This is a genomic window from Streptomyces sp. NPDC001508, from assembly GCF_040298665.1.
In the GTDB taxonomy this organism is placed as follows: domain Bacteria; phylum Actinomycetota; class Actinomycetes; order Streptomycetales; family Streptomycetaceae; genus Streptomyces.
In genome coordinates this window covers 171,221-284,414 of sequence record NZ_JBEPAP010000004.1, presented here as the reverse complement: position 1 = coordinate 284,414, position 113,194 = coordinate 171,221, and the positions used below count along the sequence as shown (strand labels likewise).

Annotated in this window: 99 protein-coding genes, 2 tRNA genes, 4 pseudogenes and 1 riboswitch (1 of these 106 only partly in view); of the genes and pseudogenes, 41 read left to right on the top strand and 64 right to left on the bottom strand. The window is 71.5% G+C overall.

The window, feature by feature from the left end; all coding sequences use genetic code 11:
• The 4 genes from ABT245_RS06900 to ABT245_RS06885 all read right to left on the bottom strand — a co-directional run.
• Nucleotides 1-335, bottom strand: partial view of a Clp protease N-terminal domain-containing protein gene (locus ABT245_RS06900; protein WP_351729567.1) — the 5' portion only. 229 nt of this gene lie to the left of the window's left edge; only the first 335 of its 564 coding nucleotides appear in the window; it begins with the start codon at nt 333-335; the stop codon falls past the left edge of the window.
• Entirely contained in the window at nt 335-544 is a 210-nt protein-coding gene (locus tag ABT245_RS06895; RefSeq protein ID WP_351729564.1) for a helix-turn-helix domain-containing protein, read from the bottom strand. Before ABT245_RS06895 ends, ABT245_RS06900 begins: the two co-directional genes overlap by 1 nt.
• Before the next feature lie 106 nt (nt 545-650).
• Nucleotides 651-1,616: a zinc-binding dehydrogenase gene (locus ABT245_RS06890; RefSeq protein WP_351729562.1), complete on the bottom strand. Its 966-nt coding sequence runs from the start codon at nt 1,614-1,616 to the stop codon at nt 651-653.
• A 1,388-nt stretch (nt 1,617-3,004) separates the two neighbouring features.
• On the bottom strand, nt 3,005-4,228 hold the full coding sequence (locus ABT245_RS06885) for an NAD(P)-dependent malic enzyme (protein WP_351729560.1): 1,224 nt from the start codon (nt 4,226-4,228) through the stop codon (nt 3,005-3,007).
• Between the two features lie 536 nt (nt 4,229-4,764).
• Here ABT245_RS06885 and ABT245_RS06880 point away from each other — a divergent pair.
• From ABT245_RS06880 to ABT245_RS06870, 3 genes are read left to right on the top strand one after another with little or no spacing between them, the layout of a single operon-like run.
• Nucleotides 4,765-5,724 carry an ABC transporter substrate-binding protein gene (locus tag ABT245_RS06880; protein ID WP_351729557.1) on the top strand — a complete coding sequence of 320 codons (960 nt, stop codon included), beginning with the start codon at nt 4,765-4,767 and terminating at the stop codon, nt 5,722-5,724.
• 29 nt (nt 5,725-5,753) lie between these two features.
• Nucleotides 5,754-6,683 carry an amino acid ABC transporter permease gene (locus ABT245_RS06875; protein ID WP_351729554.1) on the top strand — a complete coding sequence of 310 codons (930 nt, stop codon included), beginning with the start codon at nt 5,754-5,756 and terminating at the stop codon, nt 6,681-6,683.
• Complete coding sequence (locus ABT245_RS06870) at nt 6,680-7,486, top strand: amino acid ABC transporter ATP-binding protein (RefSeq protein WP_351729552.1); 807 nt, start codon at nt 6,680-6,682, stop codon at nt 7,484-7,486. The genes ABT245_RS06875 and ABT245_RS06870 overlap by 4 nt, the downstream gene beginning before the upstream one ends.
• Before the next feature lie 670 nt (nt 7,487-8,156).
• Here the strand turns inward: ABT245_RS06870 and ABT245_RS06865 are convergent.
• A complete protein-coding gene (locus ABT245_RS06865) occupies nt 8,157-8,549 on the bottom strand; it encodes a hypothetical protein (protein WP_351729550.1) in 393 nt (130 codons plus the stop codon).
• 137 nt (nt 8,550-8,686) lie between these two features.
• Nucleotides 8,687-9,457, bottom strand: coding sequence for a class I SAM-dependent methyltransferase (locus tag ABT245_RS06860; RefSeq protein ID WP_351729547.1), 771 nt, complete (start codon nt 9,455-9,457; stop codon nt 8,687-8,689).
• A gap of 101 nt (nt 9,458-9,558) precedes the next feature.
• On the opposite strand from ABT245_RS06860, the gene ABT245_RS06855 reads away from it, so the two are divergent.
• Complete coding sequence (locus ABT245_RS06855; RefSeq protein ID WP_351729545.1) at nt 9,559-10,188, top strand: CGNR zinc finger domain-containing protein; 630 nt, start codon at nt 9,559-9,561, stop codon at nt 10,186-10,188.
• On the opposite strand, the gene sodX is transcribed toward ABT245_RS06855, so the two are convergent.
• A complete protein-coding gene (gene sodX / locus ABT245_RS06850) occupies nt 10,092-10,526 on the bottom strand; it encodes a nickel-type superoxide dismutase maturation protease (RefSeq protein ID WP_351729619.1) in 435 nt (144 codons plus the stop codon). The two genes, ABT245_RS06855 and sodX, sit on opposite strands and share 97 nt — an antisense overlap.
• Nucleotides 10,527-10,671: 145 nt before the next feature.
• Between sodX and sodN the strand changes: the two genes are divergently transcribed.
• The 3 genes and pseudogenes from sodN to ABT245_RS06835 all read left to right on the top strand — a co-directional run.
• On the top strand, nt 10,672-11,067 hold the full coding sequence (gene sodN / locus ABT245_RS06845) for a superoxide dismutase, Ni (RefSeq protein WP_351729542.1): 396 nt from the start codon (nt 10,672-10,674) through the stop codon (nt 11,065-11,067).
• A gap of 170 nt (nt 11,068-11,237) precedes the next feature.
• The gene (locus ABT245_RS06840; RefSeq protein ID WP_351729540.1) at nt 11,238-11,543 is read left to right on the top strand and encodes a hypothetical protein; all 306 of its coding nucleotides are present in this window, start codon (nt 11,238-11,240) and stop codon (nt 11,541-11,543) included.
• A gap of 30 nt (nt 11,544-11,573) precedes the next feature.
• Nucleotides 11,574-12,033: pseudogene (locus tag ABT245_RS06835) on the top strand (VOC family protein); the annotation flags it as partial.
• A 375-nt stretch (nt 12,034-12,408) separates the two neighbouring features.
• On the opposite strand, the gene ABT245_RS06830 reads toward ABT245_RS06835, so the two are convergent.
• The 4 genes from ABT245_RS06830 to ABT245_RS06815 form a co-directional block, all read right to left on the bottom strand.
• On the bottom strand, nt 12,409-12,741 hold the full coding sequence (locus tag ABT245_RS06830; protein ID WP_351729537.1) for a DUF952 domain-containing protein: 333 nt from the start codon (nt 12,739-12,741) through the stop codon (nt 12,409-12,411).
• A gap of 78 nt (nt 12,742-12,819) precedes the next feature.
• Nucleotides 12,820-13,017, bottom strand: a complete 198-nt coding sequence (locus tag ABT245_RS06825) for a hypothetical protein (RefSeq protein WP_351729535.1) — start codon at nt 13,015-13,017, stop codon at nt 12,820-12,822.
• Between the two features lie 303 nt (nt 13,018-13,320).
• Complete coding sequence (locus ABT245_RS06820; protein WP_351729532.1) at nt 13,321-14,457, bottom strand: family 2 encapsulin nanocompartment cargo protein polyprenyl transferase; 1,137 nt, start codon at nt 14,455-14,457, stop codon at nt 13,321-13,323.
• A gap of 112 nt (nt 14,458-14,569) precedes the next feature.
• Nucleotides 14,570-15,976 (bottom strand): family 2B encapsulin nanocompartment shell protein, encoded by a 1,407-nt coding sequence (locus ABT245_RS06815; RefSeq protein WP_351729529.1) that lies wholly within the window; start codon nt 15,974-15,976, stop codon nt 14,570-14,572.
• 296 nt (nt 15,977-16,272) lie between these two features.
• On the opposite strand from ABT245_RS06815, the gene ABT245_RS06810 reads away from it, so the two are divergent.
• Complete coding sequence (locus ABT245_RS06810; RefSeq protein WP_351729527.1) at nt 16,273-16,866, top strand: N-acetylmuramoyl-L-alanine amidase; 594 nt, start codon at nt 16,273-16,275, stop codon at nt 16,864-16,866.
• A gap of 152 nt (nt 16,867-17,018) precedes the next feature.
• Nucleotides 17,019-17,921, top strand: a complete 903-nt coding sequence (locus tag ABT245_RS06805; RefSeq protein WP_351729524.1) for a 1-aminocyclopropane-1-carboxylate deaminase/D-cysteine desulfhydrase — start codon at nt 17,019-17,021, stop codon at nt 17,919-17,921.
• On the opposite strand, the gene ABT245_RS06800 is transcribed toward ABT245_RS06805, so the two are convergent.
• The gene (locus tag ABT245_RS06800) at nt 17,918-19,513 is read right to left on the bottom strand and encodes a Na+/H+ antiporter (RefSeq protein ID WP_351729616.1); all 1,596 of its coding nucleotides are present in this window, start codon (nt 19,511-19,513) and stop codon (nt 17,918-17,920) included. The genes ABT245_RS06805 and ABT245_RS06800 overlap by 4 nt on opposite strands.
• 60 nt (nt 19,514-19,573) lie before the next feature.
• On the opposite strand from ABT245_RS06800, the gene ABT245_RS06795 reads away from it, so the two are divergent.
• The 3 genes from ABT245_RS06795 to ABT245_RS06785 all read left to right on the top strand — a co-directional run bounded on the left by ABT245_RS06795 (nt 19,574) and on the right by ABT245_RS06785 (nt 21,599).
• The gene (locus ABT245_RS06795) at nt 19,574-19,834 is read left to right on the top strand and encodes a UBP-type zinc finger domain-containing protein (RefSeq protein ID WP_351729521.1); all 261 of its coding nucleotides are present in this window, start codon (nt 19,574-19,576) and stop codon (nt 19,832-19,834) included.
• Between the two features lie 260 nt (nt 19,835-20,094).
• Nucleotides 20,095-20,508: an ATP-binding protein gene (locus ABT245_RS06790; protein ID WP_004925829.1), complete on the top strand. Its 414-nt coding sequence runs from the start codon at nt 20,095-20,097 to the stop codon at nt 20,506-20,508.
• A gap of 17 nt (nt 20,509-20,525) precedes the next feature.
• Nucleotides 20,526-21,599: an RNA polymerase sigma factor SigF gene (locus ABT245_RS06785; protein ID WP_351729518.1), complete on the top strand. Its 1,074-nt coding sequence runs from the start codon at nt 20,526-20,528 to the stop codon at nt 21,597-21,599.
• A gap of 276 nt (nt 21,600-21,875) precedes the next feature.
• Here ABT245_RS06785 and ABT245_RS06780 read toward each other — a convergent pair whose 3' ends face one another.
• Complete coding sequence (locus tag ABT245_RS06780; RefSeq protein ID WP_351729516.1) at nt 21,876-22,331, bottom strand: hypothetical protein; 456 nt, start codon at nt 22,329-22,331, stop codon at nt 21,876-21,878.
• A gap of 116 nt (nt 22,332-22,447) precedes the next feature.
• On the opposite strand from ABT245_RS06780, the gene ABT245_RS06775 reads away from it, so the two are divergent.
• A complete protein-coding gene (locus tag ABT245_RS06775; RefSeq protein WP_351729513.1) occupies nt 22,448-23,416 on the top strand; it encodes a diacylglycerol/lipid kinase family protein in 969 nt (322 codons plus the stop codon).
• Between the two features lie 319 nt (nt 23,417-23,735).
• On the top strand, nt 23,736-23,993 hold the full coding sequence (locus tag ABT245_RS06770; protein WP_007491230.1) for a WhiB family transcriptional regulator: 258 nt from the start codon (nt 23,736-23,738) through the stop codon (nt 23,991-23,993).
• A 165-nt stretch (nt 23,994-24,158) separates the two neighbouring features.
• Here the strand turns inward: ABT245_RS06770 and ABT245_RS06765 are convergent, their stop codons facing one another.
• Nucleotides 24,159-25,634 carry a sensor histidine kinase gene (locus tag ABT245_RS06765; protein ID WP_351729509.1) on the bottom strand — a complete coding sequence of 492 codons (1,476 nt, stop codon included), beginning with the start codon at nt 25,632-25,634 and terminating at the stop codon, nt 24,159-24,161.
• Between the two features lie 362 nt (nt 25,635-25,996).
• Nucleotides 25,997-26,629, bottom strand: a complete 633-nt coding sequence (locus ABT245_RS06760; RefSeq protein ID WP_351729507.1) for a TetR/AcrR family transcriptional regulator — start codon at nt 26,627-26,629, stop codon at nt 25,997-25,999.
• Nucleotides 26,630-26,726: 97 nt separating this feature from the next.
• On the opposite strand from ABT245_RS06760, the gene ABT245_RS06755 reads away from it, so the two are divergent.
• Together ABT245_RS06755 and nagB are read left to right on the top strand one after the other, a co-directional pair.
• Nucleotides 26,727-27,479 carry an SDR family oxidoreductase gene (locus ABT245_RS06755; RefSeq protein WP_351729504.1) on the top strand — a complete coding sequence of 251 codons (753 nt, stop codon included), beginning with the start codon at nt 26,727-26,729 and terminating at the stop codon, nt 27,477-27,479.
• Between the two features lie 176 nt (nt 27,480-27,655).
• Nucleotides 27,656-28,441: a glucosamine-6-phosphate deaminase gene (gene nagB / locus ABT245_RS06750; RefSeq protein ID WP_351729502.1), complete on the top strand. Its 786-nt coding sequence runs from the start codon at nt 27,656-27,658 to the stop codon at nt 28,439-28,441.
• A 147-nt stretch (nt 28,442-28,588) separates the two neighbouring features.
• Here nagB and ABT245_RS06745 read toward each other — a convergent pair whose 3' ends face one another.
• From ABT245_RS06745 to ABT245_RS06730, 4 genes are all read right to left on the bottom strand, one after another.
• Nucleotides 28,589-30,136 carry a glycoside hydrolase family 3 protein gene (locus ABT245_RS06745; RefSeq protein WP_351729499.1) on the bottom strand — a complete coding sequence of 516 codons (1,548 nt, stop codon included), beginning with the start codon at nt 30,134-30,136 and terminating at the stop codon, nt 28,589-28,591.
• Between the two features lie 8 nt (nt 30,137-30,144).
• On the bottom strand, nt 30,145-31,002 hold the full coding sequence (locus tag ABT245_RS06740) for a carbohydrate ABC transporter permease (RefSeq protein WP_351729496.1): 858 nt from the start codon (nt 31,000-31,002) through the stop codon (nt 30,145-30,147).
• A gap of 5 nt (nt 31,003-31,007) precedes the next feature.
• Entirely contained in the window at nt 31,008-31,994 is a 987-nt protein-coding gene (locus tag ABT245_RS06735; RefSeq protein WP_351729493.1) for a carbohydrate ABC transporter permease, read from the bottom strand.
• Nucleotides 31,995-32,205: 211 nt separating this feature from the next.
• Nucleotides 32,206-33,492, bottom strand: a complete 1,287-nt coding sequence (locus ABT245_RS06730) for an extracellular solute-binding protein (RefSeq protein ID WP_351729490.1) — start codon at nt 33,490-33,492, stop codon at nt 32,206-32,208.
• Between the two features lie 410 nt (nt 33,493-33,902).
• On the opposite strand from ABT245_RS06730, the gene ABT245_RS06725 reads away from it, so the two are divergent.
• From ABT245_RS06725 to ABT245_RS06705, 5 genes are all read left to right on the top strand, one after another.
• A complete protein-coding gene (locus tag ABT245_RS06725; protein WP_351729487.1) occupies nt 33,903-34,661 on the top strand; it encodes a GntR family transcriptional regulator in 759 nt (252 codons plus the stop codon).
• 377 nt (nt 34,662-35,038) lie between these two features.
• A complete protein-coding gene (locus ABT245_RS06720) occupies nt 35,039-35,302 on the top strand; it encodes a DUF3311 domain-containing protein (RefSeq protein WP_351729484.1) in 264 nt (87 codons plus the stop codon).
• Entirely contained in the window at nt 35,299-36,927 is a 1,629-nt protein-coding gene (gene mctP / locus ABT245_RS06715) for a monocarboxylate uptake permease MctP (RefSeq protein WP_351729481.1), read from the top strand. The genes ABT245_RS06720 and mctP overlap by 4 nt, the downstream gene beginning before the upstream one ends.
• Nucleotides 36,928-37,028: 101 nt before the next feature.
• Nucleotides 37,029-37,200, top strand: a riboswitch (cobalamin riboswitch).
• Between the two features lie 123 nt (nt 37,201-37,323).
• Nucleotides 37,324-39,777: a ribonucleoside-diphosphate reductase subunit alpha gene (locus ABT245_RS06710; protein ID WP_351729479.1), complete on the top strand. Its 2,454-nt coding sequence runs from the start codon at nt 37,324-37,326 to the stop codon at nt 39,775-39,777.
• A 56-nt stretch (nt 39,778-39,833) separates the two neighbouring features.
• Nucleotides 39,834-40,841, top strand: coding sequence for a ribonucleotide-diphosphate reductase subunit beta (locus ABT245_RS06705; protein WP_351729476.1), 1,008 nt, complete (start codon nt 39,834-39,836; stop codon nt 40,839-40,841).
• On the opposite strand, the gene ABT245_RS06700 is transcribed toward ABT245_RS06705, so the two are convergent.
• Complete coding sequence (locus ABT245_RS06700) at nt 40,754-40,996, bottom strand: hypothetical protein (RefSeq protein ID WP_351729473.1); 243 nt, start codon at nt 40,994-40,996, stop codon at nt 40,754-40,756. The two genes, ABT245_RS06705 and ABT245_RS06700, sit on opposite strands and share 88 nt — an antisense overlap.
• A 93-nt stretch (nt 40,997-41,089) precedes the next feature.
• Here ABT245_RS06700 and ABT245_RS06695 point away from each other — a divergent pair, with 93 nt between their 5' ends.
• Complete coding sequence (locus ABT245_RS06695) at nt 41,090-42,055, top strand: helix-turn-helix domain-containing protein (RefSeq protein WP_351729470.1); 966 nt, start codon at nt 41,090-41,092, stop codon at nt 42,053-42,055.
• Between the two features lie 81 nt (nt 42,056-42,136).
• On the opposite strand, the gene def is transcribed toward ABT245_RS06695, so the two are convergent.
• From def to ABT245_RS06655, 8 genes and pseudogenes are all read right to left on the bottom strand, one after another.
• The gene (gene def / locus ABT245_RS06690; RefSeq protein WP_351729468.1) at nt 42,137-42,787 is read right to left on the bottom strand and encodes a peptide deformylase; all 651 of its coding nucleotides are present in this window, start codon (nt 42,785-42,787) and stop codon (nt 42,137-42,139) included.
• 151 nt (nt 42,788-42,938) lie between these two features.
• On the bottom strand, nt 42,939-43,922 hold the full coding sequence (locus ABT245_RS06685) for a hypothetical protein (protein WP_351729614.1): 984 nt from the start codon (nt 43,920-43,922) through the stop codon (nt 42,939-42,941).
• 111 nt (nt 43,923-44,033) lie between these two features.
• Nucleotides 44,034-44,387, bottom strand: a complete 354-nt coding sequence (locus tag ABT245_RS06680) for a hypothetical protein (RefSeq protein ID WP_351729465.1) — start codon at nt 44,385-44,387, stop codon at nt 44,034-44,036.
• A gap of 344 nt (nt 44,388-44,731) precedes the next feature.
• A pseudogene (locus tag ABT245_RS06675) lies at nt 44,732-45,100 on the bottom strand (HD-GYP domain-containing protein); the annotation flags it as partial.
• A 69-nt stretch (nt 45,101-45,169) separates the two neighbouring features.
• On the bottom strand, nt 45,170-45,472 hold the full coding sequence (gene rsrA / locus ABT245_RS06670) for a mycothiol system anti-sigma-R factor (protein WP_351729462.1): 303 nt from the start codon (nt 45,470-45,472) through the stop codon (nt 45,170-45,172).
• Complete coding sequence (gene sigR / locus ABT245_RS06665; RefSeq protein WP_351729459.1) at nt 45,469-46,152, bottom strand: RNA polymerase sigma factor SigR; 684 nt, start codon at nt 46,150-46,152, stop codon at nt 45,469-45,471. The genes rsrA and sigR overlap by 4 nt, the downstream gene beginning before the upstream one ends.
• Before the next feature lie 256 nt (nt 46,153-46,408).
• Complete coding sequence (locus ABT245_RS06660) at nt 46,409-47,038, bottom strand: alpha/beta hydrolase family protein (protein ID WP_351729457.1); 630 nt, start codon at nt 47,036-47,038, stop codon at nt 46,409-46,411.
• 1 nt (nt 47,039) lies between these two features.
• A complete protein-coding gene (locus ABT245_RS06655; RefSeq protein WP_351729454.1) occupies nt 47,040-47,855 on the bottom strand; it encodes an SOS response-associated peptidase in 816 nt (271 codons plus the stop codon).
• A gap of 105 nt (nt 47,856-47,960) precedes the next feature.
• Between ABT245_RS06655 and ABT245_RS06650 the strand changes: the two genes are divergently transcribed.
• From ABT245_RS06650 to ABT245_RS06635, 4 genes are all read left to right on the top strand, one after another.
• A complete protein-coding gene (locus tag ABT245_RS06650) occupies nt 47,961-48,683 on the top strand; it encodes a M50 family metallopeptidase (RefSeq protein ID WP_351729451.1) in 723 nt (240 codons plus the stop codon).
• 190 nt (nt 48,684-48,873) lie between these two features.
• Nucleotides 48,874-50,190 carry a 3-phosphoshikimate 1-carboxyvinyltransferase gene (gene aroA, locus ABT245_RS06645; protein WP_351729448.1) on the top strand — a complete coding sequence of 439 codons (1,317 nt, stop codon included), beginning with the start codon at nt 48,874-48,876 and terminating at the stop codon, nt 50,188-50,190.
• Between the two features lie 16 nt (nt 50,191-50,206).
• A complete protein-coding gene (gene rsgA, locus ABT245_RS06640) occupies nt 50,207-51,217 on the top strand; it encodes a ribosome small subunit-dependent GTPase A (RefSeq protein WP_351729445.1) in 1,011 nt (336 codons plus the stop codon).
• A 76-nt stretch (nt 51,218-51,293) separates the two neighbouring features.
• A complete protein-coding gene (locus ABT245_RS06635) occupies nt 51,294-51,617 on the top strand; it encodes a DMT family transporter (protein WP_351729443.1) in 324 nt (107 codons plus the stop codon).
• 43 nt (nt 51,618-51,660) lie between these two features.
• On the opposite strand, the gene ABT245_RS06630 is transcribed toward ABT245_RS06635, so the two are convergent.
• Nucleotides 51,661-52,254, bottom strand: coding sequence for a TetR/AcrR family transcriptional regulator (locus tag ABT245_RS06630; RefSeq protein ID WP_351729440.1), 594 nt, complete (start codon nt 52,252-52,254; stop codon nt 51,661-51,663).
• A 202-nt stretch (nt 52,255-52,456) separates the two neighbouring features.
• Between ABT245_RS06630 and hisN the strand changes: the two genes are divergently transcribed.
• Nucleotides 52,457-53,257, top strand: a complete 801-nt coding sequence (hisN, locus tag ABT245_RS06625) for a histidinol-phosphatase (protein ID WP_351729438.1) — start codon at nt 52,457-52,459, stop codon at nt 53,255-53,257.
• 309 nt (nt 53,258-53,566) lie between these two features.
• Nucleotides 53,567-53,959: a CBS domain-containing protein gene (locus ABT245_RS06620; RefSeq protein ID WP_351729435.1), complete on the top strand. Its 393-nt coding sequence runs from the start codon at nt 53,567-53,569 to the stop codon at nt 53,957-53,959.
• 75 nt (nt 53,960-54,034) lie between these two features.
• Here ABT245_RS06620 and ABT245_RS06615 read toward each other — a convergent pair whose 3' ends face one another.
• Nucleotides 54,035-55,516, bottom strand: a complete 1,482-nt coding sequence (locus ABT245_RS06615) for a catalase (RefSeq protein WP_351729432.1) — start codon at nt 55,514-55,516, stop codon at nt 54,035-54,037.
• A gap of 116 nt (nt 55,517-55,632) precedes the next feature.
• Between ABT245_RS06615 and ABT245_RS06610 the strand changes: the two genes are divergently transcribed.
• Nucleotides 55,633-56,049 (top strand): Fur family transcriptional regulator, encoded by a 417-nt coding sequence (locus ABT245_RS06610; RefSeq protein ID WP_351729429.1) that lies wholly within the window; start codon nt 55,633-55,635, stop codon nt 56,047-56,049.
• A 46-nt stretch (nt 56,050-56,095) separates the two neighbouring features.
• On the opposite strand, the pseudogene ABT245_RS46005 reads toward ABT245_RS06610, so the two are convergent.
• Nucleotides 56,096-56,326 (bottom strand): annotated as a pseudogene (locus ABT245_RS46005) (helix-turn-helix domain-containing protein); the annotation flags it as partial.
• A gap of 178 nt (nt 56,327-56,504) precedes the next feature.
• On the opposite strand from ABT245_RS46005, the gene ABT245_RS06600 reads away from it, so the two are divergent.
• Genes ABT245_RS06600 through ABT245_RS06590 form a run of 3 tightly spaced genes read left to right on the top strand, consistent with a single transcriptional unit; the run spans nt 56,505 to nt 59,277 of the window.
• On the top strand, nt 56,505-57,272 hold the full coding sequence (locus tag ABT245_RS06600; RefSeq protein ID WP_351729426.1) for an ABC transporter ATP-binding protein: 768 nt from the start codon (nt 56,505-56,507) through the stop codon (nt 57,270-57,272).
• The gene (locus ABT245_RS06595; protein WP_351729423.1) at nt 57,269-58,129 is read left to right on the top strand and encodes an ABC transporter permease; all 861 of its coding nucleotides are present in this window, start codon (nt 57,269-57,271) and stop codon (nt 58,127-58,129) included. Before ABT245_RS06600 ends, ABT245_RS06595 begins: the two co-directional genes overlap by 4 nt.
• Entirely contained in the window at nt 58,126-59,277 is a 1,152-nt protein-coding gene (locus ABT245_RS06590) for an ABC transporter substrate-binding protein (protein WP_351729420.1), read from the top strand. Before ABT245_RS06595 ends, ABT245_RS06590 begins: the two co-directional genes overlap by 4 nt.
• A gap of 80 nt (nt 59,278-59,357) precedes the next feature.
• Here the strand turns inward: ABT245_RS06590 and ABT245_RS06585 are convergent.
• The 4 genes from ABT245_RS06585 to ABT245_RS06570 all read right to left on the bottom strand — a co-directional run bounded on the left by ABT245_RS06585 (nt 59,358) and on the right by ABT245_RS06570 (nt 65,041).
• Nucleotides 59,358-59,431: transfer RNA gene (locus ABT245_RS06585), tRNA-Met, on the bottom strand.
• Nucleotides 59,432-59,894: 463 nt separating this feature from the next.
• Nucleotides 59,895-61,742, bottom strand: a complete 1,848-nt coding sequence (locus ABT245_RS06580) for a tetratricopeptide repeat protein (RefSeq protein ID WP_351729417.1) — start codon at nt 61,740-61,742, stop codon at nt 59,895-59,897.
• A gap of 215 nt (nt 61,743-61,957) precedes the next feature.
• Nucleotides 61,958-62,031, bottom strand: a tRNA-Met gene (locus tag ABT245_RS06575).
• A gap of 40 nt (nt 62,032-62,071) precedes the next feature.
• Nucleotides 62,072-65,041 carry a UPF0182 family membrane protein gene (locus ABT245_RS06570; RefSeq protein WP_351729609.1) on the bottom strand — a complete coding sequence of 990 codons (2,970 nt, stop codon included), beginning with the start codon at nt 65,039-65,041 and terminating at the stop codon, nt 62,072-62,074.
• Between the two features lie 174 nt (nt 65,042-65,215).
• Between ABT245_RS06570 and ABT245_RS06565 the strand changes: the two genes are divergently transcribed.
• Complete coding sequence (locus ABT245_RS06565; RefSeq protein ID WP_351729415.1) at nt 65,216-65,758, top strand: PPA1309 family protein; 543 nt, start codon at nt 65,216-65,218, stop codon at nt 65,756-65,758.
• A gap of 605 nt (nt 65,759-66,363) precedes the next feature.
• Here ABT245_RS06565 and ABT245_RS06560 read toward each other — a convergent pair.
• The 4 genes from ABT245_RS06560 to ABT245_RS06545 all read right to left on the bottom strand — a co-directional run bounded on the left by ABT245_RS06560 (nt 66,364) and on the right by ABT245_RS06545 (nt 69,688).
• Nucleotides 66,364-67,461 (bottom strand): YlbL family protein, encoded by a 1,098-nt coding sequence (locus ABT245_RS06560; protein ID WP_351729412.1) that lies wholly within the window; start codon nt 67,459-67,461, stop codon nt 66,364-66,366.
• Between the two features lie 59 nt (nt 67,462-67,520).
• The gene (locus tag ABT245_RS06555) at nt 67,521-67,685 is read right to left on the bottom strand and encodes a hypothetical protein (protein ID WP_351729409.1); all 165 of its coding nucleotides are present in this window, start codon (nt 67,683-67,685) and stop codon (nt 67,521-67,523) included.
• 190 nt (nt 67,686-67,875) lie between these two features.
• Nucleotides 67,876-68,334, bottom strand: coding sequence for a molybdenum cofactor biosynthesis protein MoaE (locus ABT245_RS06550; RefSeq protein WP_351729406.1), 459 nt, complete (start codon nt 68,332-68,334; stop codon nt 67,876-67,878).
• Between the two features lie 241 nt (nt 68,335-68,575).
• Nucleotides 68,576-69,688: an SDR family oxidoreductase gene (locus ABT245_RS06545; protein ID WP_351729403.1), complete on the bottom strand. Its 1,113-nt coding sequence runs from the start codon at nt 69,686-69,688 to the stop codon at nt 68,576-68,578.
• 192 nt (nt 69,689-69,880) lie between these two features.
• Here ABT245_RS06545 and ABT245_RS06540 point away from each other — a divergent pair, with 192 nt between their 5' ends.
• Entirely contained in the window at nt 69,881-71,341 is a 1,461-nt protein-coding gene (locus tag ABT245_RS06540; protein ID WP_351729400.1) for a zinc-dependent metalloprotease, read from the top strand.
• The gene (locus tag ABT245_RS06535) at nt 71,338-71,859 is read left to right on the top strand and encodes an NUDIX hydrolase (RefSeq protein ID WP_351729397.1); all 522 of its coding nucleotides are present in this window, start codon (nt 71,338-71,340) and stop codon (nt 71,857-71,859) included. The genes ABT245_RS06540 and ABT245_RS06535 overlap by 4 nt, the downstream gene beginning before the upstream one ends.
• A gap of 93 nt (nt 71,860-71,952) precedes the next feature.
• Here the strand turns inward: ABT245_RS06535 and ABT245_RS06530 are convergent, their stop codons facing one another.
• The 4 genes from ABT245_RS06530 to ABT245_RS06515 all read right to left on the bottom strand — a co-directional run bounded on the left by ABT245_RS06530 (nt 71,953) and on the right by ABT245_RS06515 (nt 75,642).
• Complete coding sequence (locus ABT245_RS06530; RefSeq protein ID WP_351729394.1) at nt 71,953-72,708, bottom strand: AIM24 family protein; 756 nt, start codon at nt 72,706-72,708, stop codon at nt 71,953-71,955.
• Between the two features lie 18 nt (nt 72,709-72,726).
• Entirely contained in the window at nt 72,727-73,407 is a 681-nt protein-coding gene (locus ABT245_RS06525; RefSeq protein WP_351729391.1) for an AIM24 family protein, read from the bottom strand.
• Between the two features lie 11 nt (nt 73,408-73,418).
• A complete protein-coding gene (locus tag ABT245_RS06520) occupies nt 73,419-74,909 on the bottom strand; it encodes a TerD family protein (protein ID WP_351729389.1) in 1,491 nt (496 codons plus the stop codon).
• Nucleotides 74,910-75,045: 136 nt separating this feature from the next.
• Complete coding sequence (locus ABT245_RS06515; protein ID WP_351729386.1) at nt 75,046-75,642, bottom strand: M48 metallopeptidase family protein; 597 nt, start codon at nt 75,640-75,642, stop codon at nt 75,046-75,048.
• 276 nt (nt 75,643-75,918) lie between these two features.
• Between ABT245_RS06515 and ABT245_RS06510 the strand changes: the two genes are divergently transcribed.
• The gene (locus ABT245_RS06510) at nt 75,919-77,130 is read left to right on the top strand and encodes a TOMM precursor leader peptide-binding protein (protein WP_351729383.1); all 1,212 of its coding nucleotides are present in this window, start codon (nt 75,919-75,921) and stop codon (nt 77,128-77,130) included.
• Nucleotides 77,123-78,496, top strand: coding sequence for an ABC1 kinase family protein (locus ABT245_RS06505; protein WP_351729380.1), 1,374 nt, complete (start codon nt 77,123-77,125; stop codon nt 78,494-78,496). The genes ABT245_RS06510 and ABT245_RS06505 overlap by 8 nt, the downstream gene beginning before the upstream one ends.
• A 6-nt stretch (nt 78,497-78,502) precedes the next feature.
• On the opposite strand, the gene ABT245_RS06500 is transcribed toward ABT245_RS06505, so the two are convergent.
• The 5 genes from ABT245_RS06500 to ABT245_RS06480 all read right to left on the bottom strand — a co-directional run bounded on the left by ABT245_RS06500 (nt 78,503) and on the right by ABT245_RS06480 (nt 82,403).
• Nucleotides 78,503-78,715 (bottom strand): hypothetical protein, encoded by a 213-nt coding sequence (locus tag ABT245_RS06500; protein ID WP_351729378.1) that lies wholly within the window; start codon nt 78,713-78,715, stop codon nt 78,503-78,505.
• A gap of 132 nt (nt 78,716-78,847) precedes the next feature.
• Entirely contained in the window at nt 78,848-79,171 is a 324-nt protein-coding gene (locus ABT245_RS06495; protein WP_351729375.1) for a putative WhiB-interacting protein, read from the bottom strand.
• A complete protein-coding gene (locus ABT245_RS06490) occupies nt 79,168-79,536 on the bottom strand; it encodes a WhiB family transcriptional regulator (RefSeq protein ID WP_351729372.1) in 369 nt (122 codons plus the stop codon). The genes ABT245_RS06495 and ABT245_RS06490 overlap by 4 nt, the downstream gene beginning before the upstream one ends.
• A 174-nt stretch (nt 79,537-79,710) precedes the next feature.
• Entirely contained in the window at nt 79,711-80,043 is a 333-nt protein-coding gene (locus tag ABT245_RS06485) for a hypothetical protein (RefSeq protein ID WP_351729369.1), read from the bottom strand.
• A 164-nt stretch (nt 80,044-80,207) separates the two neighbouring features.
• The gene (locus ABT245_RS06480; RefSeq protein WP_351729367.1) at nt 80,208-82,403 is read right to left on the bottom strand and encodes an ATP-dependent DNA helicase UvrD2; all 2,196 of its coding nucleotides are present in this window, start codon (nt 82,401-82,403) and stop codon (nt 80,208-80,210) included.
• A 300-nt stretch (nt 82,404-82,703) separates the two neighbouring features.
• Between ABT245_RS06480 and ABT245_RS06475 the strand changes: the two genes are divergently transcribed.
• A complete protein-coding gene (locus ABT245_RS06475) occupies nt 82,704-82,946 on the top strand; it encodes a mycoredoxin (protein WP_351729364.1) in 243 nt (80 codons plus the stop codon).
• A 78-nt stretch (nt 82,947-83,024) separates the two neighbouring features.
• Here the strand turns inward: ABT245_RS06475 and nudC are convergent, their stop codons facing one another.
• From nudC to ABT245_RS06450, 5 genes are all read right to left on the bottom strand, one after another.
• Nucleotides 83,025-83,969 carry an NAD(+) diphosphatase gene (gene nudC, locus ABT245_RS06470; protein ID WP_351729361.1) on the bottom strand — a complete coding sequence of 315 codons (945 nt, stop codon included), beginning with the start codon at nt 83,967-83,969 and terminating at the stop codon, nt 83,025-83,027.
• 171 nt (nt 83,970-84,140) lie between these two features.
• Nucleotides 84,141-85,544: a dipeptidase gene (locus tag ABT245_RS06465; protein ID WP_351729359.1), complete on the bottom strand. Its 1,404-nt coding sequence runs from the start codon at nt 85,542-85,544 to the stop codon at nt 84,141-84,143.
• Between the two features lie 10 nt (nt 85,545-85,554).
• Nucleotides 85,555-89,076: an ATP-dependent helicase gene (locus ABT245_RS06460; protein WP_351729356.1), complete on the bottom strand. Its 3,522-nt coding sequence runs from the start codon at nt 89,074-89,076 to the stop codon at nt 85,555-85,557.
• 146 nt (nt 89,077-89,222) lie between these two features.
• A complete protein-coding gene (locus ABT245_RS06455; protein WP_351729354.1) occupies nt 89,223-92,666 on the bottom strand; it encodes an ATP-dependent helicase in 3,444 nt (1,147 codons plus the stop codon).
• A gap of 254 nt (nt 92,667-92,920) precedes the next feature.
• The gene (locus tag ABT245_RS06450) at nt 92,921-93,310 is read right to left on the bottom strand and encodes an MGMT family protein (RefSeq protein ID WP_351729351.1); all 390 of its coding nucleotides are present in this window, start codon (nt 93,308-93,310) and stop codon (nt 92,921-92,923) included.
• A gap of 186 nt (nt 93,311-93,496) precedes the next feature.
• On the opposite strand from ABT245_RS06450, the gene ABT245_RS06445 reads away from it, so the two are divergent.
• The 3 genes from ABT245_RS06445 (at nt 93,497) to ABT245_RS06435 (ending at nt 99,565) form a co-directional block, all read left to right on the top strand.
• Nucleotides 93,497-96,238: a lysylphosphatidylglycerol synthase domain-containing protein gene (locus ABT245_RS06445; RefSeq protein WP_351729348.1), complete on the top strand. Its 2,742-nt coding sequence runs from the start codon at nt 93,497-93,499 to the stop codon at nt 96,236-96,238.
• Between the two features lie 89 nt (nt 96,239-96,327).
• Nucleotides 96,328-97,866: an alpha/beta hydrolase gene (locus ABT245_RS06440; RefSeq protein ID WP_351729606.1), complete on the top strand. Its 1,539-nt coding sequence runs from the start codon at nt 96,328-96,330 to the stop codon at nt 97,864-97,866.
• Between the two features lie 181 nt (nt 97,867-98,047).
• A complete protein-coding gene (locus ABT245_RS06435; protein ID WP_351729604.1) occupies nt 98,048-99,565 on the top strand; it encodes an alpha/beta hydrolase in 1,518 nt (505 codons plus the stop codon).
• Nucleotides 99,566-99,663: 98 nt separating this feature from the next.
• On the opposite strand, the gene moeZ is transcribed toward ABT245_RS06435, so the two are convergent.
• The 11 genes and pseudogenes from moeZ to ABT245_RS06380 all read right to left on the bottom strand — a co-directional run bounded on the left by moeZ (nt 99,664) and on the right by ABT245_RS06380 (nt 113,114).
• On the bottom strand, nt 99,664-100,842 hold the full coding sequence (moeZ, locus tag ABT245_RS06430) for an adenylyltransferase/sulfurtransferase MoeZ (protein WP_351729345.1): 1,179 nt from the start codon (nt 100,840-100,842) through the stop codon (nt 99,664-99,666).
• A 63-nt stretch (nt 100,843-100,905) separates the two neighbouring features.
• A complete protein-coding gene (locus ABT245_RS06425) occupies nt 100,906-101,655 on the bottom strand; it encodes a spherulation-specific family 4 protein (protein ID WP_351729342.1) in 750 nt (249 codons plus the stop codon).
• Nucleotides 101,643-102,602 carry an NAD-dependent epimerase/dehydratase family protein gene (locus tag ABT245_RS06420; protein WP_351729340.1) on the bottom strand — a complete coding sequence of 320 codons (960 nt, stop codon included), beginning with the start codon at nt 102,600-102,602 and terminating at the stop codon, nt 101,643-101,645. Before ABT245_RS06420 ends, ABT245_RS06425 begins: the two co-directional genes overlap by 13 nt.
• Nucleotides 102,603-102,741: 139 nt before the next feature.
• Complete coding sequence (locus ABT245_RS06415) at nt 102,742-104,241, bottom strand: hypothetical protein (RefSeq protein WP_351729338.1); 1,500 nt, start codon at nt 104,239-104,241, stop codon at nt 102,742-102,744.
• Nucleotides 104,238-105,923 carry a GT4 family glycosyltransferase PelF gene (gene pelF, locus ABT245_RS06410; RefSeq protein ID WP_351729335.1) on the bottom strand — a complete coding sequence of 562 codons (1,686 nt, stop codon included), beginning with the start codon at nt 105,921-105,923 and terminating at the stop codon, nt 104,238-104,240. The genes ABT245_RS06415 and pelF overlap by 4 nt, the downstream gene beginning before the upstream one ends.
• 190 nt (nt 105,924-106,113) lie before the next feature.
• Entirely contained in the window at nt 106,114-107,877 is a 1,764-nt protein-coding gene (locus tag ABT245_RS06405; RefSeq protein WP_351729333.1) for a dipeptide ABC transporter ATP-binding protein, read from the bottom strand.
• A gap of 8 nt (nt 107,878-107,885) precedes the next feature.
• Nucleotides 107,886-108,881, bottom strand: a pseudogene (locus ABT245_RS06400) (ABC transporter permease); the annotation flags it as partial.
• The gene (locus ABT245_RS06395) at nt 108,878-109,981 is read right to left on the bottom strand and encodes an ABC transporter permease (protein WP_351729331.1); all 1,104 of its coding nucleotides are present in this window, start codon (nt 109,979-109,981) and stop codon (nt 108,878-108,880) included. The pseudogene ABT245_RS06400 and the gene ABT245_RS06395, both read right to left, overlap by 4 nt.
• A 21-nt stretch (nt 109,982-110,002) precedes the next feature.
• Nucleotides 110,003-111,721 (bottom strand): ABC transporter substrate-binding protein, encoded by a 1,719-nt coding sequence (locus ABT245_RS06390; RefSeq protein WP_351729329.1) that lies wholly within the window; start codon nt 111,719-111,721, stop codon nt 110,003-110,005.
• Nucleotides 111,722-111,902: 181 nt separating this feature from the next.
• Nucleotides 111,903-111,998: an Ms4533A family Cys-rich leader peptide gene (locus tag ABT245_RS06385; RefSeq protein WP_351729326.1), complete on the bottom strand. Its 96-nt coding sequence runs from the start codon at nt 111,996-111,998 to the stop codon at nt 111,903-111,905.
• A 57-nt stretch (nt 111,999-112,055) separates the two neighbouring features.
• Nucleotides 112,056-113,114 (bottom strand): DUF3152 domain-containing protein, encoded by a 1,059-nt coding sequence (locus tag ABT245_RS06380; protein ID WP_502982071.1) that lies wholly within the window; start codon nt 113,112-113,114, stop codon nt 112,056-112,058.
• Between the last annotated feature and the right edge of the window lie 80 nt (nt 113,115-113,194).

Sequence of the window (113,194 nt, the reverse complement as noted above, 5' to 3'; positions counted from 1 at the left end):
CTGCCCCCGCGGTCGCCGGACAGCGCCCCGACGCCATGCGTCTCCTCGACCCGTTGGACGATCCCCAAGACGTCGATCCCCAGCCCGGCGAGCGCGTCCTCGTCCGCGCGGGTGAGACCGCCCCGCCGCCGCGCCTCGCCGAGCGCGCCGCGCACGGACTCCTTGCGATCGGCGAGGCCCAGCGCGGCCAGCGCGAAGGAGGCGCGGCTTCCCTCGCGGTCGAGCAGCGCGAGAAGCATATGGTCGGTGCCGATGGACCGCGCGCCCTCGCGTTCGCCGTGCTCCACCGCGCCGCGTACCACGTCACGGGCCTGCCTCGTGAACCGTTCGAACATCACTGCCTCCCGTACTTCTTGTGCACGGCCTGTCTGCTGACGCCGAGTTCGGCGGCGATCTCCTGCCACGACCAGCCCTGGTTGCGGGCGTTGCGCACCTGCACGGCCTCCAGCTGCTCCAGCAGCCTGCGCAGGGCGACGACGGCCCGCAGCCCGACCCGCGGGTCGCGGTCGCCCGCGCGCTCGGCGAGATTGGTTGCCTCGGTCATGATGTCAACCTACGTTGACACGAGGAGATCTGTCAACTCCGGTTGACAGAGGCCGACGGCCGACCCGGGAGCCGGGTCGGCCGTCGGTGTGGCAGCGGCGCCGCGGTCAGCCGTTGGTGAGCACGACCTTTCCGAACTGGCCACCGGACTCCAGCCGTTCGAAGCCCTCGCGGGCGCGGTCCAGCGGCAGCACCTCGTCGATGACGGGGCGTACGCCGGTGGCGGCGCAGAAGGAGAGCAGATCCTCCAGTTCCTCCTTGGTGCCCATGGTCGAGCCGACGACCTTGAGTTCCAGGAAGAAGATCCGGGTCAGCTCGGCATGGGACGGCCGGTCGCCGCTGGTGGCACCGGAGATGACGAGGGTGCCGCCGGGCCGCAGGGACTTGACCGAGTGGGACCAGGTGGCGGCGCCGACGGTCTCGATGACGGCGTCCACCCGCTGCGGCAGCCGCGCCCCCGTCTCCACCGCCTCGACGGCGCCCAGCTCCACGGCCCGCTTGCGCTTGGCCTCGTCCCGGCTGGTGGCGAAGACGCGCAGCCCCGCCGCCTTGCCGAGCGCGATCGCGGCCGTGGCGACACCACCGCCCGCGCCCTGCACGAGCACCGAGTCGCCGGGCCGCACCCCGGCGTTGGTGAAGAGCATGCGGTACGCCGTCAGCCAGGCCGTGGGCAGACAGGCGGCCTCCTCGAAGGACAGCTCCTTGGGCTTGGGCAGGACGTTCCAGGTGGGCACGGCGACCTGTTCGGCGAAGGTGCCCTGGTAGCGCTCGGTGAGGATGGAGCGGGGTTCCCTGGGGCCGACGCCGTGGCCGGTCTGGCCGATGACGGAGTGCAGGACGACCTCGTTGCCGTCCTCGTCGACTCCGGCGGCGTCACAGCCGAGGATCATCGGCAGCCGGTCCTCCGGGAGGCCGACGCCCCGGAGCGACCACAGGTCGTGATGGTTGAGGGAGGCGGCCCGGACGTCGACGGTGCTCCAGCCGGGGCGGGCCTCGGGGGCCGGGCGCTCCCCCAACTCAAGGCCGGACAGCGGCTGGTCGGGGTCGATTCGGGCGGCGTAGACAGCGAACATGGGCTCGACGATAGGTTCCCCGCCCCGCCAACGGAACCAGGCTCCCCTGTGACACACACCCTGTTGCCCACCGGGCCCACCGGGCCACCGGGCCACCGGGCCACCGGGCCGAACGTCTTGCAGTTCACCCGCGCCAGGGCGCCGAACGGGTCCACGCGGTCCTCCGAAGGTGTGGATGGCGACCCGTTCCCCCTGGCAACCGACCCCCAGGCGGGAACTCCGATGCGGACACGTCGCCCCGGAACAGTTCAATGGCCCGCCGAACGGCCTGCTCCCTCCGATGACCGGCCCAACGGCGTACTGCCTCCGATGACCGGCCGAACGGCATGCCGCCTTCGATGACCGGCTGACCGGCGTACTGCCTTCGGTGGCCCGCCGAACGGCCTGCTCGCTTCGACGGCCCACCGAACGGTGTGCTCGCTCAGAAGGCCGCGCTCGTACCGGCAGCCGCCGCAAGGTAAGCGTGCGTGGTCAGCGGGCCCGCGTTCAGCAGGCGCGTGGTCAGCGGGCACGTGGTCAGCGGTGCAAGTTCGCCGACGCGAGAACGCCCCCCGCGCGGTCACCGACAAGAGGCCAGGAACGCGAGCCCCCACCGCCACGAGGCCACGGCCCGCGGGCCCACCCAGCCGGCCCCTCAGCCCCAGGCACACCCGCACGACAACCCCACGAAACCCACCGCCACAAACGCACCCCTACGGACCACCCCGCCAACTCACCGGAACAGACACCGAGCCGGGCCCCTCACCCAAACCCACCGCCCCAGACCCACCCACACGAACTGCCACGAACCCACCGCCACAAACGCACCCCTACGGACCACCCCGCCAACCCACCGGAACAGACACCGAGCCGGGTTCCTCACCCAAGCCCACCGACGCAGGCACACCCACATGGACCGCCCCACGGGCGACCAGGCCGTGCCCGCCGAGACAAGCCCATCCGCGCAGACCCACCGCCCCCGACGCACCCACACGGAAAAGCCCACGAACCCACCAAGCCGGGCCCCGCCGAGACAAGCCCACCCGCACGAACCCATCGCGCCGACGCACCCGCACGGAACACCCCACGAACCCATCGCGCGGGCGCATCCACACGGACCGCCGCGCGAATCCACCGTGACAAACCACCGGGACCGACCGCCGAACGGGGCCCCACACCCACGAGCCCACCAAGCCCCGCCCCGCACGCCGGGCCCACCCACGGGAACCCGTCGGCGACGACGCACCCGCACGGACCGAGCGGGGCTGCCCCGGCGCATCGGCGGGTCCCCGCCAAGGTGGGCCCGCGGCGGCGGGGCCCACCGGCGGGGGCCCACCGGCGGGGGCCCACCGGCGGGGGCTGCCGGTGCGGGAGCCACGAGGCTTACCGGCGGAGGCGTACCGCAGGGGCTACCGGCGGGCGACGCCCTCCGCTCGGGCCGCCGCGGCCACCGCCGCCGTCACCGCGGGAGCGACCCGCTCGTCGAACGGCGAGGGGATGACGTAGTCGGCGGCGAGATCGTCGCCGACCACCGCCGCCAGCGCCTCCGCCGCCGCCAGCTTCATCCCCTCGGTGATCCGGGAGGCCCGCACCTGCAGCGCGCCCGCGAAGATGCCGGGGAACGCCAGCACGTTGTTGATCTGGTTCGGGAAGTCCGACCGGCCGGTCGCGACGACCGCCGCGTACTTGTGGGCGACGTCCGGGTGCACCTCGGGGTCCGGGTTGGCCATGGCGAACACGAACGCGCCCTCGGCCATCGAGGCCACCGCCGCCTCCGGGACCGTACCGCCGGAGACGCCGATGAAGACGTCCGCGCCGGCCAGCGCATCCTCCAGCGAGCCCGTGAGGCCCGCCTTGTTGGTGAACCCGGCCAGCTCCCGCTTGACCGGCGTCAGATCCTCCCGGTCGGCCGACACGACGCCCTTGCGGTCGGCCACCGCGACGTCCCCGATCCCGGCCTCGACCAGCATCTTGGCGATGGCGACACCGGCGGCCCCGGCGCCCGAGATGACGACCCGCAGATCACCGATGCTCCGCCCGCTCAGCCGCGCGGCGTTACGCAGCGCGGCCAGCGTCACGACCGCCGTACCGTGCTGGTCGTCGTGGAAGACGGGAATGTCCAGCCGCTCCTGGAGCTTGCGCTCGATCTCGAAGCACCGCGGCGCCGAGATGTCCTCCAGGTTCACGCCGCCGAAGGAGGGGGCGAGACGGACCACGGTCTCCACGATCTCGTCGGCGTCCGTGCAGTCGAGCGCGATCGGCACCGCGTCCACGCCGCCGAACTGCTTGAACAGGATCGCCTTCCCCTCCATCACCGGAAGGGAGGCCCGGGGGCCGATGTCCCCGAGTCCGAGGACGGCCGTGCCGTCGGTGACGACGGCCACCACGGACGACTTCCATGTGTAGTCGTTGACCAGTTCCGGCTGCTCCGCGATCGCGGTGCACACGCGCGCGACGCCGGGCGTGTAGGCGAGGGACAGGTCGTCCTTGTCACGGACCGGCACGGTGGCCCGCACGGCCATCTTGCCGCCGCGGTGGAGCGCGAAGGCCGGGTCGAAGGAATCGAGGGGCTCGGCCCCGCCGTCCTGATCGGCACTGCTGTCGCTGCGAGGATTGACGATCTCCGCTGCCACTTGTTTACCCCTTAGGTGTTCATGGTGTGAGGGTGAGGGCCACTCCTGGTGAAGAGTGGGCGGGACCGCATACGACCCGGTTTGACCGTTGCGTACGGGTCGTACGCGACGGGCGCGCCGCACACGCGCCCTGAGCCCCGGATGAGGGGTGTAAAGCACCTTCTTACCCGACGGACGGCGCCGACGACGAGTCCATTGGTGCAAGGTCACCTGGCGCGGTTCGGCGGCCACGCTCCGGTGGCCTGCGGGCCGCTCCCCGTTCGCTTGCACGACGGCGGACACCGGGCAAGCATCGACCGCATGGTGAGATGCGCCGAAGATATTCCGGTCGATACCGAGGTTTTCCACAGACGGTCCGGCTGGATGTACCGACCTGGGCGGTTCGGGGGTCACCCGTTATCCGATTTTGACATAGCGGGTCGCCTGATTGGCCTAGCCCGAATGGCAAGATGCGGTAACCCACGAGGTCGCGACACCCGAAGGTGTGTGTTCTCGTCGACCCATCGGCAACGCTACCCATCCGCCGGAGGAACCCCATGACCGCTCGCTCGACCCGTCGCACCACCGCCGCGCACTCCCGGCCAGCAGCGGTCGGTGCGATCGCGGTCGCCGGCGCCCTGCTGCTCACCGGCTGCGGTGACCAGACCGACAAGGGCGGCAGCGGTTCCGACACGTCCTCCTCCTCGGCACCGCTCGCCGACAAGCTCCCCAAGGACATCCGCGAGGCGGGTGTCATCAAGGTGGGCTCGGACATCGCCTATCCGCCGGTGGAGTACATGGAGGGCGGCAAGGCCGTCGGCATCGACCCGGACATCGCGGACGCCCTCGGCAAGCAGCTGGGCGTGAAGTTCGAGTTCCAGAACGGCAAGTTCGACAACCTCGTCGTCGGAATGCAGGCCAAGCGGTTCAACGTGATCATGTCCGCGATGAACGACACCAAGGACCGCCAGGACGGCATCAACTCGGACAACGGCCAGAAGGTCGGCAACGGCGTCGACTTCGTGGACTACTTCACGGCCGGCACCTCGATCCTCGTCCAGAAGGGCAACCCGAAGGGCATCAAGACGCTGGACGACCTGTGCGGCAAGGTCGTGGCCCTGCAGAAGGGCACCACGTCCGAGGGCATCGCCAAGGCGCAGACCAAGAAGTGTACGAAGGACGGCAAGAAGGCGATCACGCTGCAGACCTTCGACACCGACCCCGAGGCGCTGCTCCGCCTCAAGCAGGGCGCGTCGGTAGCGGACCTCAACGACTTCCCGGTGGCCGCCTACAACGCCAAGACCTCCGGCGGCGGCAAGGACTTCGAGGTGATCGGCGAGCAGATCGAGGCCGGCCCGTACGGCATCGGCGTCAGCAAGGAGAACACCCAGCTGCGCGACGCCCTCCAGGCGGCCGTGAACGCCATCATCAAGAACGGCGAGTACACCAAGATCATGGAGAAGTGGAACGTCACGGCCGGCGCGGTGACCGAGGCGAAGATCAACGGCGGTTCCTGAGCGTCCCGAGCGACTGAAGGGCAGCCACCGTGTCTGACACCGCCGAGAAGATTCCCGCGCCATCCGTTCCACCGGAACAGATCAAGGCCATCCCCGTGCGCCACTACGGCCGCTGGGTGGCCGGCGCGCTGGTCGTCGCCGTCCTGGTGCTGATCGGCACGGCGTTCTCCAACGCGAAGATCAACTACAGCATCATCCCGCAGTATCTGACGGACGGGACCATCCTGTCCGGGGCCTGGCACACGCTGTACATCTCCGTACTCGCCATGGCGCTGGGCCTGGTCCTGGGCGTCGTCGTCGCCGTGATGCGAATGTCGTCGAACCCGGTGACCAGCACGGTGGCCTGGTTCTACGTCTGGTTCTTCCGCGGTACCCCGGTCCTCGTCCAACTGCTGCTCTGGTACAACATCTCGCTGGTGTTCCCCATCCTCAACCTGGGGTTCTACAAGAACGAGATGAACCAGGTCATGACGCCGTTCCTGACCGCGCTGCTGGGCCTCGGCCTGAACGAGGCCGCGTACATGTCGGAGATCGTCCGGGCCGGCATCCAGTCGGTGGACCTGGGCCAGACGGAGGCGTCGCACGCGCTGGGCATGACCCAGGGCCAGACGCTGCGCCGGGTGACCCTCCCGCAGGCGATGCGGGTCATCGTCCCGCCGACCGGCAACGAGTTCATCAACATGCTGAAGACCTCGTCGCTCGCGTACGCGGTCCAGTTCAACGAGCTGATCAAACGGGCCACGGACATCTCCAGTACCTCGCTCGCGGTCGTCGAGATGTACTTCGTGGCGTCGATCTGGTACCTGATCCTGACCACGGTGTTCAGCATCGTGCAGTACTACGTGGAACGCCGGTACGCCCGCGGCTCCTCGCGCAGCCTGCCGCCGACACCGATGCAGCGGCTCAGGAAGAACCTCCGCCAGTTCGGTTCGTTCCGCCGTCCGGAGGTGGCCCGATGACCAGTCTCAGCAAGGACACCGGCTTGGGCCGCGGCTCGGTCGGCGGGCCCATGGTCAGGGCCGAGGGCGTGCACAAGTCCTTCGGGCTCTCGCACATCCTCAAGGGCATCGACCTGGAGGTGAACTCGCGTGAGGTGTTCTGCATCATCGGACCCTCCGGCTCGGGCAAGTCCACCTTCCTGCGGTGCATCAACCACCTGGAGAAGATCAGCGCGGGCCGGCTGTACGTCGACGGCGACCTCGTCGGCTACCGGCAGCGCGGCGACAAGCTCTACGAGCTGAAGGAGCGGGAGGTCGCGGCGCAGCGGCGGGACATCGGCATGGTGTTCCAGCGCTTCAACCTCTTCCCGCACATGACGGCGCTGGAGAACGTCATGGAGGCGCCGGTCCAGGTCAAGCGGGAGTCCAAGGCGGTCGCCCGGGAGCGCGCGCAGCGGCTGCTCGACCGGGTGGGCCTCGGCGACCGCACCGGGCACTATCCGGCGCAGCTCTCCGGGGGCCAGCAGCAGCGGGTCGCCATCGCCCGTGCCCTGGCGATGGAGCCCAAGCTGATGCTGTTCGACGAGCCGACCTCGGCGCTCGACCCGGAGCTGGTCGGCGAGGTGCTCGACGTGATGCGGGACCTCGCCGAGGACGGCATGACGATGATCGTCGTCACACACGAGATGGGCTTCGCCCGTGAGGTCGGGGACTCGCTGGTGTTCATGGACGACGGCGTGGTGGTCGAGTCCGGCCACCCCCGCGAGGTCCTGACGGACCCCCAGCACGAACGCACGAGGTCCTTCCTCTCAAAGGTGCTCTAGCTGTTCTGTCCACGGAGGTTGGTGACGCAGGTCTCGGCTGAGAGATCTTGAAATGGGTGAGGGCCTACTGGCCTGGTGTGGATTGCGACATCTACACCGGCGACCAGAGAGGCCCTCGTGCCGCACCGTAATGCACCTCTGAGCGAGACCGGACGTCTGCGGCCGGCCCGCTGCGTGGTCGAGGACGGCTGGCCCCTGCGCCGGGCCGCGGCGCCCCAGAGACACCGCGGCCCCACTGCCTACCGCCTCCCCCGGCAGTCCCGCCGTACACGCCCCCCCCAACTCCCCAACACCGCCCACCCGGCCAACGCGACCCGCCCTTGCGCTTTCCCCGGGTCACCCCGGCTCCTTGGGCCACCCTGGCCGCTTTGGTCGCCCTGGCCGCTTGGGTCGCCCTGGCCGCTTTGGTCGCCCTGGCCGCTTGGGTCGCCGCGAACCCCTCGGTCACCCAGTCCCCTCGGATCTCCGCGACACCTCGGGGCGCCCAGACACCCGGGTCGTCCGGGCATCCTGAGCCGTCCGCCCGATGCAGCCGGTTCAGCCAGCACGGCCGGTCCGACCGGCTCGGCCGGATCCACGGGACCGGCCGTTCCCATCGCAGCGGCCGGTCCCACCGGATCCGCCGGAGCAGCCCGAGGCGGCCAGGACCAGCCGGTTCCGTCCCACCGGATCAGCCGACGCCACCGGATCCGCCCGCTCGGCCGGGATCGACCGGATCAGCCGATTCAGCATCGGCGCAGCGGAGCAGCAGCCACGCTGAACCGCCATCACCACCTGCCGAACCCGGCGCGGGCAGACCACCCAAAGCCCCGACCAGCCAGACCCACCAGCTCCGCCGGACCAGCCCGATCAACAGGATCCACCAGATCAACCGGACCAGCCCCAACGGCCAGATCAACATCGGCGCACCGGAGCAGCAGCCACGCTGGCCAGCCATCACCACCTGGCGAACCCGGCGCGGGCAGACCGCCCAAAGGCCCGACCAGCCGGACCCACCGGCCCGCCGGGCCAGCCGAACCACTCCGATCAACGTGATCCACCGGCTCCAGCAGATCAGCCCCATCAGCCGGACCCACCGGTTCAGCCAACTCGGCCGGTGCCAGCCAGACCCACCGGAGCAGTCCGGGGCGGCCCCGCTGGGCCGGCCCGATCGGCGCCGGCGGCCGGTTCCGTTGGTCCCGTCGGTTTGGGTCGGGCTGGTTACTTGAGGGCGAGGAGGAGGGTGTCCGATGGTGAGGACCAGACCGGTCGGGCCTCTGCGAAGCCCTTTTCGCGCAGCACGCGCGTGTGCCAGGCGACGGGGGGCATGTCCCCGTCGGCGTGTTCGCCGTAGATCTCGAAGCGGCGGGCCGTGGGCTCGGCGAGGACCGGGTCCTTCGCGGCGAGTTGCCACCACTCCGCCCAGTCGAGGGCGCCCGCCCGCTTGGCCTGATCCATGCGGGCGTGCCGCTGGGCCCGTTCGGCGGCATTGATCCGGGGCGTGCTGTCCTCGATCATGTGGTCCGCGTTCATGAAGACACCACCGTCGCGGACGAGTTTCGCGACCTGACCGTAGAGGGCCGCGAGGGGGCCGCTGTGCAGCCAGTGCAGGGCCGTGGCGGTCAGAACCGCGTCGTACGCGTCGTACGGCAGCAGCGCGGGCCACTGCGGGTCCTTGAGGTCGGCGGTGACGAAGGTGACCCGTTCGTCGCCCGCGAAGGTGCCCTCGGCGATGGCCAGGAGCGCCGGGTCCAGGTCGACGCCGGTGCTGACGGCCTGCGGGAACCGCTTCAGCAGCCGGCCGGTGATGCTGCCGGTGCCACAGGCGAGGTCGAGCACGCGCGGCGCGGTGCCGACGAGCGCCTCGACCATGTCGAGCATGGTCGTGAACCGTTCCTCGCGGTCGGGCATATACCACTCCTGCTGCCGGTCCCAGCTCTCCTGCCAGGCCCGCCAGTCGACTCCGGTCATGGCCGTGTTCGCGTCCGGCATCGCAACCCCTCCCACGCGAAGGTCCCGTAATACCCTGGAATCGCGATCGGTCATTACCTGATCGCGTCCACGACCATAGAGCACCACCGTAAGGACTACAAGTGGAACTGGCCTATTACTCGGATTACGCCGTGCGCCTCGTCAACAGCGAGGAACCGCTCCGGGGCAAGGACTCGCTCACCACGGTCGAGGCCGTCCGCGGCCTGTTCGGCGTCAACCAGTCGGCGGCCCGCCGCGCCGCCGACGCCGACGTCACCCGCTTCCGCTCGGTACGCGCCCGGCTGCGCGCGGTCTTCGAGGCCGCCGACCAGGGCGACGAGACCCTGGCGGTGGACCTGCTGAACTCACTGCTGCTGGAGTTCCCGGTCAGCCCGCAGATCTCCGGGCACGATCACCGGGACGACGACGGCCGCCCGCTGTGGCACATGCACCTGGCCGACCACCCGTCGAACGCCACCGCGGGCTACGCGGCGATCGCCGCCATGGGCCTGGGCTTCCATCTGACCGAGTACGGCGTGGACCGCCTGGGCCTGTGCCAGGCGGCCCCCTGCCGCAACGCCTACCTGGACACCTCCACCAACCGCTCCCGGCGCTACTGCTCCGACCGGTGCGCCACGCGGGCCAACGTGGCCGCCTACCGGGCCCGCAAACGCCTGGAGGCCGACCGGTCCGAGAACACCGGCCTCGCGGCCGAGAGCGCCCAGCGCACCACGGCCAGCGGCGAGCGCTGATCCGGTCTGCGCGGCCGCAACCGCAGCCGGACCCGGCCGAGGATCAACTCCTGCGGCACGGCCCCGTAGTCGGTGCTGTCACCACCCGCGTACGGATTGTCCCCCAGCACCCACCAGCCGCCCTCCCGGCGCTCCACCGCGCGCTTGACGACAAGCAGGTCCTGTTGGAAGGGATGGCGCAGGACCACGATGTCCCCGGGCCTGATCCGGGCGCCGTACCGCAGCACGAGCCGGTCCCCGTGATGCAGCGTCGGCACCATGGACGGCCCCGTCACCTCGGCCAGCCCGAAGGGCGGCGTCGTTCTCCCCCGCTCGGTCTCCTGCGACAGCTCCGGCATCGCCGGCACCTCCCCGGTCCGTTCCTCCACCAGTCTCAGTCTGACCCTGGACTTTTGTCGTAAGCCCTAGGGGGCACTCGCGAAATCCCGCTTCTCAGGGAGTAATGTCCCACCTGAGAAGACGATCACGAGGAAGGAATGCTCCATGCTTTCCCGCCTGTTTGCCCCCAAGGTCAAGGTCAGCGCGCACTGCGACCTGCCCTGCGGCGTGTACGACCCGGCCCAGGCCCGCATCGAGGCGGAGTCGGTGAAGGCCGTCCAGGAGAAGATGGCCGCCAACGACGACCCGCACTTCCAGTCGCGCGCCACCGTCATCAAGGAGCAGCGCGCCGAGCTGGCGAAGCACCACGTCTCCGTGCTCTGGAGCGACTACTTCAAGCCCCCGCACTTCGAGAAGTACCCCGAGCTGCACCAGCTGGTCAATGACACCCTGAAGGCGCTGTCGGCCGCCAAGGCGTCCACCGACCCGGCGACGGGCCAGAAGGCGCTGGACTACATCGCCCAGATCGACAAGATCTTCTGGGAGACCAAGAAGGCCTGATCTTGACTCAGGCCATCTGACCCGCGGTTTCCTTGATCGCCCGGTCTCCCTGTCCGCACCCGGTCCGCAGTTCGCCGAGCACGGCGTCCACAGCGGCCGGGTGCGGTCTTGTTCGCCCGGCCACGGGTGGGCACACGGCCCGCGCGGTCTCGCAGACAAGGACGGTCATCATGTCCGAACCCGCTGAGGGCGGCGCGGAGCGGCCCGGGCTGTGGCAGGTGAAGATCGCGTTTCTCGCCACACCGGCCCAGCACGAGGAGCTGCTGGACGGCCTGGCCGACGTGCTGTGCCCCGAGCCGGACCACGAGGGACCCTGCCCCGTCCCGTGGGGCATGCACAGCGTCAACGGGGACTCCCTGTCCCGCCGACGACGGAGGGCGCTGCTGAAGGAGATCGAGGAGACCAACTGGGACCCGAAAGACAGCGCGGGTACGGACACCGGGACAGACCCCGGAACGTCCTGGAGACCTGCCTGAACGAAGCTGCCCTGTCTACGATCACCGCACGCCGACGTCTGCGTGAAGGTGCAGGGGGTCGCCGCCGGTCCGGGCGGCGCCCATCTCGACTTCTCCGTGGACGACGTCAACGCGTTCGTGACGTCCGCGCGAGCACTCGGCGCGGTCCCGGTCGCCGAGCACAGGGCTGGTGCGTGCTGCGCTTCCGGCTGGGAGCCGCTGACCGGGTCGCTTCCCGAATTCCGGGTGCTCCGGCCGCCGCCGGGCCTGCCCGTCCGGATCCTGCTGCGACGGCTGGGCGAGGAACGGCCCGCCGCCCACCTCGTCCTGTCCTGTGCGGACATCGCGGCGCCCCGGGCCCAACCATGAGGGCCTGGGGGCAGTCGTCGTGGCCCACGACCCGCACTGGACGGTGCTGCACGACCCGGCCGGCGGCATCTACTGCCTGACCGGCCGGAACCGGGAGACGGGCGGCCTGCCGGCATCGGCGCTCAACGACGCACGCGCGTGACCAGGGGAAGCCGGGGCCACCGGCCACGGCGAAGGGCAGGCCCCGTGCAGACAGCCACGAGTCCCCCGCGCCCACCGAGGACCGCACAGCCGACGCGAGCGGCGGCACAGCCACGGGGTCCGAGGCGCGACGAACAGGGCTTGAGGCACGGCGTACGGGGTCTGAGGCGCGCGGACGTCGGGCGCGGGCGTGCGTGGCCGTCCCCGTTCGCCGGGGGCGCTGTTCGGGGCGTGTCGAGGGTCCGCCGCCAGACGTACGGCTCCCGGGGCTCCGCCCCGGCCCGCGACCACAGCGTGAACCCTCCCCCGCCCTCCCCCGCCGGCGCCTACGCCACCGCCGTACAGCGCCATATCCGGCGACATCCCCCGGCCGCCGTCACCCCCAGGGCTCCACATCGACCACGGCCTCGACCGGCACCGGCCCGTACACGTGCGGGAACTCCTCGCCGCCCGGCTCCGCGGCCTCGTACTTCACGGGTACGCCGAGCAGCGCCGGGTCCACGACCAGGACCACCAGATCGTCCGGGCGCTCGTGCGAGCCGTACAAGAAGGCCGCCACGCGCGGGAGTTGGGCGCGGGTGGAGAAGTGGACGAAGCCCTCCTCCCGCAGCGTGCGGCCACGGGTGGACATCTCATAGCTGCCGCGCTCGCGAGCCGCTTCCCACAGGGGGCGTTCCGTGATGTGGAGGATGTACGGGAGTTTCGGCATGCGGCCACGCTACGGCCTCGACCGGACGTACGGCCCTCGCCGGAGCATGGGCGCCGCACCGGGGAGGCCGGGGCGGGCTCAGGACTTCTTCGCGTCGGCCGCGTGAGGCTCACCCTGCCGTTGCTCGGCGGTGGGGTCGGCGCAGGCCGTGCAGTCGGGATTGTGGCACGGGCCCGGGCCCCACACGGGGACCCAGGCGCCCAGGGTCTTGTGCCGCTTGACGACCGTCTCGACGGGCTGTCCGCAGGCGGGACAGGCGTGTTCCTCGCTGTCCATGTCCCCAGGGTAGGGCGTGCGGGGGCACGGCGCGTCCCTCGCCGGGGCGGGCGGCCCCTCGGCCCATGCGGGACAGGAGCCGGGACCGAGAGCGGGCCGCAGGGCCGGGCGGCGCGAGCGGGCCGCACGGCCGGCCGGCGAGACCGGCCGGGACGCCCCGCCCGGCATGCGTCGGCAGGCCCCGCGCACCGTGCGCGTGGGGATTCCGCGGGGCCCACCGGGCCGGAGCCGTCGAGGGACGTGCGGGGTCGGCAACCGCACGCGCCCGGTGGCTCCGGGGCCTTCAGGGGCCGGCCCTCGGCCTCAACTGCTGCGCCGGGTGACGAACTCGGCCAGTGCGATGAGACTCCCCGCCGCCTCCGGATCGGGAACCGCGCGGGCCAGTTCCTGCATCGCCCGGGACATCCGGTCGGCCGCCTCGGCCTGCGCCCAGTCCCGGCCGCCCGCCCGCTCGACGGCCAGCGCCGTCCGCTCCAGGTCCGTCTCGTCGTACGGCCGTCCGTACAGTCCGGCCAGTTCGCTCGCCGCCGCCGTGCCGGAGGTGAGGGCCGCGACCACCGGCAGCGACTTCTTGCGGGCGGCTAGGTCCGCGCCGGCCGGTTTGCCGGTGCGGTCCGGGTCACCCCATATCCCGATGACGTCGTCGATCAGCTGGAAGGCGAGCCCGGCCTGGCGTCCGAACCCGTCCAGCGCCGCCACCTCCTCCTCGGCCGCCCCCGCGTACAGCCCACCGAGGGCGCAGGCGCAGCCGATCAGCGCGCCGGTCTTGGCCTCGGCCATGGCGAGCACCTCGTCGAGCGTCACCTCCTCGGGGGCGCGCTCCTCCATCGCCGTGTCCGTGTGCTGGCCCTCGCACAGCTCGACCACACAGTCGGCGAGCCGGACGGCTGCGGCCCGGGACGCCGGGTCCGGGTCCTCAGCGAGCAGCCGCAGGGCCAGCGCCTCCAGGGCGTCCCCGGCGAGGATCGCGCCGGCGACGCCGAACACGGTCCACGCCGTGGGCCGGTGTCTGCGGGAGGTGTCCCGATCCATCACGTCGTCGTGCAGCAGCGTGAAGTTGTGCACCAGTTCCACCGCCGCGGCGGCCCGGAGAGCCGCCGTACGCGCCCGGGGGCCGCCGAGCGCCGCCGCCGCGGTGAGGACGAGCGCGGGCCGGATCGCCTTGCCCGCGTTGCCCTCGGCCGGGGTGCCGTCCGCGTGCTCCCAGCCGAAGTGATAGCGCACGATCCTGCGTATGGCGTCCGGCAGCGAATCGACGGCGGCCCGCAGTTCCGGGTCGACCGACGCCCGGGCCCGGTCCAGGACGGCCGTGGCCTCGTGCCCGTCGGGCGGGTGCCCAACCTCCCGGGCCGGCCGTGGCCGGTTGTCCGGCGCCGGAGGCTCGCCGGCCCCCGGCGGGTCGGCGGGGTACTGCTTCGTCTCCGTCAAGAACTCGGCCATGGGTCCCCCTCGCGGAGTCCGCGGACGGTGGCGTCGCCGTCCCGGCTGGGCGGGTACCCCGAGGGTGTACCCACCCCAGTGAGCGGGAACACGGCTGCGACGTGCGGAAACGTCACCTCCACCGGCCGATCTCGACGTTCTCCAGGACACCGATCGCGTCCGGCACCAGGACCGCCGCCGAGTAGTAGGCGGTCACCAGGTAGTTGATGACGGCCTGCTCGTTGATGCCCATGAAACGGACGGACAGGCTCGGCTCGATCTCGTCCGGGATCCCCGCCTGCCTGAGGCCGATGACCCCCTGGTCCTCCTCCCCCGTACGCATGGCGATGATCGAGGTCGTGCGCGCCTCGCTGATCGGGATCTTGTTGCATGGGTAGATCGGCACTCCGCGCCAGGTCGGGATGCGGTTGCCGCCGATGTCCACGGTCTCGGGGACGAGTCCGCGCTTGTTCAGCTCGCGGCCGAACGCGGCGATGGCACGCGGGTGGGCGAGGAACAGCTTGGTGCCGCGCCGGCGGCTCAGCAGTTCGTCCATGTCGTCCGGGCCGGGTACGCCGTCGTGGGGTTGGATCCGCTGGTCGTACTCGCAGTTGTGCAGCAGACCGAATGCACGGTTGTTGACCAGCTCGTGCTCCTGGCGTTCTTTCAACGCCTCGACGGTGAGCCGCAACTGCTGCTCCGTCTGGTTCATCGGCTGGTTGTACAGATCGGCCACGCGCGTGTGGACACGCAGCACGGTCTGGGCGATGCTCAGCTCGTACTCACGGGGCTTCGCCTCGTAGTCGACGAACGTGTGCGGGATGTCCGGCTCTCCGGAGTGGTCGGCCGCGAGGTCGAGCGCCTTCTCGCCGTACTTGTTGGTGCGCTGCGCCGGGATCGCGCGCAGCCGCCGCAGATGCTCGCGCAGGGAGTCCGCGCGCTCCGCGACCTGTTCGAAGTCCTGGCGGGACAGGATGAGTACCGTGCACGTGGTGCCCGCGCGGGCCGTGTACTCCCAGATGGCGTCAGGGTCGAGCAGCGCCTGTTCCCCGAAGTAGGCGCCGTCGGCGAGGACCCCGAGGATCGCGTCGTCGCCGTACGGGCCCGTGCCGAGCTTTTCCACCCGGCCGTGCGCCAGCAGGAACACCTCGTCGGTCCGGCCCCCGAACGAGGCGATCACCTCACCCGGGGCGAAGTCGCGCTGACGGCAGCGCTGGGCCAGTTCGGAGAGGACCTCTCCGTCCTCATAGGAGCGCAGGGCCGGCAGTTCGCCGAGTTCGGCGGGGATCACCTCGACCTGGTCACCGGTCTTCACAAAAGTGACGCGGCCGTCGCCGACGGCGTACGTCAGTCGCCGGTTCACCCGGTACGTGCCGCCCTGCACGTTCACCCAGGGCAGCGTCCGCAGCAGCCAGCGGGAGCTGATCTCCTGCATCTGGGGCGCGGACTTGGTGGTGGTGGCCAGGTTCCGCGCTGCCGCCGTGTCCAGAGACTGCTGCGGCTTGCCCTGATCCGTGCGGACCTCTTCGCCTACCGACATAAAGAATTGCCCTCCCAGTTTGCACCGGCACCGAACCGCGCCGGGCATCGGCCTCGCTCGCGACCAGCCTTCCAGCACGGAGCGTGGTCGCGCCATTACCCAAAAGAGCGGGAATGGATCATCGCACTACTGGGCAGGGAGAGGGATTTCCAGGCCGGACGGCGCCGGGCGCGCACAATGTCCGGATCGACTCGCACGGCACCCGAACAAGGTGGCCAAGACGTCCGATTTCATTGGCACTTACCGCCATCGGTCGATCACGACAGGCGGCCACGTCCGGCACGAAGGGGGCGCCCATGGCCTCACCCATGTCCGCGAGCCGTTTTCGGGACGCCTTGAGAGCGGAGGGCGTCACGGTCGTCGAGGTCGGCGACTGGAAGCATCACAATCGCAATCACAAGGGCGCGTGGGGGCCCGTGCACGGAGTGATGATCCACCACACGGTGACCAGCGGCAGCGAGGCGACGGTGGAGATCTGCCGGGACGGCCACGCCGAACTGCCGGGTCCGCTGTGCCACGGTGTGATCACCAAGGACGGCAGGGTCCACCTCGTCGGCCACGGCCGGGCCAACCACGCCGGGCTCGGCGACGACGACGTGCTCCGCGCGGTCATCGCCGAGACGGCGCTTCCGTCGGACAACGAGGCCAACACCGACGGCAACCGGCATTTCTACGGCTTCGAGTGCGAGAACCTGGGCGACGGCAAGGACCCGTGGCCGGCGGCCCAGCTCACGGCGATCGAGCGGGTGTCCGCGGCGATCTGCCGGCAGCACCGCTGGACGGAACGCTCGGTCATCGGCCACCTGGAGTGGCAACCGGGAAAGGTGGACCCCCGTGGCTTCACCATGAACTGGCTGAGGCAGCGCATCAAGGAGCGCCTGGCCGACTGACGGCGACGAGCGGCAGGCAGCGGGCGGGGGCGGCCGTGCGGCGGCTGCCGCTAGTCTAGGCGCTGCGCCACGGCGACCAGATTGCGGTGACAGCCACGGCGACCACCATGTGGTGACAGCCACGGCGACCACCCTGCGGTGACAATGGGGTGGTGATCGCTCCTTGGTCTCTTGCCGCCCGGCTCCCGTCGCCCGTCGAAGTCGTCGATGACCGGCGGTTCTCCCGGCACGGGGTACGTCTGCTGCTCAAGCGGGACGACCTGATCCACCCGGAGCTGATCGGCAACAAGTGGCGCAAGCTGGCGCCGAACCTGGCCGCGGCGGCGGGGCGGACGATCGTCACGTTCGGCGGGGCGTACTCCAACCATCTGCGGGCCACCGCCGCCGCGGGCCGCCTGCTCGGCCTGCCCACCATCGGAGTGGTCCGCGGCGAGGAGTTGGCCGACCGCCCGCTCAATCCCTCCCTGGCCCGGTGCGCGGCCGACGGCATGCGACTGCACTTCATCGACAGATCGACATACCGCGAGAAGACGGACCCGCGGACCCTGGCCGCCCTGCTGCGCGCGACCGGCGCCGAGGACGCCCACGTCGTCCCGGAGGGCGGCAGCAACGCCGAGGCCGTACGCGGCTGCCGGGCCCTGGGCGAGGAACTGCGCGGACATGCCGATGTCGTCGCCGTCGCCTGCGGCACCGGCGGCACCCTGGCCGGTCTCGCCGCCGGCCTCGCCCCCGGCCGGCGCGCCCTGGGCATACCGGTCCTCAAGGGCGGTTTCCTGGCCGCCGAGGTGCGCGCCCTCCAGGAGCGGGCCTTCGGCACCCCGCAGGGTTCCTGGTCCCTCGACGACCGCTTCCACTGCGGCGGCTACGCCCGTACCACCCCCGAACTCCACGCCTTCGCCGAGGACTTCGAACAGCGCCACGGCCTGCCCGTGGAACGTATCTATGTCGCCAAGTTGCTCTATGGACTCGTCGCCCTGGCGGACGAGGGCGCCTTCCCACCCGGTACGACCGTCGCGGCCGTCGTCACGGGCCGCCCCTTCCCCGAGGCCGGCTAGGCGGTCTCCCGGTACGCGGCCGCTTCCTCCAGGTCCAGTCTGCGCAGCAGCGTGCGCAGCATCTCGTCATCGATGTAGCGGCCGTCCCGCAGCCGTACGAACACATCGCGCTCGGTGCTGATCATCTCCCGGGACAGCCGCCGGTAGGTGTCGTCGGCGGTCTCCCCGGTCACCGGGTTCACCGAGCCGAGCCGCTCCCAGACGGCGTTGCGGCGGCGCTCCAGGACGGTGCGGAGGCGGTCCGCGAGCGGCTGCGGGAGGGCGTTGCGCTCGTCGGAGAGCAGTTCGTCGAGGCAGGCCTCGGCGGCCCGGGACGCCTGCGCCTGGGCATTGGCCTCGGCAAGGGTCTCCGCCTGCGGGTCGCGGCCGGGAAAGCGCAGTGCCCGGATCAGCGGCGGCAGCGACAGGCCCTGTACCACCAGCGTCCCGATGACCGTCGTGAACGTCAGGAAGAGGATCAGGTCGCGCTGCGGGAAGGGCAGTCCGCCGTGCGTGGTGAGCGGGATCGAGAAGGCGATGGCCAGCGACACCACGCCCCGCATCCCGGCCCACGAAGTGATCATCGCGCCCCGCCAGGTGGGGTCGGCCTCGCGCTGTCTGATCCGGGCGGACAGCCGCCGGGGCAGGAAGGTCGCCGGATACACCCACACGAACCGGGCCGCGACCACCACCAGGAAGAGGGCGACCGCGTACCCGGCCGCCTCGGCGCCCGCGTGCGATCCGAGCCCCCTGAGGACGACCGGCAGTTGCAGTCCGATCAGTGCGAACACCGCCGACTCCAGGACGAAGGCGACCATCTTCCACACCGCCTCCTCCTGGAGCCGCGTGGCGAAGTCGACCTCCCAGGCGCGGTGTCCCAGATACAGCGCGACGACCACGACCGCGAGCACACCGGAGGCGTGCATCTGCTCGGCGATGCTGTACGCGACGAACGGGATCAGCAAGGAGAGCGTGTTCTGGAGCAGGGGCTCCTTCAGATGAGTGCGCAGCCAGTGGAGCGGGGCCATCAGCACCAGGCCGACACCGACGCCGCCGACCGCCGCGAGCAGGAACTCGCCGATCCCGCCGGCCCAGGTGGCGCCCTCGCCGACGGCCGCCGCGAGAGCCACCTTGTACGCGGTGATCGCGGTGGCGTCGTTCAGCAGGGACTCGCCCTGGAGGATGGTCGTGATCCGGGAGGGCAGCCCGACCCGGCGGGCCACCGCCGTCGCGGCGACCGCGTCCGGCGGCGCCACCACCGCGCCCAGCACCAGGGCGGCGGTCAGCGGCATCCCGGGCACGATCAGATAGACCGCCCAGCCGACGAGGAACGTCGCGAAGAGCACGTATCCCACCGAGAGGAGCGCCACGGGGCGCAACTGCGCGCGCAGGTCCAGATAGGAGCTGTCACTGGCCGAGGTGTACAGCAGCGGAGGCAGCAGGAGCGGCAGGACGACCTTCGGGTCGAGGGCGTACTCGGGCACCCCGGGGACGTAGGAGACCGCCAGTCCGACCGCGACCAGCAGCAGCGGTGCCGGCACCGGGGTGCGCCGGGCGGCCCCCGCCACCGCCGCACTGCCCGCCACCAGCAACAGCAGCGGCATCACGTCCATGTCCTCGCCCGCCCTCGTTTTCCGCGCGGTCAACCGCACACCCGTCGTAATCTGGCAATCATGAAACAGTGCACGCACGCCGACGCGCTGCCGCACCCCGAACCGGAGCCGCTCACCGAGACCTGCCCGGAGTGTCTCGCACAGGGCACGCACCCGGTGCAACTGCGGCTCTGCCTGACCTGCGGCCACGTCGGCTGCTGCGACTCCTCGCAGGGCCGGCACGCGACGGGGCACCACGGTCAGTCAGGTCACCCGGTGATGCGGACCTTCGAGCCGGGCGAGAACTGGCGGTGGTGCTTCGTCGATCACGTCCTCGTGTGACACTGCATGGTGACGCCCGGTCCCGACGGTTCGACCGTCTGACGCCTGGGTACGTCAAACCGGCGCCCGCTCTTCCCATTGGGGCCCGCAGACCCCTAGACACGGAGCGTATCCACAGTTTTACTGTGAGTAACGACAGGGGTTGGGGTCCCGGGGACAGAAAGTTCGGAGCGCGATAGCGTCACCGCTGAACCAGGAACCGCGTTACCCCGAGGGGCGACCCTCGGCCCTGTAGAGCTTGTACCACCTTGGAGGTGAGGGTGTCCCAGATCGCAGGCGAGCCCGCGACCCAGGACTTCGTGGAAGTCCGGCTGCCGGCTGCGGGTGCCTACCTGTCGGTGCTGCGGACGGCCACGGCCGGACTCGCCGCCCGCTTGGACTTCACCCTGGACGAGATCGAGGACCTGCGCATCGCGGTGGACGAGGCCTGCGCGATCCTGCTCCAGCAGGCCGTGCCGGGCTCGGTGCTCAGCTGCGTCTTCCGACTCGTCGACGACTCGCTGGAGGTCACGGTGTCGGCACCGACCACGGACGGGCACGCCCCCTCGCGGGACACCTTCGCCTGGACCGTGCTGTCGGCTCTGGCGGGCAAGGTCTCCTCGGCCGTCGACGAGGACAAGACCGTGTCGATCAGCCTGTACAAACAGCGCGGCGCGGGACCCGGGCCGGCGTGAGGAACGGGGACGGTCCGGTGCGGGACGAAGAGCGCGGCACACGGGAACTGCCCGCCGAGGGCGGGGGCGCCCCGGGCGGATCTCGGCGCCCGGCGGACGGCATCGACGGCATCCCCGAACAGGCCAGGCCGCATCCGGAGGACGACTCCGCGCAGGCTGATCGGGACGGTGCCATGCAGAGCGCGCCTTCGGCGGGACGGAACGGGGTCGTGTCCCCAGTCCGAGCGGAGGCGAGGGCTCGGGGAAGGTCGACGGACGGGACGATGAGCGAGCACGAGCGATACTCCGCGGACGACGCGCTGGGCGCACAGGGCGTTCCAGGCACCCAGCACGATCCTCAGGACCGCAGCGGGGCGCGTGCCATGTTCGTCGAGCTGCGCACGCTCAAGGACGGCAGTCCGGAGTACGCGGAGCTGCGCAACCGGCTGGTCCGCATGCATCTGCCGCTCGTGGAGCACCTTGCGCGCCGGTTCCGTAATCGCGGCGAGCCGCTCGACGACCTCACCCAGGTCGCCACCATCGGCCTGATCAAGTCCGTGGACCGGTTCGACCCGGAGCGCGGGGTGGAGTTCTCCACATACGCCACGCCCACGGTCGTGGGTGAGATCAAACGGCACTTCCGGGACAAGGGCTGGGCGGTGCGCGTCCCGCGGCGGCTGCAGGAGCTGCGGCTCGCGCTGACCACGGCCACGGCTGAGCTGTCGCAGCTGCACGGTCGCTCCCCCACGGTGCACGAGCTGGCCGAGAAGCTGGCGATCTCGGAAGAGGAGGTACTGGAAGGGCTGGAGTCGGCCAACGCCTACTCCACGCTCTCCCTGGACGTCCCCGACACCGACGACGAGTCCCCGGCGGTGGCCGACACGCTCGGCGCGGAGGACGAGGCGCTGGAGGGCGTCGAGTACCGCGAGTCCCTCAAGCCGCTGCTCGAAGACCTTCCGCCGCGCGAGAAGCGGATCCTTCTGCTCCGGTTCTTCGGCAACATGACCCAGTCGCAGATCGCCCAGGAGGTCGGCATCTCCCAGATGCACGTCTCCCGCCTACTGGCCCGAACCCTGGCCCAACTCCGCGAGAAGCTGTTGGTCGAGGAGTAACCAGCCAGGCAACGGCCACCGGCCCGAGGCGGCGGGGGCGAGCGCCCGGCAGGCCCTGACAACCCTGACAACAGGGTCGAACGGCGCGAACCCGGCAGGCTTCGACGGCTGCATCCCGGCGGTGGGAGCCGGGATCGACGGTGACCGCCGGACCGAAGGTCGCGGCCGAGGGCGTCCCACTGCCACAAGCCGACCGGCCTCCGGTACCCCGTCGGCGCCGGCTCCTGTGGCGTCGGCCTTGTTGTGCCGGTGGTGTCGGCGGTGTCGGCGGCGGCTTCAGCGTCTTGGGTTGCCGGTGTGGCCCGGGGTGTGGATTCCCAGGGCCCGGGTGGTCTCCGCGTTGATCAGCAGGACCAGGGCCGCCACCGCCACCACCGCGAGGACGATGCCCGCCGGAATGGCCACGCTGTCGGCCTGGAGCAGGCTGTAGGCCACCGGCAGGGCCATGATCTGGGTGATCACGGCGGGCCCCCGGCTCCAGCTGCGCCGCCGCAGCAGACCGCGCGCGGCAAGCAGCGGCAGCAGCGCCAGGACGATCAGGGTGACGCCCAGCGTGATGGCCTGCTGCCGGTCGTCAGGCGCGCCGGTGAGGCCGAGGACGAACGTCCACACGCCCCCGATCACCAGCGCGGCCCCCTCCAGCGCGGCCAGCGCCGCCGCCAGGGTCAGCCGGCGCGGACGCGGGCCTTCGGCCGCCGCGGGGTTCGGGGAGGGGTTCTGCTCACTGCTCACGCCAGCAGCGTAGCCGCCGCCGCTCCATCCCGGGTGCCCAGGCTCACGCCCTCACCTCTTACCGGATCCCTACCTCGGGCTGGGCCCGGTACCACCCAGTAGGTACGCTGCAACCCATGCGTGCACTACTCGTGGTCAATCCGGCGGCAACCACCACAAGCGCACGTACGCGCGACGTACTGACCCACGCCCTGGCGAGCGAGATGAAGCTGGAGGCGGTCACCACCGAGTACCGGGGACACGCGCGCGACCTGGGCCGGCAGGCCGCGGACAGCGACGACATAGACCTGGTCGTGGCGCTCGGCGGCGACGGCACCGTCAACGAGGTCGTCAACGGCCTGCTGCACGGCGGCCCCGACCCCGACCGCCTGCCCGGCCTCGCGGTGGTGCCCGGCGGCTCCACCAATGTGTTCGCCCGCGCGCTGGGCCTGCCCAACGATCCGGTCGAGGCCACCGGCGCCCTGCTGGACGCGCTCAGCGAGAAGCGCGAGCGCGTCGTCGGCCTCGGCCTCACCGCTGGCACCCCCGGCACCGCGGACGAGTCGGTCCCGGCGCGCTGGTTCACCTTCAACGCGGGACTGGGCTTCGACGCCGGCGTCGTCGGCCGCGTCGAGCAGCAGCGCGAACTCGGCAAGACGTCGACCCACAGTCTGTACGTCCGCCAGGTCCTGCGGCAGTTCCTCGGTGAGCCGAACCGCGGACGGGGCACGATCACGCTCGAACGTGAGGGTGCCGACCCGGTCGGCGACCTCGTCGTGGCGATAGTGTCGAACACGTCTCCGTGGACGTATCTCGGCAATCGCCCGATGTATACGTCGCCTAAGGCTTCGTTCGACAAGGGCATCGACGTATTCGGGCTCAGCCGTCTGTCCACCGCCGCGGTTGCCCGGTATGGCACCCAGTTGCTCACTTCGTCCCCCGAGCGCGGCCCCCGCGGCAAGCATGTCGTGTCCCTGCACGACATGGACGGCTTCACCTTGCATTCGAAGGTGCCACTGCCCCTCCAGATGGACGGCGACCACCTCGGACTGCGTACGAGCGTGACGTTCACAGGCGTACGCCGTGCACTGCGTGTGATTGTGTGAGTGGAAGGGGCCAAAGTCCTTTCACTCGAACGTTTAGGCCAGGCTCCACCCCATGGAAGTACGGCTGTGACCTAGTCGACACCGAGGAATCAAAAAAAACTTTTCGGAAGGGGTTGTATCCGCCGCTGAGGTTTGCGAGTCTCTACGTGGCGATCGGGACGGCCCGCAACACCGGCCTCCACTGATCACCGGAACCCCTCTTCACACCACAGGACCACGCCAGGGAACCTGGCGCTAGGCCCTTCACTTGTTGAGGGATTCGTGAAAGCGTTCACATTCACAAGCAACCTGCATGTAATACCAAGGAGAGGTAGCAGCCATGGACTGGCGTCACAACGCCGTTTGCCGCGAGGAAGACCCCGAGCTCTTCTTCCCCATCGGCAACACCGGTCCTGCGCTGCTGCAGATCGAGGAAGCCAAGGCCGTCTGCCGTCGCTGCCCGGTTATCGAGCAGTGCCTGCAGTGGGCGCTTGAGTCCGGTCAGGACTCCGGCGTCTGGGGTGGTCTCAGCGAGGACGAGCGCCGCGCAATGAAGCGCCGCGCCGCTCGCAACCGGGCCCGTCAGGCCACCGCCTGACACTCCCACCCCTGCACGACGGCCTGAGCCTGGCGGCGCGCACAGCGAGTGCGCATCTCCCGCCCCCGAGCCGCAGCGCGCAGTACCCCGATGCGCTTAGAACACGCAGCAACGAGCACTGGCCTCGGACCCGACGCGGGTCCGGGGCCCTTTGCTGTGAGGGGGCTACTTCTGCGCCGCCACGGGAAGGTCCAGGATCACCCGTGTCCCCCGTTCAGGCGCCGGCACCATGTCGAACGTACCGCCCAACTCGCCCTCGACCAGCGTCCGTACGATCTGCAGACCGAGGTTGCCCGAGCGGTGCGGGTCGAAGCCCTCGGGCAGGCCCACGCCGTCGTCCTGGACGGTGACGAGGAGACGGGCCTCCGTGGTGGTGCCGCCGCGGACCGCCGTGACCTCGACAGTGCCGGTCTCGCCCTCGCGGAAGCCGTGTTCGAGGGCGTTCTGCAGGACCTCGGTGAGGACCATCGACAACGGAGTCGCCACCTCGGCGTCGAGTATGCCGAAGCGTCCGCTGCGCCGCCCGGTCACCTTGCCCGGTGAGATCTCCGCGACCATCGCGAGGACCCGGTCGGCGATCTCGTCGAATTCCACGCGCTCGTCCAGGTTCTGGGACAGCGTCTCGTGCACGATCGCGATGGAGCCGACCCGCCGTACCGCCTCCTCCAGCGCCTCCCGGCCGCGCTCCGACTCGATGCGCCGGGCTTGCAGACGCAGTAGGGCGGCGACCGTCTGGAGGTTGTTCTTCACCCGGTGGTGGATCTCCCGGATGGTCGCGTCCTTGGTCATCAACTCGCGTTCGCGCCGCCGCAGTTCCGTGACGTCCCGGAGCAGTACCAGTGAACCGATGCGCGTGCCCTTGGGCTTGAGCGGGATCGCCCGGAACTGGATCACGCCGTCGGCCGACTCGATCTCGAACTCGCGGGGTGCCCAGCCGCTGGCGACCTTGGCCAGCGCCTCGTCCACCGGCCCGCGGGTCGGGGCGAGTTCGGCGGTGGTCCGGCCGAGATGGTGGCCGAGCAGGTCGGCGGCGAGGCCGAGCCGGTGGTAGGCGGAGAGGGCGTTCGGGGAGGCGTACTGGACGGTGCCGTCCGCGTCGAGCCGGATCAGACCGTCGCCGACGCGCGGCGAGGCGTCCATGTCGACCTGCTGGTCGGGGAACGGGAAGGAGCCGGCCGCGATCATCTGCGCGAGGTCGGAGGCGCTTTGCAGATACGTCAGCTCCAGGCGGCTCGGCGTGCGCACGGTCAGCAGGTTGGTGTTGCGGGCGATGACACCGAGGACGCGGGCCGCCCGGCGCACGGGGATCGACTCGACCCGGACCGGGACCTCCTCGCGCCACTCGGGGTCGCCCTCGCGCACGATCCGGCCCTCGTCCAGCGCCGCGTCCAGCATGGGGCGCCGGCCGCGCGGGACGAGATGGCCCACCATGTCGTCCTGGTAGGAGGTCGGGCCGGTGTTGGGGCGCATCTGGGCGACCGAGACATACCGGGTGCCGTCGCGGGTGGGGACCCACAGGACCAGGTCGGCGAAGGAGAGGTCGGAGAGCAGCTGCCACTCCGAGACCAGCAGATGGAGCCACTCAAGATCGGAGTCGTCGAGGGCGGTGTGCTGGCGTACGAGTTCGTTCATGGAGGGCACATGTGCGAGCGTACCCGGCGGTTTGTCCGGCCCTGAAAACTGCCGTTGCCCGGCCCCGGGAACACCCGCGGGCCGCGGCGCCTGAGAGGGACCCTCAACCCTCCCGGCACCGCAGCCCGGAGCAGCAACGGCCGTGGGGTGTGCGGTCCCGATCGGCCGAAGGATGAGGAGCCGGGGCAGTCAGGGCAGAGAGCTCCGGTTCCTCGGTCCGCCTTCCTGTGCGGGGAAGACGGATGACTGGGGCTACGTCGTACGGTCCTGACGTACGCGGTACCTGTACGCATTCTGGACTAGACCACGTGGGTGTGTCCATGTGTTGGAGGCTGTTCGTCTTCGACGTTTCGCAGCCTAGCCCGGCCCGGTCACGAACGGGGCCAGACGGCCATGGCAATCTCCGCGACCGCTTCCAGTTCCGCCCGGCTCGCGCCGTCGCGCGCCTGGTGGGACATGCCCTGGAAGACGGCCGCGGCATGGCGGGCGAGGGCGGTGACATCGGTGTCCGGCGCCAGTTCGCCATCGGCCACGTCCGCTCTTATACGGCTCTCGATGGCCGCGATGTTGGCGTTGCGCTGCCGGCGCAGGTCCTCCTCCACCTCGGGGGTGGTGCAGTTGGTGGCCGCGTGGACGACCAGGCAGCCGTGGGGGTGACCGGGGTCGGTGAACTCCGCGGCGGCCTCGCGCAGCAGCCGCTCGACGGCGGCGCGGGCGGTCGGCTCCTCGCGCAGGGCGCGCTGCGCGAATGATCCGTACGTGCCGTCGTAGACGCGCACGACCTCCTCGAACAGCGATCGCTTGTCGCCGAAGGCCGCGTACAGGCTCGGGGCGCCGATGCCCATGATGCGGGTGAGGTCGGAGACCGAGGTGGCTTCGTAGCCGTGTTCCCAAAAGGCCCGGACCGCCTTTTCCAGCGCGGTCTCGCGGTCGAAGGAGCGGGGGCGGCCCCGGGTCCTGGCCGGGGGTGTGGCCTGCGTCTTCGTCTCCTGTCTGCGCACCATGGGGTGCATTTTATAGCGGGCCCTAGAAAAATGCCGGTGCCGTGTTGTACGGTCTTTCTGTAGCGACCATTAGACAAATGGCGAAGGGGGCGCGGGCATGGGCGCGTTGACGGGCAGGACGGCACTGGTCACGGGGGCGGGCCGGGGCATCGGGCGCGGTGTCGCCGAGCGGCTGGGACGCGACGGGGCGAGGGTGGCGGTGCACTACGGCCGCAGCGAGGCGGCGGCGAAGGAGACCGTCGCCGCGATCGAGGCGGCGGGGGGCTCGGCCTTCGCGATCGGCGCCGAACTGGGGCGGCCCGCCGACGCCGCGCGCCTGTGGCGGGAGTTCGACCGGCACGCGGACGGGCTGGACATCCTGGTGAACAACGCGGGGATCGGCAGCACCCCGCCGATCGGCGAGATAAGGGAGGAGGAATTCGACCGGGTCTTCGCCGTGAATGTGAAGGCGCCGTTCTTCATCGTCGAGCAGGGCCTGCGGCGGCTGCGCGACGGCGGCCGGATCGTCAACATCTCCTCGGGCCTCGCCCGGACCGCGGTCTTCCCGCACCAGATCGCGTACGCGATGACGAAGGGCGCCCTGGACGTCTTCTCCCGGGACCTGTCCAAGGTGCTCGGCCCCCGGGGCATCACCGTCAATTCGGTGGCCCCGGGCATCATCGACACCGACAACACCGCGGAACTGCTGCACGGCACCGAGGACGGCTGGGCACGGGCCGCCGCGACCTCGGCGCTGGGCAGAGTGGGCGAGAGTGCCGACGTCGCGGACGTGGTGGCCTTTCTGGTCTCCGACGCCGGGCGCTGGGTCACGGGCAGCTGGGTCGACGCGACGGGCGGCTCGCTCCCCTGAGGCGGCACCGGGTGCAGCGGTCGACAGGTCCCCTTTCGCCTCTCCGGGAGGGTCGGGTTTCATCCCTGCGAGAGGTCGGGTTTCTCCCTCCGAGAGGGTCGGCGCCCGTGCGGGGTCGATGCTAGATTGGTCTAAACCACATACCTCCCAGCCCTCTTCAGAACGGCAGGCCCAGCGTGGAAGTTGTCATCGTCCCGGACGCCGCGGCCGGCGGCGAGCTGATCGCCGAGGCCATGGCCCAGCTGCTCCGGCGCAAGCCCGACGCCGTGCTCGGCGTGGCCACCGGCTCGACCCCGCTGCCCATCTACCAGGCGCTGACGGCCAAGGTGCGCTCCGGCGCCGTGGACATCTCGCGGGCGCGCATAGCGCAGCTCGACGAGTATGTGGGGCTGCCCGCGGACCACCCGGAGTCCTATCGCTCGGTGCTGCGCCGGGAGGTGCTGGAGCCGCTCGGGATCGCCATGGACGCGTTCATGGGGCCGGACGGCACGGCCGAGGACATACTGGGCGCCTGCGCCGCGTACGACCGGGCGCTCGCCGAGGCCGGCGGCGTGGATCTGCAGTTGCTCGGGATCGGGACCGACGGGCACATCGGCTTCAACGAGCCGTGCTCCTCGCTCGCCTCGCGCACCCGGATCAAGACGCTGACCGAGCAGACCCGCATCGACAACGCGCGCTTCTTCGACGGCGATATCGAGCAGGTGCCGCACCACGTCATCACGCAGGGCATCGGCACCATCCTGGAGGCCCGGCACCTGGTGCTGCTCGCGACCGGCGAGGGCAAGGCGGACGCGGTCGCGGCGACCGTGGAGGGACCGGTGGCGGCGGTCTGCCCCGCCTCGGCGCTGCAACTGCACCAGCACGCCACGGTCGTCGTGGACGAGGCCGCGGCGTCCAAGCTGAAGCTCGCCGACTACTTCCGGCACACGTATGTCAACAAGCCGGAGTGGCAGGGCATCTGACCGGTTCCGGCCGGCCCCGGATCGCTCCGGGCCGGGGCCGGACGCAGCGGGGCGCCGGGCTCCGCCGAGAAGCCCGGCACTCGGACCCGTCACGGTCGGCGCGCCCCGGCACCGGCCTTCGCCGCCGCCTGCCCGCGCTCTGACCCGTCACGGCCGGCGCGCACCGGCGACGACCTCGGCCGCCGCCCGCCCGCACACCCGGGCCGCGCCATGGGTGGCGATGTGCAGGGCGCCGCGCGGCGGGGCCTCGGGGATGCCCATCTCGACCACGATCGTGTCGGGGCGGGCCGCCAGCAGGGTGTCGAGGGCCGCCGTCATCCAGGGGTGGCGGTGCTCGTCACGGACGACGGCCACGATACGGCGGTCGCCCGCCGCGGCCAGCGCCGCCGGTCCCGCCTCCACACCGGTGAAGCTGCCCGTCTCGGTACCGGGCAACAGCCGTGCCAGTTCCGCCGCGACGCCCCAGGGGGTCTCGTCGCCGACGGCGATGTTCGCGACGGGGGTGAAGGCGGCGACATAGGGGGCCGGGGCCGGCGGCTCGTAGGGGCCGGAGCGGGTCACCGTGAGCGCGCGCCGGGCGGCGACGAGCCCGATGTCGTCCTGGTCCTGGGCCGCCGCCCCGCCCGCGGAGCCGTCGGCGGCATGGGTGGCCGGGGCCGCCTGGCCGTCCGGGCCGGGTGCCGTCAGCGCGGTCCAGCGGGCCAGCCGGCGCACCCGCTCGGCCGCGTCCGCGAGCCGTTCCTCGGGCAGTTCGCCGGAGCGGACGGCGGACACCAGGGCGTCGCGCAGCCGACGCACCGTCTCGTCGTCGTTGAGGCCCCCGCCGACGCAGATCGCGTCGGCGCCGGCCGCGAGGGCGAGGACGCTGCCGCGTTCGATGCCGTAGACGGCGGCGATGGCCCGCATCTCCATGCCGTCGGTGACGATCAGGCCGTCGTAGCCGAGTTCGCCGCGGAGCAGGTCGGTCAGGATCCGGCGGGAGAGGGTGGCGGGGCGATCCGGGTCCAGGGCGGGGACCAGGATGTGGGCGCTCATCACGGCCCGGGTGCCGGCCGCGATGGCCGCCCGGAAGGGGACCAGATCGCGGGTCTCCAGCACCTCGGCCGGCACATCGATGCGGGGCATCGCGAGATGGGAGTCGACGGCCGTGTCGCCGTGTCCGGGGAAGTGTTTGGCGCAGGCCGCCACTCCGGCGGACTGGAGGCCGGTGACATAGGCGGCCGTGTGCCGGGCGGCCAGGTCGGGGTCGGCGCCGAACGAGCGGACGCCGATGACCGGGTTGGCGGGGTCGGCGTTCACATCGGCCGCCGGGGCCCAGTTGAAGTTCACCCCGCAGGCCGCGAGCCTGCGGCCGAGTTCGCGGGCCACCTCGTGGGTCAGCGCCACGTCGTCGACGGCACCGAGCGCGTGGTTGCCGGGGAAGCTGGAGCCCGTGCGCACCTCCAGGCGCGTGACGTCCCCGCCCTCCTCGTCGATGGCGACCAGGACATCGTCGCGTTCGGCGCGCAACTGGGCGGTCAGGGCGGCCAGTTGTTCGGGGGAGGCGACATTGCGTCCGAACAGGCCCACCGATGCCAGGCCCTCGCCGAGCCGGCGCAGCAGCCAGTCGGGGGCGGTGGTGCCGGGAAAACCGGGCTGGAGGACGGTGAGGGCGTCCCGGGTGAGGGTGTCGCTGCGGCCGGCCAGTGTCGTCATCGGGCGCGTCATCCCTTCACGGCGCCGGCGGTCAGACCCGCGGCCATCTTGCGCTGGACGAACAGGAACAGCACGACGATCGGCACGGCCATCATGGTGGCGCCGGCCATCATCGGCGCGTACTCGGTGCCGTGCTTGGTGGTGAAGTTGCCGAGCCACACGGTCGCGGTCTGGTTCTGCTGGCTCATCAGCATGAGGGCGTACAGGTACTCGTTCCAGGCCTGGATGAAGCCGTAGACGGAGGTGGCGACCATGCCGGGGGCGAGGAGCGGGAAGACGACGCGGACGAAGGCACCGGTGCGGGAGCAGCCGTCGACCATCGCGGCCTCCTCCAGCTCCTTCGGGATGTTGACGATGAAGCCGCGCAGCGTCCACACCGTGAAGGGGAGGATGAAGGTCAGATAGGTGATGATGAGGCCGCTGAGCTTGTCGTACTGCTTCAGGTCGTTCAGCAGCAGGAAGACCGGAATGATCATGGCGACCAGCGGGACCATCTGCACCGCGAGGATGCCCACAATCACGATCTTGCGGCCGCGGAAGGCGAAGCGGGAGATGGCGAGCGCGGCCAGCATGCCGACGACGATGCCGATCGCCACGACGGACAGCGACACGACCAGGCTGCGCCCGACGGGGCCCCAGAAGTCGGCGATGTCCAGCGCACGGCTGAAGTTGGACAGGGTCAGGCCCGTGGGCAGCAGGCTGGGGTCCGGGTCGATGGCGTCCTTGGCCGGCTTGAACGCCGTGTTGAGCATCCAGTAGACGGGAAAGCCGGCGATGACGAAGACGAGGAGGCCGAGGAGGTTCCAGCCGAGCCGGGACCCGTTCCTGCGCCGGCCGCCGTTGGCGATTGCGCTCGTGCCGCTCATGCTGCTCATTCGACGTCTCCGATCTTCAGCATCTGACGCATATAGACGGCGACCACACCGAGCAGCAGCACCACGGTGAGCAGGGCGATCGCCGAGCCCTGCGCGTAGTCGTTGACCACGAAGGCACGGTCGTAGGAGTAGGTGGTCAGCAGCTGGAACTCGGCCTCCGGATGCCCGTTGCGCATCACGAAGACCTGCGGGAAGACGCCCATGTCCCAGATGACCGACAGGGTCGTGAGCATCACGATGATCGGCTTGAGGACGGGCAGGGTGACATAGCGGAAGACGCCCCAGGCGCCCGCGCCGTCGAGGCGGGCGGCCTCCTCCAGTTCCTTGGGCACCTGGGTGAGGCCCGCGCTGAGCGTGATGACGACGAACGGCACGGCGCCCCAGACCACCAACAGCATGATCACGGCCAGGCCCTCCGGGCCGCTCGCGAACCAGTTGTGGCCGATCAGATCGACGCCGGGCAGCCTGCTCAGCAGCGCGTTGAGGATGCCGTAGTCGGCGTCGAAGAGCCATTTGAAGACGGTGGTGGCGACGATGACGGGCATGCCCCAGCTCGCCACCAGCGCGATGTTGATCAGGGTCTTCACCCAGCCGGAGACCCGTTGCAGCAGCAGGGCGACCAGCATGCCGAGGACCATCGTGAAGATCACCGAGCCGGCCGCGAAGACGATCGTGCGCAGCACGACCTGCCAGAACTCGCCGTCGCCGAGGACCTGGGAGAAGTTGTCGAACCCGACCGACTCGGCCGGCTGGAAGCCCCACAGCTGGGACTGCCCGAACTTCTGGAAGGACAGCGTGACCAGGCGGACCAGCGGATAGCCCATGACCAGGACGAGGATCACCAGGCAGGGCGCGAGCAGCAGCCAGGGGGTGCCCGCGCCGCCGGACCTGCGCTTCGCGCGTGGCCGTTGCGTGCCGCCCGGTGGTGGTGCCTGCCGCGGCGGCGGCACCGTGGCGGGGGTGGTCGTGTCTGCGGCACTCATCGCGCGCTCCTCAGCGGTCCCTCTGGTCGTACGAAGCCGACATCCCGTGCGGAAGCCGGAGTTCCGCACGCAGGCCCGGTCCCGGAGGGCGGCGTCTGGGTACGGAGTCCGGGTCCCGGAGGGCCGCGCGGCGCCGGGCCCCGCGCGGCCGTACGAGAAGCAGGGCCCCGTCCCCGGACTCGCCCGGGGTCCATGGGGCCCTGCGCTCACGTCACTTGGTGTTGATCACCTTGTCGATCGCGGCGTCCGCTTCCTTCGCGGCGGCCTCGACCGTCTTCTTGCCGGTGCCGATGCTCTGCAGCATGGTCTGCAGGACCTGGGCCTTCTCGACCTGGCCCCAGCCCGGGGCCATCGGGACGAACCAGTTGGACTCGGCCGCGGTGGCGGGGACGGCGGTCGCCGGGTCGTTCTTCAGGGTGGCGAGGTCCGTCTTGTTGTTGGGCAGATTGCCCTTGGCCATCAGGCCCTTCTGGCCCTCGGGTCCGGTGAAGGCGTTGATCCACTCGGCGGCGACGGCCTGGGCCTTGGACTTCACCGGGATGGCGAGGTCGGAGCCGCCGAGGAAGACCGGCATGTTCTTGCCGGACGGGCCGGGCATCACGAAGTTCTCAACATTGTCCTTGAGCTTGCCGGTCTTGTCGTTCTTCGGGTCCGCCGCGGTCGCACCCTCCCAGGCGGGCGCGAAGATCATGCCGGACTTGCCCTGGCCGTAGACGATGTAGCGGTCGGACTCGTCCTTGGTCTTGTCGCCGTGCATGTACGAGTCGACGACGTTCTTGAACTCCTTGAGGCCCTTGAGGGACTCGGGCGAGGAGAGGTTGCCCTTCCACTGGCCGCCCTCCTCCTTGGCGATGGAGCCGCCGGCGTCGTAGACGAAGGACATGGCCGCGTACCAGTCGCGGGTGGGCTGGTACCAGGCGCTGAACTTGTCGCCCTGCTTCTTCTGGATCTTGTCCAGGGCGGAGGTCAGCTCGGCGTAGGTCTTCGGGGGTGTCTTGACGCCGACCGAAGCGGCCACGTCCTTGCGCCAGTTGGCGACCCGGCCGCCGGCGTAGTACGGCACGCCGTAGGTCTTGCCCTCGTACGTCACGGAGGCCTTGAGGCCGTCGAGCCAGGCGGCGGAGTTGCTGTACTGGGCCGGGTCGGTGGGCGCGAAGGCGCCCTTGACCATGTAGCCGAGCATCTCGGTGTTGCCCATCTCGACCACGTCGGGGGCCTTGTCGGTGGCGAGGACGGCGTCCAGCTTGGTGTTCTTGTCCGGCCAGCCGTAGTACTCGTGCTTGATCTTGATGCCGGGGTGCTTCTTCTGTACCGCGGCGTCGGCGGCCTTCACCAGATCGGGCCAGTTGTTCTGGGCGTCGACGGTGAGCCAGACGGTCAGCTCCTTGGCGTCCGCCCCCTTGCCCGAACCGTCGTCGTCCTTGTTGTCGCTGCCGCACGCCGCGATGGAGACGACCATGCCCGCGATACCGATCGCGGCTATCAGCCTGCGCTTCACGCCACCCTCCTCAGGGATGCCACAAACCCCCCTGCCTCCCCGCGGCGCGCGTCAGCGCTGTGTTACCGCCCATGGGGCCGGGACCTGGACCAATGGTGTAGACCAGTATGGGGAGCTTGGCCCAGACCAATAGAGCTGTCAAGGCGTTCAAGCAGGCTCCGGGCGTCCGTGATGCGACCGAGATATGCAGAGACCTTTCATTCGGCAACCGACAGATCGGACGGACCACTTCGGCCGTTTCGGGGCCGCTCGGCGGGACCTATGGACTAGACCAACGGGGAGCGCGACGGTATACAGAGGAGATCACGGACCGTTCGGGTGGCCTCCCGTCACACGAAGCCGTGCCACGATGTGATCCGTGGCCGATGAGATGTCGGTCGCTTTCGGCACCGGAGCCGGGAAGGCAGAACATGAGCACCGACGTGAGCAGTGCGGAGAACGAGGGTGGGACGACCGTCCGTACCGCGCGTGTGCCCAAGTACTACCGCCTGAAGAAACATTTGCTCGACATGACGGAGACGCTCCCGCCGGGCACACCGGTTCCGCCGGAGCGCACGCTCGCCGCCGAGTTCGACACCTCGCGCACCACCGTCCGCCAGGCCCTGCAGGAGCTGGTGGTCGAGGGCCGGCTGGAACGGATCCAGGGCAAGGGCACGTTCGTCGCCAAACCGAAGGTCTCCCAGGCGCTGCAACTCACCTCCTACACCGAGGACATGCGCGCCCAGGGTCTGGAGCCGACCTCGCAACTGCTGGACATCGGGTACGTCACCGCGGACGACCGGCTCGCCGAACTGCTCGACATCACGGCCGGCGGCCGGGTGCTGCGTATCGAGCGGCTGCGCATGGCCAACGGCGAGCCGATGGCCATCGAGACCACGCATCTGTCCGCCAAACGCTTCCCGGCGCTGCGCCGCAGCCTCGTCAAGTACACGTCCCTGTACACCGCCCTCGCCGAGGTGTACGACGTCCGTCTCGCCGAGGCCGAGGAGACCATCGAGACCTCGCTGGCCACCCCGCGCGAGGCGGGCCTGCTCGGCACGGACGTGGGCCTGCCCATGCTGATGCTCTCCCGGCACTCGCTGGACGAGGAGGGCAACCCGGTGGAGTGGGTGCGGTCGGTCTACCGCGGGGACCGCTACAAGTTCGTCGCTCGGCTGAAGCGCCCGTAGGAATAGGCGGGTCGGCTCCTTCTGGCCCTGCGGGTGGTGATCGTCGTCCCGGACGCGTTGCGGGTGCGCATACGACGCCTCCGCCGCCCGGCGCCGTCCACCTGAGCGAGGGCCCTACGCCGCCTCGAACGGGCCGAGAAGGGGGCGGCACGGTATGCGGCCGGCACGGACCGCGCTGGTACATGCCGGAATTGAGGGGCGAGTCGGTCTGCGAACGTCATGCCGCGCATATCCGGAAACGGCGTCCCGAGGCTGCGCCGCCGTCCCGTCAGCCGTTTGCGACCGAAATACGGATGGGTACTTCCGATTCATCGGCACCGTCACCTACATTGCCTGCGCGCTACAACAGGTGATCTGCGAGGGGACGGAGCCCAGACATGCCAGACGCGTCCGAAGTGAAACCACCGGTGGTGACACCGCTACGGGTGGTGATCGCCCTGTGTCTCCTCGCACCGTTCGTGGCGGTGCTCTGGGTCGGCTCCTACGCCAAGATCGACCCCACGTTCATCGGGATCCCGTTCTTCTACTGGTACCAGATGCTGTGGGTGCTGCTCTCCACCGCGCTGACCATGACCGCCTACAAGCTGTGGCAGCGTGACCAGCGCGCCCGCCGGACCCAGGGCGCAGGTGACGCGCGATGAACGACGGCGTCAACGGCGTCGCGCTCGGCGTCTTCGTCCTCTTCTTCCTGGCCGTCACGGTCATGGGTTTCCTGGCCGCCCGCTGGCGCAAGGCCGACAACGAGCACAGTCTCGACGAATGGGGCCTGGGCGGCCGGTCGTTCGGCACCTGGGTCACCTGGTTCCTGCTCGGCGGCGACCTGTACACCGCCTACACCTTCGTCGCCGTCCCGGCGGCGATCTACGCGGCGGGCGCGGCCGGGTTCTTCGCCGTGCCCTACACGATCCTCGTCTATCCGCTGATCTTCACCTTCCTGCCCCGCCTGTGGTCGGTCTCGCACCGGCACGGCTACGTGACGACCTCGGACTTCGTGCGCGGCCGGTTCGGCTCCAAGGGGCTGTCGCTGGCGGTGGCGCTGACCGGCATCCTCGCCACGATGCCCTACATCGCGCTCCAACTGGTCGGCATCCAGGCGGTCCTCGACGTGATGGGCGTGGGCGGCGGCGAGAACACCAACTGGTTCGTCAAGGACCTGCCGCTGCTGCTCGCCTTCGGTGTGCTGGCCGCGTACACCTACTCCTCGGGTCTGAGGGCACCCGCGCTGATCGCGTTCGTGAAGGACACGCTGATCTACATCGTGATCGCGGTGGCGATCATCTACATCCCGGTCAAGCTGGGCGGGTTCGACGGCATCTTCGCCAAGGCCGGCGACGCCTTCGCCCAGACCAATCCGGCGACGGGTGCGCCGCGCGGGGCGCTCGCCCCGCCGGAGGCGGGCCAGTGGACATACGCCACGCTGGCCCTCGGCTCCGCGCTCGCGCTCTTCATGTACCCGCACTCGATCACCGCGACGCTGTCCTCGCGCAGCCGTGAGGTGATCCGCCGCAACACCACGATCCTGCCGCTGTACTCCCTGATGCTCGGCCTGCTCGGCCTGCTGGGTTTCATGGCGATCGCGGCCGGGGTCAAGGTCTCCAACGGCCAGCTGGCCATCCCCCAGCTGTTCGAGGACATGTTCCCCGACTGGTTCGCGGGCGTGGCGTTCGCGGCGATCGGCATCGGCGCCCTGGTGCCCGCGGCCATCATGTCCATCGCGGCCGCGAACCTGTTCACCCGCAACATCTACAAGGACTTCATCAATCCGCACGCGACGGCCCATCAGGAGACCCGGGTCTCCAAGATCGTGTCGCTGCTGGTGAAGGTGGGCGCGCTGGTCTTCGTCCTGACCATGGACAAGACGGTCGCCATCAACTTCCAGCTGCTGGGCGGCATCTGGATCCTGCAGACCTTCCCGGCCCTGGTCGGCGGCCTGTTCACCCGCTGGTTCCACCGCTGGGCGCTGCTCGCGGGCTGGGCGGTCGGCATGGTGTACGGCACGGTCGCCGCCTACGGGGTGGCCTCGCCGACGCAGAAGCACTTCGGCGGCTCGGCCGAGGAGATCCCCGGGATCGGTGAGATCGGCTACATCGGCATGACAGCGTTCGTGCTCAACCTCCTCGTCACCGTCGTCCTGACCTTCGTCCTGAAGGCCGTGAAGGCTCCCGAGGGCGTGGACGAGACAAGCCCGCAGGACTACACGGCCGACGCGGGCGACGCGGGCGTCCAGGTGGAGCTTCCGCCCGCGACGGCGGGCGCAGGGCGCTGAGAGCACGCCCCCACAGCGGGCGCAGGGCGCCCGCGCACGCCCCGCGACGGGCCGCCGAAGCCGAACCCCGGCGACGGCGGCCCGTTGACGTACGACACAACATCTGGGGGTGCCACCACGGCCCGGCACTAGATGTATGCTCATGCTCGCTGTCGCCGCAGGGGAATCCGGTGTGAATCCGGAACTGTCCCGCAACGGTGTACTCATGCGCGTATGCCCGCATACCCGCATGCAGGCTTCAGTCCGAGGACCTGCCGACGGCGCACCCGGCCGTCCGGCCCGGGTGCTCTGACGTCCGGGCCTCGTGGAATGGGCCGGTGGACGCGACGCCGTGCGCGCTCGTGTGCTGCCCCCTGCCCTCCGCAAGGCCCCGTGCCGAGCGAGGGAGAGCCCCACGTGACCATCGCGCCAGCCGACCCGGCTTCAGCCGCCCAGGCGACCGCGGCCCCGGTGGAGACCTACGGTCCCGGTGCCGCGCTGCTGCGGACCCTGACCGAGCTGACCGCCGACCTCCCCGACGCCGACCCCGGCCGGGTCGCCGCCGCTGCGCTGCGCGGCCGGTCCGCGCGGTCCGACGACGCTGCCGCCGCGGAGCTTCGGGAACTGGCCACCGAGGCGGCCGCCGGGCTGATCTCGGAGGATCCCGCCTACTCCCGGCTGGCCGCCCGGCTGCTGGCCCTCTCCATCCGCGCCGAGGCCGCCGCACAAGGCGTCACCTCGTTCACCGGGTCGATCGCCGTGGGGCACCGGGAAGGGCTCATCGCCGACCGCACCGCCGCCTTCGTACGACGGCACGCAGAGCGGCTGGACGCGCTGATCGACACCGCGGCGGACGACCGCTTCGGGTACTTCGGGCTGCGCACGCTGCACAGCCGCTATCTGCTCCGGCACCCCCTGACCCGCCACGTCATCGAGACGCCCCAGCACTTCCTGCTGCGCGTTGCCGCCGGCCTCGCCGACGGGGATGCCGACACCCTCCCCGCGAAGGACTCCGCGCACGCCGTGGACGAGGTCGCCGCGCTCTACCGGCTGATGAGCCGCCTCGACTACCTGCCCTCCTCCCCCACGCTGTTCAACTCCGGTACCCGCCACCCGCAGATGTCGTCCTGCTACCTCCTCGACTCCCCCAAGGACGAGCTGGACTCCCTCTACGACCGCTACCACCAGGTCGCCCGCCTCTCCAAGCACGCAGGCGGCATCGGCATCGCCTACTCCCGCATCCGCTCCCGCGGTTCGCTGATCCGCGGCACCAACGGGCACTCCAACGGCATCGTGCCGTTCCTGAAGACCCTCGACGCCTCCGTGGCCGCCGTGAACCAGGGCGGCCGGCGCAAGGGCGCCGCGGCGGTCTACCTGGAGACCTGGCACTCGGACATCGAAGAGTTCCTGGAGCTGCGCGACAACACCGGTGAGGACGCCCGCCGTACACACAACCTCAACCTCGCCCACTGGATCCCGGACGAGTTCATGCGCCGGGTCGACGCCGACGAGCAGTGGTCGCTGTTCTCCCCGTCGGACGTGCCGGAGCTGGTCGACCTGTGGGGCGCGGAGTTCGACGCCGCCTACCGCGCGGCGGAGGCGGCCGGGCTCGCGAAGAAGACCATCCCGGCCCGTGACCTCTACGGCCGCATGATGCGCACCCTCGCGCAGACCGGCAACGGCTGGATGACCTTCAAGGACGCGGCCAACCGCACCGCCAACCAGACGGCCGAGCCGGGCAGTGTCGTCCACTCCTCCAACCTCTGCACGGAGATCCTGGAGGTCACCGACGACGGCGAGACCGCGGTCTGCAACCTGGGCTCGGTCAACCTCGGCGCGTTCGTGAGCGGCGGGGGCGTCGACTGGGAGCGGCTGGACGAGACGGTCCGCACCGCCGTGACCTTCCTGGACCGGGTCGTCGACATCAACTTCTATCCGACCGAGCAGGCGGGCCGTTCCAACGCCAGGTGGCGGCCGGTGGGCCTCGGCGTGATGGGCCTGCAAGACGTCTTCTTCAAGCTGCGTCTGCCCTTCGACTCCCCCGAGGCGAAGGCCCTGTCCACCCGGATCGCCGAGCGCATCATGCTCGCCGCCTACGAGACGTCCGCCGACCTCGCCGAGCGCCCCCAAGCGCCTACGACAGGCTCCGGTGCAGGGGGGACCCCCATCGGCCCGCTGCCCGCCTGGGAGAAGACCCGTACCGCGCGGGGTGTCCTGCACCCCGACCACTACGGCGTCGAGTTCACCTGGCCCGAGCGCTGGGCGAAGCTGCGGGCGCGGATCGCGACGACCGGCCTGCGCAACAGCCTTCTGCTCGCCATCGCCCCCACCGCGACCATCGCGTCCATCGCCGGTGTCTACGAGTGCATCGAGCCCCAGGTCTCCAACCTCTTCAAGCGCGAGACGCTTTCCGGTGAGTTCCTCCAGGTCAACTCGTACCTGGTGCGGGACCTCAAGAAACTGGGCGTATGGGACGCCCGCACCCGCGAGGCGCTGCGCGACGCCAACGGCTCCGTACAGGGCCTCACATGGATCCCGGCGGATGTGCGCGCCCTGTACCGCACGGCGTGGGAGATCCCGCAGCGCGGCCTGATCGACATGGCCGCGGCCCGCACGCCCTACCTGGACCAGTCGCAGTCCCTGAACCTGTTCATGGAGACACCGACCATCGGCAAGCTCTCCTCGATGTACGCCTACGCCTGGAAGCAGGGCCTGAAGACGACGTACTACCTGCGCTCCCGCCCGGCGACCCGCATCGCACGCGCCGCTCAGGCGCAGCCCCGGGCCACCGTCCCCGTACAGCAGGCCGCAGACCCCGACGCCGTCGCCTGCTCCCTCGAGAACCCCGAGTCCTGCGAGGCCTGCCAGTAATGCCCACCCGTCACCCGACCACCACCCCTGGAGGACGGCGCCCCGCGCCGACAGCCATGACCACCCAGAACCTTCTCGATGCGGGCTTCGAGCTGACGCTGCGCCCCATGCGCTACCCCGACTTCTACGAGCGCTACCGGGACGCCATCAAGAACACCTGGACCGTGGAGGAGGTCGACCTCCACTCGGACGTCGCCGACCTCGCCCGGCTGACCCCCGCCGAACAGCACCTCATCGGCCGGCTGGTCGCGTTCTTCGCCACGGGCGACTCGATCGTCGCGAACAACCTGGTGCTGACCCTGTACAAGCACATCAACTCCCCCGAGGCGCGGCTGTATCTGAGCCGTCAGCTGTTCGAGGAGGCCGTGCACGTCCAGTTCTATCTGACGCTGCTGGACACCTATCTGCCCGACCCGGAGGACCGTACGGCGGCGTTCGCGGCGGTCGAGAACATCCCGTCCATCCGGGAGAAGGCCGAGTTCTGCTTCAGGTGGATGGACTCGGTCGAGAACCTGGACCGCCTGGAGTCGAAGGCCGACCGCCGGCGCTTCCTGCTCAACCTGATCTGCTTCGCCGCCTGCATCGAGGGCCTGTTCTTCTACGGCGCTTTCGCGTACGTCTACTGGTTCCGCAGCCGGGGCCTGCTGCACGGCCTGGCCACCGGCACCAACTGGGTGTTCCGTGACGAGACGATGCACATGTCCTTCGCCTTCGACGTGGTCGACACCGTCCGCAAGGAGGAGCCGGACCTCTTCGACGATCAGCTGCGGCAGCAGGTCACCGACATGCTCCGGGAGGCCGTCGCGGCGGAGCTGCAGTTCGCGCGCGACCTGTGCGGCGACGGCCTGCCGGGCATGAACACCGACTCGATGCGGCAGTACCTGGAGTGCGTCGCCGACCAGCGTCTGACGCGCCTCGGCTTCGCCCCGGTGTACGGCTCCGAGAACCCCTTCTCCTTCATGGAGCTACAGGGGGTTCAGGAGCTGACCAACTTCTTCGAGCGGCGTCCGTCGGCGTACCAGGTGGCGGTGGAGGGCACCGTCGACCTGGACGAGGACTTCTGATCCCGCTCCTCGTCCGCCGTCTCCTCGGCCTCCCGGAGCTGTCGGTCGATGCGCCGCTCGCGCACGATGCCGAACACCGACGGGAGGACCAGGAGGACGAGGATCCCGAGGACCGCGAGCATGCCGATCAGTCCTTCGATCTGGTTCGTGTTCATGGACACCACTGTCGTCTCCGACACTCCTGACCGGCAGTGGCAGGACTGCCGTACACCCTCGAATTACCGCCAGGAACGAGGCACACTGGCAGCATGCTGAAGAACGTGGCGGCCGTCCTGCTGGACGGCGTGCACCCCTTCGAGCTGGGCGTCCTGTGCGAGGTGTTCGGCCTCGACCGCAGCGACGAGGGGCTGCCGGTGTACGACTTCGCCGTGGTCTCGGCGGAGGGCCCGGCCCTGCGCACCCATGTCGGCGGGCTGACCGTCTCGACGCCGTACGGGCTGGACCGGCTGGCGGAGGCCGACCTGGTCGCGGTGCCGGCCGGCGAGGAGTTCGTCACCCGTGACTTTCCGCCCGAGCTGCTGACGGCCCTGGTGGCGGCGGTGGAGCGCGGGGCGCGGGTGCTCAGCGTCTGCTCCGGGGTGTTCGCGCTCGGCGCCGCCGGGCTGCTCGACGGGCGGCGGTGCAGCGTGCACTGGAGGCAGGCCGCGGAACTGGCCGTGCGCTGCCCGCGCGCGGTCATCCAGCCGGACGTCCTCTACGTCGACGACGACCCGGTGATCACCTCCGCGGGCACCGCCTCCGGGATCGACGCCTGTCTGCACATCGTGCGCAAGGAACAGGGCCCGGAGATCGCCAACAAGATCGCCCGGCGCATGGTGGTGCCGCCGCACCGGGACGGCGGGCAGGCCCAGTACATCGAGCGCCCGCTGCCCAGGGACCGGTGCGACACCGTCGGCGATGTGCTGGCCTGGATGGAGCGGCACCTGGACCGGGAGGTCACCGTGGAACAGCTTGCCGCCCGCGCCCATATGGCGCCGCGTACCTTCGCCCGCCGCTTCCAGCAGGAGACCGGCACCACCCCCTACCGCTGGATCCTGCGCCAACGGGTGTTGCTGGCCCAGGAGTTGCTGGAGGGCACGGACGAGACCATGGACGCGATCGCGGCGCGCACCGGGTTCGGCACCGCCGCCGCGCTGCGCCACCAGTTCGTCCGGGCGCTGGGCACCACCCCGCACGCCTACCGGCGCGCGTTCCGGGGCCCCGAGGCGGCCTGAACACGCGCCGTAGCCAGAAGCCGTCGCGCGGTGAGATGCCCGACCGGGCGTCAACTCTGGTCGCGGGGGCCGTTTTCGGCCTCAGTCGTTGGCGACCACGGGGTAGCGCGGCTCGTTCTCGGCCATCTGCCGCAGCGCGTCCTTGCGCTCGCGCTTGGAGAGCCGGTCGATGTACAGGTACCCGTACAGATGGTCGGTCTCGTGCTGCAGACACCGCGCGAAGTAGCCGGTGCCGCGCACCTTGACCGGGTTGCCCCGCTCGTCCTGCCCGGTCACCTCGGCGTAGTCGGGCCGGGCCAGCGGCGCGTACGCGGTCGGCACGGACAGGCAGCCCTCGTTGCTGTCGTCGAGGCGGCGCCGGTCGGCGGGCAGGTCGACGAGCCGGGGGTTGCAGACCACGCCGACGTGCCGGACGCCCGCGTCGTCCTGGCAGTCGTAGACGAAGACCTTCAGGTCGACACCGATCTGGTTGGCGGCCAGACCCACGCCCTCGGCGGTGCGCTGGCTGGTGAACATGTCGGCGACCAGCTGCTGGAGTTCGTCGCCGAACTCGGTGACGTCCTTGCACTCCTTGTGCAGCACCGGATTGCCGACGACCGTGATCGGCCGCGAGGTGCCGCGCTCCCGCCAGGCGGCCTCGCGCTCCTCGGCGTCCTCGGTGTCGATGACGAAGCCCTCGTCGTCCACGGGGAGCACGCCCGCGTGCTGCTGATCGGTGTCCTGCTGCGCCATGACCGACGTATGCCTTCCTGACAAGAACGGGGAGTGGATGCTGATACAGGGTACGGGGATCGCGCCCCGGCAGGCGCGGGCCTGGGTCCGCTGTGCGGCTCCGCCGCCCGGTCCCGACCAGCCGGCCGGACCCGCGGCCGGGCCACGGTTCCTAGCAGACCTCTTCGAGGTCCCGCCAGTCCCGGGAATCGGGGCTGTCCGCGACCCACCCGTCCAGCAGCCCCCGCACCAGCGACGCCGGGGCGGCGACGCCGCACTCCCGCTCCGGCACCCACAGCTGCCCGTCCGTACGGTGCCCGAGCGGCCCGGGATGCCCCGGCTCGCTGTGATCGTGCGGATCGAGGTGTTCCCCGTCGCCCTCGTCGGAGGGCATCCGCGACTCGGAGCACATCCGGCACAGCAGCCGCACGGACGACGACCAGTCCTCCGCGGCGAAGCCGGCGTCGGCGGCCAGCTGCTCCAGCGCGTCCCGGTCGGCCTCGCTGGCGGCCTCCAGCAGGACCACCCAGGTGGGCACGGGCGAGGGGGCCCACAACTCGATCTCGTCGAAGACCGGGTAGGCGTGCCCTGCGGCCGTGGTGCGCTCCCCGTGTGGTACCCCGTCGTGCAGCACGACCTCGCCCCAGCGGCGCCCCGACGAGGGCAGCGGAATGGACAGCACCTCGATGCGGGCCGGGTCGAGCCGCCTGCCCCAGACGACCTCGGCCTCTCCCTCCGGGGACAGCCGTACGGCCGCGCTGCCCAGCTCCATGCCGAGCGGTTCGCCGGTGGCGGTGGCGCCTCCCCCGGGCACCCGCAGTCCGTAGGCCTGCCAGGCGCGGTGGGCCAGCGGCCAGTCCTGCAGTGCGGTGGCGGCGATGCCCACGTTCCACCAGTCGGGCGCGCCGGTCTCCCGGTCGAGCAGGGCCACGGCGCGCAGTCCCGCGGCGCGGGCCTGCTCCCAGTCGTGCCGGAACTTGTGCAGCAGGGCGAGGTTGAACCAGGACTCGGACAGCCAGGGCTCCAGGTCGGCGGCGCGTGTCAGCAGCTCGCCCGCGTCCTCGTACCGGCCGTCTCCGATGAGCGTGAACGCCCGGTCGGTGGCCTGCCGCCAGGAGGCGGAGGGCCGGTGCCGTCCCTTGCCGAAGATCCTCACGATTCCCGCCTGCCAGTTCCAGATCCGCACTGTGGGCTGGCTTGTGCCCCCGGACACCCTCTCCCTCGCATCCAACCACGTACGGCGGGAGAGGCGCTCATTACCCATGGGTTACCCAGCCGGGGCCGGGTCAGACCGTCCGGTCCGACGCCCGCCGCCCCGGCCCGGGCGCTCGCCCGCCGCCGCACCCCGGTCGCCCAGCCCCGGCGCGAGCGACCCCACCCCCTCGGGCACGCAGTCCACGACCATGCCCGGCCGCAGCGCTTCCAGCGCCTTGAGCGGCGTCGCTGTGCAGGGGTTGGCCGCAGACGGCGGCGAACCGACGGTGAGGACCCGGCGGGCCAGGTGGTCGAGCGTGCGGGTCCGGCCGCACCAGATGCGTGGGGCGCTGCCGAGCAGCGAGGCGGCGAGGACGACGGTGACGACCCGCGCGGCCCGGACGGATGTTCCCGCGCTCTGGGCCACGTCGAGCACCTGCGGGGGTCGGGTGCCCGGCGCCCTCGCCGGGCAGCGCGTGGGACCGCGCGCCGGCCGCGCCGAGCGAGGCGGTCTCCCGGACGTCGGCGCCCGATGACGGTCACGGGGACGCCCGCCACCCGGGCCGGGCCGGACGGCCGCGGGACGGTCAGCTCGCCGACGGCTATGAGCACGCCGAAGGCGAGGGCGGTGCCGCGGTCCGCCAGTCCGCCGAGGAGGGTGACGGCGAGGGAGACGGCGGCGAGCAGCGCGGCACAGGCGTGCACGAGCCGCGGCGCGCTCATCGGCGGGCCTCGCGCGGGCTGATGACGGGTTCGGACGGTGGCACCGGGTACCGCGGCTCGTCGGCGGTGACCGCGGGAGCCGGCCTCCGCCGCTGTCGGCTTCGCCCGACCGGGGCGCCCCCGTCGCCCCACGGCCCGGACCGGCGCGGCGACCATCCTGGGGTCGAACTGGGCGCCGGCGCAGCGCTCCGGTTCCCGCAGGGCCGTCGGCACCGGGCGCGCCGTGCTGTGGGAACGCGTGGACGTCATCGCGTCGAAGGCGTCGGCGACGGCCACCACCCGGGCGCACTCCGGGATCTGATCGTCCGTCGGCCCGTGCCGGTAGCCGCTGTCGTCGAGCCCTTCGTGGTGGTGCAGGATCGCCGACCGGGCCTCGCCCAGGAAGGAGATCCCGCGGACTATCTCATGGCCGTACTCGGAACCCGCAGCCGCGGAAAGCGCGGACGACCCTACGCCGGGTCAGGGCTCCGCGGACCGTGCGCCCGGTCAGGACTCCTGGGGAGTGGCCGTGACGTCGTGCTCGGGCACGGTCTGGCCGGAGCGGATCAGATCGATCCGGCCCATGACCTTGGCGCGCAGGTCGATCGGCACGTCGTCATGGCCGCAGCACCGCTTGACCAGCTTCTTCACCGCCTTCTCCAGGCCGTACTTCTCCAGGCACGGCGAGCACTCCTCGAAGTGCTGCTGGAACTTGTCACGATCGGCTGCCGGCATCTCGCTGTCGAGGAACTCATACAGATGATCGAGTACCTCACTGCAGTCCGTCTCGTGCGGCCCTCCGCAGCTCATGAGCCCGAGCCTTTCGCTTCGTTCGACTCTCCGGCGCCCGCCGGGACCAGCCCGCGCTCGCGGGCGTAGTCCTCCAGCATGCCGCGCAGTTGACGGCGGCCCCGGTGCAGCCGGGACATCACCGTACCGATGGGGGTCCCCATGATGTCCGCGATCTCCTTGTAGGCAAAACCCTCCACGTCCGCGAGGTAGACGGCGATGCGGAATTCCTCGGGGATCGCCTGCAGCGCTTCCTTGACGTCCGAGTCGGGCAGGTGGTCGAGCGCCTGCGACTCGGCGGAGCGCAGACCGGTCGACATGTGCGACTCGGCGCGGGCGAGCTGCCAGTCCTCGATCTCCTCGGCCGCGCTGCGCTGCGGCTCGCGCTGCTTCTTGCGGTACGAGTTGATGAAGGTGTTCGTGAGGATCCGGTACAGCCACGCCTTGAGGTTGGTGCCCTCGCGGAACTGGTGGAAGGACGCGTACGCCTTGGCGTACGTCTCCTGCACCAGGTCCTCCGCGTCGGCCGGGTTGCGCGTCATGCGCAGCGCGGCCGAATACATCTGGTCGAGGTATTCGAGCGCGTCCCGCTCGAAGCGCGCGTTGCGCTCCGTGCTGGACTCCGCGCCGACGCCCTGGCCCTCGGGCTGCTCCGCCTGGCCGTTGTCGGTCCCTGCGTCGGTCCCAGTGACCGGACCCACCTCCTCAAGATCGCGGGCAGGACCGAGTCCGATCCCACTCGAATCGGAGGATAGAACACGACCCGTGCCTGCCGCCGCTCGAATCGGAGCGGCCTTGGCCGCGTGCAGCACCGTCCAGTCCAGGTCAGTGCGGCTGCTGCGGCTCGGGCAAACGGTCGAACCCATGCGGCGGACTCCCTTTCCCACGGCGTCGGTGCTGGGGCTTCAGCACGTCTGACCGGCACAACAGCGGGCCGGCGCGGGGCATTCCCGGGGGTCACCCGAGTGACGCGATCCACTCCGCGACGCCGTCGGTGACGATCTCCAGAGCCTGCTCCTGGCCGATCTGAGCGCGCTTGGGCACGGCGAGGCCGTGGTCGGCGAAGGGCACCTCGACGAGCCGGTACGCGCCCGGCGGAAACTCGGCCGGCCTGCCGAACGGATCGTTGCCGCCCTGCACGACCAGCGTGGGCACCGGCGCCCCGAGCAGCTCCGCGGCCCGGGACTTCTCGGGGCTGCCCGGCGGATGCAGCGGGAAGCTCAGGGCGAGGACGGCGTGCGCCCCCAGCTCGGCCGCCGTGCGGCAGGCGACCCGGGCCCCGGCGCTGCGCCCGCCGGAGATCACGGGCGGGCCCGGCGCGGTGAGCGCGGGCCAGACCCCGCGCCAGCCGGTGTCGAGGGTCTTCGGTGCCGGGGCGACCTTCCGGCCCGCCACCCGCCAGGGCTGCTCCACCAGGGCCACGGTGACGCCGTGGGCGGGCAGCGCCGCCGCGAGCGCCCGCAGGTCGCGCGCCTCGATGCCGCCGCCCGCCCCGTGGCTCACGGCCAGCACGAACCGGGGCCGCCGCGCCGGGTGCCAGGTGATGCGGGCGTCCCCCGCGTCCGTAGCGATGATCTCTGTGGTCACGTCAGAAGAGTGTGCCCGCTTCCGGACCCGCCAGCTCCTTCAGCAGCTCCGGGCCGTTGTTGCGGACGTTGCTGACGGCCGTGGCGACCGGGTAGGCGCGCATCAGGCCGGCCGGTGGCGGCTCCAGCAGCGACCGCAGGTCCTCGACGTCGGTGCGGGCCGGATCCAGCCAGGCGTCCCAGCGGTCCTCGGTGAGCATCAGCGGCATCCGCGGGTGGATCTCGGCGAGGCTGTGCGGCCCCTCGGCGGGGGCCACGGCCAGCGGGGTGGTCTCCGCCTCGGTGGTGAGCACCGAGCAGGTCACCCACCAGGCCCGCGGATGGTCGTCGGGCAGGGTCCGGTCCCGCCAGAACTCGTACAGGCCCGCCATCGCGAAGACCGAGCCGTCGGCGGGCAGCACGAAGTACGGCTGCTTGCGCGGCCGCTTCCTGCGGCCCTCGACCTCCAGGTCGCGCTCCTGTGTGCCGGTCACCCACTCGTAGTAGCCGTCGGCGGGCAGGATGCAGCGCCGGGCGGCGAAGGCACGGCGGTACGACGGTTTCTCGTGCACGGTCTCCGCGCGTGCGTTGATCATCCGGGCGGCGCCCTCGGGCGACTTGGCCCAGGACGGCACCAGGCCCCACTTCAGCCTGCGCAGCTGCCGAACCGGACGCGGGTCGCCGGCGTCTTTCACCAGACGGTCGAGTACGGCGTAGACCTCCTTGGTGGGCGCCACGTTGTAGTCGGCCTCAAAGGTCTCCTCCGGCTCCCTCTTGTCCACCTCAAAGATTCCTGCGAGATCCTCGGGCCCACGACTCGCTGCATACCGTCCGCACATACGTGCCACACTGCCAGGCCCGGCCGCCGCCCGGCCAGCGTCTTTGCCCACCAGGCCACCTTCTCCGCCCGCCCGGGCCCCGACCAGAGGGAGCGACCGCACCACATGGACAGCACCGCATCGACCGCGCTGCCCGACCTCTGGAACCGGCTGTGGGGCACCCAGCCGGGACCGGACCAGTGGGTGGTGCTGATCACCCTGACCGCGGCCCTCGCCGTGGTCGTCCCGCACGGGCTGTGGCGCCTGTCGCGCAACGCCATCACCATCGCGCACGAGGGCGGTCACGGCCTGGTGGCCCTGCTCACCGGCCGGCAGCTCACCGGCATTCGCCTGCACTCCGACACCAGTGGCCTCACCGTCAGCCGGGGCAAGCCGCACGGACTCGGCATGATCCTCACCGCAGCGGCGGGCTACACCGCGCCGCCGCTGCTGGGCCTGGGCGGGGCGGCGCTGCTGGCCGCCGGGCGCACCACGCTGCTGCTCTGGCTGGCCACCGCCCTGCTCGTGGCCATGCTGGTGATGATCCGCAACGCCTATGGGGCGCTGACCGTGCTCCTCACCGGCGGCACCTTCCTGCTGGTGTCCTGGCTGGCCGGTACACAGGTGCAGGCGGCGTTCGGTTACGCGGTGGTGTGGTTCCTGCTGCTGGGCGGGGTACGGCCGGCCTTCGAACTGCAGGCCAAGCGGGCGCGGGGCGGAGCGGGCGACTCGGACGCGGACCAGCTGTCGCGCCTGACCCATGTGCCGGCGTGGCTGTGGCTGTTCCTGTTCCACACGGTGTCGCTGTGCTCGCTGATCGGCGGGGGAAGGTGGCTGCTGCGGGGCTGAGAGCGCACCCCGAAGGAGTGACGGGGCGACGCCCTCCGGCGCGGGCCCGTAGCGGTGTGCGGCAGCGCCCCGGTTCGGGCGGGGCCCGGGACCCGGCCGGGCGACAAGCCCTCGCGCACCCGGCGGCCGACGACGCAGCCCCCGTGCACGCACCCGCACCCGGCGACCCCCCGCCCACTAAAGTGGGGCCATGGCCCCGAACAACGCGCACACCGCCCTCTGGCCCGCCCCGCACGCGAGCGGAGCCGTCGACGCGACGGTCCACGTGCCCGGGTCCAAGTCCGTCACCAACCGCGCCCTCGTCCTGGCCGCCCTCGCCTCCGAACCGGGCTGGCTGCGCCGCCCCCTGCGCTCCCGTGACACGCTGCTGATGGCGGGCGCCCTGCGGGCCATGGGCGTCGGCATCGAGGAAGGCGTCGGCCCGGACGGCTCCGGCGAGGCCTGGCGGGTGCTGCCCGCGGGCCTGCACGGCCCGGCCTCGGTCGACGTCGGCAACGCCGGCACCGTCATGCGCTTCCTGCCGCCCGTCGCCGCGCTGGCCGACGGCCCGATCCGCTTCGACGGCGACCCCAGGTCGTACGAGCGCCCCCTGCACGGCGTCATCGACGCCCTGCGCGAGCTGGGCGCCCGGATCGACGACGACGGCCGCGGCGCGCTGCCGCTGACCGTGCACGGCGGCGGCGCCCTGGAGGGCGGCCCGGTGTCGGTCGACGCCTCGTCGTCGTCCCAGTTCGTCTCGGCGCTGCTGCTGTCCGGGCCCCGGTTCAACCAGGGCGTCGAGGTCCGCCACACCGGCGCCTCGCTGCCCTCCGTGCCGCACATCCGGATGACCGTCGACATGCTGCGCGCGGTCGGCGCCCAGGTCGACACCCCGGAGTCGGGCGGCGAGCCGAATGTGTGGCGGGTCACACCGGGTGCGCTGCTGGGCCGCGATCTGACCATCGAGCCGGACCTGTCGAACGCCCAGCCCTTCCTGGCCGCGGCCCTCGTCACCGGCGGCAAGGTGCTCGTCCCGGACTGGCCGGCGCGCACCACCCAGCCGGGCGACCGGCTGCGCGAGATCTTCACCGAGATGGGCGGCTCCTGCACGCTGACCGAGTACGGCCTGGAGTTCACCGGCTCCGGCGCGATCCACGGCATCGACGTGGACCTGGGCGATGTGGGCGAGCTGACCCCGGGTATCGCGGCGGTCGCCGCGCTCGCGGACTCCCCGTCGACCCTGCGCGGCGTGTCCCATCTGCGGCTGCACGAGACGGACCGGCTGGCCGCGCTCACCAAGGAGATCAACGAGCTGGGCGGCGATGTGACCGAGACCGCCGACGGCCTGCACATCCGCCCGCGCCCGCTGCACGGCGGGATCTTCCACACGTACGAGGACCACCGCATGGCGACGGCCGGCGCCGTCATCGGCCTGGCGGTCGCGGGCGTGCGGATCGAGAACGTGGCGACCACCGCCAAGACCCTGCCGGACTTCCCCGAACTGTGGGCCGGGCTGCTCGGGAACTGACGGGCGGACCGGGATCATGCGCCGCTACGGCAAGCACACCGACGAGGACGACATCCGCACCCGCCCGAACCGCAAGGGCAACCGGCCCCGCACCAACATCCGGCCCAAGCACGAGGACGCCGCCGAGGGCATGGTCCTCACGGTGGACCGGGGCCGGCTGACCTGCCTCGTCGACGGCCGTACGGTCCTCGCGATGAAGGCACGCGAGCTGGGCCGCAAGGCGGCCGTCGTGGGCGACCGGGTGGCGCTGGTCGGTGATCTGTCCGGGCAGAAGGACACGCTCGCGCGGATCGTCCGCATCGCGGAGCGCACATCGGTGCTGCGCCGCACCGCGGACGACGACGACCCCTACGAGCGGGTGGTCGTCGCCAACGCCGACCAGCTCGCCATCGTCACCGCTCTCGCCGACCCCGAGCCCCGCCCCCGGCTGATCGACCGCTGCCTGGTCGCCGCCTACGACGGCGGCCTCGACCCGCTGCTGGTGCTGACCAAGTCGGACCTGGCCCCGCCCGACAAGCTCCTGGAGCTGTACGGGGACCTGGACATCCCGCATGTCGTCACCAGCCGCGCGGAACTGGCGGACGGCGCGGCGGCCGACCGGGTGCGGGAGCAGCTGGCGGGCAAGATCACCGCGTTCGTGGGTCACTCCGGCGTCGGCAAGACGACGCTGGTCAACGCGCTGGTCCCCGAGGACCGCCGGCGTACGACGGGACATGTCAACGCGGTGACGGGCCGTGGCCGGCACACCACCACGTCGGCGCTCGCGCTGCCGCTGGGCGATGTGGCCGGCTGGGTCGTCGACACCCCGGGCATTCGCTCCTTCGGCCTCGCCCACATCGACCCTTCCCGCGTGATCCACGCCTTCCCGGATCTGGAGCCCGGCACCGCGGGCTGCCCGCGCGCCTGCAGCCACGACGAACCGGACTGCGCGCTGGACGCATGGGTGACCGAGGGACACGCGGACCCGGCACGCCTGTACTCTTTGCGCCGGTTGCTGGCCACAAGAGAACGCAGGGACGGCGACTGACCTCAGTGGTGTTTGCGGGGGCGCGGGCCTGGCAAGTGCATAATCGCACCGAGCCGGACGTACGGGAGGACAGCACATGGCGTGGCTGCTGGTCGTGGTGGCCGGACTGCTCGAAACCGGCTTCGCGGTCTGCCTGAAGCTGTCGCACGGCTTCACCCGGCTGTGGCCGACCATCGCGTTCGCGTGCTTCGCCCTCGGCAGTTTCGGCCTGCTGACCCTCTCCCTGCGGAAGTTGGACGTGGGTCCCGCCTACGCCGTGTGGACCGGTATCGGCGCCGCGGGCACCGCGATCTACGGCATGGTCTTCCTGGGTGACCTGGTGTCGACGCTGAAGATCGTCTCGATCAGCCTGGTCATCATCGGCGTGATCGGGCTCCAGCTGTCCGGCTCGGCCCACTAGCCCGACCGTCCGGCGCCACGCCCCCGGTGGCGCGGGCCGTGGTTCAGGCCGGCTGGTGGTGCAGTGCGTCACGCACCAGGTCGGCGATCCCGCCCTCCGCGGGCGGCGCGGCCACACACGACAACGCCAGCCGCGCCACCAGCTCACAGGACCGGGCCAACTCCCCACCGGCACCCGGACCGGCCAGTGCCGCCAGCGCCCTGTCCCGCACCATCCGGACGAAATCACCCGGCGAGGGCAACGGCCCGTCCGCCCGGCGCTGCGCCGGCACAACCGAGGACGACACCACAGCGGACAACGACGGCGCGGGCAGTCGCTCGCTCCAGCAGCCGGTGAGCATGGCGCGCACGATCGGGTTGTCACGGGCGACGGCGGCGGTCCACTCGGCGGTGGCGGTGAGCCGTTCGTGCGGTTCGGCGCCGCGGGCCAGGGCCCGCTCGACCCCCGCGAGATAGCCGTCGGCCTCCCGGCGCACGAGCGCCCGGGCGAGCCCGTCCTTGCTGCCGAACTCGTTGTAGAGGGTCTGCCGGGACACCCCGGCCGCCGCGGCCACGTCCACCATCCGCACGGCGGGCCACGGCCGCAGCGCGAGTGCGGTGCAAGCGGCGTCCAGCAGGGTTTCCCGGGCAGCGGGCATCGTCGCCTCCCTGGGGTGAGCGGCTCTGCGCCCAGGTTTGACGCGGCCCTGTGGACTGTCAAGGGTTCGCGTAGCGGGCGCATCCCCACGGGGGCGGTTGTGCGCCATGTCCCGGCCGAGGCGGCCGCGCCGGGGCGGAGCGGGGCCCTCGCCCGCGGCCCCCGCTGGCCGCGCCGCGACCGGGCCGGATACGGTGCATCACATGCCCGACTACCTCGACGACCTCCGTCTCGCCCACGTCCTCGCGGACGCGGCCGACGCCGCGACGATGTCCCGCTTCAAGGCCCTCGACCTCAAGGTGGAGACCAAGCCGGACATGACCCCGGTGAGCGAGGCGGACAAGGCCGCCGAGGAGCTGATCCGCGGCCAGTTGCAGCGCGCCCGGCCCCGGGACGCGATCCTCGGCGAGGAGTACGGCATCGAGGGCACCGGCCCCCGCCGCTGGGTGATCGACCCGATCGACGGCACCAAGAACTACGTGCGGGGCGTGCCGGTCTGGGCCACGCTGATCGCGCTGATGGAGGCGGCCGAGGGCGGCTACCGGCCCGTCGTCGGCGTGGTCTCCGCCCCGGCGCTGGGCCGCCGCTGGTGGGCCGCGAAGGGCCACGGCGCCTTCACCGGCCGCAGTCTGTCCTCCGCGACCCGCATCCACGTCTCCCGGGTCTCCGCGCTGGCGGACGCGTCCTTCGCGTACTCCTCACTGTCCGGCTGGGAGGAGCAGGGCCGGCTCGACGGCTTCCTCGACCTCACCCGCGCGGTGTGGCGCACGCGCGCGTACGGCGACTTCTGGCCCTACATGATGGTCGCCGAGGGGTCGGTGGACATGTGTGCCGAGCCCGAGCTGTCCCTGTGGGACATGGCGGCGCCGGCGATCGTCGTCATGGAGGCCGGCGGCACCTTCACGGGCCTCGACGGCCGCCCGGGCCCGCACGGCGGCGACGCCGCCGCGTCCAACGGTCTGCTCCACGACCCGTTGCTGGGGTATCTCAACGGGCGCTACTGAGAAACAGGAGGTGCCTGCGCACGCCCTCGGTCAGCTGCACGCGCCCCCTTGTTGACTCGCGCTTTGCCTGCGACTCTGAGAGTCCCCCCATTTGTGAATTTGTGAATCCATGAACTATCGATTCCGTCGACGCGATCGATCCATCGCTCTGCCGACCTGCCGACCTGTCGGTCTGTCGGTTTGTCGGTCTGTCGATCGGTGCGACCAGCCGGTCGGCCGCTTCGTCGCCAGGTTCGTCGCCAGGTCACCGCGTCGTCTCGATCGGCCCGGATTCCTCGGAGGATTCTCCCTAGGAGGTGGCTTACTGCCATGCTCGTCCGTGACGCCATGAGCACGGTGGTCCTCACCGTCGGCCCCGCACACACCCTCCGCCAAGCAGCCGCCCTGATGTCCGCCCGCCGCGTGGGCGCCGCCATCGTCCTCGATCCCGACGCCGGCGGCATCGGCATCCTCACCGAGCGCGACATCCTCAACTCCGTGGGCCTCGGCCAGAACCCGGACACGGAACGCGCCCACGCGCACACCACCGACGACGTCGTGTTCGCCACCCCGGCCTGGACCCTGGAGGAGGCGGCCCGTGCCATGGCGCGCGGCGGCTTCCGCCATCTGATCGTCCTGGACCACGGCGAGCCCGTGGGCATCGTCTCGGTCCGCGACATCATCCGCTGCTGGGCTCCGCTGCGGCAGCGGGTGCCGGCCTGAGACATGCCGACGGGCCGGAGCCCCCGTACCCGGGAGACCCGGCCCGCGCCACGGCAGGCGGTCCAGTGCTGGTGATCAGCCGCGCAGGGCCTGGACGGCGGCCTCCAGCCGCTTGCCGAAGTCGTCGTCCGCCCGGCGGAAGTTGCCGATCGCGCGCTCGGCGATGTCGTTCCTGGACACCTTGGCGATGAAGCCCGCCAGATTGCCGATCAGACGCTCCTTCTCGCCCTCGGACATCAGCCGGTACAGGTTGCCCGCCTGCACAAAGTCGTCGTCCTCGGCGTGCACCGGTGCCGGGTGGTCGCCCGTGCCGCCGGCGACCGCCGTGGACTGCCACAGCGGCCGGTCGGTCTGGAACGGGCCGCCGAAGCTGTTCGGCTCGTAGTTCTTCGCGCCCTTGTGGCGGCCGTCGTAGAGGACGCCGTCCCGCGCGTGGGTGCGCGCCTCGGCGGCGTGCGGGCGGTTCACCGGCAGGTGGTCGGCGTTGATGCCGACGCGGTAGCGGTGGGCGTCGCCGTAGGCGAAGAGGCGGCCCTGGAGCATCTTGTCCGGGGACGGGCCGATGCCGGGCACGAAGTGCGCGGGGCTGAAGATGGACTGCTCCACCTCGGCGAAGACGTTCTCCGGGTTGCGGTTGAGCTCCAGCTTGCCGATGGTGATCGGCGGGTAGTCCGCGTGCGGCCACACCTTGGTCAGGTCGAACGGGTTGAAGCGGTACGCCGCCGCGTCGGCCGCCGGCATGATCTGCACCTGCACGGTCCAGCTCGGGAACTCACCGCGCTCGATGGCCGCGCGCAGGTCCCGCTGGTGGGAGTCGGGGTCCTCGCCGGCGAGCCGGTTCGCCTCCTCCTGCGTGAGGTTCCTGATCCCCTGGTCGGTTTTGAAGTGGTACTTGACCCAGAAGACCTCGCCGGCCTCGTTGTTCCACTGGTAGGTGTGCGAGCCGTAGCCGTTCATGTGGCGGTAGGAGGCCGGGATGCCGCGGTCGCCGAACAGCCACGTCACCTGGTGGGTGGACTCGGGCGACAGCCCCCAGAAGTCCCAGACGTTGTCCGCCTCCTGCGAGCCGGTGTACGGGTCGCGCTTCTGGGTGTGGATGAAGTCGGGGAACTTGATGGCGTCCTTGATGAAGAACACCGGGGTGTTGTTGCCGACGAGGTCGTAGTTGCCCTCCTCGGTGTAGAACTTCAGCGCGAAGCCGCGCGGGTCGCGGACCGCGTCCGCGGAGCCCAGGTTGCCGGCCACGGTCGAAAAGCGCAGGAAGGTCTCCGTCTGCTTGCCGACCTCGGACAGGAACCTGGCGCGCGTGTAGCGCGTGAGGTCGGCGGTGACCGTGAAGGTGCCGTACGCTCCGGCGCCCCGCGCGTGCACCACGCGCTCCGGGATGCGCTCACGGTTGAAGTGGGCCAGCTTCTCCAGCAGCAGCTGGTCCTGGACGAGCACCGGGCCGCCGATGCCCGCGGTCTCGCTGTTCTGGTTGTCGGCGACCGGAGCACCGGCCTCCGTCGTAAGGGGTCCCTGCGTCACATGCGCCTCCTGCGTCACTTGCCCACTCATCCTGTCGCCTGACCAAACCCGAACCCGATCCTACAATGGACATTGTCCAAGTCAACTGGCGATCCAAAGTCACACTTGTTCGGGACCTGGTCGCCTTAGCTGTTAGGCTTGTTTTCATGAGTGACCTTCTGGAACGGCTGCGCGGACGCGGATGGCGGATGACCGCGCAGCGCCGCGTCGTGGCCGAGGTCCTGGACGGCGAGCACGTCCATCTGACGGCCGACGAGGTCCACGCCCGCGCCGTCGACCGGCTGCCCGAGATCTCCCGTGCGACCGTCTACAACACCCTCGGGGAGCTGGTCTCGCTCGGCGAGGTGCTGGAGGTCGCCACCGACAAGCGGGCCAAGCGCTACGACCCGAACGCCCACCGGCCGCACCACCACCTGGTGTGCGCCCGCTGCGGCGCGATCCGCGACGTCCACCCGAACGGGAACCCGCTCGCCGACCTCCCCGACTCGGAGCGCTTCGGCTTCACGGTCTCGAACGTCGAGGTCACCTACCGCGGCCTGTGCCCGGACTGCGCAAGCACCTGACCCACTCCCCGCGAACACCCGACAAAACCCCGGCGAGCCCCGGCCGCGACGGCTCGCAGGCCGGGACCTCCGCGGTGATGGGAGGCTTCGGCTTCCCTGTCGGCGGCGAGTGCCAGCCGTTGCGCCACCGCTTGCCGGTAGGCACGTTGATGCCGACGATCCGGCATGCCTCACTGCTGCTGTAGCCCTGCTGCATGAGCTGGAGATATACCTCCCGCTCACGCAGTAGACGACCACCGCCCCCAGGTCCCCGGTTCTTCCGGATCTCGAAGTCCATCGCACCCTTGAGCTGGGGTGTTGCGACGACCACTAGAACTCAAGCAAGATCCGCCGGGGCTTTGTGCTGCGTACGGGCTTCCTGAAACTTACGGACGTACGGGCTTCCTGAAACTGACGGGCCGTCATATGGTCAACGGCACCCACCAGTCCGTTCCGCACTCCGCGAGGAGACGCCCGTGGGAGAGCCGTATCCGAAACTCCGAGCCACCGAACTGACCCGCGCCTTCGGCCGAACCCCCCACACCGTCGACGCCCTCGGCCCCCTCGATCTCACCGTCGCCGCAGGCGAGTTCGTCTGCGTCGTCGGCCCCTCCGGCTGCGGCAAGTCCACGCTGCTGCGTATCGCCGCGGGCCTGCTGCGCCCCAGCGCGGGCACTCTGGAGATCCGCACGACGAGCCCGCACCCGGTCGCCATGATCTTCCAGGACTACGGCATCTACGACTGGAAGACCGTCCAGGCGAACGTGCGCTTCGGTCTGGACGTACAGCGCGTGCCGCGCCGCGAGGCGAACGCCCGCGCCGCCGACTGGCTGGCCCGGCTGGGCCTCGCGGACTTCGCACACGCCCACCCGGCGACGCTCTCGGGCGGCATGCGCCAGCGTGTGGCGATCGCCCGCGCCCTGGCGGTGGAACCCGAACTGCTGCTGATGGACGAGCCCTTCGCCGCGCTGGACGCCCAGCTGCGCACCATCCTCCAGGACGAACTGCTGGAGATCACCCAGGCGCTGCGCACCACCACCGTGTTCATCACGCACAGCCTGGAGGAGGCGATCGTCCTCGGCGACCGGGTCCTGGTGATGTCCGCACGTCCCGGCCGGATCATCGCCGAGCGGCGCCCGCCGTTCCCGCGCCCGCGCACCGGCGGCATCCGCTCGGCGCCCGCGTTCACGGCCCTCAAGGGCGAGCTGTGGGACCTGCTGCGGAAGGAGGCGGTGGCGGCATGACGACCGTGCTCCCCGACCGGGAAGCCGTCCTGGTCCGCCGCCCCGGCGCCCGCGAACTGCACCCGGCCGACGCCCACCGCCGGCGCCGCGCCCTGGAGCTGTCCCTCGCGGTGGCCGTGCCCCTGCTGCTCGTCCTGCTGTGGCAGCTGGCCGCGAGCCGGGCGTGGCTCGACGACCGCGTCTATCCGGCGCCGTCCACGATCCTCGCCGACGGCTGGGACCGGGCGGCGGCCGGCGAGCTGTGGCCCGATGTGTGGGCGACGCTGCGCCGCGTCCTGGCGGGCTACGCCGTCGGCACCGCGACCGGTTATCTGCTCGGCCTCCTGATGGGTTCGCTCCCGCTGGTCCGGGCGGCCCTGGAACCGCTTCTGGACGCCCTGTACGTCGTACCGAAGCTGGCCCTGCTCCCCGTCTTCCTGAACATGTTCGGTCTCGGCGAGGGCCCGCAGGTGGCGCTGGTCGCGGCCACCGTCTTCTTCTTCGTCTGGATCTCCACGATGTCGGCGGTGATCGCCGTCCCGGCCGGCCACCGGGACGCGGGACGCGTCTTCGGCGCCTCGCCGTGGCAGATGTTCCGCCACGTCCTGCTCCCCGCCTCCCTGCCGGCGGTCCTGGTCGGCGCGCGGATCGCGGCGGGCGTGGCGGTCCTGGTGATCGTCGCCTCGGAGCAGATCGCCGCGTCCGACGGCCTGGGCCATCTGATCTTCGACTCGCGCGCGCTGTTCCAGAACGACGTGATGTTCGTGGGGATCGTCTGCGTGGCCGTGCTCGGGGTGCTCTTCTCCGAACTGGTCCGGATCGCGGGCAGGCTGCTCACGCCGTGGGCGCCGCGGGACCGGGGACGGGGGCGGTCATGAGGCGACGCTTCGGCCCCGGGCGCAGGACGGCGCTCGCCGCGGTCGCCGCCCTGCTGGCGGGGGCGGGCTGCTCGTCGGCGCACTCCGGGGACGCCGGGGCGCGGTCCGGTCCGGAACACCGCACGGTCCGGCCGGTCGACGGCTGCGGCACGGCGTCCTGGACCGACCCGGCGGACATGTCCCCGGGCCGGGCACCGGCCCGCTGTGCGCCGCACACCCCGGCCGCCCGGCCGCCGGCCCAGCGCCGGAAGATCACGATCGCCACCGGGACGCTGAGCGCGGAATATGTGGCCCCGTTGCAAGTCGCCCTGGACAAGGGCGAGTTCAAGGCGGAGGGGCTGGATGTCACGCTGCGTGTGCTGCCGACGCCGGATGCGCTGCCGCTGCTGGCCAAGGGAGACATCGACGCCCTCTGGGCGGCTCCGGAGGCGGCCGTGATGAACGGTGTGCGCGGTGGCTTCGCCATCAAGTGGGTCGCGGGCAACTTCTCGCCCGACCCGGAATCGAAGAGCGGGCTGTGGGTGACGCTGGCGAGCGGCGAGAGCGCGAACCGGGTCCGGATGGCGGGCCGCACCATGGGCACCATGATCGGCAAGGGCTCGGTGATCGCGTACCCGATGCAGCGGGCCCTGGCCCGGCACGGCGGCGGGCTCGACGAGATCCGCTACCGGCAACTGGGCTCGGCTGACGTGCTCACGGCCCTGCAGGGCGGCGGCGTGGACTCGGCCTGGCTCCTCGACCCGGTCTGGCGTCGGGTGGACGGCGAGCGGGGCTATGCCTTCCTGGGCGGCCAGCCGCTCGGGGAGCCCCTGGGCGGCATGCTGTACGGCCGCACGCTGCTCCAGGACGACGTGGACGCCGGGGTGGCCCTGCTCCGGGCCTACATCCGCACGGTCGACACCTACTTCGCCGGCGACTACAAGAAGGACGCGGGTTTCGTCGCCTATCTGGCGAAGCTCCTGAAGACGGATGCGGCGGTCCTGAAGTCGACGCCTTCGCTCCGCATGGACTGGGAGATCAGATCCGGTACCGTCACCCGCCTCCAGGCCGCCTACCGGGCCCAGGGCGTCACCGAGGGCGCGGCGCTGCCGGAGTCCGAGACGGTGGACCGCTCGCTGTACGAGGAGGCGGTGGGCCACGCCCCCTGACCCGCCGTCCCGGCAACGCGCCGCCCGGAAACACGCCGTGGGCCGGAATCCACTGCCTGGATTCCGGCCCACGGTTTCAGTAGCGGGGACAGGATTTGAACCTGCGACCTCTGGGTTATGAGCCCAGCGAGCTACCGAGCTGCTCCACCCCGCGTCGGTGAACGCAACACTACGTGCCCCCACCCCCAGAGGCAAATCGATAAGCACAGCCCACCCAGGGCCCCGAGCAACCACACACTCACCAAACCCCAGCACCCACCCCCGGCTCCTCCCCCATCACCCCCAGCACAGCCCACCCATGGGCGCGAGGAACCGCGCACCCAACCCCCACTCACCCGCACAAACCACCACAACCGCACCCCACCGGCCCCCAACAAACCCCAGAGCCTCCCCCACCACCCCAGCACAGCCCACCCAGGGGCGCGGGGAACTGCGCGACCAACCCCCACCCACCCGCACAAACCACCACAACCGCACCCCACCGGCCCCCAACAAACCCCCAGGCCTCCCCCATCACCCACAGCCCAGCCCACCCAGGGGCGCGAGGAACCGCGCACCCAACCTGCACCCACCCGCACCAACACCGCACCCCAGGGCAAGCGAATCCCCGGCCAAAGCTACGCAGTAAGTTCGTCGCGGAGCGCATCGCTCAGCCGGGCCGCACGTTCGGCGACCTCCGCGGGGCCCAGCGTCACCGCGCGGTCGGCCCACCGCTGCCCCTCCACCAGCTCTCCACGGCGGGCGTAGACGAGGGCCAGCCGCAGTGCCGCACGGCCGTGCCCCGCGTCGGCGGCCCGCGTCCACCACACCGCGGCCTCCGGCTCGCTCCCCTCGCGGGCCAGCAGCAGCCCCAGGTTGAACGCCCCGTTCCGGGACCCGGCCTCGGCCGCCGCCCGGTACCACCGCGCCGCCTCGACGACATCGCCCCGCGCCGCGGCCAGCATCCCGACTCGCACCTGCGCGCGCCGGTGCCCCTGACCGGCCGCCCGCTCGTACCACTCCTCGCACTCGGTCTTCTCGTGCGCCGTCTCCCCCAGCTCGTGCGCGGAACGCGGGGGCCGCCGCGCGTCGAGCAGGGCGGCCAGCCGGTACGCCGCCTCCGCGCTGCCGGCCCCCGCCGCGCACCGCAGGTGCCGCTCCGCCTGCTGCTCGTCCCCCTCCCGCAGCCGGGCGATCCCGACCTGCAGAGCCGCCTCCGTGTGTCCGGCCGCCGCCGCCCGCTCGTAGCAGCGCAGCGCCACCCGCTCCTCGCCCCGCCCGGCGTACAGGATCCCCAGGTTGAACGCCGCGTCGACGCTGCCGGCCTCGGCCGCCTTGGAGAACCACGGCTCCGCACCGGCCGGGTCGCCGCTCTGCAGCAGCAGGATCGCGAGCGCGTTGGCCGCCTCCCGGTGTCCGGCGTACGCGGCCCGGCGGTACCACTGCTCGGCCTGCCCGATCCGCCCCTGCTGGGCGCAGAGCAGCCCCAGGTTGTACGCGCCGTTGTCGTCGCCGGCGTCCAGCGCCGCCCGGTACCACCGCTCGGCGGTCTGCGGCTGGCCGCGCTCGGCGTACAGGGCGCCCAGCGCGTTCGCCGCGTTGCCGTCGCCGTCCTGCGCGGCCCGCAGCCACCACACGGCCGCGCTCTCGGTGTCGCCGGCGTCCCGCAGCAGGAATCCGAGCGCGCAGGCGGCCCGCGCCTCGCCGTCCTTGGCCGAGGTCAGGTACCAGCGCCCGGCCTCCTTGAGGTCGCCCCGCTTCTCCAGGACGGCCCCGAGCTGGAGCGCGGCCCGGCGGTGCCCGCGCGCGGCGGCCTGCCGGTACCACTGCTCGGCCTCCTGCACCCCGGACGCCCCGGCACCGGTGTCCGCTTCGGCGCCCGCGGCGCGGTCCAGCATCCGCGCCAGCCGGTACGCCGCCTCGCGGTGCCCCCGCTCGGCGGCGGCCCGCAGCCACCGCTCGGCTCCGTCCACACCGCGGTGTTCCAGCAGATCGGCGAGTGCGTACGCACCCAGCGCATGGCCCTGTTCGGCGGACTGGCGCAGCCAGTACTCGGCCGCGGGCTCGTCGCCGCGTTCGCGGTGGTGACGGCCGAGCGCGTGCGCGGCGGCGGGTGATCCGGCGACGGCGGCGATCCGCCACCATCCGGCGGCCTCGTCGGGGTATCCCCGCTGGTGCAGCAGGACCCCGAGGTTGTTGGCGGCGGCACGGTCACCCGCGGCGGTGGCGGCACGCAACTGGGGTTCGGCGCCGTCGAGATCACCGCGGCGCAGCAGCATGGCTCCGAGGACGCTCATCGCCTCGGTGTCACCGGCCTCCGCGGCGAGCCGGCGGCGCGCCTCCTCGGCGGCCTCGCCGGCCTCGTCACGGTCGGCGGGCTGCACAAGGTCGGCGGGGTACACAAGGTCGGCAGCCGGCCCAAAGTCGGCAGGCTGCGCAAAACGCCCTGTCTCCAACAGACTTGCCTTGTCCCCCATAACGTCCATCGTCGCACCACCCGCAACCCGGGTACACCCGGTATACCGCAGCCCATGAGGTCACTTCAGCGTTTTGTCGACATGCCCACAGAGAGACAAGTCAAACACAGATCTCCCAAGTCCCCACGAGGGCACGGCGACGCCGCACACCGGCACATGCGTTCGTCGTGCCTACGCACACGTCGAAGGCCCGGATCCCTGAGGATCCGGGCCTTCGACTTCAGTAGCGGGGACAGGATTTGAACCTGCGACCTCTGGGTTATGAGCCCAGCGAGCTACCGAGCTGCTCCACCCCGCGCCGTGTTCAGCAACCGTACCACGGCACGGGGTGGTCTTGATCAGCCGCTGCTCGGACTGCTTCCGGGACTGGGACTGCCGCTCGGACTCGGACTGCCGCCGCCCTTGCCGTCGCCGTTCTTGCCGCCGCTCGCCCTGTCGGCCTTGGCCTGTGCCTCCTCGGCCTGCTTCAGCGCGTCCTGGAGGTCCTTCTGCGCCTTGCCATAGGCCGTCCAGTCGTTGTTCTTCAGGGCCTCCTGGCCGGCGTCGAAGGCCTTCTGCGCGTCCTTCAGCGCCTGCTGGACGGTGGGATCGCCGGACGACGGCGGTGGATTCTCGGTGCCGGTACCGCCGCCGTTGTCGGTGTCCGACGGCGGAGGAGTCGAGGCCTTCGCCCCGAACACCACGTCCAGAGCGTCGTCGAGGGTGTCCTCGAAGGCGGTTCTGCCCTCGTAGGTCACCAACACCTTCCGCAGCAGCGGGTACTTGAGTCCACCACCGCGTACATAGACCGGCTCCACGTACATCAGTCCGCCGTCGAGCGGCACGGTCAGCAGGTTGCCGTACTCGACCTGGGAGCTGCCACCCTCAAGCAGCTTGATCGCCGAGGCGATGTCCTGTTCCGAGTTGAACTGGCTCTGCACCTGTTTGGGCCCGTCGACCGTCGTGCTCGTCGGCAGTTTCAGGATTCTGATCTTGCCGTAGTCGCTGGTGCCCGCCTCGGCGTCGACCGACATGAACGCGCTGAGGTTGTCCCGGCCGTTGGGCGTGAAGGTCGTCGACAGCGAGAACGACTGCGATGTCTGATCGGGCATCCGCATGCTCAGGTAGTACGGCGGCACCGCGTTGCCCGACTTGTTGGTCGGGTCGTCCGGCACCTGCCACACCTCGCTGCCGGTCAGGAACGTCTGCGCGTCCGTCACGTGGTAGCGGGTGAGCAGTTCCCGCTGCACCTTGAACAGGTCCTGCGGATAGCGGAGATGCGCCATCAGATCGGCCGAGATGTCCGACTTGGGATGGACCGTTCCGGGGAACGCCTTCATCCAGGTCTTCAGGACCGGGTCCTTCGTGTCCCACTCGTAGAGCTTGACCTCGCCGGTGTACGCGTCGACGGTCGCCTTCACCGAGTTGCGGATGTAGTTGACCTGGTTCTGCTGGGCGACCACCGCGCGCGAGTTGTTGGTCGCGGTCAGCGAGTCGGCCGTCGTGTCACCGAGGGTCGTACGCGAGGAGTACGGGTAGCCGTTCGTCGTCGTGTACGCGTCGACGACCCACTGGATACGGCCCTTGACCACCGCCGGGTAGGCGTCGCCGTCGATCGTCAGCCAGGGGGCCACCGCCTCGACGCGATCCTTGGGCGTGCGGTTGTACAGGATCCGCGAACCGTCGCCGATCGCACCGGAGTAGAGGATCTGCGGCTCGTTGAACGCCAACGCGTACGCGGCACGGTTGATCGGGTTGGCGAGGCTGACCCCGCTCTTGCCCTGGTAGCTGGTGGTCTTCTCACCGTTGTCGTCGGAGTAGTCGATCTCCTTCTGGGGACCGCCGACGATCGAGTACGTGGTGGTCTTCTCGCCGTAGTAGACCCGCTGCTCGTAGGTGCCGAGGTCGCCCTTGGACGGCAGGTTGTACTCGGTGAAGACCGGGCGCCCCTCGGAGTCCGCCTCGGTGCCCTTGCCGGCGACCACGCCGTACCCGTGGGTGTAGCGGAAGTGGTCGTTGATCCAGTTGTTCTTCGGGATGCCGTCCAGGTTCAGCTCGCGCAGACCGATGACGGTGTCCTGGTCCTTGCCGTCCTTGGAATACCGGTCGACGTCCAGGTTGGTCGGGAACGCGTAGTAGTTCCGCATCTGCTGGAGCTGCTGGAACGTCGGCGAGACGATGTTCGGGTCCATGATCCGGATGCTCGCGGCGGAGTTGACGTCGTCCCGCAGTCGTGTCTTGTCCGTGGTGGTGCTCTTGCCCTCGTACTCGGTGACCTTGGTGTCGTCGATGCCGTACGCCTGACGGGTCGCCTTGAGGTTCTTCTGGACGTACGGGGCTTCCTTGGCCTGCTCGTTGGGCTGGACCTGGAACTTCTGGACGATCGCCGGGTACAGACCGCCGATGAGGATCGCCGAGAGGACCATCAGACCGAAGCCGATGACGGGCAACTGCCAGGTACGCCGCCACAGCGTGGCGAAGAACAGCAACGCGCAGATGACCGCGATGCAGAACAGGATCGTCTTCGCCGGCAGGTAGGCGTTCGCGTCGACGTACCTGAGGCCCGTCCAGTTGCCGGTGGCCTTGAAGTCACTGGACTTCACGGCCAGTCCGTAACGGTCCAGCCAGTAGGCGACCGCCTTCAGGGCGACGAAGATGCCGATCAGCACCGACAGATGCCCGGTGGCCGCCGCGGTGGCCCGCGCGCCCGGACTGGTCACGCGCAGCCCGCCGTACAGGTAGTGGGTGAGGGCGGCGGCGATCACGGACAGGATCGTGGCGGCGAACCCGAAGCCCAGCAGGAAGCGGAACCAGGGCAGATCGAAGGCGTAGAAGGAGACGTCGAGATGGAACTGCGGGTCCTTCTCGTGGAAGGGCACGCCGTTGACCCACATCAGCCAGGTGCGCCACTGACTGGCCGCGGAGGCGCCGGCGATCAGGCCGACCAGGGCGGTGATGCCGAGCAGCAGCCATCGTCTGAAGGGCGCGATGCCCATGCGGTAGCGGTCGAGGCTCTGCTGCTCCATGGACATGGCGCTGAGCGGGGGCCGCAGCCGGTGTGCCAGCCAGATGTTGAAGCCGACCGCGAGCGCCATCAGCAGTCCGAAGACGGCGAACAGTCCGATCTTGGTCCACAGGGTGGTGGTGAACACGGACGAGTAGTGCACCGACCGGTACCACAGCCAGTCCGTCCAGAAGCCCGCGAACATGGTGAACGCCATGCCGAGGACGGCAAGGACGCCCAGTGTCATGAGCAGGGTCCGGACGCGCCGGGACGGGCGGCCCGCTCTGATCCGTGGCCCCGTCGGGCCTCCGCCTCGGTCCGGCATCTGGAAAGCCAAGGTGCGTACCTCGAAGTTCGGTGTTGGTCGCTGTCGTTGCGTCAGGCCCCCGGGTTCGCGGACCGTCCGGTGGGCCCGCGGTTCACGGGCCCACACCTATGCAACTTACTCACCGTTTACTCGGTTCCCGATTCCGGCCGGGAACGAGGCAGGATTGTGACTATGTCCAACACTCCCATGGCAGCGAACCCGCTCACCCGGACCGTGCTAGAGATCGACGAGTACGCCTCGGGCCTCGGCTGGGACCAGCCCGCTCGCCTCTTCGCCCTCGTCGACACCGCGCGGCTGCGGGCCGAGGAACCCGTGCTCGCGGCCCAGCTCGCCCTGCCGGACGAGCCGGGGCCCGCCGGCCTCACCCCGATCGAGCAGGACGAGATCCCCGCGGGCAGGCCGCTCGACGAGTTCCTCGGCACCATCGCCTGGCCGGACGCCGTGGCCGGCTGCGCGCTCACGGTGGAGCGTCTGATGCTGCCGCCGTCCGCCGAGGCACAGGTTCCGCAGGGGCTGGACGGGGCGAAGCTGACCAAGTGGGTGGCGGACCACCCCGAACGCCAGGAGGTCCGTATGACGGTCGCGGTCCTGCGCGACGGCGCCCGGGAGTCGGCGCTGCGGCTGCGTGAAAAGGACACGCCGACGGAGGTGCTCACCGGGCCCGACCTGGTGCCGGGCCTTGCGGACGCGCTGACGGCGACGTTCGAGGACTGACCCGCCCGCGCCCACGCCCCGCCGCTCCGCCCCGCGCGCCGGACACCCCCGCGGCCTCCGGCACGCAGGCCATCCCTCCGGTACCGCGCATGCAGACGCTGCTGCGGCGGCCTCCGGCGCGCAGGCCGCCCCTCCGGTCCCGCGCATGCTGACGCCCTTACGGTCTGCTGCGCCCCGAACGCCGGCGGTCCCGCGTCTGGAACCTCCGGCCGCTGCTGACCTGCCCGAGCGAGGCCCGGCCCACTGCCACGGCGGGCCGCGGAGTTCCTGCGGCGGTGGGGGCTGCGGATCGACGGCCGGGTCCGCCAGGCCGCACACGACGTGCTCCCCGCTCGCCCCGCCCCAGGGACCCCTCACGGGTCACCGGCCCGCCCGGCCCATGCACGCCTCACGGCCGGGCCGCAGTGGGCCGGGCGGTGGAGTTCCACGGGTGCTTCGACCGCTCGCCCAGCCGCGATCGCAACCTGGCCCGCCGGGTCTTCCTCGGCCCCGGAACGGGCGGGCGACCGCGTCCCCACGGTCTCCTGCACGCTGGACGCCTCGTCCGGTCGGGTGCCCTCGGCGGGGTCCTTCCGGTGGCCTCGCGCGGGGTGCCTGCCGGTTGTTCAGCCCTTGGTCGTGCACTTCGGCAGGGCGGCCGTGTCTCCGCTGCGGATGTCGTCGAGGGCGCCCAGGGCGTCCTTGATGGTCTTGACCTTGACGAGGGTCAGCCCGCTCGGGGTGTCCTCGGCCGCGGCGGCGCAGTTGTCGGCGGGCGTCAGGAAGTACTGCGCGCCCTTGTCGCGCGCGCCGACGGTCTTCATCTCGATGCCGCCGATCGGCCCGACCTTGCCGTTGTCGTCGATCGTTCCGGTACCGGCGACGAACTTGCCGCCGGTGAGACTGCCCGGGGTGAGCTTGTCGTAGATGCCGAGCGCGAACATCAGACCGGCGCTGGGCCCGCCGACATCGGCGAGCTTGATGTCGATGGAGAACGGGAAGGTGTGGTCGGTCCCGGCGGAGATCCCCACGATGGCCCGCTTGGCCCCGCTGTCCTCGGACGTCGTCGTGGTGATCGTCACGTCCTTGGTGACGGTCGGCGTCCGGTTCTCCTTCTCCGCTGCGGCCTGCTCCTTGGCCGGGATGATCCTGAAGACGACGTCCTGGCCCGGCTTGTGCTTGGTCACCAGCCCGGCGACGTCGGAGGGCTGCTTCACGGGCGTGCCGTCGACGGCCTTGATGACGTCACCGGCGTGCAGCCGTCCCTCGGCCGGTGAGTCCTTGACGACGGTGGAGACGATCACCCAGGACCTCACCGGGACGTCCAGTTCCTTCAGGGCGGCGACCTTGGCGCTCTCCTGGGACTGGCTGAACTCCTCGGCGTTCTCCTGGGTGGACTGCTCCTCGGTCTTGCCGTCCGGGTAGAGCGTGTCGTGCGGCACGACCTTGTCGTCGTGCGCCAGCCATCCGTAGACGGCCTCGACCAGGTTCATCTTGTAGTCGGCGCTGGTGACCCGGACCGTGGTCATGTTGAGGTGTCCGGTCGTCGGGAACGTCCTGCGACCGGAGATCTGCAGCACCGGCTCGCCGTCGTGCTCCCCGAGGGTGTTCACCGTCGGCCCCGGGGACATCTCCGAGTACGGGACGGGCAGCAGTACACCCGCGCACAGGAGTGCGATCAGCATCAGGGTGGAGGCGAGCATCGTCGCGGTGCGGCGTGGCATGGTTCGACACTACGGGACGAGTCTGTCGGAGCACTGTCAGGGCGCCCTCGCCCAGGCGGTCACCGACCGGCGTGGGACTTCTCCATCGCCGCGCGGAACCGGGCGTAGCCGTCCAGCTCGGGGCCGTCGCTGCGGGCCTTCCGCGTCCGGTTGGCCCAACCGCCCCACAGACTTGCGCCTATCGCGGCGATAAGCGGAATCAGCAACCAGGCGAGCGCCGCCATGCCGACCTCCCAACCCCTGAGCGACCGCAACTGACTGATCAGCAGATTAACCATTCGCACTGACAACGCTCAGGCCAGGGATGCGGTTACGCAACCGGAACGGCGTGGCGGGCGCTGCCGAGGCGCCGAGCGGATGGCGCCGGTGCGCGGGCGCGGGAACGGCGGGCGCCGCTCGGCGACGGCTGCGGGGCTACGCCCCCACCCACTCCTCGGTGCCGTCGGAGAAGGTCTGGTGCTTCCAGATGGGCACCTCGTGCTTCAGGTCGTCGATCAGCTTCCGGCAGGCTTCGAAGGCCTCCGCGCGGTGCGGGCAGGCGACCGCGACCACGACGGCGAGATCCCCGACGGCGAGATCCCCGACCCGGTGAACGGCGGCCAGCGCCCGCACCGGGTACTCGGCGACGACCTTCTCGGCGATCCGGCGCATCTCGGCCTCGGCGCTGGGGTGGCACGAGTACCCGAGCCGGTCGACGTCCGCGCCCCCGTCGTGGTTGCGCACGGTCCCGACGAACAGCGCGATGCCGCCCGCCGCGGCGTCGCCCACGGACTGGAACACCTCGTCCACCAAGAGCGCGGTCCGGCGGACGCCGAGCAGCTTGATGGGGTCCTGAGCCGCCTGCTCACCGGGGTGGTCGTTGGTGGGTGCCATGGAGCCATGGTGCCGCACCGCGCGGAGATCGTGGAACCGGCCGCCCCGCAGACCCCGTACAGCACCTCCACACGCCACGCGCGCGTACGCGTTCCAAGCCTCCTCCACAGGCACGATCGGCCGGGCGTCCTCCCGACTCCTTCCGGGCCTCCTCCCGGGGGCCGCGATATCGGGGCGGGCCGCCGGGCTGGGACGTCGGGGGTGGGCCATTGGGGGCGGGACGTCGGGGGCCGGGGCCGTATCAGATCCGTCGTCGCGCCTTCCGCGCCCGCCGTACCACGGCCGCCGCGCCCAGCAGGGCGACCGTCGCCCCCGCGGCCCCCGCCGCGGTCGCGTCCTTGCGGCCGAGCCGCCGTCCGGCCACGGTGTGCCGCCCGGAGACCTCGTCCAGCAGCTCCGCCAGGACCTCCTCGTTGGTCCACCGCGGCCGCCACCCGGCGTCGTGCAGCCGGCTCCCGCTGACCACCCAGGGGTACATCGTGTAGGCCAGGTCCCCGGCGGGCGACGGGGTGAGCCCGATCCGGTGCAGCCGGGCCGCCGCCCCCAGGGCGACCGCCGACGGCAGTTCCATCCGCCGGATCCCGCTCAGCTCCTCGACCTCCTCCTGCTCAAGCCAGCCGTCGCAGCCCACGGCCAGTTCCCCGTCGACCTTCTCCAGGACGGCGTACTCCAGGGCGCCGCACAGGTCCTCGACGTGGCAGAACTGCCAGGCCGGCCGCGACCCGGCCACCACCAGCAGCCGCGGCGACTCGAAGTACCTGGTCAGCGCGGTGTCGGTGCCGCCGACCAGGACGGCGGGCCGCACCACGGTGACATTGAGGCCGGGATGCGCCCGCGGCGCCCGCCGGGCCAGCCGCTCGATCTCCAGCAGGTCGCCCACCCCGGTCGCCTCGGCGGTCGCCCGCAGCTCCGCGTCCTCCGACAGGGGCAGTTCGTTGTCCGGCAGCGCCCCGTACACCATCGCGGAGGTGCACAGCACGACCCGGTGCACACCGGCCGCCGCGGCCGCGGTCAGCACGGTCTGCGTGCCGCGCACGTTGTACGCCGTCCGGGCCACCGCGTCGGTCTCCAGGTCCAGGTCAAGCGCGAGGTGGACGACCACGTCGGCGCCGCGCAACCGGTCGGCGATGGCCGGATCCCGTACGTCGAGGATGTGCCACTGGGCCGCCGCGCAATCGCCGCGCCGCTCGTCGATCGCGACGACCCGCTTGACCTCCTCGGACGCGGCGAGCCGCGCGGTCAGCAGCGCGCCGACCCCGGTCGCGGCGCCCGTGACCGCGACGACGGGCCCGCGCACGGCGGGAGGGGTTGCGTGGTTTCGCGCTGCGCGAACCTGCGGATCTGGGGAACTCACCAGGCGTCTCCAGCGGTTGTCTTCAGTACATACGCGTCGGAGGCGTACGAACCAGGTGGCATCCATCCTGCCGCAGGCCGAGAGTCGGCGAAGCACCGAGGCCCGATCGGGTCTTGGTGTCTACGCTGGGTGGTGTTGTCGGGCAGCCGCGCCGTCGGAGAGAACCGGCGGCCTAACCAGCCGAGGAACCCCGTGAGTGACACCCCATTCGGATTCGGCCTTCCGCCGGAGGAGCCGGAGAACGGCGACGAGGGCAAGAAGAAGGACCAGCAGAGCGGTGGTGAGCAGGGACCGGCCAACCCGTTCGGTTTCGGGCTGCCCGGAGCCGGAGGCTTTGGCGGCCCGGGCGCCGACAATCCGCTCGCTGCCATGTTCGGTTCACTGAACCCCACCGACCTGGGCGCCGCCTTCCAGCAGCTGGGCCAGATGCTCTCCTACGAAGGCGGCCCGGTGAACTGGGACATGGCCCAGCAGATCGCCCGCCAGACGGTCTCCCAGGGCACCCCGGACGGCGTCAAGGACGCGAGCGTCGGCCCCGCCGAGCGTTCCGCGGTCCAGGAAGCGGTGCGCCTGGCCGACCTGTGGCTGGACGACGCGACGTCCCTGCCCTCAGGAGCGGGCTCCGCGGTGGCGTGGAGCCGCGCGGAGTGGGTCGAGGCCACCCTTCCGGCCTGGAAGGCGCTGGTCGACCCGGTCGCCGAGCGGGTCGGCGCGGCCATGGGCGATGTCCTGCCGGAGGAGATGCAGGCCATGGCGGGCCCGCTGATCGGCATGATGCGCTCGATGGGCGGTGCCATGTTCGGCACGCAGATCGGGCAGGCCGTCGGCGTGCTCGCTGGCGAGGTGGTCGGTTCCACCGACATCGGTCTGCCGCTCGGTCCGGCCGGCAAGGCCGCGCTGCTGCCGCTGAACGTCGATGCGTTCGGCAGGGACCTGGGCATCGCCGGGGACGAGGTGCGGCTCTACCTCGCCCTGCGTGAGGCCGCCCACCAGCGCCTGTTCGCGCATGTGCCGTGGCTGCGCTCGCACCTGTTCGGCGCGGTCGACGGCTACGCGCGCGGGATCAAGGTCGACACGGCCAAGCTGGAGGACGTGGTCGGCCAGTTCGACCCGCAGAACCCGGAGCAGTTGCAGGACGCCCTCCAGCAGGGCATGTTCCAGCCGGAGGACACACCGGAGCAGAAGGCCGCCCTGGCGCGTCTGGAGACGGCCCTGGCGCTCGTCGAGGGCTGGGTGGACGCGGTGGTCCATGCCGCCGCGAAGCCGCGTCTTTCGTCCGCCGACGCCCTGCGGGAGACGCTGCGCCGCCGCCGCGCCTCGGGCGGGCCCGCCGAGCAGACCTTTGCGACGCTGATCGGCCTGGAGCTGCGTCCCCGCCGGCTGCGCGACGCCTCCCGGCTGTGGGCCTCCCTCACGGACGCGCGCGGTGTCGACGGCCGGGACGCCCTGTGGGCCCACCCGGACATGCTGCCGACGGCCACCGACCTGGACGACCCGGACGGCTTTGTCCACCGTGAGCAGCTGGACTTCTCCGAGCTGGACAAGATGCTCGGCGACGCGGCCGGCGGCACCGGCGAGAAGCCGGACCTGAAGAGGGGCGACGCGCGCGGCGACGCCAAGGGTGACCCCGCCGAGGGCGACGACACCGAGTGAGCCTGTACGACGACGCGGTCCTCGTCCTGAAGGGGTACGAGGGCCAGGAAGAGCTGCGCCAGGCTTATCTGGACCACCTCGCCGCGCATCCGGACGGCATGTGGAAGGCCTGCGAGGCCGGGCACCTCACGGCGAGCGCCCTGGTCGTCGACCCGGCGCACGGCCGGGTGCTGCTCACCCTGCACAAGAAGCTGCGGATGTGGTTGCAGATGGGCGGCCACTGCGAACGCCAGGACCCGTCCGTGCGGGCCGCGGCCGTGCGCGAGGCCACGGAGGAGTCGGGCGTGGCGGGGCTGACGCTGCTCCCGGGCGGCCCGGTGCGCCTGGACCGCCACCGGATCCCGGCCCCGTGCCACTGGCATTTCGACGTTCAGTACGCGGTCCTGGCGCCTCCCGGAGCGGTGCAGGAGATCAGCGACGAGTCGCTCGACCTGCGCTGGTTCGCCTACGACGAGGTGCCCCGGGTGGCCGACGGGTCGGTCCTACGGCTGCTGGAGGCGACGCGCGCCAGGCTCTGAGACCTGACGTCGTCAAGACGCGCACCGGGGCGATGGGCGTGCGAGGGGCGACCGCCCGAGGGTGGTCGCCCCTCGCGCCTTGCTCGCCGCGGTTCAGCTCCAGACGTTGCCCTGGTTCTGGCCCCGCGCGCCGTGCTGCCCCATGCCGTACTGCGCGGCCAGGCCCTGGCCGATCGCGGCGTTCTGCGGCGGCAGCAGTTCGCTCGGCTGGACGAGCGCGTAACCGGTGCCCATGAAGCTCAGCTCCCAGCCCTCACCGGTGTTACCGCGCCGCCGCCACACGCCGGAGGAATGGGTCTGCGCCTGCATCTGGACGCGCAGGCCCGTGGACCAGGCGACGATCGCGTCGGCGTCGCAGTTGACGTACCGGTCGGGGGTGACCTGCATCATCAGCGGCATGCCCGAGGTCATCAGGGCGACCTTGCCGTGTCCGGTGATGTTGAGCTGGTACTTCCCGGACCCCGAGATGCCGTACTGGCTGTCCACGGCGATGACCTCGTGGTGCAGCGAGGAGTCCAGGGCGAGCACGTAGCTGCTGTCGACGGTCAGGCCCTCCTGCTCGACGTCCACCACATGGACGTACTGGGCGAGGTTGGCGAAGTAGACCGTGCCCTGCCCGTGGCAGCGCATCAGGTCCAGGCCCTCCCCGGTGTGCGCACGCGCGCGTGCCTGGCCGCCGCTCTGGTACTCGGCGTCGAACTCGACGAGCCCCTGGTAGGCGACCATGGTGCCCTTGCGGGCGAGGATGTCGTCATGGCCGCCCAGGGTGACACGGAGCAACTGCTTGTTCTGCAGGCTCCAGCGCTCCTGGGTCTGCTGGTCGTTGTGGGCGAAAAGCGGGCTCTGCATGGTGACTCTGGCTCCCCCTCAGCCCCGGACCCGGAGGCGGTCGGTGCTGTCCTCGCTGGGCTGGACGACGACGATGCCCTGACCGGAGAAGGCCATCTGGTAGGCCTCGCCGCTGCCGCGGCCGATCAGCGACTGCGCCTTGAAGCTGCGCTTGCCCTTCACCTTGAGGTTCGGGGACCACGCGACGAGCGCGTCCGGGTCGACGTACGTCTCGTCCTCGCCGCCGCCGCAGTCGACGACGATCGGCTTGCCCCGGGAGGTCAGGGCGACCCAGCCCTGTCCGGAGATCCTGGTGTTCCACAGGCCCTGTCCGGCGAACTTCGCGAGCCCCTTGACCCGCTCCACGCCCCAGCTCAGCTGGGTGTCGAAGGCGAGCAGGTTGGTGGCGTTGACGGAGATGCCGTCGCCGTTGAGGTTGATCACGACGACGTTCGCACCGTAGTCGGCGAGGTAGAGCAGGCCGTCGCCGGTGCACTTCATCAGGGGGGCGCCCTCGCCGGTGATCCAGTCGCGGGCGATCTGGCGGACGGCCGGCGGGTTGGGCTCGTACTGGACGAAGCCTTCGTAGGCGACCATGGACCCCACGCGCGCGAAGAGGTCGTTCCCGGTCTGCATGGCGACCTTCAGCATGTGGTCGCCGTGGTTCTCCATGCGGGCGGTGACCGGTGCGGGGGCGTAGCCCGCGAGCGGCTGGTACATGACGGGCTCCCTCAGACCTCGTACGGCTGGACGACGATGAAGTTGCCGGGTGCGCCCCGGAACTGCAGGTTGATGCTCTCGCCGGTGTCGCCCGGGTAGGCGTTGCGGCGCATGCGGACCTGGCTGGAGACGATCACCTGGGAGGCGGCCGACCAGGCGACGACCGCGTTGCAGTCGGCGAACGTGGTGGGTGTGACGGGCAGGACGACGGGCGTGCCGTGCGTCTTGACGACGACGGTGCCGGTGCCCTGGAACTGCATCGTGAACAGGGCGCCGCCGGGGATGCCGTGTCCCTCGATGCGACGGACCTCGTACTGAAGGCTCTCGTCGAAGGCGAGGACGTTCTCGGAGGAGACGCAGATCGCGTCGCCCTGGAGTTCCACGGGGTGCAGTTGTGTGGCCTCCTCCGCGAGGAACACCTGGCCCTGGCCGGTGCAGCGCATCAGCTGCATCTCCTGGCCGGTGGTGTTGCCCACGATCCGGCCCATCACGCCCGCGCCCTTGTAGCTGAAGTCGACCTTGCCCTGGTAGAGCACCATGCTGCCCTGCCGGGCCAGCACGGGCTGGCCGCCGATGCCGAGGTCGACCCGGATGAGCTTGCTGTTCTGCTGGGTCCAGCGCTGCCCGGTGGGCGTCTCCTTGAACTGCTGCAGCGCCGCGGTCACGCCGGCGCCGCCCTGGGGCGCGCCCTGCGGCATGCCGTAGCCGGCGGGCGGCTGGCCGGGGGCCTGTCCGAGCGGCGGCTGCTGGCCGTATCCGGGGGGCGGGACCGGCTGTCCGTAGCCGGGCGGCGGTGCCGGGGCCTGCGGGGCGGGAGCCGGGGCGGGCGCGGGTGCAGGTGGCGCGGGGACGGGCGCGGGCGCCGGGGCTGGCGGGGCCGCGAACGCGGGCGGCGCGGCGGCCTGGGCGGGCGGGGCGAAGCCCGGAGCGGCGCCGGGCTGCGGCTGCTGCGCGGCGGCCTCGGGCGCCTCCTCCTCCAGCACCTCGCCGCCGAAGTTCTTCAGCAGCGCGTCGAGACCGCCGTCGAAGCCCTGGCCGACCGCCGCGAAGCGCCATACGTCCTTCAGATAGATGTCGCCCAGCATCACGGCCCGTTCGGTGGAGAACTCGGAGCCGGTGAACGAGTACCGGGCCACCTCCTCGCCGCCCGCGACGATACGGAGGTAGCCGGGCTGTGTCTGGGACATCTGCCCGGCGCCGTCGATGGTCGCCGTGAACGACAGCTTCTGGATCCGCGACGGGATCCGGTCCAGCGTGACCCGGAAGGACTCCGTGTCGCCGGCCTGGGCACCCAGCAACTGGATGGATTCCTCGGGGGACTTCGGCTGGTTGAAGAAGATGAAGTACCGGTCGTCGGAGAGGCGTTCGTCGGCGTCGAGTCCGAAGCAGCTGATGTCGAAGGTCAGTCCTGGTCCGGAGATCTGCACGCCTACGTACAGGTCCGTGCCCGCGGTGAGGTCACTGATCCTGGCCTTGTGGCCCCGTTGGAATTCCCTGGCCATGCGTAACGACCGTCCCCCATCCCGAATGTGAGTGCGTCGCGTCAGGCTAACGGCAAACCCCGACATTGGACGAAGCCGGTACAGACCCGGTACACAACCGACGTCCGCGGCGCGGGAGGCTCAGCCTGGGAAGGGATCACTCCTCGTGCGGGTCCGGCGCATGGGGCAGTCGCTCCGCCGCCGCGACCCCTTCGAGGTAGCCGCGCGCCCGCTCGGTCCGCGGGTAGGCATCCAGCAGCCGCCAGAACTGCGGCCCGTGCCCGGGCACCAGCAGATGCGCGAGTTCGTGGCAGAGCACGTAGTCGACCACGTACTCGGGCATGCCCTGCAGCCGATGCGAGAGCCGGATGCTGCCCTCGGCGGGGGTGCACGAACCCCAGCGGGTGTTCTGGTTGGTGACCCAGCGCACGGAGGCGGGCCGGGCCCGGCCGTCGAAGTACTGCTCCGACAGCCGCCGGGCGCGCTCGGCGAGCTCCGCGTCGCCCAGTACCCGCTTGTTCTCCTGGGCGGCCAGTTTGTCGAGCATGACGGTCACCCAGCGTTGCTCCTCCGCCTCGGACATCCGGGCGGGGATCAGCACGACGGTGCGATCGCCCTCGCGGTACGCGGAGACCGTCCGGCGTCGCCGGGCGCTCCTGCGGACCTCGATCGCGCTCGTCCCCGAGCCGCTCGGCGGCTGGCTCGTCGTGCTGCGCTGTGGCGTTCCGGCGCGGTGCGGTGGGTCGGCGGGCACGCCCCGACGTTACCCGCTGGGCCCCGGGGAAGTCCCGGGTCCGGAACGGTTCAGTGCCGTTCCCCCACCATGCGTTTGATTTGTACGACGAACATCCACCACCTGTGGACAACTTTCGGCGCCCGTTCACCGGGCCGGGCATGCTGGCACTCGTCGGCGGAACGTGACCGATTCCGGCGACTATCACCGACATGCCATCAATTGCTTCTGTTTTCTGTAAGTCACGGAGGATTACGGTGAAGTACGGGGAATGGCAGCGAATGACGGGGGACAGATATGCATCCGATGATGAAGCCCGCGTTCCGGCGCGGCTGGCGCGACCTCAACACCGTGCAGTTCGGCATGACACCGGCGCACGCGCTGACACTCGGCCCGATCGACACGGCGACGGGCAGCTTCCTTGAACTGCTCAACGGCACCCGGGGGCTGCCGCTCCTGCGCGACGAGGGGCACCGGATGGACCTGCCCGACGGCCATGTCGACGCCGTGGTCCGCGGACTGGTCCGGGCAGGGCTGCTCGACGACGCACGCGGCGGCGGCCCAGCGGGCGCCGCCCTGCGCGAGCACACGAAGATCCTCGATCGGCTGCGTCCCGATCTGGCCTCCCTGTCCCTGACCACCTCCGAGCCGGGCGAGGCGATCGACCGGCTGGCGGCCCGCCGTGCTCTGCGCGTGCAGGTCAGGGGCGCGGGCCGGGTCGGCGCCGTCCTGGCCTCGCTGCTGTCGGGCGCGGGGGTCGGCGAGGTCGACGTGCGCGACGGCGGCCAGGTCGAACCATGGGACGTCGCCCCGGGCGGGCTGCCCGCCGAATCGGTCGGCGAGCGCAGGGACGAGGCCGCGCGGCAGACCGTGCGCCGGGCGGCACCGGACCGACCGCGCCGCCGCCCCCGCGCCTGTCCGCCCCCGGCCGACGAGCCCGGCTTCGGCCTGGTGATCCTCGCACCGCGGGACGATGTCGCCGTGCACGCCCCCGATCCGGGCGCCGTCGACCCCTTCCTGGCGTCGGGGACACCTCATCTGCACTGCGGTGTCGTGGAGGGAACCGCGGTCGTCGGGCCCCTCGTGCTGCCGGGTGAGACGGGCTGTGCCGGCTGTCTGCACCGGGACCGGGCGGACCGGGACCCGGTCTGGCCCCGCCTGGTCGCGCAGTGGCGCACCGGGCGGGCCCGCCCGGCGAGCCCCTGCGACCTGACACTGGCGGCCACGGCCGGCGGGCTGGCGGCCGCGCACGCGCTCGTCTTCCTCGACGGGGGTTCGCCGTCGAGCACGGGCGCGCGCTGGGAGGCCGCGCTGCCCAGCCTGCGGTGGCACGCGCGGCCTGTCCCACCCCATCCCGCGTGCCCGTGCGGGGCCGCGGGCAGAGGTAAGGAGAAACACACCTCCACGGACGGGCGGCCGCACGAGACAATGGCTGTGCAACGGCCGTCGACGCAACGACGCACCACGGACGCTTCCCGGCCGGCTGGGACTTGGAGGGCGCATGTCTGATCTTCCCCGGAAGGCGGTCACCCGGACCGCCAAGCTCGCCGCGCTCCCGCTCGGCTTCGCCGGCCGGGCGACCTGGGGCCTGGGCAAGCGGATCGTGGGCGAGTCCGCGGACATCGTCGGCCGCGAACTGCAACAGCGCACGGCCGAGCAGTTGTTCAAGGTCCTCGGCGAGTTGAAGGGCGGTGCGATGAAGTTCGGGCAGGCCCTGTCGGTCTTCGAGTCGGCGCTGCCCGAGGAGGTCGCGGGCCCCTACCGCGCGGCCCTGACCAGACTCCAGGAGGCGGCGCCCCCGATGCCCACCCGCACCGTGCACTCGGTGCTGGAGGAACGGCTCGGGACAAACTGGCCGGAGCTGTTCCTGGAGTTCGAGGACAAGCCGGCCGCGGCGGCGTCGATCGGCCAGGTGCACCGGGCGGTGTGGCACGACGGCCGCGAGGTGGCGGTCAAGGTGCAGTACCCGGGGGCCGGCGAGGCACTGCTTTCCGATCTGGGGCAATTGAGCCGTTTCGCCCGTCTGTTGGGGCCGCTCATCCCCGGCATGGACGTCAAGCCGCTGATCGCCGAACTGCGGGACCGCGTCTCCGAGGAACTGGACTACGGCCTGGAGGCCCAGGCCCAGCAGGCACACGCCGAGGAGTTCGCGGACGACCCCGACGTGCTGGTCCCGGCCGTGGTGCACCAGTGCGACCAGGTACTGGTCACCGAGTGGATCGACGGGATCCCACTCTCAGAGGTGATCACCGGTGGCACACAGGAACAGCGCGACCGGGCCGGCCAGCTCCTGGCCCGCTTCCTGTTCTCGGGTCCGGCCCGCACCGGCCTCCTGCACGCCGACCCGCACCCGGGCAACTTCCGGCTGCTGCCCGGCGAGCCGGAGGGCGAGGGCGACTGGCGCCTCGGCGTCCTGGACTTCGGCACCGTCGACCGTCTCCCCGGCGGCCTGCCCTCGCCGATCGGCGACGCCCTGCGCATTACTCTGGACGGCGAGGCCGTCGCGGTCTACGAAATGCTCCGCGCCGAGGGCTTCGTCAAGGACTCCATAGAGCTGGATCCCGACGCCGTTCTCGACTACCTCCTGCCGATCATCGAACCGGCCCGGGTGGACGAGTTCACCTTCACCCGCGCCTGGATGCGCAGCCAGGCCGCCCGTATCGCCGACCCCCGCTCCCCCGCCTACCAGCTGGGCAAGCAGCTCAACCTGCCCCCGGCCTACCTGCTGATCCACCGGGTGACCCTGAGCACCATCGGCGTCCTGTGCCAACTGGGCGCGACGGTGCGACTGCGGGAGGAACTGGAGGAGTGGCTTCCCGGATTCCTTCCCGAGGAGGAGGACCTGACCGCGCAGAAACCGGCGGCGCAGGCGTGAGTCCCCTCACCACCGGGCCGAGTCCAGCCGTCCTTCGATCGCCCTGAGGTTCTGTCTGGAGCAGTCGTCGCAGAAGTACTGACGGACGCCGTTCTCCACAGAACAGGTCCAGGTCGCGGGCTGGAGGACCGCGGAGGGGGTGCGGCAGCGGGCGCACACGAGGGGGCGCGGCCGCGCGGTGGGGCCGTCGGGGTCACCGTCTGCGGAAGGACTCGTCACTCGGCGACGATATCTCCGCCGCCCGGGTTCGGCCCGACAACGCACCGCGGGGGCCGGTCCGTTCGGACGGACCAGCCCCCGCGGGAAGGTTTCACCCCCGAGGCCGGGGGCCACCGCTTCCGGTGTGCTCGGCTACTGCATGAGCGCCATGGCGAGCGCGCGGCGGGCACGCCTCGAAGCGCGCTCGGCCCGGCGCTGCATCCGGCGGGCGGTCGCCAGGCGTACCGCCTGGCGCTCCCGTTCGGCCTCGCGCAGCCGGTCGTGCATATGCGCACGAGCCAGGGCTTCTGGGATGAGTTGCATCTCTCGGGTCCTGTTCTGACGCGAGTCGATCGCGCCGGTGGTGGTGAAGTCTGGGGTCGCGGAGCCTGCGGGCTCGTTGGTGGACGGCTTCATCGGGGCCTGCTTCTTGGGGTCGTGCGTGAGGGGGCGGTCGATGGTTCCTGGGATGTTCATGCTGTGACCGGGTTCTTGCGCGGGCGGCCACGCGGCCGCTTCCGGGCGACGACAACCCCCTGGACGAACAGCTCGCCACCCCAGACGCCCCAGGGCTCACGCCGTTCCTTGGCGCCGGCGAGGCAGGCCTCGATCAGCGGGCAGGTCCGGCAGAGGGACTTGGCGTACTCGACGTCCGCCGGCGACTCCGCGAAGAAGACCTCCGGGTCGTAGGAACGGCAGGGGACGGGCACGCCGAGGTTCTCGATGGCGTCGTCGAGCGCGGTGAGCGGGGTGAGCGGAGTCAAGGTGGAGTCCTCCGTGGGGACGGGCGGGGGGATCATGTCGGAAGGCGGTACGGACGGGGCGTGCGCTTCGAGTTGCACGGTTCGTCTTCCTCGTCTGGTCGGTCCGGCCTGTTGACCGGGTGTCGGCTTGGTACCGGGTTCTTTTCTTGTCCCGAGGCCCCTTCGCTCCGTCGTCCCCGTTCGGGGAAAACAGAAGGGCCGCGGATCCCGGATGGGGTTCCGCGGCCCTGAAGGCGCCGGCCTGATCGGCGATCAGGCTGGATCACTCCAGGGTTTTGGCCCACGGAAGGCCCACATCAGGTGGTGCTGCGTCGTCTGCTTCCGGAATCCGGCACCGGCTGCCGCAAAGGCATAGGCCTGCGCCTGTGCCACTACTGCTTCCAGTGCCTCGGTCGGTCGCTCATCGCGCTCACGCACGGGAAGACCCGCGAGAGACACGGAGGACGCCGGACGCACGGCACGAATACCGAACAGACCGGTGCCCGTGTTCGAGGCGCCGAGCATGCACAGGGAGACGGTCGCGCGATCGCGCAGTTTGGCCGTGTTCATGGAACCGGCGCTGGTGCTGATGTTGATGCTGATCACTGGACTCGCCTCCTCTCGGCGTCTCGGGGACCGGGGTGAGCCGGTCCCATCGGATATGCAAGTAGAACACGGAATCAGTGCCTCCGAGAAGGCCGCCGTTTCCGTGTCTAGAACCTATGGGGATCGCCGGGGCATGCGCAAACTATTTTTCCGACGAGTTCGCATCAGTCGCCCTCGCCGTCTCCCGCGCCGCTCCCGCCTGCGCAGATGGCCAGTACGGCGGCCCCGTAGAGCTTGAGCTTGCGGGCGGGGACACCAGGGATCCGGGACAGCCCGGGATAGTCCTCGGGCACGGACTCGGCGATCGCCATCAGAGTCTTGTCGGTGAACACACAGAAGTTCGGCTGTCCCGAACGCAGCGCCTGCTCCGCCCGCCACTCACGCAGCCGCTCGTAGATTCCCTCGTCCATGTCGGAGGGGCAGTCGTCACAGCGCATCAGCTTCATCTCACCTGCGTCGGTGAGCGTACGGCCGCAGACCCGGCACCGGGCCGGGGTGCGCTGGGTACGCCGGGGCGCGGCCGTGCCGGCCGCCGGCCGGCCCCGTTCGATGCCGCCCGCGGCACCGCCGGCCGAACGCCCGACCGTGGCCGTGGAACCGGGGCGCAGACCGTCGAGGAAGCGGCTCGGACGACGGCTCGGACGACCGCCCGGGGACCGGGCGAGGGACCAGGAGACATACAGCCGCTCCCGGGCCCGGGTCACACCGACGTACAGGAGCCTGCGTTCCTCCTCGATCTGTTCGTCGGTCTTCGCGTAGGTGATCGGCACCATGCCCTCGGCGACGCCGACCAGGAAGACGACGTCCCACTCCAGGCCCTTGGCCGAATGCAGCGAGGCGAGGGTGACGCCCTGGACGGTGGGGGCGTGCTGGGCGTTGGCCCGTTCGTCGAGTTCCGCCACGAAGTCGCCCAGCGTGGCTCCGGCTCTGGCGGCGGCGAAGTCCTGCGCCAGACCGACCAGCGCCGCCAGTGACTCCCAGCGCTCCCGGACGGACCCCGAGCTGGCCGGGGGCTCGGTGGTCCAGCCCTCGCCCGACAGGACCGCGCGCACCTGGGAGGGCAGATCCACGGCGTCGTCCAGCAGCGCGTCGTTGCCGCCGAAGCGGGCCGCGCCGCGCAGGGCGATGCCCGCCTTGCGCACCTCGGGACGGTCGAAGAACCGCTCGGCGCCGCGCAGTTGGTAGGGCACCCCGGCGTCGGCGAGGGCCTGCTCGTAGGTCTCGGACTGGGAGTTGGTGCGGAACAGGATCGCGATCTCGGCGGCCGGGACACCGGCGTCGATGAGTTCGCGGATGCGGCGGGCGGCGCCCTCGGCCTCGGCGGGCTCGTCCACGTACTCGGTGTAGCCGGGCTCGGGGCCCGCGGCGCGCTGGGAGACCAGCTCCAGGCGGTGGTCGGCGGCCCGCCCGCGGGCCTGGGCGAGCAGCCCGTTGGCGAGGTGGACCACCTGGGGGGTGGAGCGGTAGTCGCGGACCAGTTTGACGACGGTGGCGCCGGGGTGGCGGATGCGGAAGTCGAGCAGGTGATCGGGGGTCGCGCCGGTGAAGGAGTAGATCGTCTGGCTGGCGTCGCCGACGACGCACAGGCTGTCGCGGTCGCCGAGCCACAACTCCAGCAGCCGCTGTTGGAGGGGGCTGACGTCCTGGTACTCGTCGACGACGAAGTGCTGGTACTGGGCGCGGACCTGCTCGGCGATGTCGTGCCGGTCCTGGAGGATCGCGACCGTCAGCAGCAGGACGTCCTCGAAGTCGATGACCGAGCGGCTGCGCTTGAGGTCCTCGTACACGGAGTAGAGCTGGGCGACCTCGGCCGGGTCGCGGGGGGTCTCGCGGCCGGCCTTCACGACGGCGAGCGGATAGTCGGCGGGGACGGTCTGGGTGACCTTGGACCACTCGATCTCGGCGGTGGCGTCGCGCAGCTCACCGCGGTCGAGGCGGATGCGGCAGGCGGCGGCCGCGTCCGCGACGAGCTGGATCTTGCCATCGACGAGCCGGGGCATGGCGCCGCCGACCGCTTTCGGCCAGAAGTACTGGAGCTGGCGCAGCGCGGCGGAGTGGAAGGTGCGGGCCTGGACGCCTTGCGCGCCGAGCTGGCGCAGCCGGCCGCGCATCTCGCCGGCGGCGCGGTTGGTGAAGGTGACGGCGAGCACGCTGGACGGCTGGAGGATGCCCGCACGCACGCCGTAGGCGATGCGATGGGTGATCGCCCGCGTCTTGCCCGTGCCGGCCCCGGCCAGCACGCACACCGGGCCGTGCAGGGCGGTGGCCACCTCGCGCTGCTCGGGGTCGAGCCCTTCGAGCACCGCGTCGGCCGTGTCCGGTACCTGCGGGAAGAGGGTGGAGTGCGTTGCTGCTGTCACACGGCCATGCTGCCAGGTCGCCCGGGACGGCTGTGGCGGTTGTCCACAGGCAGCCCCTTGCAGTCGTACTTATACGTCAGGACCTGCGGTGCGTCGGGCTGCGGTACGGCAGGCGTGCGGTGCGTCAGGGCTCACGCAGGTGCCTCGCCCGGGCGGCGGGCCGAGCCCGCCGCCGTATACCTCCGGCCTCCCCCCCGGCGGGAATGGCGGGCCGGATACCCCCGGTGGGAATGGCGGGCCGGTGACGTACGTTCCCCCACACGACGACCTTCCCCGAGTTGCCAGAGGAGCGCGAGCGAGATGCAGGGCACTGTGACGATGTACAGCACGACGTGGTGCGGATACTGCCGTCGGCTGAAGAGCCAGATGGACCGGGAAGGCATCGCGTACACCGAGATCAACATCGAGCAGGACCCCGAGTCGGCGGCGTTCGTGGAGAAGGCGAACAACGGCAACCAGACGGTGCCGACCGTGCTCTTCGCCGACGGTTCGACGCTGACGAACCCGTCGCTGGCGCAGGTGAGGCAGAAGATCGGCGTCTGAGCGGTCCGCTCGCGCGAAGGGTGGCGGTCCCGGCCGGGACCGCCACCCTTTGGCCGTTCCCGGCCCCGTCCCCGGTCCTCAGACGAAGCTGCGGGTCGGCAGCGGCTTGCCGTACCAGAGTTCGATGAGGCGGGCGGCGATGGAGATGCCGTACGGCGGCTGCACCTCGCCTGACTCGAAGGCGGCCCGCAGCTCTTCCCGGGAGAACCAGCGGGCCTCGTGGATCTCGTCGCCGTCGACCTCGATGTCGGTCGTGGTGGCGTGGGCCATGAAGCCCAGCATGAGGCTGGACGGGAACGGCCAGGGCTGGCTGGCGACGTACTCGACCCGGCCGATGGTGACGCCGGCCTCCTCGAAGACCTCGCGGCGCACCGACTGCTCGATGGACTCGCCGGGTTCGACGAAGCCGGCGAGCGTCGAGAAGCGGCCCTCGGGCCAGTGCACCTGGCGGCCGAGCAGAATGCGGTCCTCGTCGTCGGTGACCGCCATGATCACGGCGGGGTCGGTGCGCGGGTAGTGCTCGGCGCCGCAGGCCGGGCAGCGGCGGATGTGGCCGGCGGCAGCGATGACCGTGCGCTCCCCGCAGCGGGAGCAGAAGCGATGGGTGCGCTGCCAGTTCTCCAGGCCGACCGCGTGCACCATCAGACCGGCGTCACGCGGTGACAGGAGCAGACCCGCCTCCCGCAGCCCGGCCGGGCGGGCGGACTGGTCGATGCGGCCGGGCAGGGAGTCCTTCTGGAGGGCGAAGTAGCTGACGCCGTCCTCGTCGGTGCCGAGGAAGTAGCGGTGCGCCTCGGTGAGGGGGGCCTCGAAGGACGGGGTCATGACGAGTTCGGTACGGCCGTCCGCCGTCTCGTCGATGAGGACCTGGCCGCCGGAGACCACGAAGCAACGGGTCGTGGGGTGGCTCCACGCCGCCGCGAGCCAGGCCTCGTCGAGCCGGTGGTGGGCGGCGCGGTCGATGCCACTGGGTGCGGTGAGCGAGATGGGTCGGTCGGCGGTCTGGTCGGTCCAGGTGGTCACGGGTGCTTCCAACTCCCCCGGTGAAACGGTCGGGTTCGGCGGCGGTCAGCGGGATGTGGGGTGGGAGGGAACCGGGTCGGGCGGGTGCGGGGTGGGCAGGGCGGTCCTTCCAGTGTGCCGCGCGGGCGGTGCCGCCCTGCGCGGCTCCGGATCAGGGCACATGGCACCGGATCAGGGCGCATGGCGCCAGTTCTGCGCGAGGTCGTCCCACAGGTGGGCGCTGGTCTCGACGCCCTTGAGCAGCAGGTCGATCTCGACCTTCTCGTTCGGGGCGTGCCAGCCGTCGGAGGGGACGGAGATGCCCAGGAACAGAACCGGGGCACCGAGGACCTCCTGGAGATCGGCGGCCGGTCCTGAGCCGCCCTCGCGGGTGAAGCGGACGGGTTTGCCGAAGGCGCGGCCCATGGCGCGTACGACGGACTGCAGGGCGGGGTGGTCCAGCGGGGTCAGGCACGGGCGTGTGGCGGCGCCGAAGTCGATCTCGCAGCGGATCCCGGCGGGCACCTGGTCGGCGGCCCAGGCGCGGACGGCCTTCTCGATGTGGTCGGGGTCCTGGCCCGCGACCATCCGGAAGGAGAGCTTCACCATCGCCGAGGCCGGGATGATCGTCTTGCTGCCGGGGCCCTGGTAGCCGCCGCCGATCCCGTTGACCTCGGCGGTGGGGCGGGCCCAGATGCGTTCCAGGGTGGTGTGTCCGGCCTCGCCATGGGCGGCGTACGACTTGGCGGTGCGCAGCCACTGCTCCTCGTCGAAGGGCAACTCGGCGAAGAGTTCGCGCTCGCGGTCGGTGAGGTGGACGATGCCGTCGTAGAAGCCGGGGATCGCCACGCGCGCGTGCTCGTCGTGCAGGGCGGCGACGAGGCGGGCGGCGGCGGTGGCCGGGTTGGGCACGGCGCCGCCGAAGGAGCCGGAGTGGATGTCCTGGTCGGGGCCGTACAGCCGGATCTCGCACTCGGCGAGGCCGCGCATGCCGGTGCAGACGGTGGGGGTGCCCGCGGACCACATGCCAGTGTCGGAGACGATCACGGCGTCGGCGGCGAGCCGTCCGGCGTGCTCCTCGACCAGGGCCCGGAAGTGCGGGGAGCCGGATTCCTCCTCACCCTCGATGAGCAGCTTGAGGTGGACGGCCGGGGCGGTGCGGCCGGTGGCGGCGAGGTGGGCGCGGACGCCGAGTGTGTGGAAGAACACCTGGCCCTTGTCGTCGGCGGCCCCGCGCGCGTACAGCCTGCCGTCTCGTACGACGGGTGCGAAGGGATCGCTGTCCCAGCCGTCCTCGCGGGCGGCGGGCTGGACGTCGTGGTGGCCGTAGACGAGGACCGTGGGTGCCCCGGGGTCGTCGGCGGGCCACTCGGCGAAGACGGCCGGGGCGCCGGGGGTCTCCCAGACCTCGGTGGTCGGGAAGCCGGTCTCCGTGAGTGCGGCGGCGAGCCAGTCGGCGCTGCGTCGTACGTCGGGCGCGTGGTCGGGCTGGGCCGACACGGAGGGGATGCGCAGCCATGCGGCGAGGTCGTCGAGGAAGGCGGCGCGGTGCTGCTCGATGTACGCGCGGACGGCGCTGTCCGGGGTCTGGCTCATGCCATCGAGCCTATCGGCCCACGCCGGCTTCCTGATCGGGCGGTTCGTCACACCGGGCCTCCCCGGTGAGCAGTCTTTCGAGCGCCGGCCGGTCCGGCAGGCCGTCCGGTCGTTCGACCTCGCCGCTGCGTACGTAGAGGAAGGCGGCGGTGACGGATTCGGGCGGTACGCCCTGCTGCTCGGCCCAGGCGATCCGGTACACCGCGAGCTGGAGCGGGTCGGCGCTGTGCCCGCGGCCGGTCTTCCAGTCGACGATCTCGTACGTGGCCGTGGCGCCGTCGCCGTGCTTGTAGACGGCGTCGATCCGGCCGCGTACGAGGCGTCCGGCGAGGGAGAGCTGGACGGGGACCTCGACGCGGTAGGGCGTGCGGTGTGCGTACTCGGTGCGTTCGAAGGCCTCTTTGAGGGCTTCGAGGTCGCGTTCGTCGGCGATCTCGGCGTCGGTGCCGGGCAGTTCCTCCGGTTCCAGCATCGGCAGCGTCAACGCTTCGTAGCGGGCCTCTACCCAGGCGTGGAACCGGGTGCCTCGACGCGCGGCCGGTTGCGGGGGGCGCGGCATGGGGCGTGCGAGTTCCTGTGCGAGCCCGTCGGGGTCGGCGGCGAGGCGCAGCAGCTGGGTTGCGGTCAGCGTGGCCGGCAGGTGGACGTCCGTCACGGTCTCCCGTGCGCGCAGCAGCTCTCCGGTGAGCGCGTCGAGGTCGCGGTCCCAGGAGGCGACGGTGCGGGCTTCCTCGGGGGTGAGCGGGACGGGGCCGGGCTGCGCGGGGTGGGGGCGTGCGGGCGTCGGCGGGGCGGGGGCGCCCGCCTGGTGCGGGAGCGTCGGCCGGCCGGTGGCCCACGAGTCCCAGTCGGCCGGGTCCTGCGTGAACGGTGGCTCGTCCTCGTACGGAGCGAACTGCGGCTCGTCCTCGTCGGGGGTGTAGGGGGGCTCGGCGTCGACGGGTGCGTCGCCGTCGGGCGGCGGGGGCCAGTCCGGGTCGTCGTAAGTGTCCGGGTCATGGACGGCCGCTGGACGGGTGTCCCCGTGGGCGGTGAGGCCGTCCAGGTGGGCGAGGACCGTCTCGGCGGCGGCTCGGCGGCGGGCCAGGGCGTCGGCGTCCAGGGGCACCGGCCAGGCCCGGTCGGCGGTCGCCTCGTGCAGGGCCGGGTTCTCCTCGCCCTCCTCGGGTTCGTCGGCCCACGCCTCGATCTCGCCGTGTCCGGCGGCGCAGTGGTCGTGCAGCGCCCGCAGGAAGTCGGAGGGGCCGCGGGGCTTCTTCTGGGCGGGGCCCCACCAGTGGCCGGAGCCGAGGAGCAGGGAGCGGGGGCGGGTGAAGGTGACGTAGCCGAGGCGTAGCTCCTCGGTGTGCTGGTGGTCCTTCATGGCCTCGTGGAAGGCCTTCATGCCGCGCGCGTCCCAGGCGGCGATGTCGGGCAGGGTGTCGGCGTCGCCGCGCAGCGCGTGCGGCAGCACCTTGGCCTGCGAGGTCCACTTCTCCCGGCCCTGGGCGCTGGGGAAGGTTCCGGTGACCAGGCCGGGGACGGCGACGACGTCCCATTCCAGGCCCTTGGACTTGTGGGCGGTGAGCACCTTGACGGTGTTCTCGCCTCCGGGGAGGGCGTTGTCGAGGCCCTTCTCGTACTGGGCCGCGGTGCGCAGGAAGCCCAGGAAGGCGAGCAGGGTGGCCTCGCTCTCGTTGGCGGCGAAGGAGGCGGCGACGTCCAGGAAGTTCGACAGGGTCTCGCGGCGGCGGGCCGCCAGGGCGTGCGGGGAGGCGGACAGTTCCACTTCGAGGCCGGTGACGGCGAGGACGCGGTGCAGGACGTCCATCAGCGGGTCGGACAGGGAGCGCCGCAGTTCCCGCAGTTCGGTGGCGAGGCGGGCGAAGCGCACGCGCGCGTCCGTGGAGAAGGGCAGCCCGTCGTCGGCGCTGTCCGCGTCCATGGGGGACTCCAGGAACGTGTCCAGGGCGTCCGCGAGCGATATCACCTCGGACGGGTCGACCCCCTCGACGGCCTCGGCGAGCCTGCGGTCGGGGTCGTCGTCGGCGCCCACGCGCGCGTGGGACACGAGGAGGCGGGCGCGCCGCCCCAGCAGGGCGAGGTCGCGGGCGCCGATACGCCAGCGGGGGCCGGTCAGCAGGCGGACCAGGGAGGCGTTGGCGCCGGGGTCCTGGAGGACTTCGCAGACGGCGACGAGGTCGGCGACCTCCGGCAGGTGCAGCAGCCCGGACAGGCCGACCACCTCGACGGGGATGTCGCGGGCGACGAGCGCGCCCTGGATCTCCGCGAAGTCGGTCGCCGTACGGCACAGGACGGCGATCTCGCCGGGTGCCGTCCCGGTGTGCACGAGGTGGGCGACGGAGTCGGCGATCCACCCGATCTCCTCGGCGTGGGTGCGCAGCAGGGCGCAGCGGACCGTGCCGTCGCGCTCGGCTCCGGGGGCCGGGCGCAGGGCCTGCACGCCCGCGTGCAGCGCGCGCAGGGGTTCGGCGAGGCCGTTGGCGAGGTCGAGGAGACGGCCGCCGCTGCGGCGGTTCTCGCTGAGCGCCTGGCGGGTGGCGGGGCGGCCGTCGGCGTGTGCGAAGTGCTCGGGGAAGTCGTCCAGGTTCGCGACGGAGGCGCCGCGCCAGCCGTAGATCGCCTGGCAGGGGTCGCCGACGGCGGTGACGGGGTGGCCGGTGCCGCCGCCGAACAGACCGGCCAGCAGGACGCGCTGGGCGACCGAGGTGTCCTGGTACTCGTCGAGGAGCACCACGCGGAACTCCTCGCGCAGGACGCGGCCGACGTCGGGGATCTCGGCGAGGGCGGCGGACAGGGCGATCTGGTCGCCGAAGTCGAGCAGGTCGCGGTCGCGTTTCGCGGCCCGGTAGCGCAGCACCAGCTCGGCCAGTTCGCGGCGTGCCGCGGCCGTCTCGGGGACCTTGCGCAGGTCGGCGTTGGTGAGTTTGGCGCCCTCCAGGGTGTGCAGCAGGCCGGCGTCCCAGGTGCGCAGGTCCTCGGGGCGTACGAGGTGTTCGGCGAGTTCGGCGTCGAGCGCGAGCAGGTCGCTGACCAGGTCGGCGAAGGAGCGGGTGAGCGCCGGGTAAAGGCCGGGGGCCTCGCGCAGCACGCGCGCGGCGAGCTGGTAGCGGGTGGCGTCGGCGAGCAGCCGGGATGTCGGTTCCAGCCCGATGCGCAGGCCGTGGTCGGTCAGCAGGCGCCCCGCGAAGGCGTGGTACGTGGAGATGACCGGCTCCCCCGGCGGGTTGTCCGGGTCGATGGTGTCGGGGTCGGTGACGCCGGCCCTGACGAGCGCCTTACGGACGCGCTCGGCGAGTTCCCCGGCGGCCTTGTTGGTGAAGGTCAGGCCGAGGACCTGCTCGGGGGCGACCTGGCCGGTGCCCACGAGCCAGACCACCCGGGCCGCCATGACCGTGGTCTTGCCCGACCCGGCCCCGGCCACGATCACCTGCGGGGCGGGCGGCGCGGTGATGCAGGCCGTCTGCTCCGGGGTGAACGGGATGCCGAGCAACTCCTTGAGCTGATCGGGATCGGTGATACGGGCGGGCATGTCGCAGAGGCTATCGGCGGGCACTGACATTGATATCGCGGGGAGACGCGGACCGGCACCCGCACCGGCGCCGCGGGCCGGCCCGGCTGGTGGGGCCAGTCACAGCGGTGGTCGTCGGGGGACGGCGCGGCGGCAGGCGGCGCGGGTCACTCGACCACGTGCCGTCCTTCGGGCCGTGCGCTGCACGACGCCCGGAACGCGCAGTGGGCGCAGTGCTGTCCCGTGGTCGGCGTGAACCGCTCGTCGAGCACCTTGCCCGCGGCGGTGGCGAGCAGTTCGCCGATCCACTCGCCCTGCGGGGGGTCCTGGGCCTGCACCTTGGGCAGGCTGTCGCCGCCGTCCCGCTTGGGCGCGCCCTGCCGCAGATGGACGAGTTCGGCGCCACCGGGTTCGGGGCGCGTCCCGTCGAAGGCGTCGTCCACGGCGCCCTCGCGGACGGCCAGCTGATAGACGGCCAGCTGGGGGTGGCGGGCCACCTCGGCGGCGCTGGGCGCCTGTTTGCCCGTCTTGAAGTCGACCACGTACGCGCGTCCCTCGCCGTCCGTCTCCACACGGTCCATCTGGCCGCGGATGCGCACTTCGTAGTCGCCCGCTTCGAGGCTGACGTCGAAGTCGTGCTCGCTGGTCACCGGCTTGCGCCCCGCGCGGGCGCCGTTGGAGTCGACGTGCCACGTCAGAAAGCGTTCGAGTGCCACGCGCGCGTTCTCCTTCTCCTGCGCCGACTTCCAGGGCGCGTCGAAGGCGAGCGCGTTCCACACCGACTCCAGGCGCTCCATCAGCACGTCGAGATCGGCGGGGGTGCGTCCGGAGGCGACCTCGTCGGCGAGGACGTGTACGACGTTGCCGAAGCCCTGGGCGACGGTGGCCGGCGCGTCGGCCTTCACCTCACGGCCGAGGAACCACTGGAGGGCGCAGGTGTTGGCGAGCTGGTCCAGGGCGCTGCCGGACAGCACGACGGGCTGGTCGCGGTCGCGCAGCGGCACCCTGCTCGCGGTCGGCTCGTACATGCCCCACCAGCGGTCCGGGTGCGCCGAGGGGACGAGGGGGCGGCCTTCCTCGTCGCCGAGCGCGGCGAGCCGGGCCAGGCGGCGGGCGGCGGCCTCCCGCAGCGCGGCGGAGGCGCGCGGATCGACCGTGGTGGCGCGCAGCTCGGCGACCAGCGCGGCCACCGACAGGGGACGGCGCGGGCGCCCGGTGACGTCCTGCGGGGCGACGCCCAGCTCGGTGAGGAATCGGGAGGGCTGGTCGCCGTCGTCCGCGGGCGCCTTCACCGCGGTCACGACGAGACGTTCACGCGCGCGTGTGGCGGCCACGTAGAACAGGCGGCGCTCCTCGGCGAGCAGCGCCCCGGGGGTGAGGGGTTCGGCGAGCCCGTCGCGGCCGATGCGGTCGGCCTCCAGGAGGGAGCCGCGGCGGCGCAGGTCCGGCCACAGGCCCTCCTGGACGCCGGCCACGACGACCAGATGCCACTCCAGGCCCTTGGCGCGGTGGGCGGTCATCAGCCGGACGGCGTCGGGGCGCACGGCGCGACCGGCGAGCGTGTCCGCGGCGATGTCCTCGGCTTCGATCTCCTCCAGGAAGTTGAGGGCGCCGCGGCCCCCGGTGCGCTCCTCCGCCCGCGCGGCGGTCGCGAACAGGGCGCACACGGCGTCGAGGTCGCGGTCGGCGTTGCGGCCGGCCGCTCCGCCGCGCCGGGCGGCCCGTGCCAGGCGGCCGGGCCAGGGCGTGCTCTCCCACAGGTCCCACAGCGCCTCCTCGGCGGTGCCGCCGCTCGCGAGGCGCTGTCGGGCCTTCCTCAGCAGCGCGCCGAGGCGCTGGGCTCCACGGGCGTACGCCGGGTCGTGCGCGACCAGCCGTTCGGGCTCGGCGAGCGCCCGCGCGAGCAGCACGTCCGAGGGCGGCGGCAGCGGGTTGCCCGCCGCCCTCTCCTCCTCGCGCAGGGCCCGGCCGAGCCGGCGCAGATCGGCGGCGTCCATGCCGGCGAGCGGTGAGACGAGCAGGGTCAGCGCGGTCTCGGTGTCGAGCCAGGAGGTGTCCTCCCCGGCGGGCTCGACGGCGTCCCCGGAGCGCCGCTCCGCAACGGCCCGCTCCCCGGAGGTCCCCACGTGGGGCTCCTCCTCGGGCACCCCCTCGTCCAGGACCTCGCCGTCACGGCGCTCCGCTTCCTGCCGTGCACCTTCTTCGGCCGGCCGCGCCGCCTCTGCCGTGGCCACCGCCCGGAGCGCCGTCAGCAGCGGCGCGACCGCCGGCTCATGGCGCAGCGGCAGGTCGTCGCCGTCGATGTCGAGGGGCACGCCGGCCGAGGTGAGGGCCCGGCGGACGGTGGGGAGGGTGCGGGATCCGGCACGCACCAGGACCGCCATCTCGTTCCAGGGCACGCCGTCCTCCAGGTGTGCCCTGCGCAGGATGTCGGCGATGTTGTCCAGCTCGGTGCCGGCCGTGGGGTATGTGCAGACCTCGACGCGGCCGGTGTCGCGTACGGGGGCGAGTTCGCGGTGGGCGCGCACCTTGTCGGCCGGGAGGCGGGTCAGGGGCATGCGCTGGGTCAGCAGCCGGGTGGCGGTCAGCAGGGCGGCCCCAAAGCGGCGTGAGGTCCGCAGCACCTCGACGGGGGCCGGGCGGCCGTCCCCGCGCGGGAAGGCCGCCGGGAAGTCCAGGATGCCGTTGACGTCGGCGCCCCGGAACGCGTAGATCGACTGGTCGGGGTCGCCGAAGGCGAGCAGGGTGCGGCCTCCGCCGGCGAGCGTCTGCAGCAGGCGCACCTGGGCCGGGTCGGTGTCCTGGTACTCGTCGACGTACACGGCGTCGTACCGGGCCGCGAGGCGGGCGGCGGCCTCGGGCCGGTCGGCCAGCAGCACCGCGCGGTGGACGAGTTCCGCGTAGTCGAGAACGCCCTGCAGGTCGAGCACGTCGAGGTATTCGGCGAGGAAGGCCGCGGCGGCCCGCCAGTCGGGGCGGCCGATGCGCCGCGCGAAGGCGTCCAGGGTGGCCGGGCCGAGGCCCAGCTCCCGGCTGCGGGCGAGGACGGCACGGACCTCGTCGGCGAAGCCCCGGGTGGTCAGGCAGGCGCGCAGTTCGTCCGGCCAGCGCACATGGGCGAGGCCGAGCCGCTCCAGGTCCGGCTGGCCCGCCAGCAGCTCACGGACGGTCACGTCCTGCTCGGGGCCGGACAGCAGCCGCAGCGGCTGCACGAACAGATCGGTGTCCTGGTGGGCGCGGACCAGGGCGTAGGCGTAGGAGTGGAAGGTGGTCGCGCGGGGTGCGCGGGCCGCGCCCACCCGCCGGGCCATGCGGTCGCGCAGTTCGAGCGCGGCCCTGCGGCTGAAGGTCAGCACCAGGATCCGCTCGGGGTCCGCGCCGCGGGCGATCCGCGCGGCCACGGACTCCACCAGCGTGCTGGTCTTGCCGGTGCCGGGACCCGCGAGGACCAGCAGGGGTCCGGACCGGTGGTCAACCACGGCGCGCTGGGCGGCGTCCAGACGAAGGGGATCCGGCTCGGCCGGCGGGGTGCGGACCAGTCGGTAGGCGCCACGGCTCCCCTGGCGCACCTCTTGGTGCGGCAGCTGTCTGGTGGTGAAGGAGGAGCTCACGTGGTTCGCCGGTCCTGGTGCTCGTACTCGTCGGGCTGCCCCGCGTGCAGGATGGTGGCCGCGGGGTGAGAGGGACACGCGCCGCCGACGCTACGCCGACGCGAGGTACGGAAGCAGGGCTTCCGCTTCTTCTCACGTGCCTCCCTCGGCGCATGAGCCCCATAACCCACGAACGTACGTCATGTCACGGAAGTCCCCGGTGTCCCCCGAACGGGCCATGGGTTCCCCCAACGGGCCCTCGATGGCGGAAGCTGTCAGGTGTGACCCTGTGCGCTCTCGCCGCCGTCCCATCGGGCCCGTCTCATGTCGAGCCGCGGCAGGTGGCCCTCGGCGGCCCTGCCCGTCTCCTTCAGCGGTGTGCCCTCCGCGCGGTAGTGGCCGAGCGCGCGCAGTTCGTGGCCCGGGAGCAGCACCCCGTCGGCCCGCACGACGCGCCACCACGGCACGGCTCCCCCGTAGAGGGCCATCACCCGGCCGACCTGGCGCGGGCCGCCCTCCGCCAGCCACTCGGCGACGTCCCCATACGTCATGACCCGTCCGGGCGGGATCCGTTCGGCGACGTCGAGGACCCGCTCGGCATACTCCGGCAGCGCGTCCGCGTGCCCTTGCGCACCCGCCTCCTCCGGAAGGCTCTCCTCGCTCATTCGCCCCATCCTGCCCCACCCCACCGACAACGCGGCGCGAGCGGCGTGATGCCCGCCCCTCGCCCTGCGGCGGCGTTTCCGGCACACTGTGCGCCCCCGCATGTGCACCCTGATGACCCTGTGTGTCGGAGGGTCATGCCACCATCGTGCGGGCGGTGACCGGTGATACGAGACCAAGAAGAGACCATGAAGCAGCAGGGCGTGCACGCCGAGGGCGCGGAGGGCACCTCCGACGCCGGGGCGCGCCCTGACGCCGCCCAGGCGCACGGCACGAGCCCCGCCGAGGCGGACAACGGCACCGGGGCCGCACACCTCGCCGACTGCCCCGACGACGCCCACGCCGACGAGGTCGAGGGCGACGAGCCCCTGCTCCCCGCGCGCGTGCACCGGCCCTCCGACCTGATGCGCCTCCTGGTGGGCGTGCTCGCGATCGCCGTGCTCCTGGCCATCGCCGCCTTCGCCCACGGCACCACCTCGGGCCTGGAACAGGACATCAACAAGGGCACCGGCCAGGCACCCGATCTGCTGATCAAGATCGCGGGGCTGGCGTCGAGCATCGCCATCCTTCTGGTGCCGGTCGCGTTCGCGATCGAGCGGCTGATCAAGCGGGACGGGCTGCGCATCGCCGACGGCGTCCTGGCGGCGGTCCTCGCGCACGGGGTGACGCTCGCCACCGACCTCTGGGTCGCCAGGGCCGCTCCGAACTCGATCCAGGAAGCGCTCACCCAGCCCTCCCCCGGCAACATCCACGCCCTGACCGACCCGGTGCACGGCTATCTGGCCCCCGTCATCGCGTACATGACGGCCGTCGGCATGTCCCGCAGACCGCGCTGGCGCGCCGTGCTGTGGATCGTGCTGCTGCTCGACGCGTTCTCCATGCTGGTCACCGGCTATACGACGCCGTTCTCGATCATCCTGACGGTGCTCATCGGCTGGACCGTGGCCTACGGGACGCTGTACGCGGTCGGCTCCCCGAACGTCCGCCCCACCGGGCGCACACTGATGGCGGGTCTGCGCCACGTCGGCTTCCACCCGGTGTCCGCCGCCCGCGAGGAGGCCGCGGACACCGAGAACGGCGACCGCGGACGGCGCTACTTCGTGACCCTGGAGGACGGTCCGCCCCTGGACGTCACCGTCGTCGACCGGGAGCAGCAGGCCCAGGGCTTCTTCTACCGGGCGTGGCGCAATCTGACCCTGCGCGGTTTCGCCACCCGCTCCAGCCTGCAGTCGCTGCGCCAGGCGCTGGAGCAGGAGGCGCTGCTGGCGTACGCCGCCATCGCGGCCGGCGCCAACGCGCCCAAGCTGATCGCGACCTCCGAGCTGGGTCCGGACGCCGTCATGCTCGTCTACGAGCACACCGGTGGGCGCACGCTCGACTCACTGGCCGACGAGGAGATCACCGACGAGCTGCTGCGCCACGCCTGGCACCAGGTCCAGGCGTTGCAGTCGCGACGCATCGCGCACCGCAGGCTCGCGGGCGACGCGATCCTGGTGGATCGCTCCGGTTCGGTGATCCTGACCGATCTGCGCGGCGGCGAGATCGCGGCCGGAGATCTGCTGCTGCGCATGGATGTCGCCCAACTCGTCACCACGCTCGGACTGCGGGTGGGCGCCGAGCGGGCGGTGGCCTCCGCGGTCGGCGTTCTCGGCCCCGACGCGGTCGCCGACTGTCTGCCGATGCTCCAGCCCATCGCCCTGACCCGCTCCACGCGCGCGACGCTGCGCAAACTGGCCCGCGAGCGGGCGCAGCGGGAGCGCGAGGCGGTCCTGGAAGCCTCCCGGCAGGACAGGCAGGCCCGCCTGGAGGAGGCCTCGGACGACACCAGGACCACCCTGGAAAAGCCCGACAAGAAGACGGTGCGCGCCGAGCAGCGGGCCGAGAAGCGGGCCATCGACGAGGCCGTGGAGGAGGCCCGCGAAGAGGATCTGCTCACCCAGATCCGGCACGAGGTGCTGCGCATCAGGCCGCAGGCCCCGGTGGAGCCGGCCCGGCTGGAGCGGGTCAGGCCCCGCACGCTGATCAGCTTCATCGCGGGCGCCATCGGCGCGTACTACCTGCTGACTCAGCTCACGCACATCGAGTTCGGCACACTCTTCGCGCAGGCCCAGTGGGGCTGGGTCGCGGCGGCGGTGCTGTTCTCGGCGCTCAGTTATGTCGCCGCCGCGATGGCGCTCCTCGGCTTCGTGCCCGAGCGCGTGCCGTTCCTGCGGACCGTGGGGGCGCAGGTCGCCGGGTCGTTCGTGAAGATCGTGGCGCCGGCCGCGGTCGGCGGTGTGGCCCTCAACACACGCTTTCTGCAGCGCTCCGGCGTGCGCCCCGGACTCGCGGTGGCGAGCGTCGGCGCGTCGCAGTTGTTCGGGCTCGGCTGCCACATCCTGATGCTGCTGTCCTTCGGCTATCTGACCGGCACCGAGAAGACCCCGTCGCTGTCCCCGTCCCGGACGGTCATCGCCGGCCTGCTGACGGTGGCGGTGCTCGTCCTCGTGGTGACCTCGGTGCCGTTCCTGCGGAAATTCGTCGTCACGCGCGTGAGGTCGCTGTTCGCGGGCGTCGTGCCGCGCATGCTCGACGTGTTGCAGCGCCCGCAGAAGCTGGTCACGGGCATCGGCGGGATGCTGCTGCTCACCGCCTGCTTCGTGATGTGTCTGGACGCCTCGATCCGCGCGTTCGGCGACGGGTCGACCTCGCTCAGCATCGCCAGTGTCGCCGTCGTCTTCCTGGCCGGCAACGCCCTCGGTTCCGCGGCGCCGACTCCGGGCGGGGTGGGCGCCGTGGAGGCCACGCTGACCGTCGGACTGATCGCCGTCGGGCTCCCCAAGGAGGTCGCCGCACCGGCCGTGCTGCTGTTCCGGCTGCTCACGCTGTGGCTGCCGGTGCTGCCGGGCTGGCTGGCCTTCAACCACCTCTCCCGCCGGGGCTCCCTCTAGAACGCCGGGACGCGGCCCGGCCAGGGGGCGGCTCGTACCTCGTACGGCCCGCACCCCGAGCGCCCCGGCGTGCGCCGCCCCAGGATGGGATCATGAAGCCTTCCCGGATCCGCGCCGCCGCGGCCGCCGCCGTCCTGCTGCCCTCCCTGCTCGTGGCCTGCGGCGGCAGCTCGAAGGCCGGGGACCTGACGGTCCAGAAGCTGGACTGGAAGGACTGCCCGGCCCCCTCCGAGGCGGAGGGCGGCGGCAACACCCCCTCGCCGCTGCCGGGCAGCGGCCCCTGGCAGTGCGCCACCCTGGAGGCGCCCCTGGACTGGAGCAACCCGAAGGGCGACACCATCGGGCTCGCCCTCATCCGGGCCAGGGCGAGCGGTGACCCGGCCAAGCGGATCGGCTCGCTCATCTTCAACTTCGGCGGGCCCGGCGGCAGCGGCGTCACCACGCTGCCCGCCTTCGCCTCGGACTACGCGAAGCTGCGCACGCGCTACGACCTGGTGAGCTTCGACCCGCGCGGCGTCGGCCGCAGCACCCCCGTCAAGTGCAAGACCGACGCACAGCTCGACGTGTACTTCCAGCAGGACGCGACACCCGACGACGCCACCGAGCGGGCCCAACTGGTGGACCGGACCAAGGGGTTCAACGCGGCCTGCGAGAAGAACTCCAAGAAGATCCTGCCGTATGTGCCCACCACGGACGCCGCCCGCGACATGGACCTGATGCGCCAGGTCCTCGGCGACACCAAGCTGCACTACTTCGGCATCTCCTACGGCACCGAACTCGGCGGCGTCTACGCCCACCTGTTCCCCAAGAACGTGGGCCGGGCCGTCTTCGACGCGGTCGTCGACCCCACCAAGACCCCCGAGCAGAACGCTCTGGGCCAGGCCAAGGGCTTCCAGCACGCGCTCGACAACTTCGCCGACGACTGCACCTCGAAGGTCACCGAGTGTCCGATCGGCGACACCCCGCAGGACGTCAAGAACCGCATCGCCAAACTCCTCGCCGACCTCGACAAGAAGCCGATCCCGGGCATCTTCCCGCGCCAGCTCACCCAGACCGCCGCCACCAACGGCATCGCGCAGTCCCTGTACTCCAAGGATTTCTGGGAGTACCTGACCCAGGGCCTGGAAGAGGCGTACGACGGCGAAGGCAGGATCCTGATGCTGCTGTCCGACTCGTTGAACGGCCGCAACGAGAACGGCGAGTACAGCAACCTCACCTCCGCGAACGTGGCCATCAACTGCGCCGACGAGAAACCGCGGTACACCGTCGAGCACATCCAGCGCAAGGTGCCCGAGTTCCGCGCCGCCTCCCCCCTGTTCGGGGACTTCCTGGCCTGGGGCATGATCAGCTGCACCGACTGGGCGGTGCCGGGCGCCGCCGACCACCCCGACGTGAGCGCGCCCGGATCGGCGCCCATCGTCGTCGTGGGCAACACCGGCGACCCGGCGACCCCGTTCGAGGGCGCCCGGAGGATGGCGGACGCGCTCGGCAAGGGCGTCGGCATCCAGCTGACGTACAAGGGGCAGGGGCACGGCGCGTACGACAGCAAGAACAAGTGCGTGCAGGACGCCGTAAACGGCTATCTGCTGGACGGGAAGCTGCCGACCACCGGCGCGGTCTGCTCCTGACCCCCCATCAGCTTCGATGAATACGCAGGTCAGAGCGTTATCCACAGGCTCTCACGGGTCGGGCTCGATCCGCCTACTATGGCGTAACCGCTCTCCGCGACCGACGTGCGGAGGGCTTGCGAGGGGGGTGCACAAGGTGCGTTTCGTACGGTGGACGGCCGCGGTGGCGGCAGCGGTGCTGATGGCCGGATGCGGCGGTGGATCGTCCGACGGCGGTGGAGACACAGGCGCGGGCGCGGGCGACAGTAAGGACCGGTCGGCTCCGTCGTCGGCGGCGCCGACCGGACCGTCCACCGCCGGACCGCCCTCCTCGCTCACCTCGCAGAAGCCCGACTGGGGCCGCTGCAAGGCCACCGCGGACTCCGCGGCGCCGAGCGCCGACTGGCAGTGCGCGACGCTCAAGGTCCCGCTGGACTGGTCGAAGCCGGACGGCCGGACGATCGAGGTCGCGCTGATCCGGGCGCGGGCCACCGGCGGCGACCGCATCGGCTCGCTGCTCTTCAACTTCGGCGGCCCGGGCGGCTCCGGCGTCTCGACGATGCCGTACTACGCCACGACGGTCGCCAAGCTGCGCGAGCGGTACGACCTGGTGAGCTTCGACCCGCGCGGGGTCGGGGCCAGCGAGGGTGTCCGCTGCCGCAGCGACCGCGACATCCAGGCCGCCGAGACCGTGGACAACACCCCCGACACCCCGGCCGAGGAAAAGGCCTACCTCCAGGACGCCGCCGACTTCGGCAAGGGCTGCGCACGCGCCGCCGGAAAGCTGATGGCGCATGTCTCCACGGCCGACACCGCCCGCGACATGGACCTGATGCGCCAGGTCCTCGGCGACACCAAGCTGCACTACTTCGGCATCTCCTACGGCACCGAACTCGGCGGCGTCTACGCCCACCTGTTCCCCAAGAACGTGGGCCGGATGATCCTGGACGCGGTCGTCGATCCGACCGCCGACACGGTGGGACACGCCAAGAACCAGGCCCTGGGCTTCCAGCGAGCCCTGGACGACTACCTGAAGTCCACCGGCCAGGACCCCGCGGAGGGATCCCGGAAGATCGCGGACCTGTTGGACCGGCTCGACACCCAGCCGCTGCCGGCGACGTCCGGGCGCGGGCTCACCCAGTCGCTCGCGGTCATCGGCATTGCCCTGCCGCTGTACAGCAAGTCCCGCTGGCCGGAGCTGACCGAGGCGCTGAGGGCGGCCGAGCGGGGTGACGGCTCACGGCTGCTGTCCCTCGCCGACGACTACAACGAGCGTCACTCCTCGGGGCGCTACGGCACGTCGTCCCACGCCCAACGGGTCATATCGTGCCTGGACGACAGGCAGCGGCCCACGCTGGAGGAGACGAAGAAGCTGCTGCCGAAGTTCGCGGAGATCTCCCCGGTGTTCGGGGAGTTCCTGGGCTGGGACACGGTCGGCTGGTGTCACGACTGGCCGGTGGCCGGGCAGTACGACACCCCGGAGGTCGCTGCGCCGGGTGCGGCGCCGATCCTGCTGGTCGGCAACACCGGCGACCCGGCGACGCCGTACGAGGGCGCCCGCAGGATGGCGGACGAGCTGGGCAAGGACGTCGGTGTGGAGCTGACCTGGAAGGGCGAGGGGCACGGGGCGTACGGCAGGGGGAGCGACTGTGTCGATACGACGGTGAACGCCTACCTGCTGGACGGGACGGTGCCGAAGGACGGCAAGGTCTGCGCCTAGCGGCCCACGGCGCGCGGGCCCCGGAGAGGGTGCGGGCAGCGGAAAGGGGCCCGGCAGGTGCGGTGCCGGGCCCCTCCGCAACCGGTGAGGGCGTACGCCTAGTAGACCGGCTTGTCCGGCTCGATCTGGTTGACCCAGCCGATCACGCCGCCGCCGACGTGCACGGCGTCGGCGAAACCCGCGGACTTCAGCACGGCGAGGACCTCGGCGCTGCGCACGCCCGTCTTGCAGTGCAGGACGATCTTCTTGTCCTGCGGAAGGCCCTCCAGGGCGGAGCCCATGAGGAACTCGTTCTTCGGGATGAGCTTGGCGCCCGGGATGGAGACGATCTCGTACTCGTTCGGCTCGCGGACGTCGATGATCTCGACGTTCTCGCCGTCGTCGATCCACTCCTTGAGCTGCTTGGGAGTGATCGTCGAGTCGGCGGCCGCCGCCTGGGCCTCCTCGGACACGACGCCGCAGAAGGCCTCGTAGTCGATGAGTTCGGTGACGGTCGGGTTCTCGCCGCAGACCGCGCAGTTCGGGTCCTTGCGGACCTTGACCTGGCGGTACTGCATCTCCAGGGCGTCGTAGATCATCAAGCGGCCGACCAGCGGCTCGCCCGTGCCGGTGAGGACCTTGATCGCCTCGGTGACCTGGATGGAGCCGACGGACGCGCACAGCACGCCGAGGACGCCGCCCTCGGCGCAGGAGGGCACCATGCCGGGCGGCGGGGGCTCCGGGTAGAGGCAGCGGTAGCAGGGGCCGTACTCGGACCAGAACACCGAGGCCTGGCCGTCGAAGCGGTAGATCGAGCCCCACACGTACGGCTTGTTGAGCAGCACGCACGCGTCGTTGACCAGGTAGCGGGTCGCGAAGTTGTCCGTACCGTCGACGATCAGGTCGTACTGGCTGAAGATGTCCATCACGTTGTCGGCCTCGAGCCGCTCCTCGTGAAGGATCACGTTCACGTAGGGGTTGATGCCCTTGACGGTGTCACGCGCCGACTCGGCCTTGGAGCGGCCGATGTCGGCCTGGCTGTGGATGATCTGGCGCTGCAGGTTCGACTCGTCGACCTCGTCGAACTCCACGATGCCGAGCGTGCCGACGCCCGCGGCGGCCAGGTACATCAGCGCCGGCGAGCCCAGACCGCCGGCGCCCACACAGAGCACCTTCGCGTTCTTCAGCCGCTTCTGCCCGTCCATCCCGACGTCAGGGATGATCAGGTGGCGGGAGTACCTGCGGACCTCGTCTACGGTGAGCTCAGGGGCCGGCTCGACCAGGGGTGGCAGCGACACGGGGACTCCGTTGGTCGGTCAAACACTACGGTTGTTCTCCCTGTAACACTGCCACGGCCTCTTTCATTCCGAGACACCCGTTCCGATCCGCGAGACGATGTCGTCCCAGTAGCCGGGCATCGTCTCCCAGGGGTCGATGTGACCGCCGCGGTCGGTGCGGTCCGTGAAGTAGATCGTGGCCGCGCCCTGCCAGCGGGCGATGCGCAGCGCCTCGTCGAGATGGCCGCGGGGCACGCCGTGCACGAAGTGGCAGAAGCGGTCGGGCGGGTAGTCGGCGGTCCACTCGGCGGCCTGCGACCAGCGGTAGTCGGACCAGGCGCCGGAGAAGGTGACCAACTGGTCGGCGTTCTCGGCGTAGCCCGGGTGCGGATGGACGCCGTGGTCGAGGACGAGGTGGGTGGCCTCGCCGAGGGTGCGCAGCGCGGTGACGGTGCGCCGGATGTCGGGCAGTTCGGCACGCTCGGTGGGGCAGCGGGCCAGCAGGAAGCCGTCGACCTGGTACCAGTCGCGGTAGCGGCGCGCGTCCGAGAGCAGGTCCGCGTGGGCCCGGCTGCCGTACACGGTGTCCAGGTGGCCGAGGACGCGGACGCCTCCGTTGCGCAGCCGGCCCGCGGCCTCCAGGCAATGCGGGTCGGGGTGCGCGCCGGGGCCGTCGGCGACATCGAGGACCACCCAGTGCAGGGGCGTGCCGGGCCGGGTGAGTTCGGCCCACTCGGCCGGGGCGAGGAGGGGGTGCGCAAGGCCGGGGACGCCGAAGCCGGTGCGCAGAGCGGCGCGGGCGGTGCCCTCCGGGGTGCTGGTCAGATACGGCATGCGGCCTCCATCCAGATGTCGGCGAGGGATTCCTCAAGGTTGATCCTGGGGCGCCAGCCGAGCCGGTCGCGTGCGGTGCGTACGTCGGCCTGCTGCCAGCTGCCGCAGCCGTCCGGGTACGGGAACGCGACGGGCGGCGTGTGGTCGGACTCGGCGCGGGGGTGCCCGATGGCGGTGCGCAGCGGTCCGGGAGGTCCGTCGAGTTCGTGCAGGGCGCCGCCGTATCCGGCGACGCGGGCGAGGACGGCGGCGGCGTCCCGGAGCCGGACGGCCCGGCCGGAGCCGATGTTGATGACGCCCTGCGCGGCGGAGAGCGAGGCGGCGTGCACGGCGCGGGCCACATCGCGTACGTCGACGAAGTCGCGTTGCACGCCGAGGCCGCCGAGTTTGAGTTCGCCGTCGCCGGCCTGCATGGCGCGGCGCATGGCTTCGGCGAGCCGGCCGAGCGGCGAGCCGGCCGGGGTGCCGGGCCCTGCGGGTGAGAACACGCGCAGTACGACGGCGTCCAGGCCCGATCCGAGGACCAGTTCGGTGGCGGCGAGCTTGCTGACACCGTACGGGCCGCCGGGGCGGGGCACGGCGTCCTCCGCCGTGGAGGAGCCGGGCTGGCTGGGCCCGTACTCGGAGCCGCAGCCGATCTGCACCAGACGGGCGCCGCAGCCGCTGCGGCGCAGGGCCTCGCAGACCGTGGCGACGGCGACGGTGTTGTGCCGGGTCAGTTCGCGGGCACCGCCGCGGGTGGCGCCCGCGCAGTTGACGACGACGCCGGGGTGGACCGCGTCCAGGAAGCGGGTGAGCGCGCCGGGGCTGCCGGTCGCGAGGTCGAAGCGGACGTCGGCGTCGTCGCCGCGGCCGAGCGCGGTGAGCTGGACGGCCGGGTCGGCGAGCAGACGGTCGGCGACGAACCGGCCGAGGTAGCCGTTGGCTCCGATCAGCAGGACCCTCATCGTTCGGCTCCCGGGGTGTGTGCTCCGGCTGCTCCGGTGGCTCCGGATGCTCCGGGTCGGGAGGTGGTCATCTGGTCTTCTCCTTCGAGGGGGTGATGCGGTCGTCGCCGCCCGTGGGGTCGGGCGCCTGCGAGGGGGTTCACGTCTGCTCCCCGGTCGGGGCGTGGGCCGAGGCCCGGGTCAGGGCGCGGCTCGCGTGGAGCAGCAGCGCCAGCGCGGCCGTCGCGCAGGCGAGTGTCGGGACGCCGCCGGGACCCCAGGCGTCCACCAGGGTCTCGACAGGGGTGGCCAGGAAGGCGCAGCCGGGGAGGTGGGCGGCGAGGACCAGGGCGGGCGCCAGTGCCTCGGCGGTGGCCGCGGCGGTGAGGGCCAGGGCCGCGGGGTGCGGTAGGTGGTGGACGGTGAGGAGACGGGCGAGCAGGAGGAGGGCACCGAGGGCGAGCGTCTCGGGGTAGGCGGCGGGCTCCCGCAGGACCGCGCCGGTGACTGCGGCGAGGGCGGCGAGCGCGCCCAGGAACAGGGCGAACACGCCGAACAGCAACGGCCGCACGGCGGCGGCGAACTCCTTGAGGCCGCGGCTGCCGTCGAGTCTGCGGCGGGCGCGGGTGGCGAAGAGATGGGCGCAGCAGGCCGCCGGGACGCAGGCCAGGGTGAGGGCCAGGACGGGCGCGGCGGTCACCGGCCAGGGGCCGTCCGCGGTACCGTTCGGCAGTCCGTCGGGGCCGCCGGACAGGGCGGCGTCGAGGAGGCCGTCGCCCAGGAGGGCGTATCCGAGCAGCCACCAGGTGCCTGTGTGGGTGCCGTCCGCGGGGCGCCACGCGTGCGTGCCGGACGGCGTGCTCAGCGGGCCGCGCCGCAGTGCCGTACGGACGCCGAGTGCCACGGCGAGGACGCCTGCGGCGGCCACCAGGAGACGGGCACGGCCGTGGGTGAGGTGCAGGCCCGCCAGGGTGAGCCCGGTCAGGGCGCCGGGCAGGAGGGCACGCAGGGCCCAGGCGGCGCGCACCCGGGTGGCCGGGGCGGACTGGGCGGGCGGCGGGGGTTGGTCGCCGTCGCGGGGGACACGCGCGTGCATCTCCTCGGCGAGCGAGAAGACGTCGCGGTGGCGGAAGCGGGCGGCGGTCCGGTCGGTGATGCCGTGCGCCTCCAGGCCCGCGGCGATCTCCAGCGGGTCCACGGCCCGTTCGCACAGGTCGCGGTGCCGGTGCATCAGCGTCTTCACAGGGTCCGCGGCCCCGCGCCGCCCCCTGGCCCCGCGCATCGCGTCCGAGCCGGCGCTGACCGCACCGCGGCCTCCGCCCGTCGGCCTCTCGCCGGTCGGGGTGCGGGCCGGGGCGCCGAACGCCGGTCTTTCACCGGTGACATCCATGGTGGCGTCAGCGGTCGCGTCACCGAGGGTCGTATGTCCGTCGGTGTACTCCTGAGCCCGCATGACGTCCCTCGCGTCTCTCGTGTCGCTCTCCTCCGTCACACCGGCCTCGCCTGTCGAACCGGGCGCGTATGGCTCGCCCAACTCACCGGACTCACCAGGCTCATCCGGCTCCTTCGGTTCTCCGAAGAGCCAGCCCTCGGATCGGGCGTCCCAGGCGCCGGGGCTGGCCGGGGTGGCGGGGCGGTCCAGTTCGCCCAGGCCGCTCATCGGGCACCCTCCGTGGCCGCCACCGGGGTCGCCGCCACCGGGTCGGACGCGGTGACGGCCCAGCCGGGGCCGCCGCGGGCGAGGACGCGGCTCGCCGGGCCGGTCCAGCGACCGGGGATGTGCGCCTCGGCCGGGACGGCGAACGGCAGGGGTTCGCCGGATCCGTCGAGGACCACGCGCCGCACCGGGCAGCGCGAGACGACCTCCAGGTAAATGCCGTGAAATGCCGCGATGTTCTGCTCGACCGTGAACAGTTCGAGCGCGCGGGCGCGGGCGGCCGCGCCCAGGCGCTCACGGCGCTCGGGGTCGCGCAGCAACGCCACGCAGGCTTCGGCGAGCGCCCGTGGATTGCGCGGCGGCACGACGAGACCCGTGCCGCCGATGACCTCGACCACCGCGCCGACGTCCGTGGACACCGTCGCACGGCCGCAGAACATCGCTTCGACGAGACCGATGGGGAAGCCCTCGACGACGCTGGACAGGACGACCACGGCACCCGAGGCGTACGCGTCGGCCAGGGTCGGGAGTTCCGGGCCGCCGATCTCCTCGAAGGACACCGGATTGTCCCCGACGGCGTGCACGCCGTCCGCCTCGTCCGGGAAGAGCTGCGCGGCGAGTGCCCGGCAGTGCCCCAGGTAGGCCCGGCCCTCGGGGTCCGCCGGCGCGCCCACGATCCGCAGCCGGGTCTTGGGCTGCGCCCTGCGGACCTCGGCGAAGGCGTGCAGCAGCGACACCAGGTCCTTGGCGGGCTCCACCCGGCCGACCCACACCAGCGTGTCCGCGTCGGCGCGCTCCTGGGACTCGCCGACCTCGGCGAAGCGGGACGCCTCCATGCCCGGGTAGACCGTACGGATGCGGGAACGGTCCGCGCCGCACCGCTCCTGCCAGCGGCGGGCATGGGTGTTGCCCGGGGTGAGGATCGCGGCTCGTGCGTAGATCTCGGCGGCGAGCCGGCGGTGGAAGGCGGCGAGCAGCGCCCGTACGGCGGGTGCCTGCGTCCCGGCGCCGGCGGCCAGGTAGTGCGAGCGCAGCTGTACGCCGTACTCGGTCACCAGGAGGGGCACGCCGGAGAAGTGGCGGGCGAGCAGTCCGGGCAGGGCGGCGGAGCCGCCGGCCGTCGCATGGCACAGGTCCACGGAGCCGAGGCCGTCGTCCCCGTACCAGTCGAGGGAGAGGGGGCGCAGGGCGCGTTCGAGGTGGGCCGCGACGGTGAGCAGGTCGGGGACGCGGGCCTCGCGCACCGTACGGGGAGTGCCGGGGGCGCGGCAGGCGCGTTCCAGCGCGCGTACGGCGGTTTCGGAGCGGAGCGCGCCGACGAGTCCGCCCTCGTCACGGGCCAGTTCCGCGAGCCCGTACAGGGCACTGGCGAAACGGTCCGCCTGATCGTCCGAGCCGGTGCAGACGGCCCTGGCCAGATCCTCGTAGCACTCGGCGAAGCGCCGACGCGCGCGCCGTGCGTAGCCGACCCCGTCGTCCTCGGCCGTCCATAACGGTGCCGTGCGTACGCGGCTGACCTGTGGTGGAAGCGGAAGCCAGCCCTCGTCCTCCTGCTGCCTGCTGCGGCTGAGCGCGTAGATGTCGAACTCATGCTGTCCGAGCCCGCGTACGAGCCGGTCGCACCAGAGTCTGGCGTCACCGCTCACATACGGGTAGCCACTCTGGGTAAGCAGTCCGATGCGCACGTGTGCACCCCCGATCTCCCTTTTGGGGAGCCGCCGTTGTCCCGACGGCTCACAGCGGGACGAACGTAAGCGGACAGGACGGTGGCGCGACGGACGGTTGTCCGTCGCGCCACCAAAAGGGGTGAACGGCCGTAACTTTCGCGTGCGGATCGCGTTCTGTCGCGCTAAGAGATCACACGGACACGAAGTGTCATGTCGTGGCCAGCTCCCGGCGGGCGGCCCGGCGCCGGGCCGCGACCTCGGGGTCGAGAGCGGGCACCGCGGCCAGGAGCTGCTTGGTGTAGGGGTCCTGCGGGGAGTCGTACACCTCGTCGGCGGGGCCGGTCTCCACGATCCGGCCCCGGCGCATCACCGCGACCCGGTCGCTGACCCGGCGGACCACGGCGAGGTCGTGTGCGACGAAGACCAGCGCGAGTCCCAGTTCCCGCTGCAATTCGGCGAGTAGGGCGACCACTTGGGCCTGGGTGGTGACGTCCAGCGCGGAGACCGGCTCGTCGCAGACGATGACGCGCGGGTCGGCGGCGAGCGCCCGCGCGATGCCCACGCGCTGGCGCTGGCCGCCGCTGAACTCGTGCGGGTAGCGGTCGCAGTGCGCTCCTTCGAGCCCCACGCGCTCCAGCAGATCGCGTACGCGCCCCCGGATGTGCTCCTCGTCCCTCCCCCGCGCGCGGAGCGGGTCGGCTATGGACTCGCCCACGCTGCGACGGGGGTTGAGGGAGGAGACGGGGTCCTGGAAGACCATCTGCACGGCCGGGTTCACCCCGGTGTGCGGGCGGCCCGCGTAGTGGATCTCGCCCGCCGTCGGCTCCAGCAGGCCGACGAGCATGCGGCCGAGGGTCGTCTTGCCGCTGCCGCTCTCCCCCACGATGCCGAGGGTCTCGCCCCTGCGGACCGTGAGGGAGACGTCGTCCACAGCGGTCAACGCCCGCTTGCCGCGCCCGAAGAGCCGCCGGAGCCCGGCCGCCTCCAGGACGACCTCGCGGGCCACGCGCGAGCCGCCGCCCGCCGCACCCCCGACGCCCGCCGCATCTCCGGCGTCCGTCGCGCTCCCGACGCTCGGCTCCATGGCCTCCGACGCCTCCGCGCCCGGCGCCTCCCCCCGTCCGACGCCCGCCCGAGCCACGTCGACCGGGGCCGCCTCCGCCCGAGCCGCTGCCCCAGCCCCAGCCGAAGCCGAAGCCGCGCGAGTCTCGTCCACGCGCGGCACCGCGGCGAGCAGTTCGCGGGTGTACTCCTGTGCGGGCGTGCCGAGGACGGTGCCGACCGGGCCGTGCTCGACGGCCTCGCCGTGCCGCATGACCAGCACCTCGTCGACGCTCTCTGCGGCGACCCCCACGTCGTGGGTGACGAGCAGCAGCCCCATCCCGGTCTCCGCGCGCAGCGTGTGCAGCAGGTCGAGGATCTGCGCCTGGACCGTCACGTCCAGCGCGGTGGTCGGCTCGTCCGCGATCAGCAGGTCGGGCGCGCAGGCCAGCGCCATGGCGATCAGCGCACGCTGGCGCATGCCGCCGCTGAACTCGTGCGGGCGCGCGCGGGCCCGGCGCCGGGCGTCCGGAATCCCCACCCGGCCCAGGACCTCGACGGCACGCGCGCGTGCCGCCCGCCGTGACACGCGCGCGTGTACGCGGTACACCTCGGCGATCTGGTCGCCGATCGCGTAGTACGGGTCGAGCGAGGACAGCGGGTCCTGGAAGACCATGGCGGCCTTGCCGCCGCGCAGGCGCCGCAGTTCCTCCTCGGAAGCCCGCTGCACATCGGTCCCGGCGACCCGGACCGACCCGCCGACCCGCGCGCCGGTGTCCCGGTGCAGGCCCAACAGGGCGTTCGCGACCGTGGACTTGCCGGAGCCGGACTCGCCGACCAGGGCGAGCGCGGCGCCGCGCGCCAGCCGGAAGGACAGCCCGGCGACGGCCCGCAGGGGCCCGAACTCGACCGTGAGGTCCCTGACGTCCACCAGGCTCCTGCGAGCACCACCCGTCGGTCGGCCACCGCGTACAGCACGTCCGCGACGGCGTTGGCGATGACCACGAAGAAACCGATGACCAGGACCGTGCCGACGACCACCGGCAGGTCGACGACGTTGACGGCGTGCACCAGTTCCTGGCCGATGCCGGGCAGGCCGAAGAGGGTCTCGGTGAGCACGGCGCCGCCGACGGAGGAGCCGACGTTGTTGGCGTTCAGCGCGATGACGGGGGCCAGCGCGCCGCGCAGCGCGTGCCGGCCGACGACGGACCGCTCCCCGAGGCCGTAGGCGCGGAAGGTGCGGATGTGGTCCTCCGCGAGCGTCTCCAGCATCGCCGCCCGGGTGAGCCGGGCGAACGCGGCCGCCTCGATCAGGGCCAGTGACAGCCACGGCAGCAGCAGGTTCCAGGCCCACTGCTCGGGGTCGTCGGTGAGGGCGACGTACTGCGGGAAGGGCAGCAGGCGCAGTTCGCCGCAGACGACGATCATCAGCACGAGCCCGATGACGAAGACGGGGGTCGCCGTGCCCGCGAGGGTGACGGCGGTCAGCAGGCGCTCGGAGATCCGCCCGCGCCGCCACGCCGACAGCACACCGGTCCCGACGCCGAGCACGAGCCAGAGCACCATCGCGCCGAGCACCAGCGACAGGCTGACGGGCAGCTTGGCCAGGATGATGTCCATGACCTGCTGGCCGGTCTGGTACGAGAGCCCCAGGCAGGGCGCCGGGCAGTGCTCGACCGACGTGCCGGTCGAGAAGTCCTGGCCGGCGACGAGCCCCTGGAGGAAGTGGCCGTAGCGCACGTACAGCGGGTCGTCGAGCCTGAGCTGCTGGGCGACCTGCTGCACCTGTTCCGGGGAGCAGCGCGGGCCACAGGTGATCTGGGCGACGTTGCCCGGGGTCGCGTAGAAGACGACGTAGACGATCACCGAGATGGCGAGCAGGGTGACGACCGTGCCGACGGCGCGGCGCAGGACGAAGCCGCCGAAGCCGCTCATGCGGACCCCTCCTTCTCGACGGCACCGCCGGCGTCCCCGCGCCCGTCTGTGTCCTTGAGGCCGCCCGCGCGGCCGGTCCCGTCGCCGGGCTCGCTGCCGCTCTTACGGCCGGAGCCGGCCGCGCGCCCGCGGCCCGTTCCTACGCGCAGCCGTGAGGCCGCGCGCGGGTCGAGGGCGGTGCGCACGCCGTCGCCGAGGACCGTCAGCGCGAGCACGGTCACGAACAGGGCACCGGCCGGGAGCAGCAGGTACTGCGGCGCCGCCTGGTACCAGACGTCGGCCGAGGTGAGCATCTGTCCCCAGGAGGGCGTCGGCGGTTTCACGCCGACGCCGAGGAAGGACAGGGCCGCCTCGACGGAGATGTTCATGGGCACGAGCAGGGCGGCGTACGTGATGACGGGCGCGGCGAGTCCGGGCAGCAGTTCGCGCCGGGCGACGTGCCAGGGCCCCCAGCCGCTGAGCCGGGCGGCGGCCACATGGTCGAGCCCCTTGAGACCGAGCGTCTGAGCGCGCACGATCTTGGCGATGTTGCCCCAGGCGATCAGGCCGATGACCAGGGTGACCAGGACGGGCCGCGGGAAGGTCGACGGGACGATCGCGAGCAGCGCCAGAGCCATGATCATCAGTGGCATGGCGATGATGATGTCGGTGGCCCGACTCAACAGTTGATCAACCCATCGGTTGCCGAGCGCGGACGCGACGCCCACGACGACCCCGATCAACACCTGCACCAGGGTCGCGGTCAGCGCGACCCCGAGGGACACGCGCGCCCCGTGGACCAGCCGTGCGAACAGGTCGCGCCCGGTCTGCGGTTCGACGCCCAGCCAGTGGTCGCCGCTGATCCCGCCGAACGAGCCGATGGGCACGCCGCCGCGGGCGGAGTCGACCAGCGCCGGGTGGTAGGTGGTCGGGTCCTGGCCCTCGATGGCGGTGAGCAGCGGCGCGGCGAGCGCCACCAGGACGAGCAGCGCGACGACGACCGCCGCGCCGAGGGCGGCGCGCTGCGTGCGCAGCCGCCGCCAGAACTGACGGGCCCCGGAGACCGCCGGGACGGTGGTGTCCGTCCCGGCGGTCCGGGAGACCGTTGAGGTCTCGCTCATGACTGTGCTGATCCGCTCGGCCTACTTGACCGCGACCTGCGAGATGTCGAGGACTCCGGTCCAGTCGCTGATCACGATGCTCTTGATGTCCTTGCCGTACAGACGCTTGTAGACGGGGTGGAACAACGGCACGGTCAGGGCCTGTTCGCCGATCTTCTTGTCCAGTGCACCCCACCTCTTGGCGGCAGCGTCAAGATCGGTCAACTTGTTGATCGCGTCAATCTCGTCATTGACCGACTTGTCGTTGAGCAGGCTGGTGTTGAAGTTCGCGCCGTCCTTGACGATCTGGCGGCCGTCGAAGATCGGGGCGAGGAAGGGGCCGCCGGAGGGCCAGTCGGCACCCCAGTGGGCGAGGAAGAAGCCCGGCTCGGTCTTCACGTTGTGGATCTTGTCCGAGTAGTCGTTCTCCTCCAGGCCCTGGAGCTTGACCGTGATGCCGGCCTTCTTGAGCGCGTCCTGGACGGCGGTCGCGATCTCCGGGCTGGTCTCGAAGTCCTTGCTGTTGGAATGGGTCAGGGTGATGGTCAGCCCGTTCGGGTGCCCCGCCGCCTTCAGCAGTTCCCTGGCCTTGGCGGCGTCGCCCGTCTCGCCGGCCGGGAACAGGTCGTACGGCGTGTAGCCGAAGGACTTCTGGTCGGGCAGGAAGGTGGTCGCGGGCTCGGCGAGCGCCGAACCGCCGGCCGCGTTGATCACGGACGAGCGGTCGATGGCGTAGGAGATCGCCTGCCGCACCTTCGGGTCGTCGAACGGCTTGACCGTGGGGTTGAACGCGAGGTAGTTCGTGTAGCCGAAGTGGCCGGTGCCGACACGCGCGGCCAGTTCCTTGTCTGCGGTGACCTTGGCGAGTTCGGCCGGGCCGAGGTTGGTGTCCGTGGTGACGGCGGCCGCGTCCGCGCCCTGGGACGCCGACAGCCGCTGGTTGATCACCGAGGAGTCGAGCCCGGAGCGCACGTCGATGGTGTCCGGGTAGGCCTTGCGCTCGGTGTCCGTGGCGGCGGACCAGTGCGCGTTGCGCTCCAGGACCAGGTGTTCGCCGTCGTTCTCGTTCTTGACGACCTTGTAGGGGCCGGACGAGACGGGGTGCTCCTCGTACTTGGCGCCGGTGTCCTTGTCCTTCGGCACGGGCGTGAACTGCGTCTGGGTGGCCAGATAGGGGAACTCGCCCTCCGGCTTGTTCAGATGGAAGACGATCGTCAGGTCGTCCGGCGTCTCGATCGCCGAGAGCCCCTTCTTGTCCTTGTACGGCCCCTGGTAGTCGGCCGCGCCGACCAGCCAGTCCCTCAGGTACGGGGCGCCGCCGGAGAGTTCGGGGGCGAAGGAGCGCTCGATGCCGTACTTGATGTCGGCCGAGGTGATCGGGGTGCCGTCCTCGTACTTGAGTCCCTTCTTCAGGGTGTACGTCCACACGGTCGCGTCCTTGTTGGGGCGCCCGGTGTCGGTGGCGAGGTCGGGGACGACCTTGGCGCCGGCCGCGCCGTTCTCCCGGTTGCGGGTGGTGAGGGTGCGGAAGACCAGGGACGGGACGTTGCCGCCGCCGGAGGTGTAGAGGCGGGCGGGGTCGAAGTTCTGCTGCGGGCTTGAGTTGAGGACCGTGAGGGTGCCGCCCTCGTGCGGCGCGGAGTCGCCACTCGACCCCTTGGCATCGTTGTCTTCCGGCCCGCAGGCGGCGGCGCCCGCTGCCACGACCAGGCCGACGGTTGCCGCTGCCAAGCGGCGCGCTGTGAGGGACGGATGACGCATCGGGATGACGACCTCTCGGTTGATGTCGAGGATTTCTCGAATGGCGAGACAGATGCACAAGGGGTGAGACGCATCTGTACAGACGTCCGCCCCGGCGCCGGGTCGTCGAGGAGATCCGTGCCGTCGGCACGGGGCAGGGAAACGGTGAGTCAGGTCGCGACGCGAACGCCAGGGGCAGGCGTCAACGACAGTGGATGTCGGCCACGCAGAGCGCGGTCACACCGATCAGCGCCAGCTCGATGGCGGCGCGAGAGGTGACGGCATGGCAGGTCCACATGCGCAGAAATATGAACGAACAATCTGCACATGTCAAACGTGACAGGAGCGACGCCGGTCAACTACCGGGGTAGGGCCAGGGGTTGGCCAGACAGTGGATTCCGTCATGGTCGAGGAACTTGGTCTGCTGCTGCATGACGGGCGCCGGCTGTCCGTCCTTGTCGCAGGTGACATGGCCGTAGCCGAGCCGGTGGCCCACCTCGTGGTTGATGAGCATCTGCCGGTAGGCGTGGATCTCATCGCCGTACGTCGTGCTGCCCTGCGCCCATCGATAGGCGTTGATCATCACGCGCTGGGTGGCGGCCGAGTCGCAGGAGACGTTGTCCTCGGTGGTGTCCAGACCGGACTTGGCGCACCACTCGGCGGTGGTGCCGGGGCTGGCGAGGGTGATGACGAAGTCGGGCTCGCCCGAGTGGATCCGCTCGAAGGTGCGGGCGCCGCCGTGGGCCCAGCTGCGGCGGTCGTTGAGCGTCTTCTGCACCGCCTGGGCGAAGAGTTCGCCGTCCAGTCCGAGCCCCTGCTCCACGTCCACCCGGTAGGTGTACTTCTGGCCGGTGCCCGGCGCCTTGGCGATGCCGGGGATCGCCTCGAACCTGCCCGCCGCCTTGAGCGTGGCGCCGAGCGGGTACTTCTTGTCCATCTTCTGCTCGTACGTGAGCGGGGTCACGTCCGGCGACGCGGAGGCGGTGGCGCGGCCGTCGGCGCGGGAGGCGGGGTCCCGGGCGTCGCGCGCCTGGTCGGTGGTGGACCGCGGCTGTGCTTCGGTGTCGTCGCGGCCGTCGGTGACCTGCCCTGCCACGATCACCGCGAGCACGGTGGTGACGGCGGCGGCCGCGATCCCGGTGAACGCACGGCCCTTGCCGCCCTTGGCGGGCGCGGGCGGGCCGGTCGGGGGCTCGTCGTCCTCGTCGCGCTCGCCCGCCACGGGGGCGGCGGCGTACGGTTCCGCGGGCCGCGGGCCGGGCTTGGTGCGGGGCGCGAACACATCGGGGTCGGCGTCGGCGCCGAAGGCGTCGAGGTAGTCCTGCCGAGGGCCGCCGGGCGGCACGGGCCGCTGCCGCGGCAGGGCGGCACCGGTGCCCGCGGCGGCCGGCCCCGGGGCAACCCCCTGCCCCATGCCGCTCCGCCCACGCAACTCGCCCCAGCCCCCGCCGGGTTCACGCTGCTCGGGATGCCCACCACGGGCCCGCGGCACCC

What these genes read in the sequence shown, in the direction of transcription:
- ABT245_RS06895 (WP_351729564.1), bottom strand. Translation starts at nt 544, where the DNA reads ATGACCGAGGCAACCAATCTCGCCGAGCGCGCGGGCGACCGCGACCCG.
- ABT245_RS06890 (WP_351729562.1), bottom strand. Translation starts at nt 1,616, where the DNA reads ATGTTCGCTGTCTACGCCGCCCGAATCGACCCCGACCAGCCGCTGTCC.
- ABT245_RS06880 (WP_351729557.1), top strand. Translation starts at nt 4,765, where the DNA reads ATGACCGCTCGCTCGACCCGTCGCACCACCGCCGCGCACTCCCGGCCA.
- ABT245_RS06870 (WP_351729552.1), top strand. Translation starts at nt 6,680, where the DNA reads ATGACCAGTCTCAGCAAGGACACCGGCTTGGGCCGCGGCTCGGTCGGC.
- ABT245_RS06865 (WP_351729550.1), bottom strand. Translation starts at nt 8,549, where the DNA reads ATGGGGCTGATCTGCTGGAGCCGGTGGATCACGTTGATCGGAGTGGTT.
- ABT245_RS06860 (WP_351729547.1), bottom strand. Translation starts at nt 9,457, where the DNA reads ATGCCGGACGCGAACACGGCCATGACCGGAGTCGACTGGCGGGCCTGG.
- sodX (WP_351729619.1), bottom strand. Translation starts at nt 10,526, where the DNA reads ATGCCGGAGCTGTCGCAGGAGACCGAGCGGGGGAGAACGACGCCGCCC.
- sodN (WP_351729542.1), top strand. Translation starts at nt 10,672, where the DNA reads ATGCTTTCCCGCCTGTTTGCCCCCAAGGTCAAGGTCAGCGCGCACTGC.
- ABT245_RS06840 (WP_351729540.1), top strand. Translation starts at nt 11,238, where the DNA reads ATGTCCGAACCCGCTGAGGGCGGCGCGGAGCGGCCCGGGCTGTGGCAG.
- ABT245_RS06830 (WP_351729537.1), bottom strand. Translation starts at nt 12,741, where the DNA reads ATGCCGAAACTCCCGTACATCCTCCACATCACGGAACGCCCCCTGTGG.
- ABT245_RS06825 (WP_351729535.1), bottom strand. Translation starts at nt 13,017, where the DNA reads ATGGACAGCGAGGAACACGCCTGTCCCGCCTGCGGACAGCCCGTCGAG.
- ABT245_RS06820 (WP_351729532.1), bottom strand. Translation starts at nt 14,457, where the DNA reads ATGGCCGAGTTCTTGACGGAGACGAAGCAGTACCCCGCCGACCCGCCG.
- ABT245_RS06815 (WP_351729529.1), bottom strand. Translation starts at nt 15,976, where the DNA reads ATGTCGGTAGGCGAAGAGGTCCGCACGGATCAGGGCAAGCCGCAGCAG.
- ABT245_RS06810 (WP_351729527.1), top strand. Translation starts at nt 16,273, where the DNA reads ATGGCCTCACCCATGTCCGCGAGCCGTTTTCGGGACGCCTTGAGAGCG.
- ABT245_RS06800 (WP_351729616.1), bottom strand. Translation starts at nt 19,513, where the DNA reads ATGGACGTGATGCCGCTGCTGTTGCTGGTGGCGGGCAGTGCGGCGGTG.
- ABT245_RS06795 (WP_351729521.1), top strand. Translation starts at nt 19,574, where the DNA reads ATGAAACAGTGCACGCACGCCGACGCGCTGCCGCACCCCGAACCGGAG.
- ABT245_RS06775 (WP_351729513.1), top strand. Translation starts at nt 22,448, where the DNA reads ATGCGTGCACTACTCGTGGTCAATCCGGCGGCAACCACCACAAGCGCA.
- ABT245_RS06770 (WP_007491230.1), top strand. Translation starts at nt 23,736, where the DNA reads ATGGACTGGCGTCACAACGCCGTTTGCCGCGAGGAAGACCCCGAGCTC.
- ABT245_RS06760 (WP_351729507.1), bottom strand. Translation starts at nt 26,629, where the DNA reads ATGGTGCGCAGACAGGAGACGAAGACGCAGGCCACACCCCCGGCCAGG.
- ABT245_RS06755 (WP_351729504.1), top strand. Translation starts at nt 26,727, where the DNA reads ATGGGCGCGTTGACGGGCAGGACGGCACTGGTCACGGGGGCGGGCCGG.
- ABT245_RS06745 (WP_351729499.1), bottom strand. Translation starts at nt 30,136, where the DNA reads ATGACGACACTGGCCGGCCGCAGCGACACCCTCACCCGGGACGCCCTC.
- ABT245_RS06740 (WP_351729496.1), bottom strand. Translation starts at nt 31,002, where the DNA reads ATGAGCGGCACGAGCGCAATCGCCAACGGCGGCCGGCGCAGGAACGGG.
- ABT245_RS06735 (WP_351729493.1), bottom strand. Translation starts at nt 31,994, where the DNA reads ATGAGTGCCGCAGACACGACCACCCCCGCCACGGTGCCGCCGCCGCGG.
- ABT245_RS06725 (WP_351729487.1), top strand. Translation starts at nt 33,903, where the DNA reads ATGAGCACCGACGTGAGCAGTGCGGAGAACGAGGGTGGGACGACCGTC.
- ABT245_RS06720 (WP_351729484.1), top strand. Translation starts at nt 35,039, where the DNA reads ATGCCAGACGCGTCCGAAGTGAAACCACCGGTGGTGACACCGCTACGG.
- mctP (WP_351729481.1), top strand. Translation starts at nt 35,299, where the DNA reads ATGAACGACGGCGTCAACGGCGTCGCGCTCGGCGTCTTCGTCCTCTTC.
- ABT245_RS06705 (WP_351729476.1), top strand. Translation starts at nt 39,834, where the DNA reads ATGACCACCCAGAACCTTCTCGATGCGGGCTTCGAGCTGACGCTGCGC.
- ABT245_RS06700 (WP_351729473.1), bottom strand. Translation starts at nt 40,996, where the DNA reads ATGAACACGAACCAGATCGAAGGACTGATCGGCATGCTCGCGGTCCTC.
- ABT245_RS06695 (WP_351729470.1), top strand. Translation starts at nt 41,090, where the DNA reads ATGCTGAAGAACGTGGCGGCCGTCCTGCTGGACGGCGTGCACCCCTTC.
- def (WP_351729468.1), bottom strand. Translation starts at nt 42,787, where the DNA reads ATGGCGCAGCAGGACACCGATCAGCAGCACGCGGGCGTGCTCCCCGTG.
- rsrA (WP_351729462.1), bottom strand. Translation starts at nt 45,472, where the DNA reads ATGAGCTGCGGAGGGCCGCACGAGACGGACTGCAGTGAGGTACTCGAT.
- ABT245_RS06655 (WP_351729454.1), bottom strand. Translation starts at nt 47,855, where the DNA reads ATGTGCGGACGGTATGCAGCGAGTCGTGGGCCCGAGGATCTCGCAGGA.
- ABT245_RS06650 (WP_351729451.1), top strand. Translation starts at nt 47,961, where the DNA reads ATGGACAGCACCGCATCGACCGCGCTGCCCGACCTCTGGAACCGGCTG.
- aroA (WP_351729448.1), top strand. Translation starts at nt 48,874, where the DNA reads ATGGCCCCGAACAACGCGCACACCGCCCTCTGGCCCGCCCCGCACGCG.
- rsgA (WP_351729445.1), top strand. Translation starts at nt 50,207, where the DNA reads ATGCGCCGCTACGGCAAGCACACCGACGAGGACGACATCCGCACCCGC.
- ABT245_RS06635 (WP_351729443.1), top strand. Translation starts at nt 51,294, where the DNA reads ATGGCGTGGCTGCTGGTCGTGGTGGCCGGACTGCTCGAAACCGGCTTC.
- ABT245_RS06630 (WP_351729440.1), bottom strand. Translation starts at nt 52,254, where the DNA reads ATGCCCGCTGCCCGGGAAACCCTGCTGGACGCCGCTTGCACCGCACTC.
- hisN (WP_351729438.1), top strand. Translation starts at nt 52,457, where the DNA reads ATGCCCGACTACCTCGACGACCTCCGTCTCGCCCACGTCCTCGCGGAC.
- ABT245_RS06620 (WP_351729435.1), top strand. Translation starts at nt 53,567, where the DNA reads ATGCTCGTCCGTGACGCCATGAGCACGGTGGTCCTCACCGTCGGCCCC.
- ABT245_RS06615 (WP_351729432.1), bottom strand. Translation starts at nt 55,516, where the DNA reads ATGAGTGGGCAAGTGACGCAGGAGGCGCATGTGACGCAGGGACCCCTT.
- ABT245_RS06610 (WP_351729429.1), top strand. Translation starts at nt 55,633, where the DNA reads ATGAGTGACCTTCTGGAACGGCTGCGCGGACGCGGATGGCGGATGACC.
- ABT245_RS06595 (WP_351729423.1), top strand. Translation starts at nt 57,269, where the DNA reads ATGACGACCGTGCTCCCCGACCGGGAAGCCGTCCTGGTCCGCCGCCCC.
- ABT245_RS06590 (WP_351729420.1), top strand. Translation starts at nt 58,126, where the DNA reads ATGAGGCGACGCTTCGGCCCCGGGCGCAGGACGGCGCTCGCCGCGGTC.
- ABT245_RS06580 (WP_351729417.1), bottom strand. Translation starts at nt 61,742, where the DNA reads ATGGACGTTATGGGGGACAAGGCAAGTCTGTTGGAGACAGGGCGTTTT.
- ABT245_RS06570 (WP_351729609.1), bottom strand. Translation starts at nt 65,041, where the DNA reads ATGCCGGACCGAGGCGGAGGCCCGACGGGGCCACGGATCAGAGCGGGC.
- ABT245_RS06565 (WP_351729415.1), top strand. Translation starts at nt 65,216, where the DNA reads ATGTCCAACACTCCCATGGCAGCGAACCCGCTCACCCGGACCGTGCTA.
- ABT245_RS06560 (WP_351729412.1), bottom strand. Translation starts at nt 67,461, where the DNA reads ATGCCACGCCGCACCGCGACGATGCTCGCCTCCACCCTGATGCTGATC.
- ABT245_RS06555 (WP_351729409.1), bottom strand. Translation starts at nt 67,685, where the DNA reads ATGGCGGCGCTCGCCTGGTTGCTGATTCCGCTTATCGCCGCGATAGGC.
- ABT245_RS06550 (WP_351729406.1), bottom strand. Translation starts at nt 68,334, where the DNA reads ATGGCACCCACCAACGACCACCCCGGTGAGCAGGCGGCTCAGGACCCC.
- ABT245_RS06530 (WP_351729394.1), bottom strand. Translation starts at nt 72,708, where the DNA reads ATGCAGAGCCCGCTTTTCGCCCACAACGACCAGCAGACCCAGGAGCGC.
- ABT245_RS06525 (WP_351729391.1), bottom strand. Translation starts at nt 73,407, where the DNA reads ATGTACCAGCCGCTCGCGGGCTACGCCCCCGCACCGGTCACCGCCCGC.
- ABT245_RS06520 (WP_351729389.1), bottom strand. Translation starts at nt 74,909, where the DNA reads ATGGCCAGGGAATTCCAACGGGGCCACAAGGCCAGGATCAGTGACCTC.
- ABT245_RS06510 (WP_351729383.1), top strand. Translation starts at nt 75,919, where the DNA reads ATGCATCCGATGATGAAGCCCGCGTTCCGGCGCGGCTGGCGCGACCTC.
- ABT245_RS06505 (WP_351729380.1), top strand. Translation starts at nt 77,123, where the DNA reads ATGTCTGATCTTCCCCGGAAGGCGGTCACCCGGACCGCCAAGCTCGCC.
- ABT245_RS06495 (WP_351729375.1), bottom strand. Translation starts at nt 79,171, where the DNA reads ATGAACATCCCAGGAACCATCGACCGCCCCCTCACGCACGACCCCAAG.
- ABT245_RS06475 (WP_351729364.1), top strand. Translation starts at nt 82,704, where the DNA reads ATGCAGGGCACTGTGACGATGTACAGCACGACGTGGTGCGGATACTGC.
- ABT245_RS06465 (WP_351729359.1), bottom strand. Translation starts at nt 85,544, where the DNA reads ATGAGCCAGACCCCGGACAGCGCCGTCCGCGCGTACATCGAGCAGCAC.
- ABT245_RS06460 (WP_351729356.1), bottom strand. Translation starts at nt 89,076, where the DNA reads ATGCCCGCCCGTATCACCGATCCCGATCAGCTCAAGGAGTTGCTCGGC.
- ABT245_RS06450 (WP_351729351.1), bottom strand. Translation starts at nt 93,310, where the DNA reads ATGAGCGAGGAGAGCCTTCCGGAGGAGGCGGGTGCGCAAGGGCACGCG.
- ABT245_RS06445 (WP_351729348.1), top strand. Translation starts at nt 93,497, where the DNA reads ATGAAGCAGCAGGGCGTGCACGCCGAGGGCGCGGAGGGCACCTCCGAC.
- ABT245_RS06435 (WP_351729604.1), top strand. Translation starts at nt 98,048, where the DNA reads ATGGCCGGATGCGGCGGTGGATCGTCCGACGGCGGTGGAGACACAGGC.
- ABT245_RS06425 (WP_351729342.1), bottom strand. Translation starts at nt 101,655, where the DNA reads ATGCCGTATCTGACCAGCACCCCGGAGGGCACCGCCCGCGCCGCTCTG.
- ABT245_RS06420 (WP_351729340.1), bottom strand. Translation starts at nt 102,602, where the DNA reads ATGAGGGTCCTGCTGATCGGAGCCAACGGCTACCTCGGCCGGTTCGTC.
- ABT245_RS06415 (WP_351729338.1), bottom strand. Translation starts at nt 104,241, where the DNA reads ATGAGCGGCCTGGGCGAACTGGACCGCCCCGCCACCCCGGCCAGCCCC.
- ABT245_RS06395 (WP_351729331.1), bottom strand. Translation starts at nt 109,981, where the DNA reads ATGAGCGAGACCTCAACGGTCTCCCGGACCGCCGGGACGGACACCACC.
- ABT245_RS06390 (WP_351729329.1), bottom strand. Translation starts at nt 111,721, where the DNA reads ATGCGTCATCCGTCCCTCACAGCGCGCCGCTTGGCAGCGGCAACCGTC.
- ABT245_RS06385 (WP_351729326.1), bottom strand. Translation starts at nt 111,998, where the DNA reads ATGTGGACCTGCCATGCCGTCACCTCTCGCGCCGCCATCGAGCTGGCG.
- ABT245_RS06380 (WP_502982071.1), bottom strand. Translation starts at nt 113,114, where the DNA reads ATGGGGCAGGGGGTTGCCCCGGGGCCGGCCGCCGCGGGCACCGGTGCC.